The 114,172-nt window shown below is 71.4% G+C and carries 95 protein-coding genes, 1 tRNA gene and 1 pseudogene (2 of these 97 running past the window's edge); 46 read left to right on the plus strand and 51 right to left on the minus strand.

Features of this window, described 5'->3' with window-relative positions:
* The 3 genes and pseudogenes from V5F53_RS18805 to V5F53_RS18815 all read left to right on the plus strand — a co-directional run.
* Positions 1–164: pseudogene (locus tag V5F53_RS18805) on the plus strand (IS630 family transposase) (its annotated part extends 458 nt beyond the left edge of the window); the annotation flags it as partial.
* A gap of 600 nt (positions 165–764) precedes the next feature.
* Positions 765–2,207, plus strand: a complete 1,443-nt coding sequence (locus tag V5F53_RS18810; RefSeq protein ID WP_393998359.1) for a VPA1262 family N-terminal domain-containing protein — start codon at positions 765–767, stop codon at positions 2,205–2,207.
* 25 nt (positions 2,208–2,232) lie between these two features.
* Positions 2,233–4,230 carry a hypothetical protein gene (locus tag V5F53_RS18815; RefSeq protein ID WP_393998360.1) on the plus strand — a complete coding sequence of 666 codons (1,998 nt, stop codon included), beginning with the start codon at positions 2,233–2,235 and terminating at the stop codon, positions 4,228–4,230.
* A gap of 143 nt (positions 4,231–4,373) precedes the next feature.
* Here V5F53_RS18815 and V5F53_RS18820 read toward each other — a convergent pair whose 3' ends face one another.
* The 8 genes from V5F53_RS18820 to V5F53_RS18855 all read right to left on the minus strand — a co-directional run bounded on the left by V5F53_RS18820 (position 4,374) and on the right by V5F53_RS18855 (position 11,857).
* Positions 4,374–4,571 carry a hypothetical protein gene (locus V5F53_RS18820; RefSeq protein WP_393998361.1) on the minus strand — a complete coding sequence of 66 codons (198 nt, stop codon included), beginning with the start codon at positions 4,569–4,571 and terminating at the stop codon, positions 4,374–4,376.
* A gap of 261 nt (positions 4,572–4,832) precedes the next feature.
* Positions 4,833–4,908: transfer RNA gene (locus V5F53_RS18825), tRNA-Glu, on the minus strand.
* An 89-nt stretch (positions 4,909–4,997) separates the two neighbouring features.
* The gene (locus V5F53_RS18830; RefSeq protein ID WP_393998409.1) at positions 4,998–5,672 is read right to left on the minus strand and encodes a YggS family pyridoxal phosphate-dependent enzyme; all 675 of its coding nucleotides are present in this window, start codon (positions 5,670–5,672) and stop codon (positions 4,998–5,000) included.
* Entirely contained in the window at positions 5,669–6,553 is an 885-nt protein-coding gene (locus V5F53_RS18835; RefSeq protein WP_393998362.1) for a C40 family peptidase, read from the minus strand. Before V5F53_RS18835 ends, V5F53_RS18830 begins: the two co-directional genes overlap by 4 nt.
* Before the next feature lie 4 nt (positions 6,554–6,557).
* Entirely contained in the window at positions 6,558–7,925 is a 1,368-nt protein-coding gene (locus tag V5F53_RS18840; RefSeq protein WP_393998363.1) for a leucyl aminopeptidase family protein, read from the minus strand.
* A 96-nt stretch (positions 7,926–8,021) separates the two neighbouring features.
* Entirely contained in the window at positions 8,022–8,549 is a 528-nt protein-coding gene (locus tag V5F53_RS18845; RefSeq protein ID WP_393998364.1) for an A24 family peptidase, read from the minus strand.
* A 27-nt stretch (positions 8,550–8,576) separates the two neighbouring features.
* The gene (locus V5F53_RS18850; RefSeq protein WP_393998365.1) at positions 8,577–8,741 is read right to left on the minus strand and encodes a Flp family type IVb pilin; all 165 of its coding nucleotides are present in this window, start codon (positions 8,739–8,741) and stop codon (positions 8,577–8,579) included.
* 1,235 nt (positions 8,742–9,976) lie between these two features.
* A complete protein-coding gene (locus tag V5F53_RS18855; protein WP_393998366.1) occupies positions 9,977–11,857 on the minus strand; it encodes an ABC-F family ATP-binding cassette domain-containing protein in 1,881 nt (626 codons plus the stop codon).
* Between the two features lie 134 nt (positions 11,858–11,991).
* On the opposite strand from V5F53_RS18855, the gene V5F53_RS18860 reads away from it, so the two are divergent.
* Positions 11,992–12,339 (plus strand): tRNA-binding protein, encoded by a 348-nt coding sequence (locus tag V5F53_RS18860; protein ID WP_393998367.1) that lies wholly within the window; start codon positions 11,992–11,994, stop codon positions 12,337–12,339.
* A gap of 51 nt (positions 12,340–12,390) precedes the next feature.
* Here the strand turns inward: V5F53_RS18860 and V5F53_RS18865 are convergent, their stop codons facing one another.
* The 5 genes from V5F53_RS18865 to V5F53_RS18885 form a co-directional block, all read right to left on the minus strand.
* Positions 12,391–14,112: a DUF3300 domain-containing protein gene (locus V5F53_RS18865; protein ID WP_393998368.1), complete on the minus strand. Its 1,722-nt coding sequence runs from the start codon at positions 14,110–14,112 to the stop codon at positions 12,391–12,393.
* 169 nt (positions 14,113–14,281) lie between these two features.
* Positions 14,282–15,043 carry a gamma-glutamyl-gamma-aminobutyrate hydrolase family protein gene (locus tag V5F53_RS18870; protein WP_393998369.1) on the minus strand — a complete coding sequence of 254 codons (762 nt, stop codon included), beginning with the start codon at positions 15,041–15,043 and terminating at the stop codon, positions 14,282–14,284.
* A 19-nt stretch (positions 15,044–15,062) separates the two neighbouring features.
* On the minus strand, positions 15,063–15,755 hold the full coding sequence (locus V5F53_RS18875) for an outer membrane protein (protein WP_393998370.1): 693 nt from the start codon (positions 15,753–15,755) through the stop codon (positions 15,063–15,065).
* 445 nt (positions 15,756–16,200) lie between these two features.
* Positions 16,201–16,494 carry a hypothetical protein gene (locus tag V5F53_RS18880; protein ID WP_393998371.1) on the minus strand — a complete coding sequence of 98 codons (294 nt, stop codon included), beginning with the start codon at positions 16,492–16,494 and terminating at the stop codon, positions 16,201–16,203.
* An 86-nt stretch (positions 16,495–16,580) separates the two neighbouring features.
* Positions 16,581–17,375 (minus strand): response regulator, encoded by a 795-nt coding sequence (locus V5F53_RS18885; RefSeq protein WP_393998372.1) that lies wholly within the window; start codon positions 17,373–17,375, stop codon positions 16,581–16,583.
* A gap of 224 nt (positions 17,376–17,599) precedes the next feature.
* Here V5F53_RS18885 and V5F53_RS18890 point away from each other — a divergent pair, with 224 nt between their 5' ends.
* The 3 genes from V5F53_RS18890 (at position 17,600) to V5F53_RS18900 (ending at position 20,732) form a co-directional block, all read left to right on the plus strand.
* Positions 17,600–19,348, plus strand: coding sequence for a sensor histidine kinase (locus V5F53_RS18890; protein ID WP_393998373.1), 1,749 nt, complete (start codon positions 17,600–17,602; stop codon positions 19,346–19,348).
* Positions 19,349–19,571: 223 nt separating this feature from the next.
* Complete coding sequence (locus V5F53_RS18895) at positions 19,572–19,805, plus strand: KGG domain-containing protein (RefSeq protein WP_509212607.1); 234 nt, start codon at positions 19,572–19,574, stop codon at positions 19,803–19,805.
* A gap of 333 nt (positions 19,806–20,138) precedes the next feature.
* Complete coding sequence (locus tag V5F53_RS18900; RefSeq protein WP_393998375.1) at positions 20,139–20,732, plus strand: sigma-70 family RNA polymerase sigma factor; 594 nt, start codon at positions 20,139–20,141, stop codon at positions 20,730–20,732.
* Positions 20,733–20,812: 80 nt separating this feature from the next.
* Here V5F53_RS18900 and V5F53_RS18905 read toward each other — a convergent pair whose 3' ends face one another.
* Both V5F53_RS18905 and gloB read right to left on the minus strand, forming a co-directional pair.
* Entirely contained in the window at positions 20,813–21,250 is a 438-nt protein-coding gene (locus tag V5F53_RS18905) for a cupin domain-containing protein (RefSeq protein WP_393998410.1), read from the minus strand.
* A 20-nt stretch (positions 21,251–21,270) separates the two neighbouring features.
* Complete coding sequence (gene gloB / locus V5F53_RS18910; RefSeq protein WP_393998376.1) at positions 21,271–22,044, minus strand: hydroxyacylglutathione hydrolase; 774 nt, start codon at positions 22,042–22,044, stop codon at positions 21,271–21,273.
* Between the two features lie 395 nt (positions 22,045–22,439).
* Between gloB and V5F53_RS18915 the strand changes: the two genes are divergently transcribed.
* Entirely contained in the window at positions 22,440–23,162 is a 723-nt protein-coding gene (locus V5F53_RS18915; RefSeq protein WP_393998411.1) for a class I SAM-dependent methyltransferase, read from the plus strand.
* 31 nt (positions 23,163–23,193) lie between these two features.
* Here V5F53_RS18915 and metW read toward each other — a convergent pair whose 3' ends face one another.
* Together metW and metX are read right to left on the minus strand one after the other, a co-directional pair.
* Entirely contained in the window at positions 23,194–23,847 is a 654-nt protein-coding gene (gene metW, locus V5F53_RS18920) for a methionine biosynthesis protein MetW (RefSeq protein WP_393998377.1), read from the minus strand.
* 3 nt (positions 23,848–23,850) lie between these two features.
* Positions 23,851–25,083: a homoserine O-acetyltransferase MetX gene (gene metX, locus V5F53_RS18925; RefSeq protein ID WP_393998378.1), complete on the minus strand. Its 1,233-nt coding sequence runs from the start codon at positions 25,081–25,083 to the stop codon at positions 23,851–23,853.
* Between the two features lie 223 nt (positions 25,084–25,306).
* Here metX and V5F53_RS18930 point away from each other — a divergent pair, with 223 nt between their 5' ends.
* The 3 genes from V5F53_RS18930 to V5F53_RS18940 all read left to right on the plus strand — a co-directional run bounded on the left by V5F53_RS18930 (position 25,307) and on the right by V5F53_RS18940 (position 28,079).
* Positions 25,307–25,798, plus strand: a complete 492-nt coding sequence (locus V5F53_RS18930; RefSeq protein WP_393998379.1) for a MarR family winged helix-turn-helix transcriptional regulator — start codon at positions 25,307–25,309, stop codon at positions 25,796–25,798.
* Positions 25,799–26,175: 377 nt separating this feature from the next.
* On the plus strand, positions 26,176–27,096 hold the full coding sequence (locus V5F53_RS18935; protein ID WP_393998380.1) for a DMT family transporter: 921 nt from the start codon (positions 26,176–26,178) through the stop codon (positions 27,094–27,096).
* 116 nt (positions 27,097–27,212) lie between these two features.
* Complete coding sequence (locus V5F53_RS18940; RefSeq protein ID WP_393998381.1) at positions 27,213–28,079, plus strand: type 1 glutamine amidotransferase; 867 nt, start codon at positions 27,213–27,215, stop codon at positions 28,077–28,079.
* Between the two features lie 18 nt (positions 28,080–28,097).
* Here V5F53_RS18940 and V5F53_RS18945 read toward each other — a convergent pair whose 3' ends face one another.
* A complete protein-coding gene (locus tag V5F53_RS18945; RefSeq protein ID WP_393998382.1) occupies positions 28,098–29,432 on the minus strand; it encodes an ATP-dependent DNA helicase in 1,335 nt (444 codons plus the stop codon).
* On the minus strand, positions 29,429–30,430 hold the full coding sequence (locus V5F53_RS18950; protein ID WP_393998383.1) for an adenosine kinase: 1,002 nt from the start codon (positions 30,428–30,430) through the stop codon (positions 29,429–29,431). The genes V5F53_RS18945 and V5F53_RS18950 overlap by 4 nt, the downstream gene beginning before the upstream one ends.
* A gap of 254 nt (positions 30,431–30,684) precedes the next feature.
* On the opposite strand from V5F53_RS18950, the gene V5F53_RS18955 reads away from it, so the two are divergent.
* On the plus strand, positions 30,685–31,791 hold the full coding sequence (locus V5F53_RS18955) for a linear amide C-N hydrolase (RefSeq protein ID WP_393998384.1): 1,107 nt from the start codon (positions 30,685–30,687) through the stop codon (positions 31,789–31,791).
* 220 nt (positions 31,792–32,011) lie between these two features.
* Positions 32,012–33,355, plus strand: coding sequence for a phosphoglucosamine mutase (gene glmM / locus V5F53_RS18960; protein ID WP_393998385.1), 1,344 nt, complete (start codon positions 32,012–32,014; stop codon positions 33,353–33,355).
* Positions 33,356–33,497: 142 nt separating this feature from the next.
* Here glmM and V5F53_RS18965 read toward each other — a convergent pair whose 3' ends face one another.
* Positions 33,498–33,896 carry a response regulator gene (locus V5F53_RS18965; RefSeq protein WP_393998386.1) on the minus strand — a complete coding sequence of 133 codons (399 nt, stop codon included), beginning with the start codon at positions 33,894–33,896 and terminating at the stop codon, positions 33,498–33,500.
* A 300-nt stretch (positions 33,897–34,196) separates the two neighbouring features.
* Here V5F53_RS18965 and V5F53_RS18970 point away from each other — a divergent pair, with 300 nt between their 5' ends.
* The 6 genes from V5F53_RS18970 to V5F53_RS18995 all read left to right on the plus strand — a co-directional run bounded on the left by V5F53_RS18970 (position 34,197) and on the right by V5F53_RS18995 (position 39,782).
* Positions 34,197–34,676 carry a tellurite resistance TerB family protein gene (locus V5F53_RS18970; RefSeq protein WP_393998387.1) on the plus strand — a complete coding sequence of 160 codons (480 nt, stop codon included), beginning with the start codon at positions 34,197–34,199 and terminating at the stop codon, positions 34,674–34,676.
* Between the two features lie 112 nt (positions 34,677–34,788).
* Complete coding sequence (locus V5F53_RS18975; protein ID WP_393998412.1) at positions 34,789–35,580, plus strand: glutamine amidotransferase; 792 nt, start codon at positions 34,789–34,791, stop codon at positions 35,578–35,580.
* Between the two features lie 551 nt (positions 35,581–36,131).
* On the plus strand, positions 36,132–37,052 hold the full coding sequence (locus V5F53_RS18980) for a sugar phosphate isomerase/epimerase family protein (protein ID WP_393998388.1): 921 nt from the start codon (positions 36,132–36,134) through the stop codon (positions 37,050–37,052).
* 180 nt (positions 37,053–37,232) lie between these two features.
* Entirely contained in the window at positions 37,233–38,852 is a 1,620-nt protein-coding gene (locus V5F53_RS18985) for an FMN-binding glutamate synthase family protein (protein ID WP_393998413.1), read from the plus strand.
* A 204-nt stretch (positions 38,853–39,056) separates the two neighbouring features.
* Entirely contained in the window at positions 39,057–39,485 is a 429-nt protein-coding gene (locus V5F53_RS18990) for an Hsp20 family protein (protein WP_393998389.1), read from the plus strand.
* 42 nt (positions 39,486–39,527) lie between these two features.
* Positions 39,528–39,782, plus strand: a complete 255-nt coding sequence (locus V5F53_RS18995) for a BQ00720 family protein (protein WP_393998390.1) — start codon at positions 39,528–39,530, stop codon at positions 39,780–39,782.
* A gap of 413 nt (positions 39,783–40,195) precedes the next feature.
* On the opposite strand, the gene ptsN is transcribed toward V5F53_RS18995, so the two are convergent.
* Together ptsN and hpf are read right to left on the minus strand one after the other, a co-directional pair.
* Positions 40,196–40,660 carry a PTS IIA-like nitrogen regulatory protein PtsN gene (gene ptsN, locus V5F53_RS19000; RefSeq protein ID WP_393998391.1) on the minus strand — a complete coding sequence of 155 codons (465 nt, stop codon included), beginning with the start codon at positions 40,658–40,660 and terminating at the stop codon, positions 40,196–40,198.
* Positions 40,661–40,731: 71 nt separating this feature from the next.
* Positions 40,732–41,316, minus strand: coding sequence for a ribosome hibernation-promoting factor, HPF/YfiA family (gene hpf, locus V5F53_RS19005; RefSeq protein WP_393998392.1), 585 nt, complete (start codon positions 41,314–41,316; stop codon positions 40,732–40,734).
* Positions 41,317–41,610: 294 nt separating this feature from the next.
* Here hpf and ribA point away from each other — a divergent pair, with 294 nt between their 5' ends.
* Positions 41,611–42,741, plus strand: coding sequence for a GTP cyclohydrolase II RibA (gene ribA, locus V5F53_RS19010; protein ID WP_393998393.1), 1,131 nt, complete (start codon positions 41,611–41,613; stop codon positions 42,739–42,741).
* Positions 42,742–42,940: 199 nt separating this feature from the next.
* Positions 42,941–43,699, plus strand: a complete 759-nt coding sequence (locus tag V5F53_RS19015; RefSeq protein ID WP_393998394.1) for an SDR family oxidoreductase — start codon at positions 42,941–42,943, stop codon at positions 43,697–43,699.
* A gap of 280 nt (positions 43,700–43,979) precedes the next feature.
* Here V5F53_RS19015 and V5F53_RS19020 read toward each other — a convergent pair whose 3' ends face one another.
* Entirely contained in the window at positions 43,980–46,067 is a 2,088-nt protein-coding gene (locus V5F53_RS19020; RefSeq protein WP_393998395.1) for an ATP-dependent helicase, read from the minus strand.
* Positions 46,068–46,321: 254 nt separating this feature from the next.
* Positions 46,322–46,882, minus strand: a complete 561-nt coding sequence (locus tag V5F53_RS19025; protein ID WP_393998396.1) for a hypothetical protein — start codon at positions 46,880–46,882, stop codon at positions 46,322–46,324.
* 249 nt (positions 46,883–47,131) lie between these two features.
* Between V5F53_RS19025 and V5F53_RS19030 the strand changes: the two genes are divergently transcribed.
* The gene (locus tag V5F53_RS19030; protein WP_393998397.1) at positions 47,132–47,875 is read left to right on the plus strand and encodes a class I SAM-dependent methyltransferase; all 744 of its coding nucleotides are present in this window, start codon (positions 47,132–47,134) and stop codon (positions 47,873–47,875) included.
* Positions 47,876–48,063: 188 nt separating this feature from the next.
* Here the strand turns inward: V5F53_RS19030 and V5F53_RS19035 are convergent, their stop codons facing one another.
* From V5F53_RS19035 to pdxR, 7 genes are all read right to left on the minus strand, one after another.
* A complete protein-coding gene (locus tag V5F53_RS19035; protein ID WP_393998398.1) occupies positions 48,064–48,753 on the minus strand; it encodes a response regulator transcription factor in 690 nt (229 codons plus the stop codon).
* A complete protein-coding gene (locus tag V5F53_RS19040) occupies positions 48,750–51,434 on the minus strand; it encodes a DUF4118 domain-containing protein (protein ID WP_393998399.1) in 2,685 nt (894 codons plus the stop codon). The genes V5F53_RS19035 and V5F53_RS19040 overlap by 4 nt, the downstream gene beginning before the upstream one ends.
* A 58-nt stretch (positions 51,435–51,492) precedes the next feature.
* Positions 51,493–52,098 (minus strand): K(+)-transporting ATPase subunit C, encoded by a 606-nt coding sequence (locus tag V5F53_RS19045; RefSeq protein ID WP_393998400.1) that lies wholly within the window; start codon positions 52,096–52,098, stop codon positions 51,493–51,495.
* 12 nt (positions 52,099–52,110) lie between these two features.
* Positions 52,111–54,153 (minus strand): potassium-transporting ATPase subunit KdpB, encoded by a 2,043-nt coding sequence (kdpB, locus tag V5F53_RS19050; protein WP_393998401.1) that lies wholly within the window; start codon positions 54,151–54,153, stop codon positions 52,111–52,113.
* A 40-nt stretch (positions 54,154–54,193) separates the two neighbouring features.
* Entirely contained in the window at positions 54,194–55,909 is a 1,716-nt protein-coding gene (gene kdpA, locus V5F53_RS19055) for a potassium-transporting ATPase subunit KdpA (protein ID WP_393998402.1), read from the minus strand.
* 12 nt (positions 55,910–55,921) lie between these two features.
* Entirely contained in the window at positions 55,922–56,011 is a 90-nt protein-coding gene (gene kdpF, locus V5F53_RS19060; protein WP_393998403.1) for a K(+)-transporting ATPase subunit F, read from the minus strand.
* 436 nt (positions 56,012–56,447) lie between these two features.
* On the minus strand, positions 56,448–57,893 hold the full coding sequence (gene pdxR / locus V5F53_RS19065) for a MocR-like pyridoxine biosynthesis transcription factor PdxR (RefSeq protein WP_393998404.1): 1,446 nt from the start codon (positions 57,891–57,893) through the stop codon (positions 56,448–56,450).
* A gap of 140 nt (positions 57,894–58,033) precedes the next feature.
* Between pdxR and V5F53_RS19070 the strand changes: the two genes are divergently transcribed.
* From V5F53_RS19070 to V5F53_RS19085, 4 genes are all read left to right on the plus strand, one after another.
* On the plus strand, positions 58,034–58,681 hold the full coding sequence (locus V5F53_RS19070) for a pyridoxamine 5'-phosphate oxidase family protein (protein ID WP_393998405.1): 648 nt from the start codon (positions 58,034–58,036) through the stop codon (positions 58,679–58,681).
* A 37-nt stretch (positions 58,682–58,718) separates the two neighbouring features.
* Positions 58,719–58,892: a hypothetical protein gene (locus V5F53_RS19075; RefSeq protein ID WP_393998406.1), complete on the plus strand. Its 174-nt coding sequence runs from the start codon at positions 58,719–58,721 to the stop codon at positions 58,890–58,892.
* A gap of 96 nt (positions 58,893–58,988) precedes the next feature.
* On the plus strand, positions 58,989–59,297 hold the full coding sequence (locus V5F53_RS19080; protein ID WP_393998407.1) for a PadR family transcriptional regulator: 309 nt from the start codon (positions 58,989–58,991) through the stop codon (positions 59,295–59,297).
* Positions 59,298–59,416: 119 nt separating this feature from the next.
* Positions 59,417–62,353, plus strand: coding sequence for an autotransporter outer membrane beta-barrel domain-containing protein (locus tag V5F53_RS19085; RefSeq protein ID WP_393998408.1), 2,937 nt, complete (start codon positions 59,417–59,419; stop codon positions 62,351–62,353).
* 884 nt (positions 62,354–63,237) lie between these two features.
* On the opposite strand, the gene V5F53_RS19090 is transcribed toward V5F53_RS19085, so the two are convergent.
* Complete coding sequence (locus V5F53_RS19090) at positions 63,238–63,918, minus strand: GntR family transcriptional regulator (RefSeq protein WP_393998736.1); 681 nt, start codon at positions 63,916–63,918, stop codon at positions 63,238–63,240.
* 110 nt (positions 63,919–64,028) lie between these two features.
* On the opposite strand from V5F53_RS19090, the gene V5F53_RS19095 reads away from it, so the two are divergent.
* The 7 genes from V5F53_RS19095 to V5F53_RS19125 all read left to right on the plus strand — a co-directional run bounded on the left by V5F53_RS19095 (position 64,029) and on the right by V5F53_RS19125 (position 70,735).
* A complete protein-coding gene (locus V5F53_RS19095) occupies positions 64,029–64,436 on the plus strand; it encodes a cobalamin B12-binding domain-containing protein (RefSeq protein ID WP_393998735.1) in 408 nt (135 codons plus the stop codon).
* 16 nt (positions 64,437–64,452) lie between these two features.
* Positions 64,453–65,886 (plus strand): phenylacetate--CoA ligase family protein, encoded by a 1,434-nt coding sequence (locus tag V5F53_RS19100; protein WP_393998734.1) that lies wholly within the window; start codon positions 64,453–64,455, stop codon positions 65,884–65,886.
* Entirely contained in the window at positions 65,886–66,884 is a 999-nt protein-coding gene (gene meaB / locus V5F53_RS19105) for a methylmalonyl Co-A mutase-associated GTPase MeaB (RefSeq protein ID WP_393998733.1), read from the plus strand. Before V5F53_RS19100 ends, meaB begins: the two co-directional genes overlap by 1 nt.
* Positions 66,871–68,559, plus strand: coding sequence for a methylmalonyl-CoA mutase family protein (locus V5F53_RS19110; RefSeq protein WP_393998732.1), 1,689 nt, complete (start codon positions 66,871–66,873; stop codon positions 68,557–68,559). Before meaB ends, V5F53_RS19110 begins: the two co-directional genes overlap by 14 nt.
* A complete protein-coding gene (locus tag V5F53_RS19115; protein WP_393998731.1) occupies positions 68,540–68,905 on the plus strand; it encodes a hypothetical protein in 366 nt (121 codons plus the stop codon). The genes V5F53_RS19110 and V5F53_RS19115 overlap by 20 nt, the downstream gene beginning before the upstream one ends.
* Entirely contained in the window at positions 68,902–70,005 is a 1,104-nt protein-coding gene (locus V5F53_RS19120) for a gamma carbonic anhydrase family protein (RefSeq protein ID WP_393998730.1), read from the plus strand. Before V5F53_RS19115 ends, V5F53_RS19120 begins: the two co-directional genes overlap by 4 nt.
* Before the next feature lie 145 nt (positions 70,006–70,150).
* Positions 70,151–70,735, plus strand: a complete 585-nt coding sequence (locus V5F53_RS19125; RefSeq protein ID WP_393998729.1) for an ATP:cob(I)alamin adenosyltransferase — start codon at positions 70,151–70,153, stop codon at positions 70,733–70,735.
* A 374-nt stretch (positions 70,736–71,109) separates the two neighbouring features.
* Here V5F53_RS19125 and V5F53_RS19130 read toward each other — a convergent pair whose 3' ends face one another.
* From V5F53_RS19130 to V5F53_RS19140, 3 genes are all read right to left on the minus strand, one after another.
* Positions 71,110–72,330 carry an ABC transporter substrate-binding protein gene (locus V5F53_RS19130; protein WP_393998728.1) on the minus strand — a complete coding sequence of 407 codons (1,221 nt, stop codon included), beginning with the start codon at positions 72,328–72,330 and terminating at the stop codon, positions 71,110–71,112.
* 227 nt (positions 72,331–72,557) lie between these two features.
* A complete protein-coding gene (locus V5F53_RS19135; protein WP_393998727.1) occupies positions 72,558–74,120 on the minus strand; it encodes a DHA2 family efflux MFS transporter permease subunit in 1,563 nt (520 codons plus the stop codon).
* 22 nt (positions 74,121–74,142) lie between these two features.
* A complete protein-coding gene (locus V5F53_RS19140; protein WP_393998726.1) occupies positions 74,143–75,327 on the minus strand; it encodes an HlyD family secretion protein in 1,185 nt (394 codons plus the stop codon).
* Between the two features lie 137 nt (positions 75,328–75,464).
* On the opposite strand from V5F53_RS19140, the gene V5F53_RS19145 reads away from it, so the two are divergent.
* Entirely contained in the window at positions 75,465–76,142 is a 678-nt protein-coding gene (locus tag V5F53_RS19145; RefSeq protein ID WP_393998725.1) for a TetR/AcrR family transcriptional regulator, read from the plus strand.
* Here the strand turns inward: V5F53_RS19145 and V5F53_RS19150 are convergent.
* The 3 genes from V5F53_RS19150 to V5F53_RS19160 form a co-directional block, all read right to left on the minus strand.
* Entirely contained in the window at positions 76,135–76,650 is a 516-nt protein-coding gene (locus V5F53_RS19150) for a (2Fe-2S)-binding protein (RefSeq protein ID WP_393998724.1), read from the minus strand. The genes V5F53_RS19145 and V5F53_RS19150 overlap by 8 nt on opposite strands.
* The gene (locus tag V5F53_RS19155; protein ID WP_393998723.1) at positions 76,578–79,412 is read right to left on the minus strand and encodes a xanthine dehydrogenase family protein molybdopterin-binding subunit; all 2,835 of its coding nucleotides are present in this window, start codon (positions 79,410–79,412) and stop codon (positions 76,578–76,580) included. The genes V5F53_RS19150 and V5F53_RS19155 overlap by 73 nt, the downstream gene beginning before the upstream one ends.
* Before the next feature lie 393 nt (positions 79,413–79,805).
* Complete coding sequence (locus tag V5F53_RS19160) at positions 79,806–80,159, minus strand: hypothetical protein (RefSeq protein WP_393998722.1); 354 nt, start codon at positions 80,157–80,159, stop codon at positions 79,806–79,808.
* Between the two features lie 361 nt (positions 80,160–80,520).
* Between V5F53_RS19160 and V5F53_RS19165 the strand changes: the two genes are divergently transcribed.
* Positions 80,521–83,598 (plus strand): multicopper oxidase family protein, encoded by a 3,078-nt coding sequence (locus tag V5F53_RS19165; RefSeq protein ID WP_393998721.1) that lies wholly within the window; start codon positions 80,521–80,523, stop codon positions 83,596–83,598.
* A 147-nt stretch (positions 83,599–83,745) separates the two neighbouring features.
* Here V5F53_RS19165 and V5F53_RS19170 read toward each other — a convergent pair whose 3' ends face one another.
* The 3 genes from V5F53_RS19170 to gspD form a co-directional block, all read right to left on the minus strand.
* A complete protein-coding gene (locus V5F53_RS19170) occupies positions 83,746–84,357 on the minus strand; it encodes a tetratricopeptide repeat protein (RefSeq protein ID WP_509212620.1) in 612 nt (203 codons plus the stop codon).
* 498 nt (positions 84,358–84,855) lie between these two features.
* The gene (locus tag V5F53_RS19175; protein WP_509212622.1) at positions 84,856–85,581 is read right to left on the minus strand and encodes a prepilin peptidase; all 726 of its coding nucleotides are present in this window, start codon (positions 85,579–85,581) and stop codon (positions 84,856–84,858) included.
* 9 nt (positions 85,582–85,590) lie between these two features.
* Complete coding sequence (gspD, locus tag V5F53_RS19180) at positions 85,591–87,723, minus strand: type II secretion system secretin GspD (RefSeq protein ID WP_509212624.1); 2,133 nt, start codon at positions 87,721–87,723, stop codon at positions 85,591–85,593.
* Positions 87,724–88,318: 595 nt separating this feature from the next.
* On the opposite strand from gspD, the gene V5F53_RS19185 reads away from it, so the two are divergent.
* From V5F53_RS19185 to V5F53_RS19230, 10 genes are all read left to right on the plus strand, one after another.
* Positions 88,319–90,007, plus strand: a complete 1,689-nt coding sequence (locus V5F53_RS19185; protein ID WP_393997538.1) for a GspE/PulE family protein — start codon at positions 88,319–88,321, stop codon at positions 90,005–90,007.
* A 14-nt stretch (positions 90,008–90,021) separates the two neighbouring features.
* Positions 90,022–91,233, plus strand: a complete 1,212-nt coding sequence (locus V5F53_RS19190; protein WP_393997537.1) for a type II secretion system F family protein — start codon at positions 90,022–90,024, stop codon at positions 91,231–91,233.
* A 5-nt stretch (positions 91,234–91,238) separates the two neighbouring features.
* Positions 91,239–91,697, plus strand: coding sequence for a type II secretion system major pseudopilin GspG (gene gspG, locus V5F53_RS19195; protein WP_393997536.1), 459 nt, complete (start codon positions 91,239–91,241; stop codon positions 91,695–91,697).
* A gap of 64 nt (positions 91,698–91,761) precedes the next feature.
* The gene (locus tag V5F53_RS19200; protein WP_393997535.1) at positions 91,762–92,265 is read left to right on the plus strand and encodes a prepilin-type N-terminal cleavage/methylation domain-containing protein; all 504 of its coding nucleotides are present in this window, start codon (positions 91,762–91,764) and stop codon (positions 92,263–92,265) included.
* On the plus strand, positions 92,243–92,734 hold the full coding sequence (locus V5F53_RS19205) for a prepilin-type N-terminal cleavage/methylation domain-containing protein (protein ID WP_393997534.1): 492 nt from the start codon (positions 92,243–92,245) through the stop codon (positions 92,732–92,734). The genes V5F53_RS19200 and V5F53_RS19205 overlap by 23 nt, the downstream gene beginning before the upstream one ends.
* Positions 92,731–93,477 carry a PulJ/GspJ family protein gene (locus V5F53_RS19210; RefSeq protein ID WP_393997533.1) on the plus strand — a complete coding sequence of 249 codons (747 nt, stop codon included), beginning with the start codon at positions 92,731–92,733 and terminating at the stop codon, positions 93,475–93,477. The genes V5F53_RS19205 and V5F53_RS19210 overlap by 4 nt, the downstream gene beginning before the upstream one ends.
* Positions 93,474–94,379 carry a type II secretion system minor pseudopilin gene (locus V5F53_RS19215; protein ID WP_393997532.1) on the plus strand — a complete coding sequence of 302 codons (906 nt, stop codon included), beginning with the start codon at positions 93,474–93,476 and terminating at the stop codon, positions 94,377–94,379. The genes V5F53_RS19210 and V5F53_RS19215 overlap by 4 nt, the downstream gene beginning before the upstream one ends.
* Complete coding sequence (locus tag V5F53_RS19220) at positions 94,376–95,482, plus strand: PilN domain-containing protein (protein WP_393997531.1); 1,107 nt, start codon at positions 94,376–94,378, stop codon at positions 95,480–95,482. Before V5F53_RS19215 ends, V5F53_RS19220 begins: the two co-directional genes overlap by 4 nt.
* On the plus strand, positions 95,479–96,060 hold the full coding sequence (gene gspM / locus V5F53_RS19225) for a type II secretion system protein GspM (protein WP_393997530.1): 582 nt from the start codon (positions 95,479–95,481) through the stop codon (positions 96,058–96,060). The genes V5F53_RS19220 and gspM overlap by 4 nt, the downstream gene beginning before the upstream one ends.
* Positions 96,057–96,635, plus strand: a complete 579-nt coding sequence (locus V5F53_RS19230; RefSeq protein ID WP_393997529.1) for a hypothetical protein — start codon at positions 96,057–96,059, stop codon at positions 96,633–96,635. The genes gspM and V5F53_RS19230 overlap by 4 nt, the downstream gene beginning before the upstream one ends.
* A gap of 11 nt (positions 96,636–96,646) precedes the next feature.
* On the opposite strand, the gene V5F53_RS19235 is transcribed toward V5F53_RS19230, so the two are convergent.
* From V5F53_RS19235 to V5F53_RS19275, 9 genes are all read right to left on the minus strand, one after another.
* Entirely contained in the window at positions 96,647–100,003 is a 3,357-nt protein-coding gene (locus V5F53_RS19235; RefSeq protein WP_393997528.1) for a helicase HerA domain-containing protein, read from the minus strand.
* Positions 100,004–100,111: 108 nt separating this feature from the next.
* The gene (locus tag V5F53_RS19240) at positions 100,112–100,741 is read right to left on the minus strand and encodes a hypothetical protein (RefSeq protein WP_393997527.1); all 630 of its coding nucleotides are present in this window, start codon (positions 100,739–100,741) and stop codon (positions 100,112–100,114) included.
* Positions 100,738–101,808, minus strand: a complete 1,071-nt coding sequence (locus V5F53_RS19245; protein WP_393997526.1) for an endonuclease domain-containing protein — start codon at positions 101,806–101,808, stop codon at positions 100,738–100,740. The genes V5F53_RS19240 and V5F53_RS19245 overlap by 4 nt, the downstream gene beginning before the upstream one ends.
* Before the next feature lie 134 nt (positions 101,809–101,942).
* The gene (mnhG, locus tag V5F53_RS19250; RefSeq protein WP_393997525.1) at positions 101,943–102,305 is read right to left on the minus strand and encodes a monovalent cation/H(+) antiporter subunit G; all 363 of its coding nucleotides are present in this window, start codon (positions 102,303–102,305) and stop codon (positions 101,943–101,945) included.
* On the minus strand, positions 102,302–102,523 hold the full coding sequence (locus V5F53_RS19255; RefSeq protein ID WP_393997545.1) for a K+/H+ antiporter subunit F: 222 nt from the start codon (positions 102,521–102,523) through the stop codon (positions 102,302–102,304). Before V5F53_RS19255 ends, mnhG begins: the two co-directional genes overlap by 4 nt.
* A gap of 98 nt (positions 102,524–102,621) precedes the next feature.
* A complete protein-coding gene (locus tag V5F53_RS19260; RefSeq protein WP_393997524.1) occupies positions 102,622–103,110 on the minus strand; it encodes a Na+/H+ antiporter subunit E in 489 nt (162 codons plus the stop codon).
* Positions 103,107–104,765 carry a monovalent cation/H+ antiporter subunit D gene (locus tag V5F53_RS19265; RefSeq protein ID WP_393997523.1) on the minus strand — a complete coding sequence of 553 codons (1,659 nt, stop codon included), beginning with the start codon at positions 104,763–104,765 and terminating at the stop codon, positions 103,107–103,109. The genes V5F53_RS19260 and V5F53_RS19265 overlap by 4 nt, the downstream gene beginning before the upstream one ends.
* On the minus strand, positions 104,765–105,103 hold the full coding sequence (locus V5F53_RS19270) for a Na+/H+ antiporter subunit C (RefSeq protein ID WP_393997544.1): 339 nt from the start codon (positions 105,101–105,103) through the stop codon (positions 104,765–104,767). The genes V5F53_RS19265 and V5F53_RS19270 overlap by 1 nt, the downstream gene beginning before the upstream one ends.
* On the minus strand, positions 105,103–108,009 hold the full coding sequence (locus V5F53_RS19275; RefSeq protein ID WP_393997522.1) for a monovalent cation/H+ antiporter subunit A: 2,907 nt from the start codon (positions 108,007–108,009) through the stop codon (positions 105,103–105,105). Before V5F53_RS19275 ends, V5F53_RS19270 begins: the two co-directional genes overlap by 1 nt.
* A gap of 412 nt (positions 108,010–108,421) precedes the next feature.
* Here V5F53_RS19275 and V5F53_RS19280 point away from each other — a divergent pair, with 412 nt between their 5' ends.
* The gene (locus V5F53_RS19280; protein ID WP_393997521.1) at positions 108,422–109,564 is read left to right on the plus strand and encodes a TIGR03032 family protein; all 1,143 of its coding nucleotides are present in this window, start codon (positions 108,422–108,424) and stop codon (positions 109,562–109,564) included.
* 590 nt (positions 109,565–110,154) lie between these two features.
* Here the strand turns inward: V5F53_RS19280 and V5F53_RS19285 are convergent.
* A protein-coding gene (locus V5F53_RS19285; protein ID WP_393997520.1) for a hypothetical protein crosses the window boundary here: on the minus strand, positions 110,155–114,172 show its 3' portion. The gene runs 6,671 nt beyond the window's last position; the window shows 4,018 of its 10,689 coding nt (coding positions 6,672–10,689); its start codon lies off the right edge, out of view; the stop codon is at positions 110,155–110,157.

The raw sequence follows: 114,172 nt of genomic DNA on the forward strand, positions 1-114,172 counted from the left end.
GCAGGATCCAAATGTCATGGAGGAGTTCAAAAAAACTTTGCCCGGACGCTGAACGCCCACGTCGGACACCTGCCGAAGGGCAAGCGGATCGAGGTGTGGTTCCAGGACGAGGCCCGGATCGGACAGAAAACGGCATCGTCCGGCAATGGGCACGACGCGGAACGAGCATCAGCTTCAGCGCAAAGGTCTTCTTCGAGGAGACCGACGATGTCGAATGGCGGTATCGCTCGACATGGTTTGAAGCTCTCGATGTTCGCCCGATTGTTGAGGACCTCAAGGAACATGGGCTCGATCAGGCTGGAGCCGCCGAGGTGAAGCTCGTCATTGACCCGCGCAACACAACCATGACGCCGCGTGGCGACGCTGACGAAGCTCCCAGCGTATTGCCGAAACAGGGCTGAACGGCCGCGTTCCGCTCGCGGCGCGTGCGCTGCTGGCCCCTTAATGCATCGAACCCAGCTTGACCCCGACCTTGACCTCTGAATTCTCCGTTCATAACCATAGTTCGTTTGGGTTTTGGTCCCGTCTAAACCAGCTTGCAAACACGTTCGGGATAGGACCGGCCAAGCTCGCTTGGAGCCGGCAGGTCATCGCTAACGAAAGGTTTGATGCGTAGGCATGTTAACGCCCATACAATCACAGGCAATATTTCAGCATGGTGCGACATGACGAAAACCGGAAGGCGCCATTGGCTTTGGGTGGCGTTCGGCACAGAGGCAACCCTACTCTACGGGTGCCTTGTTCATAGCGCTGAACTCGGAGCCGTGATTCCCGACAACGAGAAGCGGAAGACCGCGCGTTTCGACGGGACGGACGTCGAGATAATTCAAGCCCTCCTAGACAGCGAAGAGGCCCAGCAGATTGGGGATGCGATTCGTACGCAGTCGACCTTGGATCTTTCACGGCAGGGCGGTCCGCGCATGGCGTTGGGTGGTTCCCGTCACAGGCTCGCTGACGGGTTTGGACGCCGTTCCCGTCCGATCGAAACCTATGTCGGCACAGATCACCCTCCGCTCTCGGACCATGGATGGACTCAGGCTTTAAATTTCCTCAAGGAGACGATCGGTCTCGATTTTCGCCGGCTTCCCGATCGTCTCGGTGCTTTCGACATCTACGATGTGCCCGAGGCCGATGGTGGAGATCCGCCCATTGATTTCAGCGTGGAACGGGACCGCTCTACGGAAACGCTAACCTACCCGGAACAGTTCGTCCTCGGCGCAAACCGAAAGGCCGACGACGATTATGCTGTCCATTTGGAGCTCGAACTCGGGCAGGAACCTGTCTTTTCCAAACTGATCACTATGCACCCTAGCGCAATGGTGCAGGTGGAGGCGGTTCCGTTCGATCACTACAGAATGTCCGTCTTTAACCGGTCGGGCATGCTAGTCCAGTTTGAGGAGCATTCGCTCCTGCTCCACATCAATCTCAACATATCAGCAATGGGGCCGACGCTCGCGGTCAATGACACACTTGCCCGCTCGGCTCAGGGGCTCGGATCGGAACTTCGAAATAGCGCATCGAAGGTTCGCACTCGATCCACGAGCCGATCGAAGATTACGGCTGAAAACGATACCGCCTTCGAGGCGCACCGGACAAAGATGCGGGCGCTTGCGCATCGGCTGGTGCCTCCGTCAGGCAGAGACCGCTGGTTTCATCGAGGTATCGCAAACGAGGTCGGCGTCATCGCTCACTTCAACGTTCTGCTGGACGGCGCGCGTGTCAGCGCTGGCACGATCGTCGATCCGTATTTCGGGATCGACACCCTGAAGCGGGTCATCTCCCGGCTCGAAAGCCTGGATGTCGATCTGACGGTCGTCACGAGTCTGATAGAGACCGACCCGGAAACGAATGATCCAAATGTAAGCCTGCTCGACGAACTGGAAACGGTCCTGCGCGACTTGCGGGGCAACGGCATCCCAAACGCCGCCCGCCGACTGAGGGTTCGCAATCTCGTCGATGGCCCGCGGCAAGCATTCCATGACCGTTATCTCCTGCTCACGCCTCATGAAGGCGAACGCGAGGTCTATCTTCTTTCCAACAGCTTGAACCGCATGGCGGGAAAATGGCCGTTCTGCATGTCGAAGCTGGAGGGGGCCGCGGCGCGTGACGCCGCGCTTTACATTGACGGGCTTGCCAATGGGCGGGACATCTCCGGATCGATGCAACCGACGACAAACTTCCAATGGCCTTACGATGACGCGCGATAGGGCTGATCCAAGGCTTACGCCGGGCGTGCTCGCTGCTGCCGTCTGGTTGATGAACGACGAGCGCGAAAGCGAAGCCAGTCTGTTCAAGAGAGCTTATTTTACGGGGTTGCTTCGCAAAGGACGCACCGGCAGCCCTTGGCACTGCAACGGGCCGCTTCTGGCGCGTCTGCTCAGACGCCGCGTACTTTCCGGCGAGCTGCCTTGTCACGGCGCCGTCCTCGTCGGCATCGGCGAGATGATCGCGCACGGCCACGCGCCGAAGGATGAGATTGAGAGCAGTCTGGGTCGGCTGTTTCGCCACGCCTATCCAGAAGCGGCCCGACAGCGATTATTCCGGCAGGCGCTTGATCTCGTCAGGTCGAAAACATCTGCAACGCAATCCTCGCCTTCGCCCGTCTACCAAAGCGAACATCTCTCGGTCATGGATTGGACGCGGATCAACTTCGCGGATCGATGGATGCAGCATCCAGTACCGCTTGGTTCTTTCTTCGGCTACGGATTGAGTTTCATCGCCCGTATCCTCCTGCGCAATGCTCCCGCGCGCTTGCGGTGGTTCGCGAACGAAGCGAACAAGCGAAGCCTTCTGCCTGCGGTTGTCGGAAGTGTCGGAGAAACCTGCTTCTGGAACGATAAGGCCCCGCAACAAGCCTTGCGAAGCGGCGTGCCGCTCTTCGTAGGTTTCGGGGTGGCCAGGCTTCGAGACGGCGGAGAGGACGGCGAAGGCTGGAAGGCGTCCGCCATAGACGCCGCGCTTATCGACAATAAGGTGGCGATCGAAGGACGGATACACGTCAGCGCCTTCATGCTGAAGGAAGCCGTTCATGCTTGGCATCGTCAGAAGAATCGCCCTGCCGAAAACCGCCGCCGGCGTGCCCTGCTCGAGATCGACCCTTCCCAGGCGGTAGGCGGCGAACGTCACGCCATTTTCCAAATCGAGCGTCTGAAGGAAGAAGAGCCTGACTTGGAGCGAAGGCGGTCTGCGGTCATGCTGGCGCTTGACGACGCTTTGCAAACTGCCGCGCAGCAAGACATCGATCCAGGCAAACTCTGGAGCGTCTTCGAGCCATCGCTGGTCGATACCCCGGAGATAAGGCATCGCTTCGCGATGGCACATGCCGACGGGCTCCTGCGGCGTGCGGCATTAGAAGCGGCTTTGGCAACCTTCGATAAGTTCGTGGCCGTCCGGCACCCGGAAACGATCAGCGGTCAGGGTTTTGAATCGTTCCGCGCCGAGCGGGAGTTTGCCTTTTGGGCCGCGAGGTCTCAGGTCGAACTATCAAAGGCTAACGGACGCGATCCAGGCCATGACGCCGCGCGCAGGATCGGAAAGGCCGAAGCCGCGCTCCGTGCTTTCGCGTTGCAGCCATTCGCGGCCACACGTTTCAATGAGCGCTTCCAAAACAGCCTTGGCCGCTGGTCCCTTATACTCCAATTCGCGTTCCTAGTCGCTCTTTCGGATCCAAGAGCCCCATTTGTCATCTTACGCGACGCGGCGCTGAAATCGGCGTCATCATTCTTGCCGGTCGCCAATCGCTCCGGGTACGACCACCGATGGGCAGACGCCGTCGCCGGCTTGGTTGTCGACGCGGTTTCGACGACGCAAGACAATAAAGCTCGTAACTGGATCGACGACGAGCGTCAGCCTGCACTGCTTCGCACGCAACTCGTCTGGGCGTGTCCAGCTATTCTCGAAACAGACCTTCAAACTGCAACATCGCTTGTCGATGAGATCGCCGCTCGAAAGACCTTCCGTGCAGACGCCGGACGGAATGCGTCAGACCTGCTCAACATAGTCGACCGGGCAGCTGCCGCGATGAAGCGGGAAGATCGGCCGGACCTTTATGACCAGCTGGCAATCCCCTACTCAAAAGCGGTGGCGCAAACCGATGCTCCGCTCGCCAAAAGCGTCTCTCTGCAAACACTACTTGCCGCTCTGAACGCTGATCCCGATGCGCTTACGATTTTGCTCAAGGATCCGGTGTGGGGGCACAGCCGTGTTAGTGAGACGCTTCGCAAAGATTGAAGGGAAGCGGACTAATTTGATGGCAGGGGCGGGGAGTTTAAGGGCTTGCGCGCCGAAGAAGCGGAACGCCTGCGCGTGCGCGCCGAACTCCCTGTCCACAAAATCGGCAGCAGCTCATGATGCCCGAGCGGTTGGAGGCGCTGCTACAGTCCGTCGTTGACCGGCGAGTGAAAGCCGATGCTGAGGTCCAGGCGCGGATCGATGAACTCTCTCGCGAAAGAACGACGGCGGAAGACAAGCTGCGGCGGCTCTACCAGCTTGTCGCCGACGGCATCGCTGAACCCGACGAGATGCTCAAGGAGCAGATTGCCAAGCTCAAGGCCGACCGGGATCGGGCGCATTCGGCGCTGGAGCGGATCGAGAATCAGGGTGCCGCCGCAAGCCGGCTTGATCCGGACAAGCTTGCCCGGTTCGGGCAGCTCATGCGGTCAAACATCACAGAGGGCGAGGTGCCGTTCCGCAAAGCCTATCTGCGGTCGCTTATCGACGCGGTCGAAGTCGATCAGCGCGTCGTGCGCATCCACGGATCAAGGACGGAGTTGGAAAGGACCGTACTTGCCGACCAAAGCACCCAGCCGGGTGTTCGCGGTTTTGTACGCAAATGGCGCTCCCAAGGGGACTCGAACCCCTGTTTTCGCCGTGAGAGGGCGACGTCCTAGACCGCTAGACGATGGGAGCGTCTCCGGGAAGGCCGTCTATGTAGCTGCCTTCTCGCAGGCTCGCAAGTGCCCTTGGCCCCGGCGCGGAAAGTTCTCCACAGGTCGCCTTCAGGCGGGCGGAGGGCGGTGGCCGAAGAGGGCGCTGCCGATGCGCACATGGGTGGCGCCCTGGCGGATGGCGGCGGGGAAATCGCCACTCATGCCCATGGACAGGCCGTCCACGCCGTTGCGCGCCGCGATCTGCGCCAGCAGCGCGAAATGCGGGTCCGGCACCGCATCCACCGGCGGAATGCACATGAGGCCGGCCAGGGTCAGTCCATAGGTGTCGCGGCATTGGGCGATGAAGGCGTCGGCGGCCTCCGGCAGCACGCCGGCCTTCTGCGGCTCGGCGCCGGTGTTCACCTGCACGAACAGCGCCAGGGTCTTGCTTGCGCGCGCCTGCTCCTCGGCGATGGCGGCAGCGATCTTCGGCCGGTCCACGGTGTGGATGGCGTCGAACAGGGCCACCGCCTCGCGGGCCTTGTTGGATTGCAGCGGGCCGATGAGGTGGAGTCGCGCATCGGGAAAGGCCTCGCGCAGGGCCGGCCACTTGGCCTGCGCTTCCTGAACGCGGTTCTCGCCAAACACCCTCTGGCCGGCGGCCAGCACCGGGCGGACCGCATCGGCCGGGAAGGTCTTGGAGACGGCAACCAGGGTCACGTCTTCGGCCCGGCGGCCGAAGTCGCGGCAGGCCTTGGCGATGGCGGCGCGCACGGCGCCGAGGTGATGGGTCGCCGCGCTCATGTCTCGTTCGTCCATGCCGTGTCCTTCGTCGTGTCGAGCCGGCGGATGCTGCGCAATGGCGCACCCGAGGCGGCGATGCGGGCCAGCGCCGGCGCCAGCGGCTCGCGCGCCACCTGCATATGGAAAGCGTTGGCGTGCAGGAGGGTGTCGGGAGCCTCCACCAGGGCCACATGGCCGGGCCAGAACAGCAGGTCGCCGCGCGCGAGCGGGGCGTCGAGGGGCAGGCTCTCGCCCAGCGCCTGCTCCTGCATGTCGCTGTCGCGCGGGGCGGCGATGCCGCAGGCGGCAAGGGCGGTCTGCACCAGTCCCGAGCAGTCGAGCCCGAGCGCCGAGCGCCCGCCCCACAGATAGGGCACGCCGAGGAAGCGCGCCGCCACCGCCACCACGTCCGCCTCGCGGGCGGCGATGGGGGCGAGGTGGCGGGTGTAGATGAAGCCGTCGCGGGTGGCGGTGAAGGCGCCCTTTTCCTCCCGCGCCACCACGGCGCTGCCGAAGCACAGGGCGCCGCGCGGCGGTAGCTTGAGGTCTGGGCCGGGGAACAGGAAGGTGCGCGGCACCGCCACCTTGTGGCCCGGGGGCGTGGCGAGCGGACGCAGGGCATCGGAAGGCAGGTAGCCCACATAGCCGTCTGCGGCGAGCTGGACGAAGGCCCAGCCCTCGCCATCGTCGGCATAGACCGTCACGCATTCGCCGTAGAGGGCCTCGGTGTCGAGGGGGGCATCGCCGGCGGGCCGGCGGCGCAGGGGCGCCACCGCGTCCGCCACCTCGCGCAATTCGCCGGGCACATAGCGGGGGGCCGCCACCAGGCCCTGGAGGCTGGCGGCGGCGAGGTCGGCGCGGGCGGGGGTCAGCCGGGGGTCGAAACCGTGTGGAAGGCTCATGGGGTCAGCCGTAGCGCGCGGCGAGCAGGGCATCGAGGGCGCGAATGGTCTGCGCCTCGCCGCCTTCGGGACGGCCCGGCCGGGTGGCGGGGTTCCAGGCGAACAGGTCCAGGTGCAGCCAAGTCTTGGCGGCTGCCACGAACTTGTCCAGGAACAGCGCGGCGGTGATGGCACCGGCGAAGGGGCCGGACGACACGTTGTTGGTGTCGGCGATCTTGGAGTCGAGCATGCCGGCATAGGGCCGCCACAGGGGCAGGCGCCACAGCGGGTCGGCCTCGGCGACGGCTGCGGCGGCAAGCTCGGCGGCGAAGGCGTCGTCGGGGGTGAAGGCGGCGGGAAGCTGCGGGCCCAGCGCCACCCGGGCGGCGCCGGTGAGGGTGGCGAAGTCGATCAGCACGTCGGGCGCCTCCTCGTCCGCCAGCGCCAGGGCATCGGCCAGCACCAGGCGGCCCTCGGCGTCGGTGTTGCCGATCTCCACCGACAGGCCCTTGCGGCTGGGGAAGATGTCGCCGGGGCGGAAAGCGTCGCCGGAAACGGCGTTCTCCACCGCCGGAATCAGCACCTTCAGGCGCACCCGGGCGCCCCGCGCCAGCAGCAGGTGGGCGAGGCCCAGGGCATTGGCGGCGCCGCCCATGTCCTTCTTCATCAGCAGCATGGCGGCGGAGGGCTTCAGGTCCAGGCCGCCGGTGTCGAAGCACACGCCCTTGCCCACCAGCGTCACCTTTGGCGCGTCAGGGTCGCCGGCTGTGATCTCGATGAGGCGCGGCGCGCGGGCGGCGGCGCGGCCGACGGCGTGGATCAGGGGGAAGTTCTCCGCCAGCAGGGCATCGCCGACGATGGAGCGGAAGCGTGCCCCGTGGCGGGCGGCCAGCGCGCGGGCCGCGTCCTCCAGCTCGGCCGGGCCGAGGTCGTTGGCGGGGGTGTTGACGAGATCGCGGGTGAGGGTGACGGCCTCCACCTGCCGGGTGAGGGCGGCGGCGTCCACGCCCTCTGGCAGCACCAGGCGCACCGCGCGCGGGGGGGCCTTGCGGTAGCGGGTGAAGCGGTAGCCGCCGAGGGCGAAGGCCAGGGCCGCCAGGCGCAGGTCGCCGGGCGTGCCCTCCAGGCGCCACGTGCCCGGCGGCAGCAGGCCCGGCAGGGCGCCGAAGGCAAATGGATCGGCGTGCGGCGCCGGGGCGAGGCCGAACAGGACGCCGGCCAGGCCGCCGTCGGCACCGGGCACCGCCAGGGTTTTGCCGGCCTCGGCGGTGAATCCTGCGGCGGCGGCGAAGGCGCGCGCGCCGTCGGGGAGGGGGATGGTGTCGAGGTCGGCGGCGCGCACGCACCACACCGGCAGGCTCTGGTCCGAGGTTAGGGCGAAGCAATCGAGCATGATGGACTCCTCACAGGAGGAGGTAGCACGCCGGGCGCGGGTCCATGAAGTGCGCCGCGTGCGGCGCCGGGTTGCGCCGGCCGGGGCGGGGGCGGCTCAGCCCGGCACCATGAGGCTGGAATAGGGGTGCAGCAGCAGGCCGGCGCCGGCCAGCGCCACGCCATAGGGCAGGGTCTCGCCACTGGCGGCGAGCCGCGCCAGCGGGCGCGAAAAGGGTGTCAACCGGGAGGCGGGCACGGGGGAGGGCGCGCGCGTGGCGCGCGCCTTCACGGTGGCGGCCAGGGTGAGGGCGGCGCCGATGAGGCCGCAGGCGATGAGGAAGAGGGGCACCTGCGCCGGGTCGAGCCACAGCGCCAGGGCGCCGGCAAGCTTGGCGTCGCCGGCGCCGATCACGTCCTGGGCGAACAGGGCGAAGCCGGCGGCGGTGACCGACCCGGCCACCAGCAGGCGCAGGGAGAGGTCCGGGAGCGGCGACAGCCCCGCGACCATCGCGAAGCCGGCGATGAGCGCCGCCACCAGCGCGTTCGGGATCACGCGGCGCGACAGGTCGGTGCCGATGGCCGTGCACAGCAGCGCCGGGTAGAGCCCGAGCAGCAGCAGGTTCAGGAGGTGCATCCGATCCATGGCCATGTCCTTGAAGGGCCGCGGGCCTCAGTTGCCGGCCGCGGCCACGGTGGCCTTGAGGCGCGAGAACGTGGTCGCGATCTGCGCCAGCACCGTGATGATGGCGATGGACAGCCCGGCGGCGATGAGGCCGTACTCGAGGGCGGTGGAGCCGTGCTCCTCTCGGATGAAGCGGGATAACAGGAGCTTCATGTCACAGGTTCCGATGCGGCCCCGGGGGTCGAGGCGATCCCGGTGGCGAACTGGCGCGGCGGATGAGGCCGCACGGTCGAAGGCTAGGGGCGGCCCCTTGAGGCGAGGTAAAGGTTGATTATCATGATACCGTCTTCGACGTTCGGCTGAGGAGACGGTTAACGCTCTCTCGCCGGCCGGGGCCGGGCCATGGAGGCGCTGGCCCCCGCTGCGGCGGTGCCTGCCGCTCGCCCCTGCCCCCGCGCGCCATTGGCGCAAGGGGCAAGGGGCCCCAAGGGGCCCCAAGTGGCGCCCAGGGCGCCCAGGGCACCAAGGGCACCAAGGGGGATTGGGCCCGAAGGCGCGCCCCAAGGCCGCCTCATCGCCCGGCTGGCGGCCGGGCGTCCCGGGCCATCCGCTCGGATCGGCTGGCGTTTTCAAAGGCGATAGGGAGAGGCTGGGGCGCCTCAATGGGGCATTGGGCTCGAAGGGGGTAGGGTCGCGCAAAGACGTGCCTTGGGAGGCGTCCCAAGGCGTTTGACCGCCCGGCTGGCGGCCGGGCACCGGAGGCTGGGCCGTCCACTGGACCCGCTGGCGCTTTCAAAGGCGCTGGTGAGAGCCGCGGACGCCCCCAATGGGGCGCGGGGGAGGCCGGGTCGCGCAAAGACGTGCCTTGGGAGGCCTCCCAAGGCCGCCTCATCGCCCGGCTGGCGGCCGGGCCGTCCGCTTGGACCGGCCGGCATTTCCAAAGGTGATAGGGAGAGCCGAGCCCTCATGGGCCATTGGGCGCCGCCCATGGGCGCCCGATCGCCCGGCGGGGGCGGCCGGGCCAGCGGCGGGGACCGGCCGGCTTTTCAACGGGGCGTCTGGATCACGTCATGGATGCGCCGCTGGGGCGGGCGGGTGGCACCAAGTGCGGTCGGGTCCTTGCGTGACGCCAGGGTGCGGGCGGCGGGCGGGGCGTTGCGTTGTCTGCGTCACCGTGCCGGGCGGGCCGCGGTTGGGACGGTCGAGCCCCGAGAAGACGTCGCCCCGTGTTGCCCCGGGGGTGCATCGCTGCTTATCCTGCCGATGCGGCTTGGCGCCGCGTCGGGGGCCGGCGCCAGGCGCGGACCGCTGCTCCCGGGTCTTTTGGGCGCCGCGCGGGTCTGGCGGGAGCCTGCCCGCGGCTTCCAGGGCGAGAACTGCACGCCCGCGCCGGCGTGCGGAACGCAGGCGGGGCCCCGGACGGCACGCCGCGTGCGTTGGACGGCGCTTCAGCCGCCGGCCTCTTCGAGCTCGGCGCTTACGCGCAGCCAGTCTTCCTCGCAGGCGGCGAGGGTCTCGGCGGCGGTGGTCCGGGCCTTCGCGAGGCGGGCCGCGTCCAGCGGGGATTTGGCGTGGAGCCCGGGGTCGGCCAGCTTGGCGTCGAGGCCCGCGATCTCGCGCTCCAGCTTCTCCACCTGGGTTTCCAGCTCGCGGATGCGCTTCTTGAGCGGGCCGGTGGCGATGCGGCGCTTCGGCTCGGGCGCGGCGGTTGGCCGGGTCTCGGCCTTGTCCTTGCGGCCATCGGCGGTCATGCGGTCGCCGTCGGCGCGGGACAGCACCTCGCGCCGATACTGGTCGAGGTCGCCGTCATAGGCTTTCACGGTGCCGCCGGACACGCGCCACAGCCGCTCGGCGCAGGCCTCCAGCAGGTGCCGGTCATGGGAGATCAGGATGACGGCGCCGGGAAAGTCGTTCAGCGCCTCGATCAGCGCCGCGCGGGCCTCGATGTCGAGATGGTTGGTGGGTTCATCGAGAATCAGCAGGTGCGGGCCCTTGAAGGTGGCGAGGCCGAGTAGCAGCCGCGCTTTCTCCCCACCCGACAGGGCAGACACGAGGGTGTCGGCGGCGCCGCCGGAAAAGCCCATCTCCGCCGCCCGCGCGCGCACCTTCGATTCCGGCGCATCGGGCATCAGCCGGCGCACGTGCTGGGCCGGGCTCTCGCCGGGGTGCAGTTCGTCGAGCTGGTGCTGGGCGAGATAGGCCACCTCCAGCTTGTCGGCGCGCACCATGCGGCCGCTGTCGGTGCCGAGCCGGTCGGCCAGCAGCTTGGCGAAGGTGGACTTGCCGTTGCCATTGGGCCCGAGCAGGGCGATGCGGTCGTCCTCGTCGATGCGCAGGTCCAGGTTTCTGAGGATGGGCTTGCCCGGCACATAGCCCACCGATGCCTTCTCCAGCACCAGGATCGGCGGCGAGAGCAGCCGCTCCGGGTGGCGGATGGAGATGGCGGCCGCCTCCTCGCTGACCTGGGCCGACAGCGGCTCCATGCGGGCGAGGGCTTTCAGGCGCGACTGGGCCTGCTTGGCCTTGGTGGCCTTGGCGCGGAAGCGGGCCACGAACGCTTCCATGTGCGCGCGCTGCGCCTCCTGCTTGCGCCGGGCCTTCTGGTCCAGCAGCAGCCGCTCCCGACGCTGGCGGTCGAAAGCGGTGAAGCCGCCCTTGTAGAGCGTCAGCTTCTGCCCGGTGAGGTTCAGGATATGGTCCACCGAGGTGTCGAGCAGGTCGCGGTCATGGCTGATGAGAATGACCGTGCGCGGATAATGGGCCAGGTAGTCCTGGAGCCACAGCGTGCCTTCGAGGTCGAGATAATTGGTGGGCTCGTCCAGCAGCAGCAGGTCCGGCTCGGTGAACAGCAGCGCCGCCAGCGCCACGCGCATGCGCCAGCCGCCGGAGAACTCGGCGCAGGGACGGCTTTGCGCGCTTTCGTCGAAGCCGAGGCCGGCCAGGATGGTGGCGGCCCGGGCCGGGGCCGAATGGGCGTTGATGTCGATGAGGCGTGCCTCGATTTCCCCCATGCGCATGGGGTCGGTGGCGGTCTCGCGCTCCTGCAGCAGCGCCGCGCGCTCGGTGTCGGCGGCCAGCACGCGCTCCATCAGGCTGTCCGGGCCGGCGGGCGCCTCCTGGGCGACGCGGCCGATGCGGGTGCGGTTGGGTAGCCGGATGGCGCCGCTCTCCAGCTCCAATTCGCCCACAAGGGCCTTGAACAGGGTGGTCTTGCCCGAGCCGTTGCGTCCGACCACGCCCACCCGCGCGTTTTCGGGAATGGCGACCGAGGCATGGTCGATGAGCAGGCGGCCCGCGAGGCGCAGGGAAATGTCGTCGAGAACGATCATGGCCCGGCCTTTTCGCAGGCTGGGCCGGGCAGGGCAAGGGCATGGACACGGGCACAGGCACGGGCGGCGGGGGAGCCGGACGGGGCCTGCCCCGGATATAACCGGCCGCGTGGAATCAGGCACGGAGGCCGGCGGTGAGCGAGCGGGAGACGATTTCCTATGACGATTTCCAGAAGGTGGACATCCGGATCGGCACCATCGTGTCGGTGGAGCCGTTTCCCGAGGCGCGTAAGCCTGCCTACAAGCTCGGCATCGATTTCGGACCGGACATCGGCGTGAAGCGCTCGTCGGCGCAGATCACCGTCCATTATGCCCCAGCCGATCTGCTGGGCCGGCAGGTGGCGGCGGTGGTGAACTTTCCGCCGCGCCAGATCGGCCCGTTCATGTCGCAGGTGCTCACCCTCGGTTTCCCCGATGCCGACGGGGCCGTGGTGCTGGTCGCCCCCACCCGGCCGGTGCCGAACGGCGGCCGCCTCTACTGAGGCGGACCGCCGCGCCGCCTGCCCGGCCCCGCGCGGGGCCGGGCAGGCGGATCAGTTGTTGCCGCGGTTGACGGACGGTCGGGCGCGCTGCTGGGGCCGTGCGTTCTGCTGCGGGCGCGCCCGCTGTTGCGGGCGGGCGTTCTGCTGGGGCCGGGGCCGCGCCTGCTGCGCGTTGGGCCGCTGTTGCGGCCGCTGCACGTTGGGCCGGTTGGCTGGCCGGTTCGGTGCCGCGTTCGGTCGCTGCGGCCGGTTCTGCCCGGCGTTCGGCCGGTTCGCGGGCCGGTTCTGTCCGGCATTTGGCCGCTGCGGGCGGTTCTGCCCCGCGCCCGGGCGTTCCGATGGCCGATTGATGTTGGGTCGGTCGGCGGGACGGTTGATGTTGGGCCGCTCGACGTTGGGCCGGTTGCCGTCCGGGCGGTTTCCCGGCCGCGTGATGTCGGGGCGGCCGCCACCGGGCCGCTCGCCCGGCCGATTGATGTCGGGCCGGTTGATATTGGGCCTGTTGACGTTGGGACGGTTGATCTCCGGCCGGTTGATGATGGTGCCGCTGTTGCCGGGGCGATTGATGATGGTGCCGCTGTTGCCCGGTCGGTTGATGATGGGCGCATTGATCTCCGGCCGGTTGATGATTGGCGCGTTGATCTCGGGCCGGATGATGGGGCGGTTGCCCCCCTGCCAGTTGCCGCCGCCCGGACGGCTCGGCGGACGTCCCCCGGGGCGTCCGGAATCGGGCCGGCCGGGCCGCCACGGCCCGTTGCCCCATTGCGGCGGCGGGCGATGGCCCGGCCCCCACTGCGGCGGGCGGCCGCCGGGGCCCCAGTGCGGCGGGCGGTTTCCGGGACCCCAGCCAGGCGGGCGCGGGCCCGGTCCCCACCCCCAGTGGGGGGGCTGGCGCCAAGCCGGAGGGGCGACCCAGATGGTATTCCAGCCGCGATTGTTCCAGCCCCAGCGGTTGTTCCAGCTCGAGCCCACCAGCACGCCGGCGCCGAACCCGATCGCCCCGGCGGCGAAAGTGTTGAAAGCGGTGCTGGGATTGTAGACCGGAACGTACACGCGCTCCGGATTGGCGGGTTGGATGTAGATGGTGCGCTGGCCCGAGGTCTCCTGGGTCGTCACCACCTGCTGCGGTGTGGTGGCGAGGTTGCCCACCTGCTGTGCCTGCGCGCGCAGCATCTGGATGACGGTGGAGACGTCCTGCGGCTGGTGGATGAAGGCGAAGCCGAGGGATTCCGCCCAGGCCATGTGCTCATGGAGCTTGCCGAGCACGTCCGGGAAGCGGGTCAGCGCCTTCACCGAGGAGTCCCAGGCCTTGCCGTCGAGCGCCGACAGGTCGCCGTGGCGCGCGGTGTTCGGGTTGCGCTTGGCCCAGGTGTAGGCCTCCACGATTTGGTCCGGGAACGCCGCCGCCGGCAGCAGGATCGCCAGCAGCGGGTCCGGGTAGAGGGCGATTGGTGCGAGCAGGTATTCCAGCTCGGCCATGGTGTAGACGTCCGCGACCTGCTCCGCCGGAGCGGCGGCCTGCGCCGGGACCGGGGCCGGTTCCTGTGGCGCGGCGGCGGCATTCGGGGCCGCTTGCGGCGCCTGGGGCACGGCCGGCGCCGGCGCCTGCGGAGCGGCCGGCGCGGCGACGGCGGGCTGGGTGGTGTCGCCGGCCGGGGCCTGCGCCATCGCGGGAAGGATCGTCGTGGACCAGCCGAGCACGGCCGCCACCGCCACTCGGGACCAGTTGCCGGCCACCGCGGGCGGGCGCTTATGGAATGCGGGTCTCGTCATGCCTGTCTCCAAGGCCGCCCAGAATGGGTGATCCAACGCCGACCTCCGGATTTCCGCAAGGCGGTGGATCAAGGTTGGGACAGCGGGCACACGGCCGGGACAAGGCGCGCAGCCCCGCCGGGGCGGCGCATGGCGGCCGTTCCCTCCCTCGGCCTGCCGCTGGGGTGGCTCAGCGTCCGGCACGCCGCGCCCGCACCGCGTCGCCGAAGGCGGCGAGCAGACGGGCGTTCGGAACGGACAGCGCGGGCCGGTATTCGGGGTGCCACTGCACCCCCACGGCGAACGGGTGGGCGCGCAGCGACACCGCCTCCACGGTGCCATCGGGTGCCGATGCCTCCACCGACAACCCATCGGCGATGGTGTTCAGTCCCTGATAATGCAGGGAGTTGACCGGAAAGCGGGAGGCGCCGAAGGTGGCCGCCAGGGGCGAGCCGGGCGTCAGTTCCACCTCGTGCAGCGGGCCGTATTGCAGGTCAAGGGGGCCTTCCGTCGGGGCGTGGTGGGCGATACGCCCCGGCAGGTCCGACAGGCGCGCGTGCAGGGTGCCGCCGAGGGCGACGTTGAACTCCTGGAAGCCGCGGCAGATGAACAGCGACGGGACGCCACGGGCCACCGCCGCCCGGATCAGCGCCAGGGCGAAGTGGTCGCGGGCCGGATCGAAGGGGCCGGGGGAGTCCTCAGGGCCATTCCAATGGCTCGGATGCACGTTCGAGGGGCTGCCGGTGAAGAAGAAGCCGTCCACATGGTCGATGAGGGCGCCGATGTCGGCCGCGAAGGCCTCCGGGACCATGACCGGCAAGGCCATGACCGGCAGGCAGCCGGCGAAATCGTAGACGGCGCGGGCATATTTCTCGCCCACCATGAAATACGGCAGGCTGGTTTCGTCCTTCAGGTCGCCGACCACGGCCACCAGCGGCTTGCTTTGCGCCATCCTCAAGACTCCAGGCTCGTCACTCGCCGAGGCTGTAGCGCACGCCGATGCGGACCTGATGGCCGCCGAGCTCGTCGATGCCCACGCCGGCGATGCCGGGAAGCCCCGGCGCGCCAAGGCTCACATAGCGGTAGCCGAGGTCCACCGTCCAGGCGCTCGACAGGGCATAGGAGAGGCCGCCGCCCAGGCTCCAGGCGAAGCGCCAGTCGTTGCCGAGGTCGGGGATCCCGGCGGGCGGGGTGATCTGGTCGATGGCGAAGCCCACGCCGCCGCTCACATAGGGGGTGACGCCGGCGACGGTGACGATGTCCCAGTACAGGCTGGCGAGGGCCACCGTCGCATCGGCGCCGAAGTGCCCCAGGCGGGTGTCCACGCCGCCGAGGTCGAGATAGTCGATGCTGACCTCGCCCCGCAGCCAGGGCGCGAAACGGTACCCGAGGCCGCCGCCGATGGACCAGCCCGAGCTGTTGCCGCTGGCGCCGAGGGGCAGGGTGTTCACCAGCAGCGTATCGAACGTGCCGTTCACATGGCCGGCCACATAGCCGACGTCGGCACGGGCGTAGAAGCCGGAGCCGGCATCCTCGTGCACCTCGGGCGGGGCCAGCGAGAAATCACCAGCCTTGCCCAGCAGCGGCAGGTCGTCGGAGGCCGACGCGGCGCCCGCCGGGGGAAGAAGGAGAGCCGCCGCCAGGACGGGAACCGAACGCCACATCACGCACCCATTGCATCGCTGCCTTGATGTGCTGAGGCTCGCACGGGAAGTTTAAGGCGGGATTAACCCTGATGAAGCGTTAAGGCCCTGTGGGCACGGGCTTCTGCCGCTGCCGGCGGGCGCCTGCGGGGGCGCTTCGGGCGGGGTGCGCGGGCGTGCGCGCTGGACCTTGCCGTGGGCTTCGCGATGGAGCGGGCCGTGATCCGGATGGCGCTTGGCGCGGTGACGTGGCAGGGGACGGCCGGCCGCCGGTCGCGCGCGGCACCGCCGACGGGCGGCCGGGGATGCTCCCGGCGACGACGCCGCCAAGGGGCCGTCCCAAGGGGGCTGTCCCAAGGGGGCCGTCCCGTGAAGGATTTTCAAGGAGCTTCCCGTGGGCGTGCTGCTTTTGGATGCGCGCTGGAGATGCGCGGCAGAGGGCCGGCGAGGGCGGGGCGCGGCCGGTTCAGCGGCGCAGCAGGATCTGTCCGAGCAGGAGGCCGACGCCGGCGGCCAGGGCGCAGGCGGCCAGAGGCTGCGCGCGGATGCTCTGGCGCAGGGAGTCGCAGCGCCCCTCGGCCCACTGTCCGGCATTGGCGGCAACCGATTCGGCGGTGCCGGCGGCTTCCGCCGCGGCCGCTGTCGCGCCCTTTCCGGCGGCTTCGAGCAGGCGGGTGAATTCGGCGCGCAGCCGCTCCAGATCCTCGCGCACGTCGTCGAGGCCAGGCTCGGCCTTGGGGGCGGTGGACTTCTCGACCATGGGAACGGCTCCTGTAGCGTTTGGGGGACGCGGCGCGGAGGATGCACCGGCGGGCCCGGCGCCGGCAAGGCGGAAGGCGTGCCGGCTCAGGCGATCCGGGCCAGCGGGTCGGCGGGCGTCCGCCGGGCCTCGTGGAAGAACAGGGCCTGGGCGATGGTGGCCTTCACCGTCTCCGAAAGGAAGGGCTTGGTGATGAGGTAGGTGGGCTCCGGCCGCTCGCCGGTGAGCAGGCGGTCGGGAAAGGCGGTGATGAAGATCACCGGCACGTCGTAGCGGGCGAGGATGTCGGTCACCGCGCCGATGCCCGAGGAGCCGTCGGCCAGCTGGATGTCCGCCAGCACCAGGCCGAAATCGCCGTGCTGCGCCAGTTCCACCGCCTTGGAATGGGTGGGGGCGACGCCGATCACCTCGTGGCCCAGCTCGCTCACCAGGCTGCGCAGGTCGAGGGCGATCACCCATTCGTCCTCGATGATGAGCACCCGCGTCGCGATCTGCCGGTCGATGTCGCGCTGGGCGGCGATCACCTGGGCTTCCACCTCGTCCACCGGCACCGCCAGGATGCGGGCCGCCTCGGTGTAGGAGAAGCCCTCCATGGCGGTGAGCAGGAAAGCCACCCGCGACGACAGGTCCATGGCCTGGAGCCGCTGGTCGGCGCGCAGGTCCGGGGCCGGCGCGCCGGCCGGGCGCCGCTTCCACGCCTGGTGGAAGGCACGATAGAGAGCCACCCGCGGCGACACGCTCGCGTCCAGGTCCACCTTCCCGTCGATCAGCGCCTGCAGGGTGTCCTGCACCGCGCCGTCACCGGCCGGCTGGGAGCCGGTGAGCGCCCGCGCGTAGCGCCGGAGCGAGGGAAGCTGCCTGAGAAACGAGGAATGCGGCATGCGCGCCCCCTTGCTGAAGGTGAGTTGACCCCGGCGACAGCCGCGCCAGGCCACGGACGGCCCGGAACGCCGGTCAGGGAAAACGCGGCCTCGGGCGGAAAGTTCCGTGCCCTCCGGAACCGGCGCGACACGCATTGCATTGTAAAGCGGAACACTGTTGGCTTCACGAAGCAGGCGCGCCCGGTGTCGCCGGGTGACGATGACAGGTCAGGGCGGAGCTGTCGATGGACTGGGCGAAGGCGGAGGCGGTGCGGGCGCGCCACAAGGAGCGCAGCGCGATTTTCGCCGCGGCCGCGGGTCACCCGAGGAGCCTGCTCGACAGCGTGCGGCGGCGCCTCGTCCTGGTGGCGCTGTTCGCGCTCGCGCCCATCGCCGGCCTGAATTTCGTGCAGGGGGCGATGCAGCTCCAGGCGGCCCAGGACGAGGCGCGGGGCCGCCTGCTGCGGCACGTCTCATCGGACGCATCGACCCTGGAAACGGTGTTCGCTTCGGCGGAGAATGTCCTGCAGGCCCTCAAGAACGTGGCTGACGTGCGCGAGGCCGGTCCGTCCTGCCCGGCGATCCTGCGCGGCGCGGTGCTGAGCCTGCCGTTCGCAAGCAATATCGGCGTCATCGACGCCGACGGCGCGGTGACCTGCTCGGCGTTGCCCCACGACGGGCGCAACGTCGCCCAGGAGGGCTGGTGGCGCCGCGGCGCGCGGGAAGCCCGCTTCGTCGTCGCCGGCAAGGCCTTCAGCCGTTCCGCCCGCGCTGACGTGCTGGTGGGGCTGCTGCCGCTGAAGGAGGCGGACGGACGCCTGTCCCGCGCCCTGGTCCTCACCATCGACGTGTCCTGGCTCGAGATGGTGCTGAAGCGCGAGACCCCGTCCGCCCAGGGGGTGGTGGCCTTGTTCTCGGCTAAGGGCGAGGAGCTGCTGTCCAATTCCCGTTCCCAAGCGGCGGCGCTGTTCGCCGGCCACGACATGACACGTGGCGCCAGCGCCCTGCGGGAGGCGCGGGACGCGGACGGGCGCGGCTTCACCTTCGCCACCGCGCCGCTCGGCCGCGACGGTCTGATCGCCGCCTTCGCCATGCCCACCGACCGGCTGTTCCGCTGGACCGTGCTGACGGTGGCGGCGAGCTTCGCCCTGCCCACCCTCCTGGTGGTGGCCAGCCTCGTCGGGCTGTGGCTGGCGGTGGACCGTATCGTTCTGCAATGGCTGCTGTATCTGCGGCGGGTCACGGCGGTCTACGCCCAGGGCCACTATGGCTTCCGCCCCACCCGCATCGACGCCGCGCCGAGCGAGTTCCGCGCCCTCGGCCACGCGGTGGAGAACATGGCGCTGGCGGTACGCGAGCGCGACGCGCGGCTGCGCCAGGCGCTGGCCGAGAAAACCGCCCTGGTGCGCGAGATCCACCACCGCCTCAAGAACAGCCTGCAGATCGTGGTCAGCCTGATCAGCCTCTACGGTTCCGGAATGCGCGGCGAGGACCGGCGCCGGTTCGACCGGCTGCGCACCCGGGTGAACACCCTGGCCCTGGTGCACCGCATCCTTTACGAGGCCGCCGACGGTTCGCAGGTCCGCCTGCGCGAGCTGCTGCGCGAGCTGGCCGGGTTGCTTGAAAGCGCCAGCGAGCGCCCGGCGCGGATCACGGTGGAGGCGCAGGACGCGCCGTTGCCCACCGACATGGCTGTGCCGCTGGCGCTGATGGTGGTGGAGATCGTGCTGGGGCTGACCGCCGCCGGCGCCGACGCGGTGGCGGACGAGAAGGCGCTGGCGCTCACCCTCGCCGGCACCCTGGCTGAGGGCCGGCTCTCCATCCAGGTCAGCGCGCCCGCGACGCCGGAGGCCGCCGCCCCCACGGCCATGCCCGCCGCCGGCGATCTCGCCCATGGCTTCGCCGCCCAGCTCGGCGGCCAGCTCGCCCTCGGCCAGGCCGGGGGGCGCCTGCGCGTGAGTGGCGACTTTCCCTGTCGTTCCAGCGGCGGCTGAACGATCCGCGCCCGGGGCGGGGAACCTTCCGGCGTTCTGCAACGTTCATGCTTGGGAGCCGGGGTGTTCCCGCCGGAGGAGCGCCTGTCCGCATGGGCGCGCGGCGCGGCCGCTCCCCGCGGCAGCCGTACCGGCACCCGGCAGCAAGGGACCAGGAGCAGCAGAGATGGAAAAGGCTCAAGCCAAGGGGTCTTCGGGATCTTCCCACCGCGGCTTTGCGGCCATGGACGCCGAGAAGCAGCGCGCCATTGCCCGCAAAGGCGGCGAGAGCGTGCCGCCGGAGAAGCGCAGCTTCTTTCAGAACCGGGCGCTGGCCGCGGCCGCCGGTCGCAAGGGCGGGCAAAGTGTCGCCGACGATCAGCGCAGCTTCTCGCGGGACCGCTCCCTCGCCTCGCAGGCGGGGCAGAAGGGCGGGCAGAGGACCGGAGGGCAGGGGTCTGGCGGTCGTGGTGCCTGAGCGCCGCTGGCCGGGCGAGGCGGCCGGCACCGGGCACGCGGGCATCCGGAGCGGTCACAGCGCGAGACTTGCGCTGTTTTGCCGCATGATCCATTGTGGTGCTCGCCACGGCGACGGCGGCGGGCCGAGGTGTCGGCGCCGGTCGGGGTCGAAGAGTGCGCGTCGGGAGCGTGGCGCCGGGGCACCCTCCGAGGGTGGCATATGGCGCGTGCGGCCGGTCAGGGGCGTGCTCCCTTGCCGTCCGTGCGGGGCCCTGCCGGAGGGCGGAAGGGAGCTTCTGCGTGCGTGCCTTCCCTTTGCGTGTCCTGGAGCATTCCTAAGCGAGGCCGTGTCATGGATGTGACGCCACGCCCTTCGCCCGCCGCCACGCCGGACGACGCGGCGCTGCGCACGCAGGTGCTGGCGTTGCTGCCGGCCCTGCGCGCCTTCGCCCGCTCGCTCACCCGCAACCGCACCGAAGCCGACGATCTGGTTCAAGAGACGTTGATGAAGGCGCTGGCCAACATCGACCGGTTCGATCCAGGCACCAATCTGCGGGCTTGGTTGTTCACCATCCTGCGCAACACTTACTACACCGACATGCGCAAGCGCCGGCGCGAGACCGAGGGCCTGTCGGCCCTCGCCCATCAGGACCACAATGTGGGGCCCAGCCAGGAATGGTCCATGACCCTGCGGACGCTGCAGGAGGCCCTCACCCATTTGCCCGACGACCAGCGCGAGGCGCTGGTGCTGGTGGGTGCCGCCGGCCTGTCCTACGAGGAGGCGGCGGACGTGTGCGGCTGCGCGCTGGGCACCATCAAGAGCCGGGTCAACCGCGCCCGCGCCAAGCTTCTCGTGCTGATGGGCGCGCAGGCCACGGCGGACGTGGTGGAGGGCGATGCCGTGGCGCTCTCGGCGGCCCATTCCGGCCGCGTGGGCGAAGGCTGACGCCGCCCCGGCCCGGTGGGCGGGCGCGGGCGGGCAGGGTGGCTTACGGCGGCGACCGGGGCCACGTATCGCCCCGGGCCTCAGTGCGGGGACCAGCCCGGCGGCGCCAGCTCGAAGCCGGAGAAGGTGAAGGCCGGGGCGACCGTGCAGCCGACCAGCGTCCAGTCCCCCTGGCTTTCCGCTGCCTGCCAGGCGAAGGCGGGCACCACCCCTTGGGGGCGCTGCCCGAGGTCGAGCCGGGGCCCGAGCACGACCTCGCTCCGTTGCCCGTCGGCGGCGACATGGAGGGCCAGGGGCGCGCCGGCATGCCAGTGCCAGATCTCCACCGCGTCCACCCGGTGCCAATGGGAGCGCTCGCCGCGCGCCAGCAGAAAATAGATGGCGGTGGAGGCGCCGCGCCCGCCGTCCGGGGCGGTGTCGCGGAAGGTTTCGCGAAAGTGCCCGCCTTCCGGATGGGGCTGGAGGCCGAGCAGGGCGATCACCGCCGCCGCGTCGAGCGTGGGGTCGATGGTGTCCATGATCCGGTCCTTGCCGTCGCTCAACCGCGGAACTCGTTCTTGCGCGCGCGCAGGTCCGCGAATACCTGGGCCGGATCGGCCCCGGCGAGGCCGAGATGCGCCGCCAGCGCCGGATCGTCCGCCCGCAGGAAGGGGTTGGCCTTCAGTTCGTCGGCCAGCAGCGAGGGCACGGTCGGCTGGTGTTGGGCCCGGGCTTCGTCCACCCGAGCGGCAAAGGCGTGGAGATCGGCATTGCCGGGGTCCACGCTCAGGGCGAAGCGGGCGTTGGCGGCGGTGTACTCGTGGCCGCAATAGACGCGCAGATCACCCGGCAGGGCCCGCAGGCGCAGCAGCGAGCGCCACAGCACCGCCGGCTCGCACTCGATGGCGCGGCCGCAGCCGAGCGAGAACAGGGTGTCGCCGGAGAACAGCAGCCGGTCGTCCTCGAACAGGTAGGAGACTTCGCCGGCGGTGTGGCCGGGCGTTTCCAGCACCCGCCCGACGAGGCCGCCCACCGCCACCGGGTCGCCGTCCTCCACCGCGACGTCGAGGCCGGGGATGGCGCTGGCTTCCGCGCGCGGCCCCACCACGGTGACGCCGTAGCGCGCCTTGAGGGCGGGAATGCCCTGCACATGGTCGGCGTGATGGTGGGTGACCAGCACCTGGGAGAGCGTCCAGCCGGCGGCTTCGGCCGCGGCGATGATGGCCGCGCCGTCCGGGGCATCCACCACCGCGGTCGCCTCGGTGACGCGATCATGCAACAGCACCGCGTAATTGTCGGCGAGGCAGGGCACGAGACGGATCTCGATCGGCACGCGGAAATCCTCCGGGGCTGGGGCGCCTTCACCGCAGCTTGGGCGGGGAGGGGCCCGGGTCTGGCGGTGAAGCATCCGGCCCGCATCCGACGGAATCGGCCGCGCACGCCTGTCACCGCGTCGATGATAGCAGAGGCCGGGCGGTCCCGCTCGCCGGGCACGAGAGCAGATGCCGCGCGACCGCGTCGCGGCGATGGGCTATTCAGGGGGGCAGGCCGGTCGCCGGCGCGGCCGGGACCGTCGCGGCCGTGTGCGAGGCCGGCCGGCCCGTGACGAGCGGCCGGCGGGCGGCAGCGGTGAGGGCCAATGGTCCGGCGATCGCCCGGCGATGGCGGGGACCCATCCGGATTGCGCAGATGTGGGATTTCGACAGTCAGGTGAGTGCGGGCAGCGGCATGAATCTCGACGTGGTGGACCTGCGGCATTTCTACGCCCAGCCGGTGGGGGTGATGACCCGCCGGCTGCTTGGGCGCGCCATCCGGGCCCGCTTCGACGATGTCACGGGCCTCGCCGTGCTCGGGCTCGGCTATGCCATCCCCTATCTCGGCGTGTTCCGCGAGCAGGCCGAGCGCTGCATCGCGGTGATGCCGGCGGCGCAAGGCGTGGTGCGCTGGCCCTCCAGCGGCCCGGCCCTCGCCACCCTCGCCGACGAAACCTTGTTGCCCCTGCCCACTGCCAGCATCGACCGGGTGGTGGCGGTGCATGCCCTGGAGATGACCCGCGACCCGGCGGAGGTGCTGCGCGAGGTCTGGCGGGTGCTGGCCCCCGGCGGCCGGCTGCTGGCGGTGGTGCCGAACCGACGCGGTGTCTGGGCCCGGCTCGACACCACGCCGTTCGGCAACGGCCGGCCGTTCTCGCGCGGGCAGGTGGTGAGCCTGCTGCGCGAGGCGCTGTTCACCCCCGCCGGCTGGGGGGAGGCGCTGTATGCGCCGCCCAGCCGCTGGTTCCTGCGGACCGCCGTGGCGTTCGAGCGGGTTGGCGCGCGGCTGTCGCTGCCGTTCTCCGGGGTGCTGGTGGTGGAGGCCACCAAGCAGCTTCACCGCCCGGTGACGGTGCGCCGCAGCCGGCTGGCGCCGGTGCTGGAGCCGGCGCCGGCGGGGGCGCTGGCGCGGTCCTGACGCCGGAGCGCCTCGGCGCCGCGCGCGTGGCCTATCCCTTGCGGGAGAGCAGGAACACCGCCTGTTCGCCCATCAGGTTCCACACCCACCATGGCATGTCGACGCGCACCCGGTGGCCGGCGGAATCCAGGGCGACCGCCTTTTCGATGCGGGCATCCAGCTTTTCCACCAGCGCCACGAAGTCGCGGATGGTGCAGAAATGGATGTTGGGGGTCTCGTACCAGGCGAACGGCATGTTCTCCGTCAGCGGCATGCGGCCGTTGACCAGGAGGTCGAGCCGCGAGCGCCAATGGCCGAAATTGGGGAACGAGACGATGGCCCGCCGGCCGATGCGCAGCATCTGTTCCAGCACCCAGCGCGGCCGCCGCGTGGCCTGCAGGGTCTGGGAGAGGATCACATAGTCGAACGCATCGTCGGGATAATGGGCGAGGTCCACGTCGGCGTCGCCCTGGATGATGGCAAGGCCGCGCGCCACGCCGGCGTTCACCCCCTCGCGCGAGAGCTCGATGCCGCGCGCGTCGCATCCGCGCGTGGTGGCCAGTAGCTCCAGCAGGGCGCCGTCGCCGGAGCCCACGTCGAGCACCCGCGAGCCGGAGCGCACCATCTCCGCCACCACCACCAGGTCGACGCGCCCGCCCTCCAGGCGCACCACCCCTTCGTCGAGCCCGCTGTCGCGCACCGCCATGGCCTATCTCCTGCGCGCCGGCGGCAGGCCGTGGGCGCGCGCCGCGCTGTCGAGGAAGCCGTGGGCGATGGCGTTGAGCTCCGGCTCGTCCAGCAGGAAGGCGTCGTGGCCCTTGTCGCTCTCCACCTCGGCGAACGAGACGTTGGCGCCGGAGGCGTTCAGCGCATGCACGACGGCGCGCGAATCCTGGGTGGGAAACAGCCAGTCGGAGGTGAAGGACACCAGGCAGAACCGGGTCCGGGTGCCGCGGAAGGCATTGGCGAGCACCCCGTCGTAATCGGCGGCGAGGTCGAAATAATCCATGGCCCGCGTCACGTAGAGATAGGAATTGGCGTCGAAGCGCTGCACGAACGCTTCGCCCTGGTGGCGCAGGTAGCTTTCCACCTGGAAGTCGGCGTCGAAGCCGAAGGTGGGGAGCACCCGGTCCTGGAGGCGGCGGCCGAACTTGCGGTGCAGCGCCTGGTCCGACATGTAGGTGATGTGGGCCGCCATGCGCGCCACGGCGAGCCCGCGGTGGGGCATCACCCCTTCCGCCAGATAGTGCCCGCCGCGCCAGTCGGGATCGGCCATCACCGCCTGCCGGCCCACCTCGTGGAAGGCGATGTTCTGCGCCGAATGGCGGGCCGCGGTGGCGATGGCCAGGGCCGAGAACACCCGCTCGGGATAGCTCGCCGCCCACTGCAGCACCTGCATGCCGCCCATGGAGCCCCCCGCCACGCACAACAGCTTCTCGATGCCGAGATGGTCGAGCAGCATGGCCTGGGCGTTCACCATGTCGCGGATGGTGACGAGCGGCATGTCGAGGCCATAGGGGCGGCCGGTGGCCGGATGGGTGGAGGAGGGGCCGGTGGTGCCCATGCAGCCGCCGAGCACATTGGCGCAGATCACATAGAAGCGCTCGGTGTCGATGGGCTTGCCGGGGCCGACCAGGGTTTCCCACCAGCCGGGCTTGCCGGTGACGGGATTGAGGCTGGCGACGTGCTGGTCGCCGGTCAGGGCGTGGCACACCAGCACCGCGTTGGAGCGCGCGGCATTGGGCTCGCCATAGGTCTGATAGCCGATCTGCAGGTTTGGCAGCAGCACGCCGGCGTCGAGGCGCAGCGGCTGCGACGGGCCGAAGCGCACCACCGGCGAATGCGGCTCGTCCGCCTCCTGCCGGGCACGGGTCTCGACCAGGTCTGCGGCCTCGGGATCGGCTTTCGGGGCGCAGCCATCCGGGGGAGCGAGCGATGTCATGGCGGCAACCAAGCGACGCCCGGCGCCGCCTGTCAAGCCGAACCGCCGTGGGCTGGAATCGAATGAATCCAACCGGCCTTCGTAAAATTGTAAGCCGGCGCGGGGATAAGGGGCACCACACGCCGGCCCGGCGCGGCCGTCGCCGCAGCAAGGCCTTGCCGCGGCGACGCGCCCGTGCTGGCGTAGGCGGGCGCGGGGCGCTGCCTGCCGTTGGGGGAAGAGCATGAAGGACCCGTTCGCGAAGACCATCGGCTACCGGCTGAACCACACCGCCCGCCTGCAGCGGGCCCTGTCGGCGCGCCTGCTCAGCGATCTCGGCCTGTTCCCGGGCCAGGAGTCGGTGCTGAAGCTGCTCATCGAGCAGGATGGCCGCACCATGGGCGACCTGGCTGCTGCCCTCCGGGTGCGCCCGCCCACCGCCTCCAAGACCATCGCCCGCCTGACCAGCCAGGGGCTGGTGGAGCGTCGCACCACCGATGGTGACGGCCGTCTGGTGCGGGTGTTCCTTACCGACCAGGGCCGGGACCGCGGCGCCGCCGTGGACGGCATCTGGGAGACGCTGGAGGGCGAGATCGTGGCCGGTCTCGACGGCAAGGAGCGCAAGCGCCTGCGCAAGCTGCTGCGCAAGGTGGAAAAGAACCTCGCCGGGCGCCTCGGCGCCGATGGCGGCGTCGATGACGAGGCCGACGCCGGCGACGACGACGACGACGCCTGAGCCGGGCGGAGTCCATTTGGGCGGAGTCCTGTCGGGCGGGGCGCCGGGCGCTGCCGGAAGCGCCGGGGAGCCATGCGCTCAGGTCATGGCGTGCCGGCCAACCCGCGCATTCCCGCGCGGGCGGCGCCGGCCGATCGGGCCGCGGCGCCTTCTGCCTGCAGGGGCGCGCGGCGTGGCTCGGGCGCCGGCGGCCGCGCGCCGTCCGCGCCGTGGGCCTCCCCCGCGCCGGCAACATGCTCTAACAGCCACCGTGCCGACGGAATCGCCGTCACCGCCGCATCGGGCCGCATGTGCCGGGCGGGAGCGGCGTTCGGCATCCCGCAATCCTGGCGCCGCGCCCGGGCCTCCCGGCGCGGCGGTTCCGTCTCGAGGCCATGATGGGCGCGCGTCCCGCACAGGTCCCGGCCTCCGGCCGTTCCATTCCCCTCGGCATCGGCCTCATGTGCCTGGCCGTGAGCAGCTTCGCCGTCACCGATGCCACCGCCAAATGGCTGGGCCAGCACATCTCGGTCTTCATGGTGGTGTGGGCGCGCTATGCGGTGCATTTCGCGGTGTCGTTCGCGGTGTTCAATCCCTGGACCGTGCCGGGGCTGCTGCGCACCACCCGCCCCGGGCTGCAGCTCACCCGCTCGGCGCTGCTGTTCGCGGTCACGGTGTTCAACTTCACGGCGCTGCGCTTCCTCCAGCTGGACCAGACCGTGTCCATCATGTTCTCGGCGCCGTTCTTCGTGGCGCTGTTCGCCGGGCCGCTGCTGGGGGAATGGGTCGGCGCGCGGCACTGGGCAGTCATCCTGGTGGGCTTCGCCGGCATCCTGCTGGTGGTGCGCCCGGGCGCCGGCGGCATTCACCCCGCCGCTTTGCTGAGCCTCGGGGCGGCGGCCACCTATGCGCTCTACGCCATCACCACCCGCATGCTGGCCGCCCACGACCGCAGCGAGACCACCCTGTTCTATTCCGCGCTGGTGGGCACCGTCGCCGCCAGCCTGCCGCTGCCGCTGGTGTGGGAGACCCCGCGCGAGCCGGTCGTCATCGGCGGCATGCTCAGCCTGGGCATCATCGCCGGAGCCGGCCACTTCCTCCTGATCCTGGCCCACGCCCGGGCGCCCGCAGCCACGCTCTCGCCCTATCTTTATACCCAGATCGTCGGCATGGTGCTGCTCGGCTGGCTGGTGTTCGACCAGACGCCGACGCTGTGGACGCTGGCCGGGGCGGGGCTCGTCATCGCCTCGGGCATCTACCTGCTGCTGCATGAGCGGCGCGAGCGGGGGCGGGGTCCGCGGCCGGACACCGCCGGCTGAGCGGCCGGCCTGCGGGGCTGTGCGCAGGCCCTGCCATCCTCGCTTTGGTCAAAATGCGCCGTATCCTCGCCTGACTTTATCTTCGCCTGACTTTTCCCTGTGGACCCGCCGCAATCATGCCTGCACCCCGCCTGCTCGTCGTCGAAGGAAACACCGCCGAAGCCCGTGCCCGCCAGGTGCATTTCGGCGGCCAGGCCGCCAGCGAGGGCTATGCCCAGCTGCTGCGGGAGCTTGCTCCCGGCGCCAGCGTCGACATCTGCTATCCCGCCGATCCCGGCGCGCGCCTGCCCGACGGCGCCGGCCTGGACGGCTATGACGGCATCGCCGTGACCGGCTCCTCGCTCAACATCTACCATGGGGGGCCGGAGATCGAGCGGCAGATCGCGCTCCTGCGCGCCGTCTTCGCCACCGGCGTGCCGGTGTTTGGCAGCTGCTGGGGGCTGCAGGTGCTGACGGTGGCGGCGGGCGGCAGCGTGCGGCTCAACCCGCGCGGGCGCGAAGTGGGCTTCGGCCGGCGTATCCGGCAGACCGCCGATGGCCTCGGCCACGACCTGTTCGTGGGCAAGCCGCAGGTGTTCGAGGCCATGACGGTGCATCTCGACGAGGTGGAAACCCTGCCGCCCGGCGCCCGCCTGCTCGCCACCAACGATCACTCCCAGGTGCAGGCCGCCGAGATCCGGGCCGGGCGTTCCACCTGCTGGGCGGTGCAGTACCACCCGGAGTATCCGTTCCGCGAGATGGCGGCCATCTTCCGGCGGCTGCGCCCCTCGCTGGTGGCGGAAGGCTTCTTCCTGGACGAGGAGGAGGAGGCGGCCTTCATCGCCGACCTGGAGCATTTCGAGCGCGAGCCCGGCAACCGCGCCCTGGCCTGGCGCTGCGGCATCGACGGGGCGGTGATCGCCAAGGAGGTGCGCACCCGCGAGCTGCGCAATTTCGTGGATCGGCTGGTGCTGCCGGTCCGCGCCGCCCGCGGGCGTGGCTGAGGGGGCGGCTGGGGGGCCTCAGCCCTCCTGCTCGAACGCCTCCATGAAGCCGGCCACGCGCCGGTCCACCCGCACGTCGGAGCCGCGGATCGCCCGCACCAGCGACAGCCCCTCCAGCGAGCGGGCCCGCGACAGCGCCACATAGGCCTGGCCGGGGGCGAACGCGCCCTCGCCGAAGTCGATGCGCACGTCGTCGAGGGTCAGGCCCTGGGCCTTGTGCATGGTCAGGGCCCAGGCGGGGGCGAGGGGAAGCTGGGTGTAGGTGCCCACCACCTGCGCCTCGATGCGTCCGCCCGGCTCGTCCCAGCCGTAGCGGATGCGCTCCCAGGTGAAGGCCTCGATCTCCACGGTCGGGCCGGCGTCCAGCTTGACCAGGGCGCTGAAGGGGCCGAGGCCCACCACCGTGCCCACCGAGCCGTTGACCCAGCGCCGGGCCGGATCGTTGCGCAGGGCCATCACCCGGGCGCCGCGCTTCAGCACCAGCTTTTCGGCCACCGGCAGGCGATCGCCCTCAAGGCCGAACTCGCCCTTCAGCACGCCGCCGAACTCCCGCCCCTCGTCCGGCAGGGCGGCGAGGCCCCGGGCGTTGTAGGCATCGGCGCGGGCGTTGGTGGGGGTGAGCAGCACCGGCATCGTCCCCTCGCGGTGGGGCCGCACGCAGGCCGTGTTGAGCGCCTCGGCGGCGTCGCGGGCGCCGCGCCCGCGCCGGAGCGCGTCGAGCATGGCGATGAAGGCGCGGTCGGTCTGGCGATGCACATGGGTGAACGGCACGCCGGTGGTCGCCCGGTCCGCCAGCGCCTTGGCGTGGAAGGCGAACGGGCCCTCATAGCCCATGCGCGCCAGCATCTCCTGTTCGGCCAGGGGCACCACCGGCGGCAACTGGAGGAAGTCGCCCACCAGCACCATCTGCACCCCGCCGAACGGCTCGGACGTGTCGCGGGCGATGCGCAGGGAGATGTCCACGGCGTCGAGCAGGTCGGCCCGCACCATGGAGATTTCGTCGATGACGACGCGGTCCAGCTTCTTCAGCAGCCGGCGCACCTGCACCCGCGGCTTCACCTCGTCCGGATTGAGCAGCCGCGGGGGAATGCCGAAAAAGGAATGGATGGTCTGCCCGCCCACCTGCAGCGCCGCCACCCCGGTGGGGGCCAGGAACACCTGGCGCCCGCGCGGGGTTTTGCGCAGCTCGTGCAGGAAGGTGGTCTTGCCGGTGCCGGCCCCGCCCAGCACCATCAGGGTGGGGGCGCGGGCGTCGATGGCGGCCAGCGCCCGCCCCGACTGGCCGCCGGGATCGGGCAGGGTCGCCGCCGCGGGCGCCGGCGGGGGGCTCCCGCCCGGGTCGCGGTCGCTCACGACACCAGGCCGGCCTCGCGGGCGAGGTCGAGCAGGTTGCGCTGCGGGCGGGCGCCGAGCTGGGTGATGATTTCCCCCGCCGCCAGCGCGCCGATGCGCAGGCTGGTGGCCGGATCGACGCCGCGCGTGTAGGCGGAGAGGAAGCCGGCGGCGAACAGGTCGCCGGCCCCGGTGGTGTCCACCACCCGGTCCACTGGCGCCGCCGGCACGCTCACCACGGCGCCGGCGGTGACGAAGGAGGCGCCCTTTTCCGAGCGTGTCACCACCGCCTCGTTCGCCTCCTGGCGCAGGGCGGTGAGGGCGGTGTCGAAATCGGCGGTCTGGTAGAGCGCCTTCAGCTCGGCCTCGTTGCAAAACACCAGGTCCACGGTCCTGGCGCGGATCAGCTCCAGGAACTCGGCACGGTAGCGGTCCACGCAGAAGGAGTCGGAGAGGGTGAGGGCCACCTTGCGGCCGGCGCCATGGGCGATCTTCGCAGCCGCGAGGAAGGCGTCCTTGGCCGCCGGCGGGTCCCACAGGTAGCCCTCGAGATAGGTGACGGCGGCGCCGGCCACCAGGTCCGCGTCGATGTCGGCGGCGGTGAGGTCCTGGGCGGCACCGAGGAAGGTGTTCATGGTGCGCTCGCCGTCGGGCGTCACCAGGATCAGGCAGCGGGCGGTCGCCGGTCCCTGCTGGGCCGCGGGCGTGGCATAGGCGACGCCGGCGGCGCGGATGTCGTGGCCGAACACGGTGCCGAGCCCGTCGGCCTTCACCTTGCCGATGAAGCCGGCGCGGCCACCCAGCGCGGCGACGCCCACGGCGGTGTTGGCCGCCGAGCCGCCGGAAATCTCCGTGCCCGGCCCCATGGCGCCATAGATCGCCTCCGCGCGCGGCTCGTCGATGAGCGCCATGCCGCCCTTGCTCATGGCGTGGGTGGCCAGGAAATCATCCTCCGCCCGGGCGATGACATCGACGATGGCGTTACCGATGGTGAGAACATCGATCTGTGAAGCGGACACGGGCGGCAATCTCCGAGAAAACATCGCGGAGCGGTAGCATCGCGCATGGGTGCAGCGCAACGGCGGGCGTTAACCCTGAGGCCCGAATGGAGCGCCGCCACCTCCCGCGAAAGCTGCGCCGATGGCCCGGCTGCGCCTATAAGTGTTATTATGCGCCTCCGCGCGGCTGGCGCCTCATTTCGGCCGAACCCGTGGGGCCAAGCCTGCGCGCATCCCGGCCGCGCAGTGCCGGGGCACAAGGAGAGGAAGACCCCATGCGGAGACTGATGCACACCGCCGCCGCCCTTCTTGCCGGCGCCGCCCTGCTGGGCCAGGGCCTCTCCGCGTCGGCCTGCACCTCCCTGCTGCTGAAGACGGCGGATGGCGGCCACGTCTATGGCCGCACCCTGGAGTTCGGCCTGCCGCTCCAGTCCCAGGCCATGGTGATGCCGCGCAATATCGCGCTCACCGGCACCGGCCCCAGCGGCGCGGCCGGCACGGGCCTCAAGTGGACCGGGAAATATGGCGTGGTGGGCCTCAACGCCCTGGGTCTCAACCTGTTCGTGGACGGCATGAACGAGAAGGGCCTGGTGGGCGGCGAGCTCTACCTGCCGAACGTCGCCGAGTTCCAGGAGGTGGCGCCGGCGGAAGCCGCGACTTCCCTGGCATCCTACGAACTGCTCACCTATCTGCTCACCTCGTTCGCCACGGTGGCCGAGGTGAAGGCGGCGCTGCCCAAGATCAAGGTGAACCGCTCGCCCCAGGCCGTGTTCAAGGCCCCGGTGCCGGTGCACTTCACCCTGCACGACGCCAGCGGCGCCAGCATCGTGGTGGAATATGTGGGCGGCACGCTCAACATCCACGACAATCCCACCACCGTGCTGACCAACGCCCCCACCTTCGACTGGCACATCGCCAATCTCGGCCAGTATGTGAACCTCTCGGCGGTGGAGCCGGCGCCGCTGACCGCCGGACCGCTCACCATCGCCGCCCCCTCCACCGGCGCCGGCCTGCACGGCCTGCCCGGCGACATGCTCTCCCCCTCGCGGTTCGTGCGCGCCTTCTTCTTCGCCCGCAACGCCCCGCAGCCGGCCACCGCCAGCGCGGGCGTGACCACGGTGCGGCACATCATGAGCTCGTTCGACATTCCCCCCGGGGCGGTGGTGACCCGCGCCGGCGCCTCCGCCGGCGGCGGCGTGGCCGGCTATGAGACCACCGAATGGACCGCCATCGCCGACCTGAAGGCGCGGCGCTATTTCTTCGCCACCTATGACAACCAGGACCTGCGGGTGCTGGACCTGGCAAAGGTGAAACTGGACGGTGCCGCGCCCAGCGTCTTCCCCATCGACCAGAAGCCCGTCGTCACGCCCCTCGGGGAGTGACAGTCGCTGGCGGGTCCGGTGTCAGGGGCGGTCACAAGATGTGATCGTTCCGGCGGGGACACGGTGCTTGCGCGTTTCGCTGCGGCGCGGCAACGCTCGGGCAATACGGATCGACACGTCAACGGTTCCGCGCGCCGGTCGCCACGCGCGGCGGGACCACATGAAGCACAGCGATCGCGGGCCGGGCCGGAAGGCGCGGCCCTCTGATGCATGAGGGACCATGTCGCGCAAGTATTTCGGGACCGACGGGGTGCGCGGACGCGCCAATTCGACGCTCACCGCCGACATCGCGCTGCGGGTGGGCATGGCCGCGGGCCTCGCCTTCCAGCGCGGCGAGCACCGCCATCGGGTGGTGATCGGCAAGGACACGCGCCTGTCAGGCTACATGATCGAGAACGCGCTGGTGGCCGGCTTCACCAGCGTCGGCATGGAAGTGCTGCTGCTGGGCCCCATGCCGACGCCGGCGGTGGGCCTGCTCACCCGCTCCATGCGCGCCGATCTCGGGGTGATGATCTCGGCCTCGCACAATCCGTTCGACGACAACGGCATCAAGCTGTTCGGCCCGGACGGCTTCAAGCTCTCCGACGAAGTGGAGCGGGAGATCGAGGCGCTGATCGACCAGGACCTGTCGCGCCGGCTGGCGGCGCCGGCCGAGATCGGCCGCGCCCGGCGCCTGGAGGGCGTGCACGCCCGCTACATCGAATATGCCAAGGGCACCCTGCCGCGCGACCAGACCTTCGAGGGCCTGCGGGTGGTGGTGGATTGCGCCCACGGCGCCGCCTACAAGGTGGCCCCGGAGGCCCTGTGGGAGCTGGGCGCCGAGGTGATCGCCATCGGCGTCGATCCCGACGGCCTCAACATCAACCGGGACGTGGGCTCCACCTCGCCGGAGGCGCTCGCCGCCAAGGTGCGGGAAGTGCGCGCCGACATCGGCATCGCCCTCGACGGCGACGCCGACCGGGTGATCCTGGTGGACGAAAAGGGCCACATCGTCGACGGCGACCAGATGATGGCGGTGGTGGCCGAGAGCTTCAAGGCGGACGGGCGCCTGTCCCGCGGCGGCATCGTCGCCACCGTCATGTCGAACCTGGGGCTGGAGCGCCATCTGGCCGGCCGCGGCATCGGCCTGGCGCGCACCGCCGTGGGCGACCGCTACGTGCTCGAGCGCATGCGCGCCGAGGGCTACAACGTGGGCGGCGAACAGTCCGGCCACATCATCCTCACCGATTTCTCCACCACCGGCGACGGGCTGGTGGCGGCGCTGCAGGTGCTGGCGGTGGTGGTGAAGCAGGGCCGGCCGGTGTCGGAGGTCTGCCATCGTTTCGATCCCCTGCCGCAGGTGCTGAAGAATGTGCGTTACGGCGGCGGCCGGCCCCTGGACGATGCCGGGGTGCAGACCACCATCGCCGATGCCGAGCGGCGCCTGTCGAACCGGGGCCGCCTGCTGATCCGCCCGTCCGGTACCGAGCCGGTGATCCGGGTGATGGGCGAGGGCGACGATCGCGACCTGGTGGAAGAGGTGGTGGACGACGTCATCGGCGCGCTCAAGCGCGCGGCGGCCTGATCGCGGCCGCTCCACCCGCCTGACACACGCGAGGTCGCTGCGTCTGGGACCCGTGTCTCCGCTGGCGGCCGCGTCGGCGCGGCGCGCGCGGGGACGTCGCCGGGCGGTGGACGGAGTGACGCCGACGGGCGGGCGCCTGGCCTCAATCTTCCGGCATGTCCAGGCCGAGCCGGCGCAGCGTGGTGCGCAGGGTGCGGACGTCATAGGGCTTGCGGATCACCGCCACGCCGTCGGCGAGGGTGAACTCGGCCTCGATCTCGTCGGTGGCGTAGCCGGTGGCGATGACCACCGGCAGCGTCGGCCGCAGCCGGCGCAGGGCGCGCACCACCTCGTCGCCGCCGATGTCCGGCAGCCCGAGATCCACCACCGCCAGCGCCAGCGGCTCCCTCGCAACCTCCACCTGCTCGATGGCCGTCCGGCCATGGCCGGCCACGAGGACGGTGAAGCCGTGGTCCTCCAGCACCTGCTGGGCCAGGAGCGCCACGAAGGGCTCATCCTCCACCAGCAGAATGGTGCCCCGGCCGGCCGGCTGATCGAGCACTGTCTTGCCTCCCTTTCCGTCGCCGGCCATGGGCGGCCGGCGCGGCCCGGATTCGATTCCGGGCGGCCCATCATGGCACATCGCCGCGCGCCCTGCCGGTGCCGGGCTGCGCGCGGCGCGGCCGGGTGCGGAGCGTCGGGGGCGGGCGGATGGGTGGTTGCCCTCCTTGCATCGGCCACGGCATCATGGCAACTGCCGGCGGCGGGCGCGCCCGCCGCCACCACCCCGTCCCGTTCACAGGCGGTGCCGCCGGACCTTGCCGGCCCCGGCGCCACGTTCGAGCCGCAGGATGCCCAACGCATGTTTCGCAGCCTTTCCGACTTCATCACGGACATCACCGGCGGCCGGCGGGACACGGCCGCCTTCAGTCCGGACGACTACCGCCTCGCCGCCGCCGCTTTGCTGGTGCATGTCATCACCGTGGACGGGGTGGTGAAGGAGGCCGAACGGATCGTCCTCAAGCGTGTGCTGGAGCAGCGCTTCTCCCTGACCGGGGCGGAAAGCGATGCCTTGGTCGAATTGGCCATTGCCAAGGATGCCGAAGCCGTTGATCTTTATGCTTTCACCAGCGTGCTCAACCGGGCGCTGGACGACGAAGGCCGGCGGCGCATCGTGGAGATGATGTTCGAGGTGGCGTTCGCCGACGGCACCCTGACCGAGTTTGAGGACAATCTCGTGTGGCGCGCGGCGGAACTGCTCAACGTGGATACGCGCGACCGGGTGGAAATCCGTCGCGAGATCCGTGAGGAGACGGAAACTGGCGGTGAACGACAGGACTAGCACGTTTTCGGGCGATGACGGCGGCGGGACGGGCGCGCGGCGCGACGCGGCGGGGGATGACGTCCGCCCCGACGCGGAGAGGACGGGCGAGGCCCCCGAGCCCCCGTCAGGCATGCGCGACGGCTGCGATCACGGGCAAAGGGTGGCCGCGCGGATCGAGGATCCGGCCGCCCCGGGCCGGGACACCGCCGACAGCACCGACATTCTGATCATCGTCCACCAGGCCCATTCGACGCCCGGGCGCATCGGCGAGCGGTTGGAGCGGCGCGGCTACCGGCTCGACGTGCGCCGCCCGGCGCTGGGCGATCCGCTGCCGGAGACGCTGGAGGCCCATGCCGGCGCGGTGGTGTTTGGCGGGCCCATGAGCGCCAATGACGACCGGCCGTTCATCCGCGCCGAGATCGATTTCATCGAAAAGGCCCTGGAGGTGGAAAAGCCGCTGCTGGGCATCTGCCTTGGCGCGCAGATGATGGCGCGGGCGCTGGGGGCCCAGGTGTCGCCGCATCACGAGGGGGCCTGCGAGATCGGCTATTACCCGCTCGCCGCCACCGATACCGGCGCGGCGCTGCTGAACTGGCCGAGCCATGTCTACCACTGGCACTCGGAGGGCTTCGACCTGCCCCGGGGGGCGGACCTGCTGGCCACCGGGGAGGTGTTTCCCAATCAGGCGTTCCGCTATGGCGATTCCGCCTATGCCCTGCAGTTCCATCCCGAGGTGACGCGGGAGATGATGTGCCTGTGGACGGTCCGGGGGGCGCACAATCTGAGCAAGCGCGGCGCGCAGCCCGGGGAAGCGCACCTGGAGGGATGGAGCCGCTACGACGCCGCCGTCTGCCGGTGGCTGGATGGTTTCCTCGACATGTGGCTCGCCGCCGAGCGTGCGCCGCGCAAGCGCATCGGCTGACGGGGCGGTCGTCCGGCCTGCCGCGCCCGGAGCGCCCGGGGGACCGCTTTTTGCAGAATGCGACAAATGGCGGATGGTGTCGCAAAATGCGAAATACGATTTGCAGTTTGCGACAGACTGTTCCCGCTGCGGGCCTGCATGTGGTGTGTCTTCTGTGGTTTCCATCTACATCTTGGCGTTTCGCCGTTGGCCGGTCTTTTGCTGATAGAGAGCAGGGCCGATCGTCAGGTGTCAGCGTCATCGGCCTGGATTAAGGGCGTTCGTCGATCCCCGGCGGACGCCCTCATTCCATCGGGCGTTCGTCGATCCCCGGCGGACGCCCTCATTCCATCGGGCGTTCGTCGATCCCCGGCGGACGCCCTCATTCCATCGGGCGTTCGTCGTCCGCGTGGCGGCTGCTGGTCGTCCGTCGTGTCCCTTGGTGGCGCCCCCTGGCGCCGCGGGTGCGGCTCCCGGTCCCCCTGCCGGTGAAAAGCCTCTATGGTGCGCGCCGTGGCGCCGCGCGAGGCGCCACGGGGACTCCCGCTGCACGTCACCCGAGGGGGAAGGACATGGATGCTCAGGCGCCGCGACCCGCGATCCGCGGCATCGGCTATTCGATCCGGGCCACGTCGCCGGATTTCGAGGATCTTGGCCCCAAGCTCGATGAGGCCGAGCGGCTCGGGGTCGATTTCGTCGAGCTGCCCATCTTCGCCTGGACCCTCATCATCGACGGCAACGTGCGGCCCGAGCGCCTGGCGCGGCTGGTGGAGGCCACAGCGAACCGGCCGTTCGGCTACACCGTGCACGGCCCGCTGACCGTGAATCTCATGGACCATCCCGCGCGCCAGCCACGCCACCTCGCGTATCTGGAGGCGGCCATTGATGTGGCCGGGGCGCTGGGCGCGGTGACGCTGGTCGCCCACACCGGCTGCGTGCGCGAGGAGGCGGACGTGGACGGGGCCTATGCCCGCCAGCGCGCGGCGCTGGCGCGGGCCGGCGACCGCGCCGCGCGCCACGGGCTTACCCTCTGCGTGGAGAACATCTTTCGCTTCGAGCCGATGCGCGAGACGGCGCTGCCTTCGCGCCTCGCCGCCGAGCTGGCGGCGCTCGACCATCCCCATGTGCGGGCGACGCTGGACTTCAGCCATGCCTTCCTGCGCACCACCGATGCCGGCGCGGATTATTTCGCTGAGATCGCAGCGCTGGCGCCGTATGCCCGGCACCTGCACGTGCACGACAGCTTCGGCCGGCCGTCCACCAGCTGGGCGGTGGACGAAGGCGAGCGGGCCGGCCTCGGCGAAGGCGACCTTCACCTGCCGCTGGGCTGGGGCGGCATTGATTGGGACACGGTGGCGGAGCGCTGCCGGTTCGATGCCGGCACGGTGGTGAACCTTGAGCTGCACCGGCGCTACTGGAGCGAGCTGCCCGGCCAGATCCCGGTGCTGCGCGCCCTGGCGGAGCGTTTCGCGCAGGCGGCGGCCGGGGCCTGACGGCGCGGTCGGTCGGCCGGGCTCCCGCCCGGCGGCCGCCATTCTCCGCCGGTGGCATGAAATCGGTTCGGAACTGGTCTAGCTTGGCGGTATCCAACAGGGAGGCCGTCGATCATGCCGGACAACAAGACGACCACAGGCGAGGGGCGGAGGGCGCTGCTGGCGCCGGGGACCCGGAAGATGCTGGCGCGCAACAGCGTCTTCATCGCCGTCACCTTCGGCGCGGTGGTCAGCGTGGTGCTGTCCTTCGTCGCCCACCAGGCCTGGCTGATCGGCTTCTGCCTGCTGTTTCCGCTGGTGCTGCTCGGGGTGTTCGACCTGATCCAGCCGCACCATTCGCTGCTGCGCAACTATCCCGTCATCGGTTCCGTGCGCTGGCTGTTCGAGGCGGTGCGCCCCTATCTGCGCCAGTACCTGATGGAAGACGACCTGTCCGAGCGGCCCTACAATCGCGAGGATCGCTCGCTGGTCTATGCCCGCTCGAAGAATGAGGAGGACCGCCAGCCGTTCGGCACCGAGCTCGATACCAATGCCGCCGAATACGAGTGGATGACGCATTCGCTGGCGCCAACCCCGGTGAGCCGGGTACCGTTCCGCGTGAACGTGGGCGGTGCGGCCTGCAGCCGGCCCTATTCGGCCTCGGTGCTCAACGTGTCGGCCATGAGCTTCGGCTCGCTGGGGGGCAATGCCATCCAGGCGCTGAACCTCGGCGCCCGGCAGGGCGGCTTCTATCACGACACCGGCGAGGGCAGCATGTCGCGCTATCACCGGATCCACGGCGGCGACATCGTCTGGGAGATCGGCTCGGGCTATTTCGGCTGCCGCAACCCGGACGGCACCTTCTCGCCCGAGCGGTTCGCCGAGCGGGCCGCCGACGATCAGGTGAAGATGGTGGAGATCAAGCTGTCCCAGGGCGCCAAGCCCGGCCATGGCGGGATGCTGCCCGGAGCCAAGGTGACCGCGGAGATCGCCGAGGCGCGCGGCATCGCCATCGGCCAGGACTGCCTCTCGCCGGCCCGCCATTCCGCCTTCGCCACCCCGGTGCAGATGATGGAGTTCGTGGCCCGCCTGCGGGAGCTGTCCGGCGGCAAGCCGGTGGGGCTCAAGCTGTGCGTCGGTCATCCCACCGAGGTCTTCGCCATGGTCAAGGCCATGCTGAAGACCGGCATCCGGCCGGACTTCATCGTTGTCGACGGATCGGAGGGCGGCACCGGCGCCGCCCCGCATGAGCTGGCGGACCATGTGGGCATGCCCCTGCGCGAAGGGCTGCTGCTGGTGCGCAATGCCCTGGTGGGCACGGGCCTGCGGGCGGACGTGCGGCTTGCCGCATCGGGCAAGGTCACCTCCGGCTTCTCCATGGCCGCCAACATGGCCATCGGCGCCGACTGGTGCAATGCGGCGCGCGCCTTCATGTTCTCCCTGGGCTGCGTGATGAGCATGCGCTGCCACACCGGCCTGTGTCCCACCGGCGTCACCACCACCGATCCTCATCTCCAGCGCGGCCTCGTGGTCGCTGACAAGGCGGAGCGGGTGGCGAGCTTTCACCGCCACACCCTCGCGGCGCTGGCGGAACTGGTGGCGGCGGCGGGTCTCACCCACCCGAGCGAGCTGTTGCCCCATCACGTGTGGCACCGGGTGAGCTCCACCGAGGTGAAGGCGTTGGACCGCATCTATCCGTTCCTGTCCCCCGACATCCTGCTGTCGGCGGCGGGAGAGACGCCCTATGCGGCGGAATGGGGCGCGGCCGACCCCGACAGCTTCGCGCCGCTGCGTCCGGTGGGACCGCGCCGGGCGGCGTGAGGGGCGCCCGGTTCGGCGGCAGCGACAGGCTTCTGCATGCACGGAGGTCGATGGGTCGCCGGGATGCCTTGCGGGGGCATCCTGCCCTTCCCATATGCGAGGACGACGGAACGCCATGACGGGTTCCGGCGGGTGTGGCCATAGTGGCGCGCGCCCGGGTTACGCCAGATCGCTTGACCAAGTCGCTTGATGAGGACTTGAGGCATGTCGCGAGTATCTTCACTGTCGAGCCCGTTTCTTCTGGGGTTCGACGAGGTCGAGCGGGTGCTCGACCGGGTGACCAAGGGCGCCGACGGGTATCCTCCCTACAATGTGGAGAGGATCGAGGCCGGAGCCGGGGAGCCGCTGCGCCTGCGCATCACGCTGGCGGTGGCCGGCTTTTCCGCCGAGGAGCTGGAAATCACCCTTGAGGAAAAGGAACTGACCATCCGGGGTCGGCAGGTGGATGACGGGCAAAGCCGCGTCTTCCTGCATCGGGGCATCGCGGCGCGGCAGTTCCAGCGCACCTTTGTTCTCGCGGAAGGCATGAACGTGCTCGGCGCGGAGCTGCGCAACGGCCTGCTTGCCGTGGATCTGGTCCGCCCCGAGCCGGTGCGGCAGGTCAAGCGGATCGACATCCTCTCGCGGCCGTGACGGTGCGGAGATGTGGCGTGCCAGAGTTGAGGAGTGAAGGATATGACTGAGAGCCTGGATCACGAAATCAGCGTCGAAACCCTGGCGGGCCTGGGCGGCGGGGAGATCGCCTATGTGCGGACCATCCGCTCCGAGGACGTCAAGGCCATGTTCCCGCAGGCGCCGCAGATCGCCCCGGGGATGACCCTGTTCACCCTGCATGCCGCCGACGGCACCCCCATCATGCTGACCGACAGCCGCGAGGCTGCGTTGGCGAACGCGATGGAGCATGCCCTGGTGCCGGTGAGCGTGCATTGACGCCGCTGGTTTCCGGCGGTGGCAGTTCAGGATGTCGCGCGGTCGCCGCCAATGGCTTCTGAGCAGATCGGCGGCCATTGGCGTGCGACGGACGGCAGGGCGGCGCGAGACGGCAGTGTGAGGGGTGTCCGGAGCCGCCTAAAGGCCCGGTGCGCCATCGACAGCGCCAGGGGCGCGGATGTCACCGGATCAATGCCGGTTTGAAGGTGAAAACGGGGTGATCGCCACCGGCGCCAGCGTGGTGCCGCGCGAGGAGCGCCGCTATATCGCCGCTCGCCGCGATGAGGGTTTCCCATGCGCACCTTCCGCATGTGCCGCGAACCATGTGCCGCAACTCTGGCGCGACCGGCAGTTGGTGCGTAACCGGTGCGCTTGATCGCATTTGGATCCGTGCGCTCCCCGCTTCACCCGCCTCAGGCGGCGTTCGAGGCCGAGGTCGCGGTCAGAAGAGTGTACATGAGACCGGCGTCGCGGGTGGCGCGCAGCTTTTCCACCACATCCGGATCGCGCAGCATGCGGGCGACCCGCGCCAGGGCCTTCAGGTGGTCCGCGCCGGCCGCTTCGGGCGCCAGCAGCAGAAACACCAGGTCCACCGGCTCGCCGTCGAGCGACTCGAAGTCGATGGGCTTCTCCAGCCGCGCGAACAGGCCAAACAGCTTGCCGAGGTTGGGGAGCTTGCCGTGGGGAATGGCGATGCCATTGCCCACGCCGGTGGATCCGAGACGCTCCCGTTGCAGGAGCGTCTCGAAAATCTCCCGCTGGTCCCGATCCACCAGCAGCGCCGCCTGTTGGGCGAGCTCCTGGAGAACCTGCTTCTTGCTGCTCGCCCGCAACATCGGGAAGACCGCGTTCGGCACGAGGAGGTCGGCAAGGGGCATAGATCGGTTCCCTGCGGCGTGAGGCCCAGCTTACGGAAGGCGCGGACGCCTAGCCCAAGCCGGGGCGCGGGTCAATGGACTTCCTCGGCGGACGGGTCGATCCACCCGACGTGACCGTCCGGACGACGATACACCACGCTGACGCGTCCATGGCCGGCGTGCCGGAAGACCACCACCGGCGCGCCGGTAATGTCCAGCTCCACGACGGCATCAGCCACCGACATGGCGCGCAGGCGTGTCACCTGCTCGGCCACCACGGTCGGGCTCCAGCCGTCCAGCGCCTCCTCGGCCTCTGATTCGGGCGCGCTGCTGAGAATATAGCTCTGCGCCGCGAAGCTTTCACCCGCCGAGGCGTGGGAGGGGTGGCGATCCTTCATCCGCTGCTTGTAGCGGCGCAGGCGCTTCTCGATTTTTTCCACAGCGGAATCGGCGCAGGCATTGGCGTCCTGCGCGTTGCCCTGGGCCTGCAGGTTCACGCCCGAATCAAGGTGCAGCAAGCACTCCGAGCGATAGCCGGACCCCTCCCGGGACACGGTGACATGCCCGGACCATCCGCCGTCGAAATATTTTGCGAGAACTTCGGAAAAACGCTCCGTGAGACGAGCCCGGAGGGCTTCCCCGACGTCGATGTTCTTTCCCGACACGCGTAGGGCCATGCGATTTGATCCCCTTTGAGCGGACCTTCTCGAGACTGGGTCCGCTCTGTTTTACAAACCGGCCGGCCTACAAGTGGTAGGAGTGCTTTGCCGGCGTGTCAACGGAGGGGAAGGCGGCGGGGGGCCGCGCCGCCGCCCGGCCGCCTGCCGGGCCGCCGGCGGACGGGCCCGAAAGGGGGGGCGCGGAGCGTCGCGTCCCTTGTGCCAGGCCCGTGGCGTCGCCATTTCTGCAGGTGGCATCGAGGCGCTGTCGGGGCGGCGGCAGGGGCGCCTGGGACTGCGGGGTGTTCAATCGTGTTCTCTGGGGATGATTTCGGCCTTGTGGCGGCGGGGGGGGACGTCGCCGTCGCGCGCGCCATCGCCGAGTTGCGTTCGGGACGGCCGGTCTGCCTGTGTGACAGCCCTCCAGGCAGGGCGCTGCTGCTGATTGGTGCCGAGGCCTTCGATCAGCGCCTCGCCGACGCCTTTGTCGCCGTGGGCGGGGGGATGCGCCTGGTGCTGCCGGGGCCGCGGCTGGACAAGCTCGGCCGCCCGCTGGCGGACCCGTTCGCCTCCGCGGGGGTGGTGATGCTCGACGCGGCGCCGGTGGCGCGGGTGGCGGCCCTGGCGCTCGACGTGGATGCGCGGCTGGCGCCGACGGTGCCGGTGGCGTCGGGCGGCGCGCTCGAACGGGCGGCGCTCGATCTGCTGGGCCTTGCCCTGGTGCTGCCGGCGGCGGTGGTGACGCAGGTTCCGCCGGATGCGGCGCCGGGGCTGCTGCGGGTGAGCGCGGGGGAGATCGCCGCCTACCGTCGGGCGCAGGTCGCCACGCTGCATGTGGTTGGCCGGGCGTGGGTGCCGCTGGAGGGCGCGCCGGAGACGGAATTCGTGGTGTTTCGCGGTGGCGAAGGCCTGCGCGACCAGGTGGCGATCGTGGTCGGGCGGCCGGACTTTTCCGCGCCGGTGCCGGTGCGGCTGCATTCGGCCTGCCTCACCGGCGACCTCTTCGGCTCGCTGAAATGCGATTGCGGCGACCAGCTGCGCGACACCGCCCGCGCCATGGCGGAGGGTGAGGGCGGCGTGCTGCTCTATCTCGACCAGGAAGGGCGCGGCAACGGCATCGCCAACAAGATGCGGGCCTATCATCTCCAGGCGCAGGGCTATGACACCTTCGACGCCGACGCCGCCCTGGGCTTCGGGCTGGACCAGCGGCGCTTCGATTTCGCCGCCGCCATGCTGCGCCAGCTCGGCGTGCGGGCGGTGCGGCTGCTCACCAACAATCCGCTCAAGATCGCGGCGCTGACGGCGGCCGGACTCGACGTGGTGGCGGACGAGCGCGTGCTCGGGCGGCCGACGCCGGAGAATGCCCGCTACCTTGAGGCCAAGCGCGACCGGGCGGGCCACCTGATCGATGCGGCGGCGCTTGCGGCTCGCGCCGGCGGGTGACCCCCGCCCGCCGGCGGGCTCCGGGGCGCGACCCCGCCGTCCCGATCCGTCGGTGTCTTGCCGGTGGACGGGCGCCGACCGAAGGGGCCGGGCCTCGCCTTCGCTCTTGAACCCGCGCGCCGCCTGTGCCGCCATGGCGAGGCGCCACATGCGCCAGCACCGCCCAAAGAATGGCGGGTCGGAAACAGGAGGAAGGTCCATGAGTCCCACGGCCAGCAGGAAGGTTGCCATCGTCACCGGCGCCGGGTCGGGCATCGGGCGGGCGGTGGCGGTGGCGCTCGCCGCCGACGGCTATGGCGTCGCCATCGCCGGGCGTCGTGAGGCGGCGCTCGCCGAGACGGCGGATGCCATGGGTTCGCCCCACACCCTGGCCATCGTCACCGACGTGACGGTGCCGGAGCAGGTGCAGGCGCTGTTCGCGGCCGTGAAGGACAAGTTCGGCCGGCTCGACCTCCTGTTCAACAATGCCGGCACCGGGGCGCCGCCGGTGCCGCTGGAGGACCTGTCGTTCAGCCAGTGGCGCGCGGTGGTGGACACCAACCTCACCGGGCCGTTCCTGTGTACCCAGGAGGCGTTCCGCCTGATGAAGGACCAGAACCCGCGCGGCGGGCGCATCATCAACAACGGCTCCATCTCCTCGCAGGCGCCGCGGCCGTTCTCGGCGCCCTACACCGCCACCAAGCACGCCATTTCCGGCCTGACCAAGTCCACCTCCCTGGATGGGCGGGCCTATGACATCGCCTGCGGCCAGATCGACATCGGCAATGCCGACACCGCCATGGCGTCGCGCATGAAGGCGGGGATTCTCCAGGCCGACGGCTCCACCGCGGTGGAGCCGGTGATGGACGTGGCCCATGTGGCCAGCGCCGTGCTCTACATGGCGAGCCTGCCGCTCGACGCCAACGTGCAGTTCATGACGGTGATGGCCACCAGGATGCCGTTCATCGGCCGGGGCTGAGCCGGGCCCAGGGCCGGCGTGCGACGCGCCCGCATCGCCGGTTCGCGCCACGGGCGTGGGTGCGCCGGCATTGCCGGGTGGCGGTGGCCTGGACCGGACGCCGCGCGCGGGGCCACCCACGGCCGCGGGCCTCCTGCAGCCTCCGGCGCGCGTGTTCCGGCGCCCGTCTTTCGGCGCCTGTGTTCCGGCGTCGTGGCACGCCCGCCAGGGGTGCGGCGAAGGGCGCGGCGAAGGGGCTCACCGCCACTGGACGGCCGCGCGTTCCCGCGGGCGGTGGGGTTCAGCCCCACATGCCGCGCAGCCGGGCGCGCACATCCACCAGGGTGGGGGCGAGCCCCGGCGCCGCTGCCTCGGCGCTCGCCGCCGGCCAGGAGCGGGCCTCGAACAGGTTGAGCATGGGCGCGGGGATGAAGCGGGTGCGGCTGGCGTAGACGTGCCGGTCGCCGCGCGCGTGCTGGCCGTGCACGAAGAAGCGCTGCGGCAGCATCAGGTCCAGATCGTCCTTGGCCCGGGTCATGGCCACGTAGAGCAGGCGGCGCTCCTCCTCGATCTCCACGCTCGACCCGGCCCCGAGATCGGACGGGATGCAGCCGTCCACCACATTGAGCACGAACACCGATTTCCATTCCTGTCCCTTGGCGGAATGGATGGTGGACAAGATCAGGTAGTCCTCGTCCTTCAGCGCCGCGCCGGCCTCGCCGGAGGTGGCGTCGGGCGGGTCGAGGGTCAGCTCGGTGAGGAAGCGGGCCCGGTCTGGGTAGCCGGCGGCGATGCTTTCCATCTGCGCGAGGTCGGCCTTGCGCATGTCCGCGTCCTCGTGAATGCGCTCCAGATGTGGCTCGTACCAGCGCCGCACCCGGCCGAACTCCGCCGGCCAGTGGGGATCGGGCGTGGCCAGCCCCTGCATCAGGATGACGAAGGCGGCCCAGTCCGCGCCGGTGCGGGGCGGGGCCGGGAGTTCGGCAAGCGCCTGCAGCGGGGCGGGGCTGGCGGCCATGGCGTCGAGCACGCGGCCGGCGGAGGCGGCGCCCACCCCGGGCAGCAGTTGCAGCAGTCGGAAGCCGGCCACCTTGTCGCGCGGGTTCTGGGCGAAGCGCAGCACCGCCAGCAGGTCCTTCACATGGGCGCTGTCCAGGAACTTCAGCCCGCCGAACTTCACGAACGGAATGTTGCGCCGGGTCAGCTCCACCTCGAGCGCGCCGGAGTGGTGGGCGGCGCGGAACAGGACCGCCTGCTGCTTCAGCAGCGTGCCCGCCTCGCGGTGGATGAGCACCTGGTCGGCGACGAATCGTGCCTGCTCGGCCTCGTCGCGGACGCAGACGAGGCGCGGGCGGCGGCTGGAGGGCCGGTCCGACCACAAGGTCTTGCTGAAGCGCTCCCGGGCTTCGCCGATCACCGCGTTGGCGGCGGCGAGGATGGGCTGGGAGGAGCGATAATTGCGCTCCAGCGTCACCACCTGTGCCGGTGGCGAGAACTGGCCGGGAAAGTCGAGGATGTTGCGCACGGTGGCGGCGCGGAAGGAATAGATGGACTGGGCGTCGTCCCCCACCACCGTCAGCCCGCGCCCGTCCGGCTTCAGGGCCAGCAGGATGGCGGCCTGCAGGCGGTTGGTGTCCTGGTATTCGTCGACCATCACATGGTCGAAGCGGGCGCCCATGTGGGCGGCCAGGGCCGGCTCGCGCGCCGCCACCGCCCAATAGAGCAGCAGGTCGTCGTAATCGAGCACGTTCTGGCGCTGCTTGGCTTCAACATAGGCGCCGAACAGGCCCTTCAGCTCGTCGGTCCAGGCCGCGCACCAGGGGAAAGCGTCGCGCAGCACCTCGGCGAGGTCCGCCTCGGCGTTGAGGGTGCGGGAATAGATGGCAAGGCAGGTGCCTTTGGCCGGGAAGCGGGCCTTGGTCTTGGAGAAGCCGAGCTCGTGCCGGACCAGATTCATCAGGTCCGCGGAATCCTCGCGGTCGTGGATGGTGAAGTCGGGGGTGATGCCCAGCTCGCCGGCATACTCGCGCAGCAGCCGCGCGCCCATGGCGTGGAAGGTGCCGGCGAAGGCGAGGGCGGCGCCCATGGCTCCGGCCGTGGGCGCCGCTTTCGGGCCCAGCACCTGGGCGCAGATGCGCTCCACGCGCCGCGCCAGCTCGTCGGCGGCGCGGCGGGAAAAGGTCATCAGCAGGATGCGGGCGGGATCGGCGCCGTTCAGCACCAGGTGCGCCACCCGGTGCGCCAGGGTGTTGGTCTTGCCCGATCCGGCGCCGGCGATGATGAGCAGCGGGCCGCCGACGCCGCCCCCGGCGGCCGCCGGGGTGCCATGGGTGACGGCGTGCCGCTGGCGGTCGTTCAGGGTGTCGAGATGCGCTGCCTTCGTCTCCACCCCGTTCCTCTCCACCCGGTTCGCCTCCCTGCCCCTCGCGCGGTTCCCGCGCCGGCGGCGGGGGCGAATCGATGGGGTGGGAACAAATATCGAACAGGACGGCCGCGCCGGCAACCATGACCGGTTTGGCGCCAGGCGCCGGCCTCGGGGATCATCCCGGAGGTTCGTGCGCCGGCCGCGCGGGCCCGGGGTGGAGCCCGCGCGGCGCCTGAGTCGATTCGCTCGGCGCCGGTCAAGGAGTGGCGCCGATGGGGTCAGTCGGTGTCGCGGCCGCGCAGGTGGTGCCACAGCAGGGCCAGCAGCAGCGCGCCCAGCACCAGCGCCGCCAGCGCCAGCACCAGGGCCGAGCGGTCGAGCCAGGCCACTGCGGGCACGCAGGCGCCCATCACCACCCCGTTGAGGGCCATGCGCCAGGAAGGAGCATGCACCCCGGCCACGAAGGTGCCGAGCGCCAGCAGCAGGAGCACCACCAGATTGGTGGAATCGATGTCGGCGATGGCCTGCACGCTGGGCAGGAACACCAGCCGCATGGCGATGAGGAAGGCGCCCCAGTGCAGCGCCTGGGTCCACACCAGCCGCCACCGTTCGTGGGCGGTGCGGGCCCGGGGCCAGCCGCCGAGGATGGACACGCCGGCGATCGCCACCGCCACCACCTCCCAATAATGCTCCAGCGGCTTGCGCATGAGGCTGATGTAAGCGACCCCGCCGATGGTGAGGGCGAGAATGACCAGATGGGGAATTTCGCCGATCCAGAACGCTTTCCAGTGGCGCGCGGCCGAGGAGGGCGGGGGATCGAGGGGGGTCGCCGAGGCCATGGCGCTTCCTTATCTCGCGAGAGGCGCGGCGGGGAGGGTGCCGCAGGGCGGGCAGTTGTCCCCCGCCGGGCCGCATCCGGCAAGGGTCCGGGGGCGGTCGCGGTGGATTTTCCGGCGTCGGTGCGGGCCGCCCGCATGCCGCGCCAGGGCCGCCGCGCCGCGCGGGCGTTGGGGTGGGCCTTGGCGCGGGCCGGCTTCGGCGGCTATGGGGAAGGTCCGGCGGCGTGTCGCCGGCGAGGGGAGGACGCAATGGCTGTCACCGGGGAGCGCGACGCGGGTGGTCCGTCTCTTGCGCCGTTCGGGGCCGGGGGCGCGCGGCCGCCGGCGACGGGGCTGGCCTTGATCGAGGCCTGGCTCGCGCCGCTCGATGGGCGCGCCGTGCTCGACGTGGGGTGCGGCGGTGGCGCCCTGGCGCAGGCGCTGACGGCGCGTGGCGCTCGCGTCATCGGCATCGACCCCTCGTCCGAGGCGGTCGCGGCGGCGCGGCGGGCGGCGCCGGGGGCGGTGTTCGAGGTGGCGGTGGCGCAGGCGTTGCCGTTCGCGGCCGAGAGCGTCGATGCCGCCGTCTTCGTCAACAGTCTGCACCATGTGCCGGTCGCGGCCATGGGCGTGGCGCTGGCCGAGGCGCTGCGGGTGAGCCGTGGCCCGGTGGTGGTGATCGAGCCGCTGGCGGAAGGGCCATTTTTCGAGGCGCTGCGGCCGGTGGAGGACGAAACCGCGGTGCGCCAGGCGGCCCAGGCCGCCATCGCCGCGCTGCTCGCGTCCGGCGGGGCGGTGCTGGCGGGCGGCGGCGATTATGACGAGGTGCGCCGCTTCGCCGGCGTCGATGCCTTCCTGGACAAGGTGGTGAGCGTGGACCCGGCGCGGGCCGATGCCGCGCGCCGCCTGCGTCCGCAGGTGGAGGCGCTGATGCGGCGGTGGGGCAGGCCGGAGGCGGCCGGCCTGCGGCTCGACCAGCCGCACCGGGTCCATCTGCTGCGGCGGATCAGCTGAGGCCATCGGCCCCGGTCTTCGACCGGTGCCAAGTGGGTCCGCTCAAGTGGGTCCGCTCAAGTGGGTCCGCTCAAGCGCCGCGCGGGCGTGATCAAAAGCCATGAGTCCCGCTCACGGGCCTTTGGCATGAGGCCGGGCGCTCCCGGCCGGCGGGGGGAGCGCCTGCGTCTGGGGGGGCGGTCCGGGCGTCAATCCGGTTCCGCGAGACGGTAGCCGACCCCCGTCTCGGTGCGGATGTAGCGTGGCTGCTCGGGCACGTCCTCCAGCTTCTGCCGGAGCTGGCGCACGTAGACCCGCAGGTATTGCACGTCATAGGCGCCGCCCCACACCCGCTCCAGCAGGAAGTGGTGGGTGAGGACCTTGCCCGCGTGCTGCACCAGCAGGCGCAGGATGTCGTATTCCTTGGGTGAGAGCTTCACCTCGCGGTCCTTCATCCTGACGGTCCGGCGCACCAGGTCCACGGCGAGGTCGCCGACCTTGAACAGCGGCTTTTCCCCCTGCTGCTGGAGCCGGTGGCGCAGCGCCACCCGCAGGCGGGCGATCAGCTCGTTCATGCCGAACGGCTTGGTCACATAGTCGTCGGCGCCGGCATCCAGGGCCTCGACGATACCGGCCTCGTCGGTGCGGCTGGAGAGGATGACGACTGGTATGGTGATGCCGGCGGCGCGCCAGCGCTGCAGCAGCGCCTTACCGGGCAGGTCCGGCAGGCCGAGGTCGAGGATGACGAGATCGGGCGGGCGCGCGGCCATCTGGGCGATCGCCTCGGCGGCGGTGGCGGCGCTGTCCACCTCGTAGCCCTGGGTGCCGAGGCCGGCGGCCAGCAGCTTGCGGATGGCGGGCTCGTCATCCACCACGAGGAGGCGCACGCGGCCGCTCATGGCGCGCAGGCCCCATGGCGGGCGGTGGGGAAGGTGATGACGAAGGCGGTGCCGCCGCCGGCCCGCCCGACGGCGACGATGCTCCCGCCCATCGCCTCCACGAAGCCGCGGCAGATGGCGAGCCCGAGCCCGGTGCCCGGCCGCACCCGGTCTTCCTTGTGGACGCGGTGGAATTTGTCGAACACCCGTGCGCGCTCCTCTTCCGGGATGCCCGGCCCCTCGTCGCGGACTTCGATGACCACCTCCCCGTCGCGGGCGCCGGCGCGAATCTCCACCTTCGAGCCCGGCGGGGCGTATTTCGCGGCATTGTCGAGCAGGTTGAACAGGACCTGCTCGAACAGCACCGGGTCGAGCCTCAGCAGCGGCAGGTCGCGGTCGATGTCCACCGCGACGGCGTGGTGCTTGAGGATGGGCTGGGCCCGGCGCAGGGCGGTGCCGACGATTTCGCCCACGTCGTGCGGCGCCGCGCGGGGGGCGATGGCGCCGGATTCCAGCCGCGTCATGTCGAGCAGGTTGGCGATGAAGCGGTTGAGGCGCTGCGCCTCCTCCTCGATGGTGGTGAGCAACTCGGCCCGCGCCGCGCCGCTCAGGGCGTCGGCGAAATCGCGCAGGGTGCCGGCGGAGCCCATGATGGAGGCGAGCGGCGTCTTCAAATCGTGCGAGATGGAGGTGAGCAGGGCGGAGCGCAGCCGGTCGGTCTCGGCGTCGAGGCGGGCCTGTTCGAGATCGCCCACCAGGTTGACCCGTTCCACCGCCAGCGCCGCCTGGTCGGCGAGGGCGTCCAGCAGCCGGCGCTGCTCCGGGGCCAGAAGCGCGCCCTCCTTGTCGCTGTCGAGGCCGATGACCCCGACCACGCCGCGCCCGGTGTGGACGGGCAGGAACAGCCGCCGCGCCCCCGGCAGGGTATCGGCGCCGCGCCCGGCGGCATGGCTGTGCTCGAACGCCCATTCGGCGGCGGCGAGATCGGCGGCGTCGAGCCGGTCTTCCGGCGGGTAGGCGGCCTTGACGGCGAGCGTGCCCGCCTCCGGCAGCAGCACCACCACCCGCAGCTTCAGCATGGAGGCGATCTGGAAGGCGGTGGCCCACAACAGGTCGTCCAGGGTGCCGGCTCCGGCGAGCTTGCGGGAGAACAGGTAGAGGTCCTCGGTGGTCTTGGCGCGGGCCCGCGCCGCCAGCGCCTGCCCGCGCACCCGCGCGGTGAGATTGCTGGCGATGATAGCCACCACCAGGAAGAAGAACAGGGCGAGAATGTTCTCCGGATCGGCGATGGTGAAGGTGTAGAGCGGTGGAATGAAGAAGAAGTTGAACGCCAGCATGCCGGCCAGCGAGGCGAGCAGGGCGGGCCGGAGCCCGAGCTTCACCGCGCTCACCAGCACGGCGGTGAGGAACACCAGGGCGATGTTCTGGAACGCCAGGATGTGCTGCAGGGCCAATCCGAGGCCGGTGGCCACGGCCACCAGGGCGAGGCTCGCCAGATACGGCCGGGCGTCGGCGGCGCCGGTGGCGCGCGGCGCCGGCGCCGGGGCCGGCCCCGGCGTCTCGCCCGCCACCACGTGAACCGAGATGTTGCCGGAGCGCCGCACCAGATCGTGCACCACCGAGCCGTGCAGCATCTCGAACCAGCGCGAGCGGTCGGACTTGCCCACCACCACATGGGTGACGTTGCGGCTCCGGGCATAGGCGAGCACATCCTCGGCGATGTGCGGGCCGCCGGGCAGGGTCACCGCCTCCCCGCCCATGCGCTCGGCCAGGCGCAGGGTCTCGGCGACGCGGTCGCGCTCGGCCTCGCCCAGCCGGAAGCTGCGCTCGGTTTCCACATGGAGCGCGGTCCAGGGCGCGCGCAGCCGGTCGGCGAGGCGCTTGGCGTAGCGCGCCAGGCCGGCGGCGCGCGGGTCCTCGTCCAGGCACACCAGCACCCGTTCCCCCGCCGCCCAGGGGCCGGGAATGGCATGGGCGCGCATGTGGGAGAGCAGCTGGTCGTCCACCCGCTGGGCGGTGCGGCGCAGCGCCAGCTCGCGCAGGGCGGTGAGGTTGCCGGGGGAGAAATAGTTCTCGACCGCCGCCCGCGCGGTGTCCGGCACGTAGACCTTGCCGTCCTTCAGGCGCTGGATGAGGTCGGAGGGGGTGAGGTCGATGACCTCGATGTCGTCGGCGCGGTCGATGATGGCGTCGGGCACCGTCTCCCGCACCCGGACGCGGGTGATCTGCGCCACCACGTCGTTGAGGCTCTCCACATGCTGGATGTTGAGGGTGCTGTAGACGTCGATGCCGGCGGCGAGGAGTTCTTCCACGTCCATGTAGCGCTTGGCGTGGCGGCTGCCGGGGGCGTTGGTGTGGGCGAGCTCGTCCACCAGCGCCAGCGCCGGGCGGCGGGCCAGGATGGCATCAAGGTCCATCTCCTCCAGCACGTGGCCCTTGTAGGCGATGCGCCGGCGGGGGAGGGTCTCCAGGCCCGCCGCCAGGGCCTCGGTCTCGCGCCGGCCGTGGGTCTCGACCAGGCCCACCACCACGTCGCGGCCCTCGTTGCGGCGGGCGCGGGCGGAGGCGAGCATCTCATAAGTCTTGCCCACCCCCGGCGCGGCGCCGAGGAAGATCTTCAGCCGGCCGCGCGTCTCCTGCTCGGCCACGGCCAGCAGGGCCTCGGGCGAGGGTCTGAGAGCGGCATCGCGATCCTGGGGCATGGGCCTCCTCGCTGGCGCCCGCGCCGGCGCCGTCCCGCCGGGCGTGGCCGCAGCTGTGCTACCGCGCGGGCGTGTTGTCGAGGGCGAGGTTCAGCGCCAGCACATTGACGCGGGGCTCGCCGAGGATGCCGAAGGCGCGGTCCTGCGTGTGGCGTGCCACCAGCTGGCGCAGCGCGTCGGGCGGCAGGCCGCGCGCCTTGGCGATGCGCGGCACCTGGAACAGCGCCGCCTGCGGCGTGATGTCGGGGTCGAGCCCGCTGCCGGAGGCTGTCACCAGATCGATCGGCACCGCGGCGCCGGGGGCTTCCGCCCGCAGGGCCTCGACATCGGCCTTCACCCGCGCCACCAGGGCGGCGTTGGTGGGGCCGAGGTTGGAGCCCATGGAATTGGCGCCATTGTAGGGCTGGGCGACGGTCTTCGCCGGATCGGCGGGATCGGCGCCGGTGGTCGCCGATGGCCGGGGATGGAAGTAGCCCGCGCCGGTGAAGCTCTGGCCGATGAGGGCGGAGCCGATCACGGTGCCGTCGCGCGTGATCAGGCTGCCGTTGGCGGCGTCGGGGAAGAGCGCCTGGGCGAGGCCGGTGACGGCCAGCGGATAGGCGAGGCCGGTCAGGGCCGTCAGCAGCAGGGCCAGCACCAGGGCGGGGCGGAGGGTGTCGAGCATGGGTTGGGCTCCTCAGGCGAGATGGAGGGCGGCGATGGCGAGGTCGATGACCTTGATACCGACGAACGGCGCGACGAGGCCGCCCGCGCCGTAGATGAGCAGGTTGCGCTTCAGCAGCGCGCCGGCGCCGATGGGGCGGAACGCCACCCCCTTCAGGGCCAGCGGGATCAGTGCGACGATGATGAGGGCGTTGAAGATGATGGCCGACAGGATCGCGCTCTGCGGCGAGGCCAGCCCCATCACGTTGAGGGCGCCAAGCTGCGGCTGGAAGGCCACGAACATGGCCGGGATGATGGCGAAATACTTGGCCACGTCGTTGGCGATGGAAAAGGTGGTGAGCGACCCACGCGTCATCAGCAGGGCCTTGCCGATCTCCACGATCTCGATGAGCTTGGTGGGGTCGGAATCGAGGTCCACCATGTTGCCGGCCTCGCGGGCGGCCACCGTGCCGGTGTTCATGGCCACGCCCACGTCGGCCTGGGCCAGGGCGGGGGCGTCGTTGGTGCCGTCGCCGCACATGGCCACCAGCTTGCCCCGCGCCTGCTCGGCGCGGATCAGGCTGAGCTTGGCCTCGGGCGTGGCCTCGGCCAGGAAGTCGTCCACCCCGGCCTCGGCGGCGATGGCGGCGGCGGTGAGCGGATTGTCGCCGGTGATCATCACCGTGCGGATGCCCATGCGCCGCAATTGCGCGAAGCGCTCGCGGATTCCCCCCTTGACGATGTCCTTGAGGTGGATGACGCCGAGCAGCCGCCCGTCCCGCGCCACCGCCAGCGGGGTGCCGCCGGCCTTGCCGATCTCCTCGGCGATCATGGTGAGCTCGCGCACCGCTTCGGAAGGGACCAGGGCGGCTTGCACGTGGGCCAGGATGGCATCCACCGCGCCCTTGCGGATGGAGGCTCCCTCCAGGTCCACGCCGCTCATGCGGGTCTGCGCGGTGAACGGCACGAAATGGGCGTCGAGGGTGGCCATGTCGCGGCCGCGGATGCCGTATTTCTCCTTCGCCAGCACCACGATGGAGCGCCCTTCCGGGGTCTCGTCGGCGAGCGAGGCGAGCTGGGCGGCGTCGGCCAGCGCCGTCTCGCCGACGCCGCGCAGGGGGCGGAACTCCGCCGCCTGCCGGTTGCCGAGGGTGATGGTGCCGGTCTTGTCGAGCAGCAGGGTGTCCACGTCGCCCGCCGCCTCCACGGCGCGGCCCGAAAGGGCAAGCACGTTGAAGCGCACCAGCCGGTCCATGCCGGCGATGCCGATGGCCGAGAGCAGGGCGCCGATGGTGGTGGGAATGAGGGTGACGAACAGCGCCACCAGCACCACCACGGGGATGGAGCCGCCGGCATAGGCGGCGAAGCTCGGAATGCTGACGGTGGCCAGCAGGAAGATGAGGGTGAGCCCGGCGAGCAGGATGTCGAGGGCGATCTCGTTGGGCGTCTTCTGCCGCGCCGCCCCTTCCACCAGGGCGATCATGCGGTCGAGGAAGGTCGAGCCCGCCGCCGCCGTGATGCGCACCTTGAGGCGGTCCGATACCACCGTGGTGCCGCCGGTGACGGCCGAGCGGTCGCCGCCGGATTCACGGATGACGGGCGCGCTCTCGCCGGTGATGGCGGCCTCGTTGACCGACGCGACGCCCTCCACCACCTCGCCGTCGGAGGGGATGATGTCGCCGGCCTCCACCAGCACCACGTCGCCCACCCTGAGGCTGGTGCCGGGCACCCGGGTGATGCCGTCGCCGTCAAGGCGCTTGGCCATGGTCTCGGTGCGGGTGCGGCGCATGGATTGCGCCTGCGCCTTGCCGCGCCCTTCCGCCACCGCTTCCGCGAACGTGGCGAACAGCACCGTGAACCACAGCCACAGCACGATCTGGCCGGAGAAGGCGAGGCCGCCGCCGCCGGTGGCGGCGTCGCGCAGGAACAGGACGGTGGCGAGCAGGGCGACCGCCTCCACCACGAACATCACCGGGGTCCTTGCCATCTCCCGCGGGTCGAGTTTGCGGAAGGCGGCGCCGACGGCGGGCACCAGGATGGAGGGGTCGAACAGGCTGATCGAACGCGATTTGGCCATGGACGTGTTTCCGAACGAGAGAGTGGGGACGGGGCGGCGTTCAGTTGCCGGCACCGAAGGTTTGTCCGGCGGCCGCCGCCAGGTGCTCGGCGATGGGTCCCAGCGACAGGGCGGGCAGGAAGGTCAGGCCGCCGACGATCAGGATGACGCCCACCAGCAGGCCCACGAACAGGCCACCGGTGGTTGGGAAGGTGCCGGCCGAGGCCGGCACGCGCGTCTTCGCCCCCAGCGCGCCGGCGATGGCCATCGCCGGCACGATCATCAGGAACCGCCCCGCCAGCATGGAGAGCGCCAGGGTGAGGTTGTAGAACAGCGTGTTGGCCGAGAGCCCCGCGAACGCCGAGCCGTTGTTGGCGGTGGCCGAGGTGAAGGCGTAGAGGATCTCGGAAAAGCCGTGCGGCCCCGGATTGGCGATGGCGGCCACCGTCGCCGGCAGCACGCTCGCCACCGCGGTCCAGCCCAGCATCATCAGCGGCAGCACCAGCAGGGCGAGCAGGACCATCTTCACCTCGCGCGCCTCGATCTTCTTGCCCACGTACTCGGGGGTGCGGCCCACCATGAGGCCGGCCACGAACACCGCCAGCACCACGAACAGCAGCATGCCGTAGAGGCCGGCGCCGACGCCGCCGACGATGATCTCGCCCAGCTCCATGTTGATGAGCGGGATCATGCCGCCGAGGGCGGTGAAGCTGTCGTGCATGGCGTTCACCGCGCCGCAGGAGGCGGCGGTGGTGATGACCGCGAACAGGGCCGAGCCGAGGATGCCGAACCGCACCTCCTTGCCCTCCATGTTGCCGCCGGAGAGGCCGAGGGCGTCGAGCGCCGGGGTGCCGGCGGCCTCCGCCCAATAGGTGACCGCGACGCCGGCCAGGAACAGCACCCCCATGGCCGCGAGCAGGGCCCAGCCCTGGCGCTCGTTGCCCACCATGCGGCCGAAGACATTGGTGAGCGCCGCCCCGAGCGCGAAGATGGCGACCATCTGCAGCAGGTTCGACAGGGCGGTGGGGTTCTCGAACGGATGGGCGGCATTGGCGTTGAAGAAGCCGCCGCCGTTGGTGCCCAGCATCTTGATGGCCACCTGCGAGGCCACCGGGCCGAGCGCCAGGGTCTGCCGGCCGCCTTCAAGGGTGGTGGCCTCCACATAGGCGCCCAGGGTCTGGGGAATGCCCTGCCACACCAGGACCAGCGCCAGCGGCACGCACAGGGGCAGCAGCACATAGAGGATCGAGCGGGTGACATCGGCCCAGAAGTTTCCGACCCCCTGCGCCGAGGCCCGGGAGAAGCCGCGGGCCAGGGCCAGCGCCAGCGCGACGCCGGTGGCCGCCGACAGGAAGTTCTGAGGGGTGAGCCCGGCCATCTGGGCGAGGTAGGACAGGGTGGTCTCGCCGCCGTAGTTCTGCCAGTTGGTGTTGGTGACGAAGCTGGCGGCGGTGTTGAAGGCAAGGTCGGGCGCCATCGCCCCCATGCCCTGCGGGTTGAGCGGCAGCAGCCCCTGCAGGCGCAGCAGCCCGTAGAGCAGGAGGAAGCCCGCCACCTGGAACCCGAGCATGGCCACCGTGTAGGCCAGCCAGTGCTGCTCGCGCGCCGGGTCCACGCCGCCGAGGCGGTAGATGAGGCGCTCCACCGGCCTGAGCAGGGGCGAGAGCAGGGTGGGCTCGCCGGCGAACACGCGGGTCATGTAGCCGCCCAGCGGCCGGGTGAGGGCGAGCACCGCAAGGCAGAACAGGGCGATCTGGAGAAAGCCGTTGAGGGTCATGGGCGCGGGCCTTCAGAACCGTTCGGGCCGCAGCAGCGCGACCGTGAGGTAGGCGAACAGGCTTGCGGCGACGGCGCCGCCGAGCACGTAGTCGAGGATCATGGAATATCTCCGTGGGGTGGCGGCGCCGCCGGAACGCGCGATCGACGGGGGCGAGACGGCGCCATCGCGTGCGCGCAGCGACCCGCGGCTAAAGCCGCGCGCAGGCGAAGCCGTAGGCGATGGCCGCCGCGAAGAACGTGAGGCCCAGGGCAAGCAACAGGAAGTCCGACATGGGATGGCCTTGGTGCAGTCGCGGGCGCGGCGCCAGGGCGCGGTGGTGCCGGGGCGCGGCGGAAGGCTGCGTGAAGCGGTGCGAAGGGGCCGCCTCCGTGCCCTGTCTTGGCCGGAAGAGGCGTGGCGGATGGGGCGGCGCACCGGGGTTCCGGGTCGCGCCGCCGCCCGATCAAACTGGCAAGGGCCGCATAAAGATTCGAGACGGGCGGATCGGCCGCGGCATTAAAATCTCATAAGGGCCGCGCCGGTCCGGCCCGCCGCGTCAGGCCCGGCCCAGGGCGGTCTCCAGGCGGGTGAAGGCGGTGGCGAGTTCGGCCGGCGTCAGCGCGCCGAAGCCGATGAGGAGGGTGCGCGCGAGGGCGTCCGGCTGGCCGCGCACGCCGCAGGCGGCGGCCGGGTGGAGGCCGACCCCCACCGCGCGGGCGGTCGCGGCGATTTCGGCGGCGTCCGCGGCGCCCGCCGCCAGGGTGGCGTGCAGGTGCAGGCCGGCGCCGCCGCCGGCGAGCGCGAGGCGGTCGCCGAAGACGCGCCACAGGCCGGCACGGGCGGCGTCGCGGCGGGCGCGGTAGGCGGTGCGCAGGCGGTTGAGATGGCGCCGGTAGCCGCCGCCCTCCAGGAAGGCGGCGAGGATCTGCTGGTCGAGCCAGGACTGGCCGTAGCTCATGAGGCTCTTGGTGGCCCGCGCGGCGGCGGCGAACCGGGGCGGCACCACCATGTAGCCGAGCCTGAGCCCGCTGCCGATGGTCTTGGAGAAGGAGCCCACGAACAGGGTGCGCGCGCCCGGGTCCAGCGCCGCCAGCGCCGCCGCCGGCGGGCGGTCGAGCACGATCTCGCCGTCGTAATCGTCCTCCACGATCAGGCCGCCATGGCCGGCGCAATGGGCGATGAGGGCGCGGCGCCGGGCCGCGCTCATGGCCGCGCCGGTGGGAAACTGGTGTGCCGGCGTCACATAGACGAGGCGCGGAGCAAACCCCGCCAGCGCCTCCGGGTCGAGGCCCTCGGCGTCCACCGGCGCCGGGTGCAGGCGGGCGCCATGGGCCGCGAACACCTGGGCGGCGGCGGCATAGCCGGGATCTTCCACCGCCACCGCGTCGCCTTGGGCGAGGAACAGGCGGGCGATGAGGTTGAGCGCCTCCTGGGCGCCGCTGGTCACCACCACCTGGTCCGGGTGCGCGGCGATGCCCCGCGTCAGGGCCAGGTGGTCGGCGATGGCCTGGCGCAGGCGCGGGTCGCCGCCGACGGGACCGTAGTCGCTGAGGCCGATCGCGCAGGCGCCGAGCGCGGCATGGCCCAGCCGCCGCCACAGATGGGCCGGGAACAGGCGCGGGTCGGGCCGTGCGTACCACAGGTCGAGCACGGCGCGCGGGTCGGCGCGGGTCACGAGGCGCGGGCCGCTGACCGGCGGCAGGGCGGCGTCGGCCGGCGGCGCTTGCGGCGCGGCGGCGGGCGCGGGCGGGCGCTCCAGCACCTGCGCGGTCACGAAGGCGCCGGCGCCGGGCCGCGTGTCCACATAGCCCTCGGCCGCCAGCCGCTCATAGGCGAGCACCACGGTGTTGCGCGAGACGCCGAGGGCCTGGGCCAGTTCCCGTGTCGCCGCCAGCCGCGCGCCCGTGGGCAGGACACCGGCGACGATGCGCGCGCGCAGGGCCCGGTAGATCTGTTCCTGGAGGGTGGCGGCGGCGGTCCGGTCGAGGGGGATGGCGATCATGAGCGTCCCTGTCCCACGCCGCCCCTGCCGCCGGCGCGCCGGCGCGGTGGCACCATTCGGGCGAGGCGGGGCGGACCTATGCGTGCTGCGGTGCGGCGTGGAGGATGGGGCATCGTTGTCCCGAGGCCGAGATGTCCGTCATGTCCACTGCTCCGAGCGAACGCACCCGCGTCAAGCGCTATCACCAGCTGGCGCAGTATGCGCCCGAGGCCATCCATGCCATCCTCGACGCCATGCCGGTGTGCCATGTCGCCTATGTGCACGAGGGGCAGCCCGTCGTCACCCCGACCCTGCAATGGCGCGACGGCGATCGCATCTATTGGCATGGCTCGGCGGCGAGCCGCATGATCCGCGCCGTGGCCGGGCAGCAGGTCTGCGTCACGGTGTCCCTCTTCGATGGCCTGGTGCTGGCCCGCTCCGCCTATAATTACAACATCAATCATCGCTCGGTGATGATCTTCGGCGCGGCGGAGCTGGTGAGCGACCCGGACGAGAAGCGCGCGCAGCTCCAGCGGCTGGTGGACGGCTTCGTTCCCGGCCAATGGGACCGCCTGCGGCCGGTGACGGACCAGGAGCTGAAGGCCACAACCGTGCTGTCGCTGCCCATCACCGAGGCCTCCGCCAAGATCCGCACCGGGCAGCCGGAGGACGATGCGGCCGATTACGCGTTCCCGGTGTGGGCCGGCGTGGTGCCGGTGCGCCTGGTGGTGGACCCACCGGAGGCGGACCCGCGCAACCTGCCGGGGGTCGAGATGCCGGCGGACGTCTTGTCGTTCAAGATCGGCTGAGGAGGGCGCCGGCCGCGCCCGGACTGCGGAGTACGCCTTGGACCAAGTCGACATTCAGTATCAGGGGCGGGGCGGAAACTGGAGCACCGTCATGCGGGTGCAGAACCTGGCCGAGAACATCGCCAACGGCATGCGCTCGGTGGCGCGGGCCAATCCCGGCTGCCGGGTGCGGGCGGTGGACAGTCGCGGACGGGTGGTCGACATCCTGTGAGCGGGGACCGGCGCGGGGCGTTGACCGCGTCGCCTCCCTCGTCAACCATCGCCGGGGCGCGCCCGGCCGGGCCCACATCTCGCGCGGGAGACATGGATGGAGCACCAGGAGCTTCTGTCCGGCCTGGTCCGGTTGCACATTCTGCACCACGCCGTCGATGGCGAGGTCTATGGCCAGTGGATGATCGAGGAGCTGGCCCGGCACGGCTACCGGCTCAGCCCCGGCACCCTCTATCCGATGCTCCACGCCATGGAGCGCAAGGGCTATCTGTGCGCCCGCGAGGAGCGCCACGGGCGTTCCGCCCGCCGGCTCTACCGGGCGACGCCGCTCGGCCGCGAGGCGCTCGACATGGCGCGGCAGAAGGTGCGGGAGCTGTTCTCCGAAATGCTGCCGCCGCCGGCGTGAGCGTCGCCGCGGCTGGCGCGCGCCCTTGAGGCGACATCTGGGCAGTGCCATGATGGCGGTGCGGGGATGGGGGCAGCCGGGGCGACGGGGCCGGCGGTCCGAGCGCGATGGGGCGGGGCATGCGGGGCCGGACGATGGCGGAGGCGGGACGCCTCCTTTTGCTGGGCGGTCTGGGCGCGTCTCGGGCGGGCGCCCTGGCGCGGCGGGCGGGACCGTGGGGCGCGGCCTCGGCGCTGGCGCTGCTGGCGCCGCTGGCGGCCGCGGCGCAGGAGAGCGCGACCATCCCGCTGCACCCCCAGAAGGGCAGCGGCGGCTTCAGCAAGATGATCGTGGTCTCGGTCGGCGACGGCGCCGACAGCACGGTGCTGCTGGATACCGGCTCCACCGGCCTTTACGTCCGCCGGAACAAGGTGGGCCCCGACGCGGTTCCGGTGACCGACGACGACGGCAACAAGGTGCAGTTCAAATACGGCTATTCCAGCGGCAACGAGGTGAAGGGCTATTACGCCACCGCCACCGTTGCCTTCCCGGAGGCCAGCACGGAGCTCGCCACCGACCCGATCATGGTGGGGGTGGTCACCAAGCTGACCTGCAAGGCCAACAAGCCCGACTGCCCCGGCTGGCAGAAGGGCCAGAGCGGCGTCATGGGCGTCGCCTATTCGGCCGAGAGCTCGGGCATCTTCAATCCGCTGGCCCAGCTTCCCGGCACTTACGCCAACGGCTTCATGGTGGTGTCCAACGACCTTGCCGACCCGGGCGTCACGCCGCATGTGCAGGTGGGGCTCACCGCCGAGACCACCGGCGGCTTCGTCTGGACTGGGTTCCAGTCCGAAGGCACCACCCCCACCGGGCTGAAGGCCTGGAACACCAAGAGCATCACCACCTGCTTCAGCGTCAACGCCGGCTCGCCGGGCTGCTACGTGACGGTGTTCGACACCGGCGCCGGCGAGGGCCTGTTCGAGACCGGGGAGTCCGGATCGAAGAAGGGCCCGGTGAAGAGCGGGTCGCAGGTCACCACCACGGTGCCGGGGGTGATGTATTTCACCACCGAGGCCGGCGACAAGCCCAACACCAACACCTATGTCTATGATCCCGCCCATGGCACCGTCGCAGGCTACAATTCCGGCGCCCAGGTGTTCCGCTATTATGTGGTGGCCTATGATGCGGTGAACGGCCGCATCGGCTTCGCGCCGCTGCAGAACGTGCTGCTCGGCACCATCGACGCCCGCACCGACGCCGACCTTGGCGTGAGTGACGGCTCGGTGCTGCTGATGGGGCGGCTGGTGGCGCGCCAGGGGCTGTCCTCGGCGCGGGCCATCGCCATCGGCACCGGTGGCAGATTCCACGTGGCCGGCGACGCGACCCTGTCGGGCACGCTGTCCGGCTCGGTGGACAGCACGATCAAGATCGCCAAGGACGCCACCTTCACCCTGTCGGGCGTCAGCACCTATGACGGCACCGTCACCGTTTCCGGGCGCGGCACGCTGAGGGTGGACGGCAGCCTGCCGGCGAGCCTGCTGCTGGACCGTTCCACCCTCTCGGGCACCGGCATCGTCGGCAACGTGGCGGTGGCGAAGGGGGCGACGGTGGCACCCGGCGCCTCGGTGGGCGCGGTGGGCACGCTCACGGTGGCCGGCAGCGCGGTGTTCGCCAAGGGCTCCACCTTCGCGGTGGAGCTCGGCGCCGGCACCCTCTCCGACCGCCTCGCCGTGCGCGGCGGCGCCGCGCTGACCGGCGGCGACGTGAGCGTGAGCCTCACCGAAGGCGCCAGCCCGGCGCTCGGCAGGAGCTATACCGTGCTCACTGCGGCCGAAGGGGTGACGGGCCGGTTCTCGTCGGTCGGCGGGTCGGCCTTCGCCACCGTGGATGCCGCCTTCCCGTTCCTGGCGCCCGGCCTGTCCTATGGGGACGACGCGGTGGCGCTCACCTTCGCCCGCAGCACCGTGCCCTTCACGGTGGCGGCGCATACCGGCAACCAGGCCGCCGTCGCCCGCGCCGCCGACACGCTGGATGCGGACAGCGGCGTGCTCGCCGCCCTCGCCAGCCTGAACCGCGCCACCGCCCCGGCCGCCTTCGATGCCCTGTCCGGGGAAATCTACGCCTCGGCGCAGACGGTGATGCAGCAGCAGTCGGCCTATCTGCGCGATGCCGTGGGCGCGCGCCTGCGCCAGTCCGGGGAGGCGTCGGCCGACCTCCTGTCCGCGCCCGCGGCGGCGGCGCTTTCGGCGGCTCTCACCCCCGCGGTGTGGGCGCAGGGCTTTGGCGGCTGGGGCCACCTCTCGGCCGATGCCGGCGCCGCCGGGGTCAGTGATTCCATCGGTGGCGTGCTGTTCGGCGTGGATGCCGAGATCAGCGGCTGGCGCGCCGGCCTCGTCGGCGGCATCAGCCAGTCGGGCTTTTCCGCCTCGGGGCGGGGGTCGTCCGGCAGCATGGACAGCTACGACCTCGGCGCCTATGCCGGCACCCGGCTCGGGCCGCTCGCCGTCAGCCTCGGTGCCGCCTATGGCTGGCACGACGTGAGCGTCGACCGCACCATCCTGTTCCCGGGCTACTGGGGCGCGGCGTCCGGCGATTACAGCACCGGCACCGCCCAGGTGTTCGGCGAGGTCAGCGCCGCCGTGGCCCTGGCGGCGGTGCGGTTCGAGCCGTTCGCTGGCCTTGCCTATGTGAATGTGGACGGCGCCACGCTGCGGGAGACGGGGTCGAGCGCGGCGCTGGCGCTGGACGTGGCCGCAGCCGACACGCTCTATTCCACCCTCGGCCTGCGCGCGGCGGTGCCGACCGAACTGTTCGGGCACGCTTTGACCGCGAGCCTGTCGCTGGGCTGGCAGCATGCCTTCGGCGACGACACGCCGGTGGTGAGCGCGGTCCTGTCCGCCGGCGCGCTGCCGGCCGAGGTGGCGGGCGTGCCGGTGGCGCGCGACACCGCGCTGATCGGCGCGGGCCTGCGCTATGCGGTGGCGCCGGGGGCCGAGCTGGCGCTCAAATATGTCGGCCAGATCGCCGCCAATGCCTCGGAAAACGCCGTGACCGGGCAACTGCGCTGGCAGTTCTGATCGGCTGTCCTGTCCGCTCTGTCCGCTTCGGCCTTGGAGGCGGTGGGTGCCTTTCCGCGCCGTGGCGGCTGGGGCGTGGCCCGCGGTCCGCAGCCGCCTCGGGGACCGCGGGCTCGTGTGCGCCGCGCAGGCCCGCTCGCCCTGAAGACGGGTCCGGACAGGCACCCGGGACGTGCCCGGGCGGTGTGCGGGCGCGCCGCACCCGGTTCGGGCCCCGGTGTGGAATTTGGTGTGGAACTTGGATTGGAACTTGGATTGGAACTTGGCGCGGGTGATGGCGGCCGGCAGTCGCCGCGGCCCGGGTCGCTGCCCTCCGGCCTTGCCTGACGGCGCCACGGGCCGGCCCTGAGAGTGCCGGGGTCGCTCCGCAAGGGTTCAGGCCAGCCCTGCGGGAGCTTAGGCGAACCCTGCGGGGGCTTGGGCGAACCCTGCGGGGGCTTGGGCGAACCCTGCGGGGGCTTGGGCGAACCCTGCGGGGGCTTGGGCGAACCCTGCGGGGGCTTGGGCGAACCCTGCGGGGGCTTGGGCGAACCCTGCGGGGGCTTGGGCGAACCCTGCGGGGGCTTGGGCGAACCCTGCGGGGGCTTGGGCGAACCCTGCGGGGGCTTGGGCGAACCCTGCGGGGGCTTGGGCGAACCCTGCGGGGGCTTGGGCGAACCCTGCGGGGGCTTGGGCGAACCCTGCGGGGGCTTGGGCGAACCCTGCGGGGGCTTGGGCGAACCCTGCGGGGGCTTGGGCGAACCCTGCGGGGGCTTGGGCGAACCCTGCGGGGGCTTGGGCGAACCCTGCGGGGGCTTGGGCGAACCCTGCGGGGGCTTGGGCGAACCCTGCGGGGGCTTGGGCGAACCCTGCGGGGGCTTGGGCGAACCCTGCGGTGCCGTGGGTCAGCCCTGCGGGGCGGGCTGGGGGCTGGCCGGGTCCTCGTTGAGGACGACGCGCTTGTAGGCGCCGAGCAGGTGCACGTGCATCAGCTGGGCAGCGCGCTTGGCGTCCTTGGCGAGCATGGCCTCAAGGATTTCCTCATGCTCCCGCCACACCCGGATCGACAGGCCCGGATAGCTCAGGATGCGCCCCATGCCGCGGCGCAGGTGCTGCCAGTTGAGGCGCATGGTCTCGACGATCAGCGGGTTGCCCGACAGTTCGTAGATGAAGGAATGGAAGTCCATGTCCGCCTGCACCACGCCCTTGCTGTCGCCGGCAAGGACGAGGTTGCGGCCGCGCGCGATCAGGTCGCGGCCCCGGCGGATGTGCTCCGGCTTCAGGTTGGCGGTGGCGAGTTCCGCCGCCAGCGGCTCCACCGCCGAACGCAGCTCGTAGATGGCCTTCAACAGGTCCGGCTGGATCGGCGCCACCTGCACCCCGCGCTTACCGGCCTCGATGACGAAGCCCTGGGCCTTCAGGATGACCAGCGCATGGGTGACCGGCTGGCGCGAAACCTTGAGGCGGGCGGCGATGTCCTCCTGGGTCAGCCGCTCGCCGGGCTCCAGCGTGCCGTCGCAGATGGCGTCGAGAATGACGTCATAGGTCTGTTCGACGAGACGCTTGGGCGAGCTGATCTGTTCCATGCCCCGCTACATATCGCGATTGCCCCGTCTTTTCCATCTTGACCGCCGGCCGCCGGCTTGGCACTTTCAGTGAATTCCGAATTCAGAATTCAAAAATGATGGGATGGAAAATGGCTCAGCCGATCAGGGTTTTGCTCGCCAAGGTGGGGCTCGACGGTCACGACCGGGGCGTGAAGGTGGTGGCCCGCACGCTGCGCGACGCCGGCATGGACGTGATCTATTCCGGCTTGCACCGCACCCCGGAGGAGGTGGTGACGGCGGCGATCCAGGAAGACGTGGACGTGCTCGGCGTCTCCCTGCTTTCCGGCGTTCAGCTCACGGTGTTTCCCAAGATCTTCCGGCTGCTTCAGGAGCGCGGCGCCAACGATCTGATCGTGGTCGCCGGTGGGGTGATGCCGGATGAGGACGTGGTGGCCCTCAAAGCCCTCGGCGTGCACGAGGTGATGCTTCAGGACACCCCGCCCAAGGCCATCGTGGAGACCCTGGAGCGCCTGGTCGCCGCCCGCGGCGCCCGCTGAGGCGAGGGAGGGTTCCATGGAATACTGGTCTTTCCCCCCGCGCTACGACGACGATTACTTTCCCGCGCCGGACCAGCGCCACTGGTTTCCTGAGCGGGAGACCCAGCATCCGGCCGACCGCGAGGCGGCGATCCTCGCCCGCCTCCAGCAGGTGTGCGCCTATGCCTACGCGGCGGCGCCGTTCTACCGCCGCAAGTGGGATCAGGCGGGCTTCCACCCCTCGCACCTGCGGAGCCTCGAGGACTTCGAGGACAAGGTGCCGGTGGTGACCAAGGCCGACCTGCGCGCGTCGCAGGCCGCCGCGCCGCCGTTCGGCGACTATCTGTGCGTGCCCGATGGCGAGGTGTTCCACGTCCATGGCACCTCCGGCACCACCGGCCGCCCCACCGCCTTCGCCATCGGCCGGCAGGACTGGCGCGCCATCGCCAATGCCCATGCCCGCATCATGTGGGCCATGGGCCTGCGGCCCGGTGACATGGTGTGCGTGGCCGCCATCCTCAGCCTCTACATGGGCTCCTGGGGGGCGCTGGCGGGGGCCGAGCGGCTCGGCGCCAAGGCGTTTCCGTTCGGCGCCGGCGCGCCGGGCATGAGCGCGCGCTGCGCCCAGTGGCTCGCTGCCCTGCGCCCGGCCGGCTTCTACGGCACCCCCACCTATGCGCTGCACCTGGCCGATGTCGCGGTGAAGGAGGGGCTCAACCCGCGCGATTTCGGTCTCAAGGTGATGTTCTTCTCGGGCGAGCCCGGCGCCTCCGTCCCCGGCGTGCGCGACCGCATCGAGGACCTCTACGGCGCCCGCGTCATCGACAGCGGCTCCATGGCGGAAATGACGCCCTGGATGAACGTGGCCGGCACCGCCGAGACGCGCGGCCTGCTGTGCTGGCAGGACGTGGTCTACACCGAGGTGTGTGACCCCAAGAGTCACCGGCGGGTGCCCTACGGCATGCGCGGCACGCCCATCTACACCCACCTGGAGCGGACCTCCCAGCCCATGATCCGGCTGGCCTCGGGCGACCTGACCTTGTGGAGCGACGCGCCGAACCCGTGCGGGCGCACCTATCCGAGCCTGCCCAACGGCATCTTCGGCCGCATCGACGACATGTTCACCATCCGGGGCGAGAACGTCTATCCGAGCGAGATCGACGCGGTGCTGAACCAGACCCCCGGCTATGGGGGCGAGCACCAGATCGTCATCACCCGCGACGCCGCCATGGACGAACTGGTGCTGAAGGTGGAGGCGGACGCCGTCACCTTCGCCCTCGGCCGCGACCAGGTGGAGCGGTTCCGGGGCGAGGTCGCCCGCTCCGTGCAAAGGCTGCTGGGCCTGCGGGCGGTGGTGGAGGTGATCGACACCGGTGCCCTGCCGCGCACCGACTTCAAGGCCCGCCGCGTGGTGGACGACCGCGACGTGTTCCGCGCCATGAATGCCCAGCTCCGGGCGGGAGGCGCATGATGGCGGCCTACGTCCCCTCCCTCGACCTGCTGCCGAAGGTGGCCGCCGGCGAGATGCCGGCCATCGCCCGGCTCATCTCCCGCGCCGAATCGGGCACCCCCGAGGCGCGGCAGGCTCTGGCCGACATCTACCGCCGCGCCGGCCGGGCCCATGTCATCGGCATCACCGGCGTGCCGGGCTCCGGCAAGTCCACCCTGGTCGCCCGCTTCGCCGGCATGCTGCGCGCGCAGGGGGCGCGGGTCGGCATCGTCGCGGTGGACCCCTCCAGCCCGTTCTCGGGCGGCTCGATCCTGGGCGATCGGGTGCGCATGGTCGATCTGGCGCTCGATCCCGGCGTGTACATCCGCTCCATGGCCACCCGCGGCGCCATGGGCGGCATGGCCCGCGCCGCGCTCGACGCGGTGGACATCCTGGACGTGGGCGGCTTCGACACCATCGTCATCGAGACGGTGGGGGTGGGCCAGGACGAGGTGGAGATCGCCCGCGCCTCCCACACCACCATCGTGGTCTCGGCGCCGGGCCTCGGCGACGAGATCCAGGCCATCAAGGCCGGCATCCTGGAGATCGCCGACATCCATGTGGTGTCGAAATGCGACCGCTCGGACGCCAACCGCACCATCACCGACATCAAGTCCATGCTCACGCTGGGGGCGATGACCTCCGGCCGGGGCGAATGGTCGGTGCCGGTGGTGGGGCTCTCCTCCCTCACCGGGGAGGGCTTCGACGATCTCATCGCCAAGGTGGCGGCGCACCGTCGCGTCGCCTTCGAGACCGAGACCGGAGCACGGCGGCGCGCCCGCATCGCCCGCTTCCGCCTGGAAAAGACCGCCGAGAACCTGCTGCTGGAGCGGTTCGCCGCCACCGCCGCCGCGGCCGGCCCCCGCCTCGCCGCGCGCCTGGAGCGGCGCGACGGCGACCCCTACGGCCTTGCCAACGAACTCCTGAACACGCCCCAGAACACGATTGACGAAAAGGAAGCCGCCCATGAGCATGTCTGAGATCATGACCCTCGCCAATCTCGACGACGAGGTCCGCTCCTGGGAAGAAACCGAGGTCGCCGCCTTCCTGAAGAAGCAGGGCGAGCGCAAGGAGCAGTTCTTCACCCTCGGCGATTTCCCGGTGAAGCGCGTCTACACCGCCGCCGACGTGTCGGGCACCCCCATCGAGGACATCGGCCTGCCGGGGCGCTACCCGTTCACCCGCGGCCCCTATCCCACCATGTACCGCTCCCGCAACTGGACCATGCGCCAGATCGCCGGCTTCGGCACCGGCGAAGACACCAACAAGCGCTTCAAATACCTGATCGCCCAGGGCCAGACCGGCATCTCCACCGATTTCGACATGCCGACCCTCATGGGCTACGACAGCGACCATCCCATGAGCGACGGCGAGGTGGGGCGCGAGGGCGTGGCCATCGACACCCTCGCCGACATGGAGGCTCTGTTCGCGGACATCGACCTTGAGAAAATCTCAGTGTCGATGACCATCAACCCCACCGCCTGGATCCTGCTCGCCATGTACATCGTGCTGGCGGAAAGGCGGGGCTACGACCTCAACAAGCTGTCCGGCACCATCCAGGCGGACATCCTGAAGGAGTACATGGCACAGAAGGAGTATATATATCCGATTGCGCCGTCGGTGCGGATCGTGCGGGACTGCATCACCTACTGCGCCAAGAACATGAAGCGCTACAATCCCATCAATATTTCCGGATACCATATTTCGGAGGCCGGCTCCTCGCCGGTGGACGAAGTGGCGTTCACCCTCGCCAACCTCATCGTCTATGTGGAGGAAGTGACGAAGACCGGCATGAAGGTGGACGATTTCGCGCCACGTCTGGCCTTCTTCTTCGTGTCCCAGGCTGACTTCTTCGAGGAGATCGCCAAGTTCCGCGCGGTGCGGCGCTGCTATGCCAAGATCATGAGGGAGCGGTTCGGCGCCAGGAATCCCGAGTCCATGCGCCTGCGGTTCCACTGCCAGACGGCGGCGGCCTCCCTCACCAAGCCGCAGTTCATGGTCAATGTCATGCGCACCACCCTGCAGGCGCTGTCGGCGGTGCTGGGCGGCTGTCAGTCGCTGCACACCAACGGCTTCGACGAGGCCTTCGCCATCCCCACCGAGGAGGCCATGCGGCTTGCCCTGCGCACCCAGCAGGTGATCGCGGAGGAGAGCAATGTCACCCAGGTGATCGATCCGGTGGGCGGCTCTTATTACGTGGAGACCCTGACCACCGAATACGAGAAGCGCATCATGTCCATCATCGCCGAGGTGGACGAGCGCGGCGGCGCCATCAAGCTGATCCAGGAGGGCTGGTTCCAGAAGAAGGTGGCGGACTTCGCCTATGAGACGGCGTTGCGCAAGCAGTCCGGCGAGAAGCCGGTGATCGGCGTCAACGCCATGGTGGACAGCGAGGAGGTGCACGACATCGAGCTGCACCCCTACGACCAGAGTGCCGCCGACCGGCAGGTGGCCCGCACCCGGCGCATCCGCCGCGAGCGCGACAACGTCCAGGTCGAGGCGCTGCTCGACCGGCTGGTGGAGGTGGCGAGGGACGAGAGCCAGAACATCCTGCCCGTCACCATCGAGCTGGTGCGCGCGGGCGCGACCATGGGTGACATCGTCGAGAAGCTGAAGGCGGTGTGGGGGGTGTATCGTGAAACCCCCGTGTTCTGAACCGGCCCGCCCCGGCGCGGCGCTCTCCCGCGCCGACGTCCGGGCGGCCCGGGAGCGCCTCCTGGCCGGGGATGCGCAGGCGGCACGCCGCCTGCTCGCCCATTCGGTGGCGCAGGGTCACGGGCGCCTCGCGCTGCGGCGCTACTTCATCGCCCGGGTTCTCGGCGCGGATGACCTCTCGCCGTTCGAGACCGCCCTGGGCCAGCTCGCGCGCGGCGTGGCGCGCGACGATCTGATGGCCATGGCGCGCGATGCCATGGGCCTCGCCGACCGGCTTGGCCGGGGCGTTGTCCATGGTCCCCGCTCCGGCGAGGGTCATGGGGACATGGAAAGGAGCGCGCGATGACCGCTGATCCCTTCATCCTACCGTATCGCGGCGTGCTGCCGGTGGTCGCTCCGCGGCTCGATGCGGGGCCCGGCGCGGCGCTGATCGGGCGGGTCACGCTCGGTCCGCGCGCGCGCCTCGGCTCCCGCGCGGTGCTGCGGGGCGACGGCCACGTGGTGGAGATCGGCGCCGATTTCTTCCTGGGCGAGGCCGGCACCGTGCACATCGCCCATGAGATCCATCCTGCCCTGGTCGGCGACCGGGTGAGCGTGGGGCGGGGCGGCGTGGTGCATGCGTGCACGATCGGCGCCGACTGCGTGCTGGAGGAGGGCGCCATCGTGCTCGACGGCGCGGTGGTGGGGGAGGGCGCGGTGCTGGAGGCCGGCGCCATCGCCTTGCCCCGGTCCGAGCTTGCCGGCGGCCTGCTCCATGCCGGCATTCCGGCGCGGCCGGTGCGGCCCGTCACCCCTGGCGAGCGGGCGGAGCGTGCGGCACGGCTGCGGGGCGCGCCGCCCGGCGCGGTCCCGCGGCCGACCGGGCCGGCGCGGCTTGAGATCGAGCCCTCCACCTTCATCGCCGGCAACGCGGTTGTGTCCGGCGTGGTCCGGGGCGGGGCGCGCTCCGCCGTGCTGTTCAGCTGCGTGCTGGACGCCGGGGCGTTCGAGATCGTCGTCGGCGAGCGTTCCAACATCCAGGACAATTCCACCATCCGCTGCGTGGACGGGCCGTTCGTGATGGCCGCCGACGCCGTCGTCGGTCACAATGTGACGCTGGAGAACTGCACCATCGGCACCGGCTCCCTGGTCGGTACCGGCAGCCATGTGGCCGCCGGCACGGTGATCGCCGCCGACGTGCTGCTGGCGGCCGGTGCGAGGACGCAGCCGGGGCAGGTGCTGACGGGCGGCACCTTGTGGGGTGGCAACCCGGCGCGTCCGCTGGCGCCGCTGGATGACCGCAAGCGGCGGATGATCCCGTGGATCGTCACCACCTATTGCCAGTACACGGCCGACTTTCTGGTCAGCCAGCGCGTCAGCCAGGCCTCGCCCGCCCCGCCGGAGCGGGCTGAGGCGGCGGGCCGCGGTCCTGGATGGCGCGGAGCCGGTTCGACCGTCCGCCCATGAGCGAGGGGCGTGGGCCTGCGGTCCGCATCCCTCGTCCGCCGCGCATGGGTCCGCCGGGATGGACCGCGCGACGGGCCCCATCGGCATCGAAGCAAAGGCCGGGACGCCGCCCGAGGCGGGTGAACCCGGGCCAAGGGAGGACCCTATGACATCATCGATCGCCGTCGTTCACGTCGACGCCGAGCGGCGGGAGGCGTGTCAGACGCGCCTCGCCACCGGCGCCTATGTGGAGAAGGACAGTCCGGTCCTGGAGCTCCTGGGCGCGGTGGAGGAGCTGTCCGCCTGGGTGGCGCTGCTCGCCGCCGATCCGCCCACGGTCGAAGCCGGGCGCCTCCTGGTGCTGGTGCGCAATGACCTGTTCGAGCTGGAGCGGCAGGTGGCCGCGGCGGGCGCGGCCCTGCTCCAGCGCGATTATGTGCAGCGTCTGGCCGCCGCGATGGGGGAACTGGAGCGTCGCCTGCCGCCGCCGCCGTCGGGATTGCTGGCGGGCGGCACGGTGCAGGCGGCGCGGGCCGGGCTGGCGCGCGGCGTCTGCCGGCGGGCGGAACGGCGTCTCATCGGCCTGTGGGAGATCGACCCGGCGCTGCGGGCCCGAGACGCGGTGGCCTATCTCAACCTGCTGGGCGACTTGCTGCAGCTCATGGGGCGTCTCGCCAACGCCGCGGCCGACCGCGCCCCGCCGGTGTTCGATCGCGGGCTCAGCCTGTGCGGTGAACCGCCGCTGGGGTGAGCGCGGCCTCAGGCCCGCTGCCGGGGGAGGGATAAGAAGGGCCGGGTTTCCCGGCCCTTTTTCGTGCCGGGCGCCCGTGTCCGCCGGCGCCCCTCAGGCCAAAGGCCCGTGAACTTTGCTCATGGGGCTTTGCTTTGGTTCATGGGCCATTGGTCAAGCCCGCGCGGCTTGAGCGAACTCCCTTGGCACCGGTCGAAGACCGGAGCCGAGGGTATGACGGCCGGGCGGCCGACAGGCCACGGGCGCGCCGGTTGGGCGCGCCCGTGCTGCATCGGCTCCCGTGCTCGGTCCGTCCGGGGGACCGGCCCCATATGGGGCCGGCGCGTTCTCGCCCGCGGGCGGGACCGGCGGCCCGGGGGGCCTCCGGTCGACGCTCAGCTCTTGTTCACGAGAGGGCACTTGCCATCCTTCAACGGCCGGAAGGCGTCGGCGGCGGGGATGGTGGCCAAGACGTTGTAGACGTCCCATTCACCCTTGGAGTCGGCGGGCGCCTTCACCTCGTAGAGATACATGTCGTGGATGTGGCGCCCGTCCGCCCGCACCTCGCCCGTGCCGAACAGCGGGTCCTGGGTGGGATTGGCCTTCATCCAAGCCATCAGGGTCGCGGTGTCCTTCGACTTGGTGGCGGCCGCCGCCTTCAGGTAATGGGTGACGGCGGAATAGACGCCGGCCTGCACCATGGTGGGCATGCGCCCGTTCATGCGCGCGCCGAAGCGCTGGGCGAAGGCGCGGGTGTCCGGGGTCTGGTCCCAGTAGAAGGCCTCGGTCAGCACCAGCCCCTGGGCCACCGGCAGGCCGAGGGAGTGCACGTCGGTGAGGAACACCAGCAGGCCGGCGAGTTTCTGCCCGCCCTGGACGATACCGAATTCAGAGGCCTGCTTCACGGCGTTGATGGTGTCGCCGGCGGCGTTGGCGAGGCCGATGACCTTGGCCTTGGAGCCCTGGGCCTGCACCAGGAAGGAAGCGAAGTCGGTGGCCGCCATGGGGTGGCGCACGGCGCCGATGACCTTGCCGCCGGTTTCCTCCACCACCTTGGCGGTGTCGCGCTCCAAGGCGTGGCCGAACGCGTAGTCGGCGGTGACGAAGAACCAGGTGTCGCCGCCGCGCTTCACCATGGCGCTGCCGGTGCCATGGGCCAGCGACCAGGTGTCGAAGGTCCAGTGAATGGTCGTCGGCGTGCATTTCTCGCCGGTGAGGTCGGATGTGCCGCCGCCGGAGACGATGAGGGTCTTGTTCTTCTCCTTCGCCACGGCGCTCACCGCCAGGGCGACGGACGAATTGGGCACATCGACGATCATGTCCACGCCCTGCTCGTCATACCACTTGCGGGCGATGGCCGAGCCCACGTCGGCCTTGTTCTGGTGGTCGGCGGAAATGATCTCCACATCGAGGCCGGGATGGGTCTTCTTGAAGTCCTCCACCGCCATCTGCGCGCCCACCACCGATCCCTGGCCGGCGAAATCGGCATAGATGCCGGTGCGGTCGTTGAGCACGCCGATCTTCAGCGGCGGGGCCTGGCTGAAGGCGGGGCTTGTCGCCAGGAGCCCGAGCCCGGCCAGCGCCGCACTCGTCCAGGTCTTTCGTGATACCACCATGGTCTCTCCTCCCTGTGAATTCGGCCTTTGCGGCTATTTGAATTCTGAATTCAGAGTTCGGATGGTGTCGTGTTTGTCCCCCGAGGTCAATCGGAACCTGCGCGTCGCCAACGCACCCCCCCGTGCACCCCCCCCGTGCACCCCTCCGTGCACCCTTGCGCGCGCCCACCACGCGGCGGGGCAGGGGGGACGGACAGCGCGGTCGATCCGCGATGAGGGGCCGGGCCTCAGTGGCCGCCGCCGCCGCTGGCGCCGGGCTTCGGGCGGCGCATCAGCGGAGCCGCCAGCACCAGCGCCAGGAACAGGAAGGTGAGCAGGTGGAAGACATCGGCGAAGGCCATCACCAGGGCCTCGCGCCGCACCATCAGCGCCAGTTGCTTCAGGGCTGCGTCGGCGGCCCCGGAGCCAAGGTCGGAAAAGGTGGCGGCAAGGCCGTCGAGCCGCTCCAGCGCCGCTGCGCTGCCCCATTCCACGCTGTCATGGAGGCGGGCGAGGTGCAGGTCCCAGCGCTGGTTCAGCACCGTGTTGATGAGGGCGAGGCCGACCGCGCCGCCGAGGTTGCGCGTGAGGTTGAACAGGCCGGAGGCGTTCTTCAGCTGGTCCGGCGGCAGGGTGCCGAGCGAGATGTTGTTGATGGGGATCATGGCCAGCATCAGCGAAGTGCCGCGCAGGATCTGCGGGATCACCAGCTCCCAGAAGTCCCAGTCCTTGGTGATGAAGGTGATCCACCAGGTGCCGAGCGCGAACCCGGCGAAGGCGGTGGCCATCATGAGGCGCGGGTCCACCTTGGTCATCAGCCGGCCGGCGATGGGGGCGGTGAGGAACATGGCCACGCCGGTGACGAACATGGTTTCGCCGATCATGAGCGCCGAATAGCCCCGCACCCGGCCCAGGAAGATCGGGTAGAGGTAGGTGAGCCCGTAAAGGCCGATGCCCAGCACGAAGCTGAAGCCGGAGCCGATGGCGAAATTGCGGTTCACGAACGCCTTGATGTCGACCACCGGGTGGGACGCCATCAGCACCCTCGCGAAGAAGGCCACCGAGGACACCGCGCACACGATGGCGAACAGGAGGATGGAGTTGTCCTCGAACCAGTCGTTGGTGGGCCCCTCCTCCAGCACGTATTCCAGGCTGCCGAGGAAGCCGGCCATGAACAGCAGGCCCCACCAGTCGAACCGGTTCAGCAGGGCAAAGTCCGGCTCGTCGAAATCCACCAGCGTGACGGTGGCGACGATGACGAGGATGCCCGGCCCCACGTTCACCAGGAACAGCCAGTGCCAGGAGAACAGGTCGGTGAGATAGCCGCCGACGGTGGGGCCGATGGTGGGCGCCAGCGTCGCCACCAGGCCGATCATGGGGGCGACGATGGGCTGCTTCTCACGCGGGAACACCGAGTAGGCGGCCGCGAACACGGTGGGGATCATGCCGCCCCCCAGGAACCCCTGGAGCGCGCGATAGGCGATCATCTGCTCGATGGAGGTGGCGGTGGCGCACAGGAAGCTCATCGCCGTGAAGCCGGCGGCGGAGGCGGCGAACAGCCAGCGGGTGGACAGCGCCCGCGACAGGAAGCCCGAGAGCGGGATCATCACCACCTCGGCGATGAGGTAGCTGGTCTGCACCCAGGAGATTTCATCGGAGGAGGCGGCAAGTCCCGCCTGGATCTCGGCCAGCGAGGCGGAGACGATCTGGATGTCCAGGATCGCCATGAACATGCCGAACACCATCGCCAGGAAGGCGAGCATGCGCCGCGCTTCCAGGGGGCGCGGCGGGGCGGCGGCGGTGATCGACATGCCCGGTTCTCCGGCGGCGCGCTCAGGAGGCCTCGCCGCGGGTGTCCACCACGGCGGTCACCGACATGCCCGGCCGCAGCCCGTGGCCGCCCAGGGTCTCGGCGTCGAGCGCCGCGGCATCGAAGCCGATGCGCACCGGAACGCGCTGGACGATCTTGGTGAAGTTGCCGGTGGCGTTCTCCGGCGGCAGCAGCGAGAACACCGAGCCGGAGGCCGGCGACACGCTCACCACCGTGCCGGCGAAGTCGCGGTCCGGATAGGCGTCCACATGGACCTTGACCGGCTGGCCCGGGCGCAGGCGGCCGAGCTGGGTCTCCTTGAAGTTGGCATCCACATAAACGCCGGCGAGGGGGACGATGGCGGCCAGCCGCGTTCCCGGCTGCACCAATTGCCCCACCTGCACCGCGCGGTTGCCCACCACCCCGTCGATGGGCGCGCGCACCACCGTGAAGTCGAGGTCGCGCGCGGCCTTGTCGCGGGCGGTGCGGTCCTCGTCCAGCACCCGCTCGGCCTCGATGCGCTGCGCCCTCAGCACCGCCAGCGCCGCCTCGGCGGAAGCGATGGCGGCCTGGGCCGACAGCACGTTCGCCTGCGCCTTGTCGCGGTCGGCGCGGGCATTGTCGAGGGCCGAGCGGCTGGCGAAATTGGAGCTGGCCAGCTTGTCCTGGCGGTCGAACTCCAGTGCGGTGCGCTGCTGCTCGGCCTGGGCCGCCGCCAGCTGGGCCCGGGCCTGGGCGATGGCCGCCTGGGCCGCCGCCTGCTGCTCGTCGAACCGGGCAAGGGCGGCCTGCTGGGTGGCGATCTTGTCCTCGGCCGCGCGCAGGGCGAGCCGGTAGTCGCCATCGTCGATGCGGGCGATGACGGCGCCGGCCTTGACGGGCTGGTTGGCGGCCACCTCCACGCTCGCCACGTAGCCCCCCACCTTGGCTGCCAGCACCGAGGTGTCGGCGCCCACATAGGCATCGTCGGTGGCGACCTCGAACCGCCCCACCTGCCACCAGCGCAGGCCGGTCCAGCCGCCGGCCAGCACCAGCAGGCCAAGCACCGCCGCCAGCACCTGGCGCCTGCGGGAGGGGGCCGGCCGCGCGGTGTCCGCCGCCGGCGGGGCGGCGTCCGGCTGGCGCGCCTTGAGCACGGTCACTTCGGCGTGCGCCGCCTCCGGCGCGGCGCCGCGCCCGGCGGCTTCGATCTTGGTGGCGTGGGACACGGCGTCTCTCCGACGATGCGGCAAAACTGAACCGTTCAGTTCAACAGTGATGTGTTCTAGTATGAACTAAACCGTTCAGTCAATTTCTTTGACTCGCCGGGCCGCGCCGCCTAAGCAGGGCGCGAGGGAAGGTGGACATGACGCAGTTGACGACAGGCGAGGCCGCCGCGCCGGTGATGGCCGTCTCCGAGCCGGAGGCCCGCAAGCGGCGCGCCATCATCGACGGAGCGCGCCTGGTCTTTTTCGACAAGGGCTTCGATGGCGCCAGCATGGATGAGATCGCCCGCGCCAGCGGCGTCTCCAAGGCGACCATCTATTCCTATTTCGCCGGCAAGGTGGAGCTGTTCCAGGCGCTGGTGGAGGCGGACCGCCGCAAGTCCGCCGAGGGGCTGTTCGAGTGCGATCCGGACGATCCGGACGTGGCGCGGCTTTTGACGCGCATCGGCGAGAGCTTCATGACCATGATGGTCTCGCCCGAGCACATCCGCCTGATCCGCATGGTGATCGGCGCTGCCGAGCAGTTTCCCGCCATCGGCCGCACGTTTTTCGAGGCCGGGCCGTGCCGGGGCGGCCGGCGCCTCGCCGACCTGCTCGCCCGCCAGACCGCGCTGGGCCAGCTCAAGGTGGAGGATTGCGAGCTGGCGGCCTTCCAGTTCTTCAATCTGTGCCAGGGCAATCTGGTGAAGGGCCTGTTGTTCGGCACCAACAGTCCGCCGACACAGGGGGAGATCGCGGCCACGGTGGCGGCCGCCGTGCGCGTCTTCCTCGCCGGCTACGGTGTGGCGCCGGGCACCGGCCGGGCGCCGGTCAGGTGAGGTAGCGGCCGGGATCGGCCAGGATCACCGCCCGCACCGCCTCATGGTAGCGCACATAGCCGGTGCAGCGGCACAGGTGGCCGTCGAAGGCGTCCAGGATGGTGCCATCCAGCGCGGCGCGGGCAACAGGCGCCTTCTCCAGCCGCTCCAGCAGAACCTGGCCCTCGTTGAGGAAGCCGGAGGTGCAATAGCCGCACTGGAATGCATAATGCGCCACGAAGGCCTGCTGCAGCGGGCTCAGCACCCCGTTCCGGGCATGACCCTCGACGGTGCGGATCGCCAGTCCGTCGAAGTCGGTGGCCGGGGCGACGCAGGTGGGCCGGGTCTCGCTGGTGCCGTCGGCGGCATCGACAATGACGGCGCAGCTGAGGCACTGGGCGGCGCCGCAGCCGAACTTGGTTCCCGTCAGCCCCAGCACCTCCCGCAGGAGGTCGTTCATGGAGAGGTCGTCGCGCACGTCGAGGGGGCCGTGGGGCTGCCCGTTGATGGTGAGGGCGATGGTGGGCACGCGAGCGCTCCCTTCACTTGCGTCGGCGTCACCGGCAGGGCGTGGAAGCGCCGGCCGGTGGCATCGTGGATGGCGTTGAGCAGGGCCGGCACCACCGGGATCATGACCACCTCGGCCATGCCCTTGGGCGGCTCCTTGGGCGAGAGCGGCGGCAGCACCTCGATTTCGAGCCGGTGCAGCGGCAGGTCGGAGGCGCGGGCGACCACATAGTCGCCGAGGTTCCACTTGCCGTTGCCCGGTCCGTCCTCGAACGGCGGCAGCGCCTCCAGCAGGGTGTGGCCGACGCCCATGGCGAAGCCGCCCTGGGCTTGGCCTTCCACCACATGGGGGGCGAGCACCTGCCCGCATTCGAGCACGCTATAGGCCTGCGCCACCCGCACCGCGCCGCTGGCGGCGTCGATCTCCACCCGCACCAGGGTGCCGCAACTGGAGGTGAAGGCGGTGCCGACCCGATTGTAGCTGGCCGGCGGGAAGGCGACGAAGCTGCGCTCCAGGCGCGTGAAGGCGCCGCCACCGGAGCGCACCGCCAGGGCATCGATGTCGGCGATCCAATCCATGCCGCCGAGGGGAAACGCCGCCTGCGCCCAGGCCCAGCGCGAGAAGGCGTGCGCCATGGCGCCGGTGACGCCGCCCATGGCGTGCGCCTTGGCGGCGACGTCGGCCTGGGCCAGCGGCGGCAGGCCGGACAGGATCAGGTCGCTGCCCTGCCACAGCGCCTGTTCCCACAGGAAGCGCCGGGGGTCGTCCTGGGCGATGCCCCACAGCGCCAGCGCCGCCGGCCACAGGCCGAAGCGGAAGATGATGCGGGCCGCCTGGGCCGCCGCGTGGGTGCCCACATGGGCGCCGATGGAGGCGCTGGTGGCCGAGCTGATGGCGGGCACCCAGCGCGGGTCGCGCGCGGCCGCGTCCTGCTCCTCCTGGGTGATGGCATAGGGGTCGCCGGAGGTGACGAGGCCGAGCGCCTCGAAGCCGTCGATGCGCGCCAGCGCCACCGTGTCGGCCTGCCGCCCGAGCTCCCGCGCCACCCGGTTGGCGAGGGCGGTGCCGATGCCGTTGCCCATTTCCACCGCATCGGCCTGGATGGTGATGTGCCCGCGGGCATCCATTTCCACCCGTCCCAGGGCGCAGTCGGCGCCGGTGCCGAAATCCTTGGTGGCGCAGGCGACGCCGGTGCCCACCAGCACCCCTTTCGCCGCCGCGGCCTTGGCCGCCGCGCGCTGGCGCCAGAGCGGGTGGGCCTCCAGCTTGTCGAGGATTTCCGGCGTGCGCACGGTGACGGTCCAGGGGTTGCCGGTCATGGACCGCGCGCCGACCCGCAGCAGGTTGCGCCGGCGCAGGGCGATGGGGTCCATCTTCAGCGCCACCGCGGCCTCGTCGACGAGGGTTTCGAGCGCGGTCATGGTCTGCAGCGTGCCATAGCCGCGCATGGAGCCGGCGGGGACGCCGCGGGTGTGCTCGGCCAGGGTGGTCACGTCCACCCTGGGAATGTCGTAGCTGCCGATGGCGGCGGTGGCGCCGACCACGGCGACGCTGGCCGAATAGTTGGCGAGCCCGCCGCCATCCAGCACATGGTCGCCGGCGAAGGCGAGCATGCGGCCGCTCTCGCGGTCGAAGGCGATCTGCGAGCGCATGCGGAAGGCGTGGCGCTTGATGCCGCCCTGGAACTGCTGCGGCCGGTCGTGGGCGAGCCGCACCGGCCGTCCCGGCAGGAACATGGCCGCCAGCGCCACATAAAGGGGGAAGGGGGTGTGGTCGCGCCCGCCGAAGCCGCCGCCGACGGAGGCGAAATGGGTGTCGATGCGGTCCGGCCGGAACCCGGCGGCGGCGGCGCCGAGCAGGTGCGCGATGGATTCCGCGGCCTCGAACGGCGATTGCACCCCCAGCACCAGCTGCAGCGCCCGGGCGCCGGGATCGTACCAGGCGAGCCCGCATTCCGGCTCGAGGAACATCGGGTCGGTGGACCCGGTGGCGAAGGTGCGGTCGAGCACCAGCATGCCGGGGCCCGGCGCGGCGAGCTCCTTGCGGATCGCCTCGCCGAAGGCGGCGCCCCTGGCGTACTGGCCGCCCTCCGCCACCGGCAGCGGCTGCCAGATGGGGCGGCCGTTGGTGTCGAGAAAGCCGGGGCTGATCCAGCCTTCCTGCAGCGGGTCATAGACATCGGGGTCGGACGCCGTCGCGCCGGCGACGCGGGTGAAGCGCAGCGCGGTATAATTGGCGCCCGCCACCGGCTTGGTGGCGGCGCCGAACCGCAGCGGGCTGGCCTCGCGCAGGGTGGCGCGGGCGCGGTCGAAGGCGTCGAAGGTTTCGAACAGCAGCAGCGCCACCGGTTGGCCCAGGTAGAGCGGGGTCTTGCCCGCCGGGCACAGCAGGTCGCCGGCATAGAAGGGGGGCACCCGTGTTCCCGCCTGGGCGAGGCGTTCGGCCGTCACCACCTCGGTGGGGGTGGCGGCGCCGTGGAGGGCGGAGAGGTCGAGCCCGGCGAAGATGTGGGTGGCGTCGGGCGTGCGCAGCAGCAGGGCATGGGCGGTGGTGGGCGGCCAGCCCTCCATGTCGGCGGCGCGGAAGTCGGCGGCGTAGAGCTTGGCGCCCGTCACCTTGGCGCGGCCATCCACCCGGCCGCCGCCGGCCGGTGCGGGGCCGGCGCCCGGCAGCGCCTGCGTGTCCTCGAACCGCACCGCCTGCGCCGGGCCGATGCGGGAAAAGCCGAGCGCGATGCCGCTGGCCGCGAGCCAGCCGATGACGTGCCGACGGGAGGGCCGCATGTGGTGCCTCGTCATAGCCTGCCCTGTCGCCCTGAGGCGTCCGCGACGTGGGAGACGGCGCGTCACGGTTCTTCGAACGCGGCCGGCACCGACGCGGGGACTGTGGGCGACCCCGCCGGGTTCCGACCTTCCGGCCGGAGTCTAGAAGAAATCCCCCATCGCCACCAGCCGGTCAGGATCGCCGGGGCCCGCCGGCGGCCGCTTTGGTGTGGGCTCGCCGGCTTCAACCGACGCAGCGGCCGGCGCTCGCGCCTGCCCCCGCGGGGGCACACTCTCGGCGTTGCCCCTCCCCAGGCGGACGGCGATGCGCCTTGCACGCCGCACGAGCCGGCCTTTTCCACGGGATGGCGGCGGCCTTGGCCGGGCAGGCGTTACCGGAGGGCCGGAGGGATCCTAGAGCGGGCGGCAGTTGACCGCGATGCGGCTCATGGTCTGGCCCGCCTTGCCGTCGCAGGCGAGCCGGCCCGTGGTGCAGAACGGCGGGTCGATATAATACTCAAAGTCGTCGGGGTCCTTGCTCTCCCGCACCCGGTAGAGCTTGTAGGGGCCGGCCGGGCACACCAGTTCCTGCGCATCCACGAACATCCGCGCCGGCATCACGATGATGTGCTCGGCGCTTGCGTCGGCGGCGCAGAAGGCCTGGCGCAGCTCGGCCGGGGTCGCCACCTCGATCACCGCGGTCGCGGTGGCGCGCGGCACCGGCAGTGCGCCGAGGAGGAGGGCGGCGATCACCGTATCCGTCGTCATTCGGCCGCCCATGGCCCGCTCTCCCTGTCCGGCCCGCATGTCGCGCGGGTGCCGCGCGGGTGCCGCGGCGGCTCCTAACACGCTACACCGGCCCGCGCGAGCCATCCCAGATGGCTGGGGCGGGCGGCGTGGGGCGGTGTTATGCTTTGCCCAAGCAGAACAACGGGAGGACGCCATGGGGTGGGGCAGCCGCGTGAGCGGGCTTGGAATTCGGGTCCCTGGCAGCGCCTGTGCGGCGATGTCGGGCCGGGGCGGCGGGGCGGGCAGGGGCTGGGCGCGCCGGCTTGGCCTGCTCCTCGCGCTATGGGCGCTGTGCGGCGTCGGGACGGTCCGCGCCGGCGCGCCGGAGTTCACGGAACCGGTGACGCTCACCAGCAAGGACGGGGTTCTGGAGGTCCGGCTGACCGCCCATCAGGGGGCGGTGCGGCTCGACACCGCCCCGGCGCCGGTGAACAACGCCCTGGTGTACGGTTACACCCTTATTCAAGGCACCGCCTCGAACGGCGTGGCGGCGGCGAGCGAGGCCTATCCGGCGCCCACGCTCCAGGTGTTTCCGGGCGAGACCCTGATCATCCACATGGAGAACGGGCTCGAAAACCTCACCATCCGCGATTTCTACGATCCGAAATATGCGGCGGCGGGGGCCGCCGTGCCGCTCTATCCCGAGCAGCTGGAGGCTTCGCCGCTCAACCTGCACACCCACGGCCTGCATGTCAGCCCGCGGGGCAATGCGGACAACGTGCTGCTGCACATGCCGCCGGGCAGCTCCAACACCCATGTCTACCGCATTCCCGCCGATCATCCGCAGGGGGCCTATTGGTATCATCCCCACCTGCACACGCTGACGGCGGCCCATGTCTATTTCGGCCTCGCCGGCCTGCTTGCCATCGGCCGCATCGACGGCAACCTTCCCCTGGTCACGGCGCGGTCGATCCCGATCCGCACCATGGCGCTGCAATATAATTTCGTGTTCGACCGGACCGGGCCCAGGCCGCAGTTCAACAATCCCTACTGGCCGCAGTTCGTGAGCACCCTGGAGCCGCCCGCCGCGGGCGCGCTCGCCGCCGGCACCTATCGCCCGCTGCTGGCGCCGGTGAACTTCACCGCTGCCGCGCCGGGCACCCGCTTTGCTACCGTGTGGTATTCCGGCCCGCTCTCCATCCACAACATGCGCGGGCGCTATCAATACATCCCCTCCAATCTCCAGAGCTTCACCGCCGACCCCGGCACCGGGGAGGACGTGCCGGCCGATCCGGCGCTGCCCGACGCGCGGCGCGACATTCAGTTCACGGTGAACGGCCAGTTCCAGCCGACCTTGCGCGGCCGGCCCGGACAGACCGAGATCTGGGTGCTCGCGAACGTGAGCGACGTCGCCTACATGAACGTGCGGCTGACCGAGACCGCCACCGGCCGCCATCCGCGCTTCGCCATCGTCGGCCAGGACGGCAATGCGAGCCCGGTGGTGCGCGCGCCCCTGGTCGAGGACGGCACCCGTCTGCTCATTCCGCCGGCCTCGCGTTTCGCCATCGCCGTGACCCTGCCGGAGACCGGCGAGCTGGTGCTGGACATGCCGCCCCTGGGCGGCGGCGCCCGGACCGACAATGCGCCCGGCATCCTCTATACCGCCAATGGCACCGAGAACCCGCCCGCGCGCCTCGGCACGCTGAGCGTGGCGCCGGGGGCGGTGAGCTATAACGACGGCTTCTTCCTGTTCCCCACCCAGGTGCTGCTGCGGGCGGTGCCGGACGGCGCCCGGGGGCAGGCGACCGCGTTCGTCGACGGCCAGCCGCTCGGCGCCGGGGGCCCGGTGGAGGACTTGTCGCGGGTCGAGCCCGACCTGACCCGCAAGATCCTCATCAATGGCGGCTTCCTCAATGCGCTGGCCAGCCGCAGCGATCCCAAGACCTTCATCTATGCGTTCGACAGCGGCGCCTTCCCGTTCGTGCCGCTGATCCAGCCGCGCCTGGGCTCGGTGGAGGAATGGGTGTTCCGCAACGAGAACAATGACGAGCACCCCATCCATGTGCATGTGAACGACTTCCAGGTCACCGCCGTCTCCGACCCGACCGTGGGCCAGACGCAGGGGCCGCTGCTGCAGAATCTCGACAACATCAACGTCCCGGCGCCCAACCTCGGGCCGGAGGAAAGCGTCATCCAGCCCGGCACGCTGGCCTTGCGCACGCGCTTCACGGATTTCGCCGGCCTTTTCGTCATGCATTGCCACCGCCTCAACCATGAGGACAACGGCCTGATGATGCTGGTGAACGTGATCCCGGCGGTGTCGTCCTACGCGGTCGCGGTGCCGGGCGCGCCCGGCCGTGCTGCCACCGTGCGCGTGCTCGATGGCAACGGCGACCGGCTGCTGGCCGTGGTCACTCCGTTTCCCGGCTTCGAGGGCGCGGTGAGCGTCGCCATGGGCGATGTGGACGACGACGGGGTCTTTGACCTCGTGGTGGGGGCCGGCGCCGGCCGGGCGCCGGAGGTGGTGGTCTATTCCGGCGCCGCCAAAGCCGGAGCCGCGCCCTTCGGCCGCGAGATCGCCCGCTTCACCGCCTTCGACGCGGCAGCCACCGGCGGCGTCAGCGTCGCGGTGGCGCAGATCGACGGGACGACGGCGGAGAACATCATCGTCGGTTCCGGTCCTGGCGTGCCGAGCGAGGTGAAGGTGTTCCGGGCGGTGCGCGCGCCGCTCGGCTGGGCGCCGGCGGTGTTCGCCGCCTTCAGCCCGTTCGGGGATGACCGCTCTGGGGTCGCTGTCAGCTCCGGCTTCGTGGATTTCGCCACCGGCCGCAACAGCATCGTCACGGCGCCGGGGGCCGGGGCGCCTTCGCGGGTGAAGGTGTTCGCCTTCCCGCTGCTGGGGCGGGCGGGTAGCCAAGGCGGGGGAGACGCAGGAGCGGCCGCGGCCGTTCTGCCGGTCGGCGCGGCGCTTGCCGGCTTCTCGCCCTTCGACAGCCTCTGCCGCACTCCGGTCGCGCCGGGCGCGCCGGTGATCACGGCGGAGTTCGCGCCGTTCGGCGACGACTATCGCGGCGGAGTCTCGCTGGCCACCGGCTGGCTTGCCGGCGTGCTCGGCGGCGCCGAGCGCATCGTGGTCGGCCAGCGCGACGGCGGGGTGGTGAAGGTCTTCTCCAGCGGCTCGGCCCTTGACGGCGGGCCGGCCATGTATCTCCACAGCGCCTTGGCCCATCCGGCCGTGGCGTTCAAGGAAATGGCGTCGTTCGCGCCGTTCGGCGCCGGGGTGGCGGGGGTGAGCGTCGCAACCACCAGCACCACCGAGGGTGCGGACCTGCTGGTCGCTGCCCCGGCGGGGCCGGCAGGCCGGCTCCTGCGCTTCGATCTGATCCGGGCCGAGGCGACAGCGCCCCAGCTGACTCCCCGGCGCGTGGGCGAAAGCACCTGGAACAGCACGGCTGGGGTGATCCTCGGCGGCAACTGACCTCGGCCTCCGGTTCCCGGCGGGCGTGGCCGCCACCCGCTACCCCGGCAGGGCTGGCGCGCCCTGGGACGCCGCCGGGGGGCGGGGGTTGGGGGGGCTGTCCCGCCGGGCTCTCCGCTCGCGCCCGTTGATTTTTCTGGTTTGGGTTTAGGGGCGTGTGGTGATTGGGGGGGCGGGGGTCCAGGTGACGGCGAGGGATTGGGCGAGGTGGAGCTGGGCGCGGCTCATCTTGGTGGCCACCGCGTCGCGGATGCGCAGGTAGATGTCGCGCTGGTGGCGGTCGGCGCGGGCCGCCGCCAGGATCAGCCATTTCTGCGACAGCACCACGTCGCGCGGCACGCCGCGGCCGGCGTCATAGGCCAGGCCCAGCAGGTATTGCGCGGTCGCCTCGCCCTGCTCGGCGGCGCTGGCATACCACCAGGCGGCCACCGCGACGTCCTGCGGCACTCCATGGCCCTTCTCGTAGAGAAAGCCGAGCAGCGCCTGGGCCCGGGCATTTCCGGCCTCGGCCAGGGGCGCGAGCTGGCGCGCGGCGGCGGCGGCATCGCCTTGGGCATAGAGCGCGAAGGCATCGGCCACCGGCCGGCGCGGGGCCTTCCCGGTGCCCTCGCGTCCCGCCCACGCGCCCGCCGGCGGGCGCCCCGCCGCCTCCCCCGCCCGGACCGGACCCAGGCCCGCGAGCAGCATCGCCAGCAGGATCGCCAGCCGTCCCGCCGCGCGCCGGCCGGCCTCCCGCGTCCCCGCCGCGCGCGAAATCATGGGCCCGCCCCGCGCCGCCGCGCCTGTCGCGGCTTCATCGGTTCCCCCCCGTCCGCGCGCGCCGTGGGCGGTCCCGGCCTGGATGGGCGCCGTCCCGGCCGCCGTTGCCCGGAGGGTCGATCCTTCGGGGGGCGACCTCCTGGCCGTCGATTCGCAAACCGTCGCATCCCGCTCCCCCGCTCCCTCGGCGGTCCATCCTTGGACCTCTGCTCCTTGGACCCTCGCTCCTTGGACCTCTGCTCCTTGGGCGCCCGACCCGAGGGCGGTCGCGGCCGGCGTGGCCGGGCCCGGGGTCAGGGCGGCCCGGGCGGGGCGCGCCGGTGTGGGGTCCGGCGCGCCGGATCGCCCCGGGGCCGAAGGTGCCACTCCCTGGCCCTTGGTGTCCTGGCCCTTGGTGTCCTGGCGTCCTGGCCGGTCGGGCCGGGCCGCGTCCGGGCCGGCCGGCTGGCGGGCCAGGGGGCCGGTCTCCTGTCGTGCCTGCCCGCGCCCGGCCATGGTTCAGCCTCCGCCCTGGATCAACGGGTCGAGCCCCGCGCCGTCGAGCGGCGGAAGGTCGAGGAACAGGGCGCCGAGGAACAGGGTGTCGAGGAGCCAGGCCACCCAGATCGCCGGCGCCAGGAACAGCCCGAACGGCAGGCGATCCTGCCGGCGCGGCGCTCGGCCGCCCAGCACCTGCCGCGCCCCCACCCCCAGCAGCGCCGCCAGCGCCGCCAGCTCGATCGCCACCGGGATCGCGCTCACCCCCAGCCAGGCGCCGGCCACGCCCGCCAGCTTCACGTCGCCGAGCCCCAGCCCCTCGCGGCCGCGCAGCGCCCGGTAGCCGCGCCGCAGCCCCAGGAACACCAGCCCCAGCACCGCCCCCCGCAGGCCCGCCGCCAGCCCCCCGTCAAGCCCCGCCACCGCCACGCCATGGGCGAGCCCGAGCCCCAGGGCGGCCGCGTTCAGCCCGTCGGGAATGAGGAAGCGCCGCGCGTCGATCACCGCGATGGCCGCCAGCACCGGCACCGCCGCCGCCGCCAGCAGCCCGCCCCAGCCCGGCGCCACGGCGAGGCTCGCCGCCATCGCCGCGCCCCCCGCCACAGCGCCCCCCGCCAGCAGCGCCGCCGGCGGCCGGCCATCGCGCCCGGCGCGGCGGCGGGTCGCCGGGGAGGGCGCCACGACCGGCGGGGACACGACCGGCGGGGACAGGACCGGAGAGGGCGGGACCGCGGGCCGTTCGACCATGCGCCGGCCTCAGCGGTTGAAGAGCGGCTGCGGGCCGCCGGGCGGCACCCCCACCGAGCCCTTCAGCTTGGCCCGCAATTCCTCCGCCACCGTGTGCGCGTCCACATTGTCGCGGATGATCTGCGGCCGGATGAAGATGATCAGCTCCGTGCGCTTCACCGTGGTGTTGGTGTGGGCGAACGCCTCGCCCAGGCCGGGGATCTGGTCCAGCCCCGGCACCCCCTGGCGCACCCCGTTCGAGCGCTCGCTGATCAGGCCCGCCAGCAGCACCGTCTGCCCGCTCGCCACCGCGATGGTGCTCTTGACCTTGCGCTGCGACACCGTCGGCGTCAGCGTTGTCGCGCTGCCCGACGCGCTCGTCTCCGACGGGGTGACGTTGGAAATCTCCTGCTCGATGTCGAGCCGCACCTGGCCGTTCACGTTCACCCGCGGCACCACGTGCAGGATGATGCCGGTGTTCTTGTACTCGATGGTGTTCACCACCGTGTTGGACGACGACAGCACCGTGGCGCTGCCGGTGGAGACCGGCACCTCGTCGCCCACCTGCAGGGTGGCCTTCTGGTTGTCCACCACCACCACCGAGGGGTTGGACAGCACCTTCACGTCGGTCACCGTGTGCAGGGCGTCAAGGATCATGCGCGGCTGGTTCTCCCGCCCCACCAGCAGGTTGAACCCGGGCAGCACGCGGTTGATGGCCTGGTCGGTGATGTCCCCGGACAAGGTGTTGAGGGCCGAGCCATTGTTGCGGCCCAGGCCCAGGTCCTTGCTGGTGAGGTAGAACTGCACCCCATAGGCGAGAGCGTCGTTGAGCGTCACCTCGGCCACCGTGGCCTCGATGGCCACCTGCAGCTGGGGCTGGTCGAGCTGGGTCAGGGTGCGCTCGATGATGCGGTAATTCTCCTGGCTGGCGAAGATCAGCAGCGAGTTGTTGATGGCGTCGGCGGTGATGCGCACCCCCGGCAGCACCGCCCCGGTGCCGGCCCCGGCCGCCGCCCCGCGCGGGCTCGCCCCGGCCCCATCCTCGCCGCCCGCGCTCTCGCCGCCGGCCGCCGCCGCCGGCGGCGACAGGCCCAGCCGCTGCTGCACCGTGAGGCCGCCGCCCGCCCCGCCGCCGGAGGCCACCGCCCCCGCCCCGGGGGCGACCTGGCTCGCCGCCTGGTCGAGCCCGCCGGCGCCGGCGCCGCCGATGAACAGCTCGTTCAGCACCTTGGCCATCTGCCGCGCATCGCCATAGCGCAGCCGATAGACCCGAACCCCCACCGTGCTGTCGGAGCGGTCCAGCCGCTCGATCCAGGTGGCCGCGGTCCTCAGCAATTCCGGCCGCCGGGCCACCACCATGATGGCGTTCAGCCGGCCGATGGCCTGGAACTTCACCAGCTTGTGGCTGAGCCCGCCCTCGCCGCTGTCCATCACGCTCTCGATCTCGGCGATCAGCGTGTCCGGCGCGCCGTTGCGCACCGGGTAGATGCCCACCGACTGGCCGCGCATCCAGTCGGCGTCGAAGCTGAGCGCGGTGCTGATGGCGGCCTGCCGCTCCGCCGCCGTGCCCTGCACCAGCAGCAGGTTGCGTCCCGCGTCCACCCGCACCGAGCCGGCCTGCACCGCGAAGCTGTCCAGCAGCGGCATCAGGGTCGCCGCCGAGACATAGCGCAGCGGCACCACCGAGAGGCCGTAGCCCGGCTCCGGCCGCCCCGGGCCGCGGTCCACGCCGCCGCCCCCGGCCGCCTCGCTCAGCGGCGTCAGCCGATAGCCGCCGGCATCGCGCACCATCGCCACATTGTTGGCCCGCAGCGCCGCTTCCAGCACATAGGCGAGCTCCCCCTTCGGCACCGCCCGCGCCGACGACAGGCTGATGGTGCCCTGCACCCGCGGATCGATCACGTAGCCCACGCCGAGGATGTCCCCCAGCACCACCTTGGCCACCGTCGTCACCGGCGTGTTGTCGAAATTGAGGTCGTAGCCGTCGCCGTCCGCCGCCGCAAATCCCGCCGCCCCGCCGGCCGCAAATCCCGCCGCCCCCGCCGCCCCAGGCGTTCCGGAGGCCACGTACTCCACCGCCCGGCGCGTGTCCGCAAGCTCCTGCGGCCCCGAAACCGCGCGCGTCTCCCGCGGCGAAAGATCCAGCCCCCGAACCTGATCCATCACCCCCTGAGGCTTAACATCATCCTCAATATTCGCACAGGCCGAAAGGCTCGCGGCGAGGCATATGGCGCCGATCGCGCGCGCAAGACCCGATCGAGGGGCCGAGCGGGCTGGCCGTGTTCTCCGCAAACTGCCCCCGACATTCCGACACAAGCCCGTCCACGGTCGCGATCACGAAACCCGATCACTCGCCGGCGAAGGATCAAGTATCTAAATTCCTGGTTACCGAGGTTCAAGTTAAGCCCCCTATATAGGGGGGTGGGTGCTGGCCGATCCACAGGATGCGGACTTTTCCACATGGACCGACCCGCGCGGGGCGGGTGGGCGCGGTCTGGCCGGCCGGTGCCGGGCGTTGCGCGCCAAGGTGTTGCGCGTTGCCCGTGAAAAGCCCGCCCGATGGTGCCCTGGCGTCGCGCGGCCTTTGCATTCCCGGTCTAAGGATCGCGCCCGCGGCGGCGGCATCTACCGGAAGCGGCCGGGCGGCGCTAGGGTGGCGCCGGCGTCGGCCGCACGGGAAGGCGCTGCGGCGGGCCGTGGCCCGGGTCGCGCGGTGACGGCATGCTCGCGGGCGCCGGCCATGCCGGGAGGATACGGGATGACGGCCGACGGCGCCGGCGATTTTCTGGATTTCCTGACCCGCCGTGGCCATGTGCGCGCCGATGAGGCGGCCGCCCTCGCCACGCCGTCCGGGCGCGAGGGCGCATCCTCGCCGCTCCGGCGGCTGTGGGAAGCCAGCGACCTGTCGTCGGGCGAGTTCGCGGATGCGGCTTCGGCGTTCTTCCGGCTGGAGCGGGTGGACCTGGCGCGGCTGATGGCCGCCGCGCCCTTGTCGGAGCGGTTCTCCGCCCGGTTCCTGCGCGAGGTGGCGGCAGTGCCCTATCGGGACGCCGACGGCGGCGCCCGCCTTGCGGTGGGCGATCCCGCCGACGCCAGCGTGCTGCGGGCGGCCGAAATCGTGCTCCAGGAAAAGGTCGTTTTGGCGGTGGCGGCGTTCGAGGACATCGCCACCGTGCTCGCCGCGCGCCTCGGCGCCGAGGAGGCGCCCGCCGCCGGGGCCGACGCCGCCCCCGGCCGGGCCGAGGACGACATCGACAGCCTGCGCGACCTGGCCAGCGGCGCGCCGGTGGTACGGGCGGTCAACGACCTGCTTGAGAAGGCCATGGAGCTGCGGGCCAGCGACATCCATGTGGCGCCCTATCGCGGCCAGCTCGACGTGCGGCTGCGGGTGGACGGGCTGCTGCGGGCTGTGGCGTTTCCCGCCGAGGTGCTGCCGCAGGCGGTGATCTCCCGCGTCAAGATCCTGTCCGGCCTCGACATCGCCGAGCGCCGCCTGCCCCAGGACGGCGCCGCCCGCCTCAAGCTCGGTCGTTCCGAAATCGACGTGCGCGTCGCCGTCATGCCTACCCAGCATGGGGAGTCGGCCGTCATCCGCCTGCTGCCGCGCGATCGCGGGCTGCTGAGCGCCGATCGACTGGGGCTCGGCGCCCGGGATGCGGCCACCCTCGACCAGCTGCTGGCCATGCCCCATGGCATGGTGGTGGTGACCGGGCCCACCGGATCGGGCAAGACCACCACCCTCGCCACCCTGCTGTCGCAGCTCAACACGCCGACACGCAAGATCCTGACCATCGAGGACCCGGTGGAATACGAGATCCGCGGCATCTGCCAGAGCCAGGTGAAGCCGGCCATCGGCCTGACCTTTGCGGCGGCGCTGCGCTCGTTCCTGCGCCAGGACCCGGACGTGATCATGGTGGGCGAGGTGCGTGACCCGGAGACCGCCCATATCGCCGTCCACGCCGCCCTGACCGGCCACCTGGTGCTCACCACCCTTCACACCGATACCGCCGCCGCCGCCGTGCCGCGCCTCATCGACCTGGGGGTGGAAGGCTTCCTGCTGAAATCGACCCTGCGGGCCGTGGTGGCGCAACGGCTGGTGCGCCAGCTGTGCGAGCGCTGCAAGCGGCCGCGCCGGCTGGCTGCCGCCGACCTGGCCGCCGACCCGCGCTATGCCGCCCTCGGTTTCCGGGCGGGGGAGACCGTGCACGAGCCGGAGGGGTGCGAGCGCTGCGGCGGGGCCGGCTATCGCGGCCGGCTCGGCGTGTTTGAGATCCTCACCTTGTCCGACGACATCCGGGAGATGATCGACCGCCAGTCGGGCGCCTCCGCGCTGGATCGCGCGGCCATCGCCGCCGGCATGACCACCATGCTCGACGACGGGCTCGCCAAGTGCCGCGCCGGCCTCACCTCGGTGGCCGAGGTGCTGCGCGTGACCACCGTGCGCTAGGCCGGCGGCGTTCCATGGCCACCTATACCTACAGGGCCCTGACCCAGGCCGGCCGCATCGTCACCGGCGAGATTTCCGCCCCCACCGAGGCGGAGGTGCGCCGGCGCATCGAGTTCCTGGGCCTCGTGCCGGTGGAAACCGCGTTGGCGGGCCGGGCCGAGGGGCGGTTCCAGCTGCCTGGCCTCGGCGGCGGGCCGCGCCCGCAGGACGTGACGCAGTTCACCCGCGACCTTGCCTTGCTGCTGCGGGCGGGGGCGCGGCTCGACGAGGCGCTGGAACTGCTGACCGGCGATGCCGACCTCGGCCGCATGCGCGACGTGGCGCGCAAGATCCGCGCCGGCGTGCTGGCGGGGGAGGGGTTCGCGGAGGCGCTGGCCGCCCATCCGGCCCTGTTTCCTCCGGTCTATGTGGCGCTGGTGCGGGTGGGGGAGGCCTCCGGCACCGTCGACCGCATCCTCGACCTGATTGCCGAGGAGCGCGCGCGGGCCGAGCTGCTCCGCCGCAAGGTGGTGGAGGCGCTGCAGTATCCGGCCTTCGTGCTGGTGGCGGCGGGCGGCGTGCTGGTGTTCTTCCTGCTGTTCGTGCTGCCGCAGTTTTCCGGCGTGCTGCGCGACATGGGGGCCAAGCTCGATCCGATGGTCGAGATGCTGCTCGACGCTTCCGACGGCCTGCAGGCCCACACCGATGCGGTGGCGATGGTCGCCGTGGCGCTGCCGCTGGCGCTGTGGGCGCTGTTGCGGCGGGCGAAGGGGCGTGCCGTCCTGCTTGGCGCGCTGGGGCGCCTGCCGCTGGTGCGCACCATCCTCATGTATCGCCGCTCGGCGGTGTTCTGCCGCAATCTCGGCATTCTCATCGGCAACGGGGTGACGCTGACGGCGGCGCTCCGCATTCTGGTGGACGTGGTGTCCAGCGGCGCGGATGGCGCGGCGTGGTCCTCCGCCGCCGAGAAGGTGCGCCACGGCGGGCGCCTGTCGGAGGCCTTCGCCGAGGGGGAGGCGCTGCCGCCCATGGCCATCCGCATGCTGCGCCTGGGCGAGGAGACCGGGCAACTGGCCCTGCTTTCGGGCCGCATCGCGGATTTCTATGAGGAAAAGCTCCAGCGCGCCCTGGCGCGGCTGGTGGCCATCATCGGGCCGTTCGCCATCGTCACCATCTCGCTGGTGGTGGGCGGCCTCATCGTCTCGGTCATGACCGCGCTGCTGTCGGTCAGCCAAAGCATTGGATGAACACCATGAGGATTGCCCCGCGCCGGGCCCGCCCCGCATCGCTCCGCCGGAAGACGGAGGGTGGCTACACCCTGGTCGAGCTGCTGGTGGTCATCACCATCATCGGCCTGCTGGTGGCCCTGGTGGGGCCGCGGGTGCTGAACTATCTCGGCGATTCCAAGGTGAAGACCGCCAAAATCCAGATCCAGGGCTTCTCCAGCGCCCTTGACCTGTTCTACCTTGATGCCGGGCGCTATCCCTCGTCGTCGGAGGGGCTCGGCGCGCTGGTGCAGCGCCCTTCCGGCGTGGCGGCCTGGAACGGGCCCTACCTGAAGGGCGGCACCCTGCCGGCGGACCCTTGGGGCAAGCCCTATGCCTATCGCGCACCCGGCCCGAATGCGCCCTACGAGATCATTTCGCGCGGCTCCGACGGCCAGGAGGGCGGCACCGGTACCGCCGCCGACATCTCCAGCGCTGCCAAATGAGGCCGGCCGGAGCCAGCGGGCTCGGCTGTGGGCTCGGCTGTGGGCTTGGGGCTGGGGCGGCCGGATGAGCCGGGCGCGCCGCCACGGCCGGCCGGCGCGCCGGGGGGCTCCGCCGGCGTGCGGCGAAGCGGGCTTCACCCTGCTGGAAGTGGTGTGCGCTCTGCTGATCGTGGCGGCGCTGGCGGCCATTGCCCTGCCGGCGCTTCCGCGCGCCACCTCCCGGCCCCGGCTCGAGGCCTTCGCGGTGGAGGCGGCGGCGGTGCTGACGGCGGATCGCGCCGCCGCGGTGCGGCAGGGGCGCTGGGTGGCGACCGAGGTGGATGCCCCCGCTGGCCGCATCCGGTCCGGATCGAGCGGGCGCCTCGTGCGCCTGCCGCGGGACGTGCGCGTGGAGACCTTGTTGCCGGCCCAGTGCGACGGTCGCGCGGTGCGTGCGCAGATCGGCTTCTTTCCAAGCGGCATGTCGTGTGGCGGGGTCATCACCCTGGCACGGGGCGCCGCGGTCTATGAGGTTCGCGTGAACTGGCTGACGGGAGGAGTGGAGCTTGTCCCCCGCCTCGCCTCCTGACGCCCCCCCTCTTGGTCCGGCGGGCCGGGCCAGGGCTGGCGCGGCGCGGCAGGCCGGCTTCACCCTGGTCGAGGTGCTGGTGGCGGTGGCGGTGACGGCGGCGGCGCTGGCGGCCATCGGCCTGGTGGTGGCCAGCAACGCCCGCGCTACGCGGGCGCTGGAGCGGCGGGCGGCGCTGCTGGAAACGGCACGGGCCGTGGAGGCGGGCCTTCCCCCCCGTCGCCAGTTGAAGGAGGGGCGCACCGACGGTGCCATCGGCGGCCACGCCTGGCGTGTGGATGTGCGCCCGCTCGACATGGGCGAGGTTCCATCGGACGTGAAATTCGTCCCGCACCATGTGCTGATCCGCGTGCGTGGCCCCGATGGCGCCATGGTGGAGCTTGAGACGGTGCGGCTGGCGCCTGTCGGCGGCGCGCCGGATGCCGCCGCCGGCGTGCCGCCGGGTGAGGCACCGGGAGCGCGGCCGTGAGGCGGGGTCTCCGCCGGAGCTCGGCCGGCTTCACGCTGGTGGAGGTGCTGGTCGCCCTGGCCCTGGCGGGCCTGGTGGTGTCCGCCCTCGCGACCCTGACCCGCCAATGGCTGCCCAATTGGCGCCGGGGCTTCGAGCGGGTGGAGGCGGCCGAGCGGGTCGGCCTCGCCCTGGGCCGGGTGGCCGCGGACCTCAGCGTCGTCGAGGCGGTGCCGGCAAGCCTGGAGCGGCCACGACCGCTGTTCGACGGCGCGCCGTCGTCGATCACCTTCGTGCGCACCGCGCTCGGCCCCCATGCGCCGCCCGGCCTGGAGATCGTCCGCCTCGGCCCGGGGGCCGATGGAGCGGGTCTCGTCCGCAGCGCCGCTCCCTATGCGCCGCGTCGGTCGGAGGAGCCGCTCGGGGTGTTCGGGGCCCCGGTGCGCGTGCTGGGGGCGGCGTATCGGCTCGACTTCTCCTATTCGGGCCGCGATGGCCTGTGGCTCGGGAGCTGGAGCGACCTCGACGAACTGCCTCGGGCGGTGCGGGTGGTGGTGCGCGACGGGCGCACCGGCCGGGCGCTCGACGTCTCGACGGTGGTGGTGGTGCGCGCCGAGCTGCCGGCCGACTGCGTGAGCGAGGCCACGCGGCAGGGGTGCGGCGCCATCGCCGGGCGTGGCGCTGCCGGTCCCGGGGCGGGCAAGGGCGCGCAAACCGGCCCGGGTGGCGGCACGGGCAAGGGGCGGGAGGCCGGAACGCCATGAGCGCCGCGCCTCCGCGCTTCTCGCCCCGCGCCGCGCAGGGCGGCTTCATCCTGGTGGCGGTGCTGTGGATCCTGGCCGCGCTGGCGGCCTTCGCGGGGGTGTATGCCTATTATCTGTCGAACGCGGTGGCGTCGGCCGCGGCGCGTTCGGAGGAGCTTGCCGCCCGGTCCCTGGCGACCGCCGCCCTGGAACTGACCGCCTATCGGCTGCTGGCGCAGCCCCGCGACGAGCGCCCGAGCCACGGCACCTTCGATTTTCGCATGGGCAAGGCCCGTGTGTTCGTCGGCTTCGCCGAGGAGAGCGCGCGCATCGACCTCAATGCCGCGCCGAAGGAGCTGGTGGCGGGCCTGTTCGCCGCGCTCGGCGCGCGCCCCGAGGCGGCCGACGCATATGCGCGGCGCATCGTCGCCTGGCGGTCGTCCGATGTCGAGCCGGGGGCGCCGGACGAAGACGCTCTTTATCATGAGGCCCGGCTCGGCTATGGCCCGCGCCGGGCCCCTTTCGTGCATGTGGACGAGCTGTGGCGCGTGTCCGGCCTGCCGCCGGAGCTGGTGCATGCGGCGTTGCCGCATCTGACGGTGTTCAGCGGCCGGCCACAGGTGAACCTCGCCGACGCCGATCCGGTGGTGCGGGCGGCCGTCGCGGCAGCGCGGCCCGCCGGCGAGGGGGAGGCGGGCGACGCCCCGGCTCCTGCCGCCGAGCGTTCCGAGGCGGTGCGGGTGCGCGTGCGTGTGGTGTTCGGCGGCGGCCGCGGCCATGTCGTCGAGGCCGTCATGCTGCTGCGGGATTTCGGTGACGATCCCTATCGCCTGCTGGCTTGGCGCGAGGGCGCCCCGGCCGGGCCCGGGGGAGGCGGGGACGAGGGAGGAGCGGGCATGGGGCGCGAGGAGGGGAGCCGATGAGCGTCGCCCGCATGGTGGACCTGTTCTCGGCGTGGCTCGACATGGTGGCGGGCGTTGGCGCCGATCTCCTGGCATGGGCGCGGCGGCGGCAGACGCTGCGGGTGTCGGAAGGCGCGGGCGGCGTCTTCTCCCTGGTGCTGCCCTCGGGGGAGGCGCTGGCGCTTCGGCTCGCCGATGCCGACCGGACGGCGGGCCTGCCGCGCGTGGTGGCCGCCCGTCTGAAGGACCAGCCGCTGGACCTGCATCTCGATGGCGGCCGCGTGCTGGTGCGTGCCCTGGACTTGCCCGGCGGCGCGGTGCCATTCCTCGACGGCATCGTACGGACGCAGATCGACCGGCTCACGCCCTGGTCGCCGGACGCGGCCCTGTATGGCTGGACGCCGCCGGAGGCGATCGCCGACGAGCGCATCCGCCTCAAGGTCGCGGCGACGCCGCGCGCGCCCCTGGCGCCGGTGATGGCGCGCCTGCGGGGGCTCGGGGTGGGGGCGATCTTCGTGACGGCCACCGTGGCGACGGACGATGGCCCGGCGACCATCCGTCTGCTCGACCAGGCCGCCGGCGTCGCCTCCGGGCGGGCGCGGGTCCGCGCGGTGCTGCTCGGGCTGCTGGCCACCGTCGTCGTGCTGGCCACTGGGGTGCTGGCGGTGTCTGAGTTCGTCGGGCGCGACCTCGACGCCCAGCTGGAGGAGACGGAGCAGAATATCGCCGCCGCCCGCCGGCTGCTGCTGGCCGCGCGTGACGGACCGGGCGGCGGCAGCCCGGCCGAGCGCGTCCTGGAGCGGCGCAAGCGCGAGGTGCCCGCCGCCGTGCTCGTGCTGGAGAGCCTCTCCAAGGTGCTGCCCGACGACACCTACGTCACCGACCTCCAGCTCGATACCGACAAGGTGCGCATTGCCGGCGTGTCCGGCGCGCCGGCGGATCTGGTGCGGCTGATGGAGCAGTCCGGGGACTTCACCGAGGCCACCTTCGTCGCCCCCACCACGCCGATGGCCGGCGGGCACGGGGAGCGCTTCGACATTGAGGCGCGGATCGTTCCGCCGGCCGGAGGGGCGCCTCCGGCGGCCGCCTCTTCGGATCTCACCTCCTCGGAGGCCCGGCCATGAGCGGCGGCGCGCCCGGCTTCCACTGGCGACCGCTGGCGGCGGTGCTCGGCTATGTGGCGCTGGTGGGCATGCTGGCGGCGCTGGCCCTGGGCACGGTGCTGGATCTGATGGAGCGGCGCGCCGCCGTCGACGCGGCGGCCGGCACCCTGGAGCGCCTTCAGGCCCGGCGCCTTGTCGCGGCGGGCGGCAAGGGGGCCGGTCCGGGCTCCGGCGGCTCGCCCTTCCTCGACGGCCCCACCCTCACCATCGCCGGCGCCAGCCTGATGCAGCGCCTGTCCGGCGCGGTGGCGCGGTTCGGCGGGCACATCGCGTCGTCCCACGTGGAGCTTCAGGGCACGCCGTTCGGCCCCGACTTCGTCGCCGTCAGTGCCAGCCTCGACATCGCCCAGGACGAGTTCCAGAAGCTGCTCTACGATCTTGAGGCGGGCATGCCGTTCCTGTTCGTGGGCCAGCTCGCGGTGCGGCCGGAGCGGACGGAGACGGGGCCGCCGGGCGGCGAAGGCGCGACCGGCGCTGCCGACCCGGAGCGGTTGCAGGTGACGCTGACGGTGTATGGGCAATGGCGGAGGACGCCATGAGCGGGACGGGACGGCGCCTGGGGCCGGCAGCGATGATCCGGTGCGCCGCGCTGGCAGGCGCTTTGATGCTGGCGCCCCATCCGGCCGGAGCCGTGGAGGGCGAGCCGCCGCTGCCTCCGGCGGTGGACGTCGGGCTAGCCTCGGGTCCGTCGCGGCGCGCCGCCGCGCTTTCCGGCAATCCGCTCTGGGCCATGCCGCTGGCCGGCCTGTCCCTCACGCGCGAGCGGCCGATCTTCTCTCCGTCGCGGCGTCCCCCGGCGCAGCCGGAGCCGGAGGAGGGGACGCCGGCGGCGCCGGAGCCGGAGCCCGCGCCGGCCGAGCCGGAGGCGGGCGCGCGGCCGAGCCTTGAGCTGCTGGGAACGATCTCGCGGGCGGAGGACGGCTTTGCCATCTTCCTCGACACCGCGTCGCGCGCCACATTGCGGCTGCGCATCGGTGAAGAGCATGGGGGATGGTCGCTCCAGTCGGTCGCCCCCCGCGACGTGACCCTCAGCAACGGCGGCCAGACCGTCACCCTCGCGCTGCCGGCCCGGAGCGAGCCGCCGGGCGCGGCGCATGGAGCGGAGCCCGAATAGGATGGAGGGGCTCAGCCGCGCCTCGTCCGCCGGGGAAGGGGCTCGGCCGCCGGTGGCGTTTCATTCGTGGCCGCGGCGCGGGCCGCGCGGGCGCGGGCCAGGACCTCGTCGTCGGACGGCGGCGCGGCGGGATGGTGGGTGAGGCAGTTGGGCATGCGCAGCCGGGTGACGGGGAGGTCTTCGCTGGAGGCGTAGAACTCCCCGGTGGAGAGGGTGCTGATGTCGTTCACCCGGCCGCCGCGCGCTGCGGCCAGCTCCTTGGCGGCCTCGATCTGGGTCGGGTGATTGAGCCGGCCGAAGAACTGGGTGAGGCAATTGCCGCTGATGGCATTGTGGATGCCCTTGGGCGCCTGGGTGGCGAAAACCATGCCGAGCCCGTACTTGCGGGCCTGGGAGACCAGCGAGATGGTGCTCTGCCGGCACGGGGTGGCCTGGCCCGAGGGGGCGAAATTCTGCGCCTCGTCCATCACGTAGAGCCCGCCCAGCGGGCCCTGGGCCGGATGCTTCTTCAGCCAGGCGAACAGCGCCATGTGGAGCTGGTTGACGAAGCTCTGCCGCACGTCCGCGTCGGGCAGGCCGACGAAGCTGATGACCGAGACGCGGGCGCTCCTGCCGCCGGCGGGCGCCAGCAGCAGGCCGGGGTCCAGCGGGTCGCCCTGGTCGCGCAGCAGCACGTTCAGCTTGCACTGGGCCAGGAGGTTGTCGGCGAGGCCGGCGGCGATGTTGGGGGCGTTGCGGATGTCGCTGAGGGTCTCCGGCAGGGCCGCGAGCAGGCCGATGAAGCTGGACAGCGCCTCCCCGCCGCTCCGGGCGAACAGCTCGATGGCGCTTTTCAGCACGGCGCGGGCGCGCTGGGCGTTCGGGCTCGGCCCATCGCAGCCGGCCAGGGGCGCGAGCGTCGCCGTTGCCATGTCCACCGCCTGCTGCAGTTCGAACCGGTCGTCGGCGATGGAGCCGAAGTCCGGCAGGGGGCGCAGGTTCAGGGCCCGCCCGTCGGCGCGGCCCGGGGTCCAGATCACCACGTCGGTCTCGTCGAGCAGGCGCCGGGCCCGCGCCGCGTCGCCGGGAACCCAGCCGCGCGGCGGCGCCGGCCATGCCTCGCCGAGCCGGGCGAGGTCGTTGTTGGTGTCGAGCACGATGGAGGAGATGCCGCGCAGGGCGGCCTCCTCGATGATCCGGCGCAGCAGCACCGTCTTGCCCGAGCCCGAGCCGGCGAACACCGCCGCGTGCTGGCGCAGGCGCGGCAGCGGCAGCGCCACCGGCGGGCCGCCCTGTTCCGGCGCGCCTCGGTAGCCGATGGGCAGGGCGGCGGGGTTGGGCGTCTCCGGCGGAGCGGCCGGGGCGTGGGCGGGGCGGTCCGCAACATCGGGATCGCTGCCGGCTTGCACGGACTCGCGTTGTCCCTGCGTCGGGCTCTGCGTCGGCATCGATGGGGTGGTGCGGGTGGCGGTGTCGTCGGCGGGCAGGCAGTCGGCGAACAGGCGGATGCGCCGGGTCGGCCGGCGGGCGCGCAGCCATCGGACCAATCCGGCGGGCTTGGCGTCGAGCATCTGCTGCAGCGCCGAGAGCACTTGCATGTCGCCGGCGTCGAGGGGGCGGACCTCGGCGCCGTCCGTCGTGAGCGCGGCAACCGCCTTGGCGGTCGCCGCGCCGTTGGGCCAGGCCGCGTTGCGCAGGATCACCAGGTGCCGCAGCTCCTTGAGGAGGCCGATGCCGGATGCGCCGGCGGCGTGGCGCAGCGCTGCCCGCACCGCCGCGTGATGGCTGGCGCCGATGGCGCGAAATGCCCAGCTTTCCTCGGCCTCCGACTGCTCCGACAACGCGCGCCGCAAGCGCGCATGCAGGGCGGGCGCGCCGGTGCCGAAATCGGTCTCCAGGGCGTAGGCGCTGTGGTCGGGCCGCTCGTTGATCCAGGCCTCCAGGCCGGCGCGCAGCAGGTCCGGGACGGCCGTGTTTTCAGTCCGGGGGTCCAGGGCATTGGCCGGGGCGGCGGCGCGGAGGCTGTCGAACAGGGCGTCGAGCCGCGACAGGTCCGCGTCGGCGCGGGTGGTTTCGGTCTCGCCCCTGCCGTTGCCTTCGCGTTTCGTCCGGGCATCATCCGCGGACCCCGCCGGGGATTGCCTCTCCTCCGGCTTCCGGAAGGATGCCAGCACGCGGGCCGCACCGGCTTCGATGCAGAGTCCGACATGCTGGGCCACCTCGGAAATCAGCTCGCGGGGCGTGAAGCTGGGCAGGTCGCCGTCGGCGAAGGCGCTGGCGGCGATGGGCCAGGTGGCGAACGGCGGGCGAAAGCCGATCCGCGCATATCCCGGCGCCAGGCGGCGCGCGACGATGTCTTCCGCCACCGGTCCGTCGATGCGCCGCGACAGGGTCACCGGCAGCGCCCGGAACCGGTCCTTGGCGGCGCCCACGGTCTTGCGCTCGATATACTCCATGGTCTCGGGAAAGCACGACACCAGGGTGAGGGTGGCGGTGGTGTGCTCCTTCATGCCCATGAGGCCGTGGGAGATCTGCGCCAGCTGGTCGGGCTTCTTCATCACCGCCAGGGTGTCCAGCAGCACGTCCAGCTGGTCGAAGGCGACGAGGCTGGCGCCGGTCTGTCCCAGCAGCCAGGAGAGCGCGGTGACACAGGTCTGGGCGTCGATGGACTCGCTCATGAAGCCGAGGGCGCGGCGGTCCTCCGGATCCAGGGGCACGCCAAGCAGCAGCATCTCGCCGTATGCCGCCTGTTCGTGCCGGCTCTTCAGCAGCAGCAAGGCCCGCAACATATCGGAGATCGCGATGCCGAGCGCGCCGCCCGGCAAGCGCAGCCCGCCCGGCCGTGGCGCGCGCAGGCGCGTGATGAGCACGCCGACGAGCTGGGCGTCATAATGGCGACCCACCAGGAAATTGTACTCGCCGTCTTCCGGCCGGTGCCCGAGACGCAGGGCGAAGCGATGGGCCCAAAGGTCCACCTGCCGCACGGGCTCGGTCGGCTGGATGCGGCTGCCGGCCTGTCGCCGCCCCCTCGGCAGCTCCCGCACCAGTCCGGTGGCATAGGCGTTGACGACGCATTGCCAGAAGGCCTGACCGTCCAGCAGCTCGACCAGGAAGAAGTATCCGCCCCGCTGCCACACCTCCCGGCGCACCGAGCCAAGCAGGTGGGTCTTGCCGAGGCCCTTGCCGCCCACCAGGAACAGGCCCGGGGGCGAGCCGGTCGCGGGGGCGTGCTCCAGGCTCTTCTCGGCGTCGCCGAAGGCGGTGAGGATGCGGGCGCGCTCGGCGGCGTGGAGGGCGTCCACGTGGAGCCGGGAATCGGTCCACACGCTGTCGAGGGAATGGACCCAGTCGAAGCGGTGTTCCTGCAGGGCCGCGAGCTCCGCCGTCATCTGTCCTGACCTCCCCAGCATGCGCGGGCCTTTCGGTCCGTCTTGGCATCCCGACCTGGTGTGCAGTGTGAACCGGCGCTTGTCGCCGGGCGCGTGCGCGGTGCGGCCTCAGTCGAGGAACGCGAAATGGTGGGCGGTCGCGGCGCCCAGCTTCAGCCCGGCGGCGCGGTCCTGCTCGGTCAGCGTCTTCTGGTCCACCACCGGCTCGATGCTGACCCGGCGCGCCGCCAGCAGGCCGAGCAGGGCGGTGTCGATGGTGGTCGCGTCGAAGCCCGGCAGCGCCTGGCGCAGGGCCGAGAGGCGCAGCCACCCCTGCGGCCGCTGGACCAGGGCGCGGTAGGCAGCCTCGATGGCGTCCTCCGCCGGTCCCGGCCCGGCGGGCGCCGCGTCCTGTTCCGCCGGCAGCGGGCCGAAGACATCCGCGGCGGCGAGGCGCCGGGCGTCCATGTAGGCGCCGAGGCGGGCGAGGACGGCATAGAGCGCGCGGGTGGCGGAACTGCCCGCCGGTGCCGGCGCGGTGAAGTCCGCGCGGGCCAGCGACCACCCCCTGTCCGTCAGTTCCAGGGCGAAGGTGCGGCCGTGCTTGGTCTTCTGGAGCAGGCCCCGGCTTTCCAGCTGCGCGCGGTCCGGCGCCTGCAGCGCCACCACGGCGATGATGTCGGAGTTCAGGGCGTTGCCGCCCCGCGCCATCAAGGTGAGGAGGAACAGGCGTTGATTGGGCTTCAGCTCGGTGGTCATGGTCCCCATCCGATTCTTGAGATTCCCGCGTCTCGCCGACGTGCCAGAACCGCCTTTACCTTTGCAAGCGAAAGCTGCAAGTCGCCGAGCACTTGCTCGTTGGTGAGCCGCAGCACCACATAGCCGGCATGGAGCAGCGCGAAATCGCGGTCCCGGTCCTGGGCATATTTGGTCCGGGCACGGTGGTCGGCGCCGTCGATCTCCACCACCAGCCGTTCCTGTTCCCACAGGATGTCCACCTTTGGCCGGGCGGTGATGTCCACCATGCGGTTGAAGCCGAAGGCGCCGGCCCAGTCGGCGCGGGCCAGGGCCCGCGCCAGCGCCAGCTCAGCCGGGCTGTGGGGGTTGGGTTGTCCAAGGATGCCGCCGAAGAACGGCAGGGACGGGGCACGGGCGTCCTCGGCCGGCGGTGGCGTCCGCGCGGCCGCATCACCGGGCGGGCGCAGCACGGAGAGGGTGTCCCAGCGCGCGGCCGGCTCGGTAATCCAGACATCCACGTCCGCATGGTTGACCACCCAGCGGCACAGGGCTTCAAGCCAGGGGCCGAACGCCGCCTCGGGCGCCCGCGGATCGAGGGCGATCACCAGCCGCCGTCCGCCGCTGCCGCAGGTGATGGCGGCGCACAGGTCGTGCAGCTCCGCCGGCGGCGGCAGGTCGGCGGCGCGGGGCATTTCCCCGGCAAGCGCCCGGGCGCCGGCCCGTCGCAGCCAGGCCGGCGAGACGCCGAGCCGCGGGGCAAGGTCCGCCGCCGCAAGGTCGAGGGCGGCCCGGGCGAGGGCGGAATCGGCGTCGAACCGCGCCGCGAGCGGATGCCACGCGGGCCACAACCCGCCCAGGGTGGTCGCGAGATGATCGAGGAGGCCATCGACGAGCCCGGCGAAGGACGCGGGGGCCGCCAGGGGATACAAAGCCAGGCGCACTCCGGCATCGGCGCCGAGCATGTCGCTGGCGGCGACCATCTGGTCGCACCGGATCCCCGCCACGGCGACCGCGCGGCGGTGTCCCACCAGGGCCGACAGCCGCCGCCACTCCGGTACACCCGATGCGACGGCGGGCGCCCGCGCCATCGCCGCCCCTTCCATTGTTCCCGTGCCCCGCACCTGCCGCCTCCCCAGGGAAGAGGTAGCATCGATCCGGGGCCGGTTGAAGCTGTTGCATGGTGTAACCCCCGATGGCGCCGCCGGGGGGAGGCGGCCGTGGCCTAATCCGGAGCTTTGGGGAGGATGGACCTTGGCACTTCGGGGTTCTGCTCGGTCCGGTCGCGGTAGAGGGCGGCGCGCGCCAGCAGCATCAGCGTGACTGGAGTGGTGACGGTGACGAATACGGCGATCAGGATCTCATGCAGGACCGGCCGGCTGCCCAGCACCGAGAAGCACAGCATGGAGGCGATCAGGACGCAGCCGGTGCCCAGCGTCGCCCCGAGGGTGGGGGCATGGACCCGGGCGTAGAAGGAGTTCAGCCGCCACAGTCCGGCCGAGCCGAGCAGGGTGATGGCGGCGCCGGCGATCACGAAGGCCGCCACCAGCAGGGCCGCCCAGGCCGGCAGCTCGGGGGCGCTGGTCATTCGATCACCTCGCCGCGCATGAGGAACTTGGCGAACGCCACGGTGCCGACGAAGCCCAGCAGGCCGATGATCAACGCCGCCTCGAAGAAGTGCGGATTGCCCTCCCGGATGCCGAGGGTGAGGAACAGCAGCATGGTGTTCACATAAAGGGTGTCGAGGCCGAGGATGCGGTCCTGGGCGCGGGGACCGCGCAGCATCCGCAGGGCGGCGCAGCCCATGGCCAGCCCCAGCAGCACCTGGGCGAGGGTCAGGGCGCCGCCGAGGACGAGGGTGGCCCACGGCGCGCTGTCCCAGAGTCCGCCGGCCCACAGGGCGCTCATTCGAAGATCTCCATCAGCAGCCGTTCGTAGCGATGCTTGATCAATTCCACCCAATGGGCCTCGTCCACCAGGTCCAGCACGTGCAACAGCAGTTCGCCCTTGGCGGCATCATAGTTCATCCACAAGGTGCCGGGAGTGGCCGTCAGGATGATGGCGAGCAGCGCCAGCCCGTTGCGGTCGCGCAGGTCGAGCGGGATGGTCATGAAGCCGGATCGCCCGGAGGGCGGGGTTCCGGCGAGGATGATCCGGCCCACCGCGAGGTTGGAGCGGAAGATGTCCGCCAGCACCCGCAGCGCCAGCCGGACCATCGCGGAGGGGCGCCGCAGCCGGCTCGGCGGATGGTTGAAGGCCGACAGGGTCCAGGACGCGGCATAGGCGACCGCCGAACCAAGGATGATCTGGCCCGGAGAGAGGCTCTGGTTGAGCAGCAGCCACATGGCGAGCAGCGCCAGGAACAGGAGGGGATGGGGCAGGATGCGGCTCATCGGCCGGTCTCCATGCCGCCGTGCGGCGGCTTCGGCGCGGGCGCGGACCCGGTGCGGGGCGCGGTGAGCACCGCATGCACATAGGCGGTGGGCGCATGGAGCATCCGCGAGGTCGCCTCCGTGAAGCGCAGCACCGGACCGCCGAAGGCGGCCATGGCGAGGCACGCCAGCAGCAGGCCGGCGACCGGGGTGAATTCCACGGCCCGGACGCTGGGAAGATTGCCGTGCATGGGCACCCAGAAGGTGGTGATGCCGGTGCGCACCATGGCGATGAGCGCCGCGAAGCCCGAAATCACCAGCAGCACGATCATCACCCAGGCGGCCCCGGGGATGGGGCCGCTGGCGCCGGTCAGGGCCTCCAGCATCGCCAGCTTGGCGATGAAGCCCGACAGCGGCGGCAGGCCCGACAGCAGCAGCGCGCAGGCGACGAAGGCGCCGCCCAGCGCCGCCATGGTGAGCGGCAGGGCGAAGCCCACCTCCGGCCCGGCATGGGCGCCGGCCTCCTCATCATCGCCGAACACCTCCATGGAGACGGCGATGACGTCGGCACCGGCGGCGCGGCCGCGTTCCACCAGCTCGATGAGGAGAAAGAAGGCGCTGATGGCGAGGGTGGAGCTGACGAGATAATAGAGCGCGCCGGAGATGATCGCCGGGTCGCCGATGCCCATGGCCGCCAGCAGGGTGCCGGACGAGACGATGACGGAGTATCCGGCCAGCCGCGGCATGGACTGGGAGGCGAGCACGCCGATGGCGCCGAAGGCGATGGTGGCGAGCCCGCCGTAGAGCAGCCATGCCGCGCCGAAGCCCGCCGATGGCCCCGCCTGCGCGCCGAACAGCAGCAGGCTGAGGCGCAGGATCACGTACACCCCGACCTTCGTCATCACCGCGAACATGGCGGCCACCGGCGCGCTCGCTGCGGCATAGGTGGTGGGCAGCCAGAAGTTCAGCGGCCACATGGCGGCCTTCACCAGGAAGGCGACGGCCAGGATCGCCGCCCCGGTTTCCAGCAGCACCCGCTCGCCTGGGTCGATGGCGGCGACGCGGCCGGCGAGGTCGGCCATGTTGAGGGTGCCGGTGACGCCGTAGATCAGGCTCACCCCCACCAGGAACAGCGAGGAGGCGACGAGGTTGATGGGGATGTAGTGCAGCCCGGCCTTGATGCGGGCGATGCCGGAGCCGTGCAGCACCAGGCCATAGGAGGCGGCCAGCATCACCTCGAAGAACACGAACAGGTTGAACAGGTCGCCGGTGAGGAAGGCGCCGTTCAAGCCCATCTGCAGGAACAGGAACATGGAATAGAAGCGCGGCCCGGCCCGGTGCCAGCGCGCCAGCGCGAACACGAAGCTGGCGCAGGCCAGAATGGCGGTGAGGGTCAGCATCAGCGCCGACAGCCGGTCCGCCACCAGCACGATGCCGAACGGCGCCGGCCAGTCGCCGAGCAGGTGGACCATCACCAACCCGGTGCCGGCCGCGCCGCCGGCGTGGCAGGTGGCGAGCAGGGCGATGGCCGTGCCGAGCAGCGCCACCAGCGTGCCGAGGCTCACCGCCACCTTCAGCCGGCGCCGGCGATCGTTGAACAGCAGCAGGAAGGCGCCGGCCATCAGCGGCAGCACCACCGGCAGGACGATGAGGGTGTTGAGGGTCAGCCGCTCCATCAGTCGCCGAGCCCGTCCACATGGTCGGTTCCGGTGCGCCCGCGCGCCGCCAGCATCACCACCAGGAACAGCGCCGTCATGGCGAAGCCGATGACGATGGCGGTCAGCACCAGGGCCTGGGGCATGGGGTCGGCGAACGCGGCGGGATCACCGGCGGTGCCCTTCTCCAGGATCGGCGGCGCGCCCACGGTCACCCGCCCCATGGCGAAGATGAACAGGTTGACGGCATAGGACAGCAGCGACAGGCCGATGATGACCTGGAAGGTGCGCGGCCGCAGCAGCAGCCACACGCCGGCTCCCGCGAACACGCCGATGCCGATGGCGAGGATGGTTTCCATCATGGCTCTCCCGCGCTGCGCGCATCGCGCGAGCCACGCAAGGATTGGTGGGCAAGGGCGATCAGCATCAGCACCGTGGCCCCCACCACCAGCGCGAACACGCCGAGGTCGAACACCAGGGCCGAGGCCACGGGCACGTCGCCCACCAGCGGCAGGTGCAGGTAGCGCGCATGGGAGCTGAGGAAGGGATAGCCGAAGGCGAAGCCGGCGAGCCCGGTGGCGCCGGCCGTCAGCAGGCCGAGGCCCATCCAGCGCAGCGGCAGCACCCTGAGGTCGGCCTCGGCGCCGCGCACGCCGCTCGCCATGTATTGGGTGACGAAGGCGATGGACAGGACGATGCCGGCGGCAAAGCCCCCGCCCGGCAGGTCGTGCCCGCGCATGAACACATACACCGCGACGACGGCGATGGCCGGGAACAGCCACTGCATGACGAGGCGCGGGATGAGCAGGTAGTCGCTCACCGTGTCGCCCACCTTGCGGTCGGGCGCGGCCTCGTCATAGGCATTCTGCACGCGCTGCTGTTCCGGGGCATCGAGATTGTCCGGCGCCGGCCGGAAGCGGCGCAGCATGGCGAACACGGTGAGCGCCACCACGCACAGCACGGTGATCTCGCCCAGGGTGTCGAAGCCGCGGAAGTCCACCAGGATGACGTTGACGATATTGGTGCCGCCGCCCTCCAGATAGGCGCGCTCCACGAAGAAGCGGGACACCGATTCCGGCAGCGGCCGGGTCATCATGGCATAGGCCAGCAGCGACAGGCCGAGCCCCACCACCACCGACAGGCCGAGGTCGCGCAGGCGGCGGGCCACCACCGCGCCGGAGGCTTGCTGCTCCCGCAGCGGCACCAGCCGCTTGGGCAGCCAGCGCAGGCCCAGCAGCAGCAGCACGGTGGTGACGATCTCCACCAGCAGCTGGGTCAGCGCCAGATCCGGGGCCGACAGCCAGAGAAATGTGACGCAGGTGACGAGCCCCGCCCCGCCCAGCAGCACCAGCGCCGCGAGGCGGTGGAACTTGGCCTGGTGCGCCGCGCCCAGGGCGCAGGCCAGGGCGATGAGCCACATGAGGATGAAGCCGGGGGGCGCCGGCGTGACCAGCCGGCCGCCGGGAGTGGCCGCGCCGTGCAGCACCAGCGGCACGAGCCCGGCCATGATCGCCGCCAGCACCAGCGCCCGCAACTGCGGCTGCAGCCGCCGCGTGCCCAGGAGGCGTTCCAGCGAGCGGGCCCATTTCCACGACAGCGTCACCATGACGCCTTCGAAGATGCGCTGGGCCTTCAGGTCGTGCATCAGCGGCGGCCCTTCCGCCCCGCTGGCGAGCATGCCCCGCAGGGCGAGGTAGAGCACGATGCCGCCGGCCATGGCGATCACGCTCATCAGCAGCGGCAGGGTGAAGCCGTGCCACACCGCGAGGCTGTAATAGGGCAGCTCCGCCCCCACCGTGGCGCGCGCGGCATCGGCCAGCAGCCCGCCCACCGACAGGCCGGGGATGACGCCGATGACGATGCAGATGAGCACCAGCAGCTCGATGGGAAAGCGCATCCAGTGCGGCGGCTCGTGCGGCTGGCGCGGCAGGTTCGTGGCCGGCGGGCCGAAGAAGGTGCCGAGGATGAAGCGCAGCGAGTAGGCCACCGAGAACATGCCGGCCAGGGTGGCGAAATAGGGCAGGGAATCGTCCAGCAGCGAGCCGGTGTGATTGGCCACAGCCTCGGCGAAGAACATCTCCTTGGAAAGGAAGCCGTTGAGCAGCGGCACCCCGGCCATGGCCGCCGCCGCCACCATGGCCAGCGATCCGGTGATGGGCATGGAGCGCCACAGCCCGCTCAGCCGCCGCAGGTCGCGGGTGCCGGTCTCGTGGTCGATGATGCCGGCGGCCATGAACAGCGACGCCTTGAAGATGGCGTGGTTCATGATGTGGAATACCGCCGCCACCGCCGCCAGCGGGCTGCCGAGGCCGAGCAGCAGGGTGATGAGCCCGAGATGGCTGATGGTGGAATAGGCCAGCAGCCCCTTCAGGTCCTGCTGGAAGATGGCGAAATAGGCGCCCAGCACCAGTGTCGCCAGGCCCGCCGGCACCACCAGGTAGAACCAGGTATCGGTGCCCGCCATCACCGGCCACAGCCGCGCCAGCAGGAACACCCCGGCCTTCACCATGGTGGCCGAATGCAGGTAGGCCGAGACGGGCGTGGGTGCCGCCATGGCATTGGGGAGCCAGAAGTGGAACGGAAACTGGGCGCTCTTGGTGAGGGCGCCGAGCAGGAACAGCACCAGGACCGGCGCATAGAGCGGGCTGGAGCGGATGACTTCGCCGGACTTCAGCACCACGTCGAGATCGTAGCTGCCGACGATGCGGCCGAGCAGGATGACGCCCACGAACAGGCACACGCCGCCGCCGGCGGTGACCGTCAGTGCCATCCGGGCTCCGTCGCGGGCGGTCACGTTGTGGTGCCAGTAGCCGATGAGGAGGAACGAGAACAGGCTCGTCAGTTCCCAGAAAAACACCAGCAGCAGCAGGTTTCCCGATAGGGCCACCCCCAGCATCGCCCCCTTGAAGGCCAGCAGGAAGCTGAAGAAGCGGGGCGCCGGGTCTTCCTGGGAAATGTAATAATGGGCGTAGAGCACCACCAGAGCGCCGATGCCGCAGACCAGGAACGCGAACAGCCAGGCGAGCCCGTCGAGGCGCAGGCTGAAATTGAGGCCGAGCGCCGGAATCCACTCCAGGGAGAAGCCGATGGCGCCGCCCGCCTGGGTCTGGGGATAAAGCCAGATGGTGATGGCGGTGGTGGCCAGCGTGACGGCGGCGGCCACCAGCACGGCGGGCGTGCGCGCCTCGCGCGGAACGACGCTCGTGATGAGGCTTCCAAGAAAAGGCAGACCAACGAGGGCGAGGATCAATATCTCGTTGGACATGCCAGCGCTCTCTACCCCCTTGCTGAGATCACCCGGTTCGCCATCCGTGCATGCGATTCCTGAACCACTATGCGGGACTTTGTTGCACGCGATCAAGACTGCCATGCGCAACCCGGTGCCCGAACCGGGTGCGTCGATCATCCCCTGTGGACCGTCGCCGCTCCAGGCTTGACCAGTGGATGGCCGGTCCAGCCCTGGTTTCTTCGTCGCCCGAGACCCCGCGGGCCTCCCGCGGCGCCGCGCGGGCAAGCGGCGCGGCGACGATCCGCCGCTGGCACCGGCGGCGCTCCGTGGCGGCGGTCGGACCCGATTGACGCGATCCCGTGGCCACGCCAAGCTTGGCCGCGCCAGGGGAGACGCGCCGGACGATTCCGGCCGCTCCGGAGCGCGGCGGATGAGGCGGCGTGTGTCCATGAGCAACCAGAACGACATGGGCGCGGACCGTGCGGACCTCCCCGCGCCGGCGGAGGGCGCCGATCCGGCGTCTGCGGCTCAGGCCACCACCAGCATCAGCTGCTCGCGCACCTTCTCCGCCTGGCTGTCGCGCCATCAGGCCAGCCTCGCGTTCTCGTCCTACCAGACCGGCCAGCTGTTTCTGATCGGCCGCTTCGAAAATGCCAACGTGTCCTTTCATCAGCGCGATTTCGTCCGCGCCATGGGCCTGTGGCGGGCGGGAAATGCGCTCTACCTTGCCTCCCTGCTGCAGATCTGGCGGCTGGAGAACGTGCTTGGCCCGACTGAGCGCGCCAACACCCACTTCGACCGCCTCTACGCGCCGCGCGCGGCCGCGGTGACCGGCGATGTGGATGCCCACGAGATCGCGGTGGAGGCCGGCGGCCGGGTGGTATTCGTCAATACCCGCTATTCTTGCCTCGCCACGGTCAGCGGCGTGCACAGTTTCAAGCCGCTGTGGCGCCCGAAGTTCGTATCCCGCCTCGCCGCCGAGGACCGCTGCCATCTCAATGGCCTGTGCCTGGAGGACGGGCGCGTGCGCTACGTGACCGCGGTGGCCCGCACCGACGTGGTGGACGGCTGGCGCGAGCATCGTGTCGGCGGCGGCGTGGTGATCCGCGTCGATGACGATCAGGTGGTTGCGGATGGCTTCAGCATGCCCCATTCGCCCCGTCTCCACGGGGGGCAGCTCTACGTCCTGGACAGCGCGCGCGGCTATCTGGTGCGGATCGATCCGCAGACCGGGGCGAAGACGGATGTGGCCTTCTGCCCGGGCTTCATGCGCGGCCTGGCTTTCCACGAGGGACACGCCATCGTCACGCTCTCTCTGCCCCGCAATCTCTCCTTCGCAGGCCTGCCGCTGGAGGAGGAGATCGCGCGGCGGGGCGGGGCGGCCTGGTGCGGCGTGCAGATCATCAACCTGGCCACCGGCGACGTGGTGGAGTGGATCCGGCTGGATGGCGCCATTCGCGAGCTGTTCGACGTGGTGGTTCTGCCCGGCGTCCAGTGCCCCATGGCGGTGCCGCTGCAGGGGCCGGAACTCGCCTCCCTCATCACCATCGAGGCGCCGGATCGTCCGTTGGAAGCCCCGGGCTGGCGCTGAGCGGCCGGGGGCTGCCGGGGGCGGGCCATTCCGGCGGCACGCGCGCGATGGTGCCGGGTGGGGCCGTCGCGTTCAGCGTTGACGGGGCGCTGCGGCCGGCCGGAGCATCCGCGCACCACCGGCCGGATGGCAGGAGGTGGCGTGGCCCGATCCCCTCGCTCGGCGGCCCCGTCCGCCAGTCGGCTGGCGGGGCGGCACGCCGGCAGCTCCACTGGGCAGCTCCACCGGGCAAGTTTGCCCAGCTGGTCCGAGCGGAGGCCGGAGGGCCTGCCCTGAGGCTTGAGCCTTCCGGCGCGGCGCGAGGCCCGGCTGGCGCGGGGCGGATGGTCGGGCGGGCAGGTCTGCCAGGCGGGTAGGTCCGTCGGGAGCCGGCTCCGAAATGACCGCTGGCGGGAGACGGCCGGGCGTGGCTACGCCGACCGTTGCCACACGAAGGGGCGCACCCCGACACCTCGCTTTTTCAGGGCGTGCCGCAGGAGGGCCCGCGACACGTCATCCCTCACCCGTGCCGGCCTCCCGCCCCCGCGATGCGGGCCGGTGCCCGCCGGGCTCCTTCCCGATGGCGCGGCAGCGGAGCCCGGCCGGGGGCGTCAGAAGTGGATGGCGAACCGTGCCATGCCCTGCTGCGCCACATAATTGTCGCCGACGTTCAGGCCATACTCCAGCTTGAGCTCGAGGTTGTCTTTGGTCAGCGCCTGCAGGCCCACGTCGAGATTGCCGAGCACGTTGGGCAGCGGCGTCACCGTGGTGAACGAACCGGCGCTGAGCGGCGCCGCCAGGAAGCGGGCGGCCGACGACCACGAGTCGTTGGAGGCGAAGGAGACGCCGGCCGTCATGTAGGGCCGCAGCACCGTCCCGTCGGAGAGATCGAGACGCCCGCCCAGCTCCACCGCCGGGGTGGCGACGAAGGTGGTCAGGCTGCTGCTGGCGATGGCCAGCTCGCCGCCGGTGAAGCCCTGCTCCGTGAAGGAGGGCGCGCTGACGTAGACGAGGTCGAGGTCGACCTGAGGCCGCACGTACCAGGTGCTGAACGAGAACTCGTAGGCGGCGCGCAGCCGGCCGGTGACGTTGTAGACGTCCGAGCTGCTCCGGGCGGAGCCGTTCAGCGGGCCGATCTGCCGGGTGTTGTCATAGGACATCCAGCCGAGATCCAGCCCGGCCGCGAACAACCATGGCCCCGCCTGCTTCTTGAGGGCGAGGGCGATGTCGGCACCCTGGCCATCGGCGGAGAAGGAGGCGTTGGAGCTGGACACCGACGAGTCCTGATAGCCGCCGGAGAGGGCGAAGAACCAGTCGGTGGCGAGCTCGGTCTGCACGCCGGCCTGGAAGGTCAGCGTGTCGGCGGTGAAGCCGGGCATCTGGCTGGTGGTGGCCTGGCTGGTCCGGTCGTAGATGATGCGGGTCCACACGCAGCGGTCTTCCCGCAGCTGGGTGCTTTCCGCCACGAACACCGGGCAGCTCAGGGTGCGGTTCAGGAATGCCCGGCTGTCGGCGATGCGCAGCCCCGCCGTGCTCTGCAGCAGCTGCGGCGAGAACTGGCTCAGGGCGTTCTGGTAGGCGGCATCCGCCGACACGCCGATGAGGCTGCTGAACACGTCGGTCATGCCCGGCGAGCCGCCGGCGTTCCAGGCCCGCTGGAGCATGCCGCCCACGGCGGTCTCGTTGGTGCTGAGCCAGACGCCCTGGGGCACGAAATGGGCCACGGGCGTGATGGCCACCGAGGTGGGCGTGGTGAGGACATCCCAGCTGTAGGCAAGCCCGGAATCGTTGGCGACGGCGGTGCTGGAGACGCTGTCGGCGACGAAGATCGTGTGCACCACGCCGGGCGCGATGGTGGTGGGCCGCGGATCGATGGTGCCGTCCAGGGCGGCGCCGCCGGACAGGTTCAGCACGTCGTTGCGGGCGTGCTGCCCATCGAGGTCCACCTGGAGCACGCCATCGGAGTTGAACAGGCCGATCACCTCGGTCGCGGCGATGACGCCGAGGCCGCCGGGATTGAGGGTGCCGTGGTTGATGAGCCCGTGGGCCACCGCGCTCGCCCCGGCCGGCTCCTGGCTCGCGACGGCCGGCCCGCCGGTCTCGTCCCGCAGCGCCAGGACGTGCACCGTGGAGCCGGAGTTGAAGGTGGCGCCCGCCGCGTTGATGAACTGGTTGACGCCGGTGCCGAGGTGGACGTTGCCGCTCACCGTGCCCCTGTTGGTCACCACGTCGTTGCCGGAACTGGCCTGGATCGCCAGTCCGTCGAGGCTGGCGAGGGTCGCGCCCTTCAGGATGTCGATGGTGTTGTTGGTGCCGCCGGACACGACGATGGCGGCGACGCCGGTACCGCCCTGCACCACGGCGCCGTTGGCGAGGACCACGGAAATCTGTCCGTTGCCGCTCGCCCCGAGGCTCTGGGCGAAGATCGCCGGCGAGTTGTTGCCCTGGGCGATGGCGGTGCCGGCGACCAGGACCGTCACCGTGCCGCCGGTGCCGGTGCCCCCGGCGGTGCCGAGGCCGACGCCGCTGGTGGTTCCGGCGAGGCCGCCGCCGCCGCCGATGGACTGGGCGAGGATCACCGGCGCGTTGTCGCCGAAGGTCGCGGCGGTGCCGGTCAGCGACACCGTCAGGTTGCCGCCGTTGCCGGCGCCGCCGCCGCTGCCGGAAATGCCGTCCGACACGGAGAAGACCGCGCTGGAGGCATCGCCGCCGATGCCGCCGCCGCCGCCCACGGACTGGGCGAAGATGGCGGCCGATCCGCGTCCCCGGGTGGTGATGCTGCCGCCGGCCAGGGCATAGATGTCGCCGCCGGCCCCGCCCGCGCCGCCCGCCCCGGCGAACGCCACGGCACCGGTGGCGTCGGAGGCCGCCGCGCCGGCGATGCCGCCGCCGCCGCCGATCGATTGGGCCAGCAGGCCATGGGAGTTGATGCCGGTGGTGATCACGCTGGAGGTGCTGGCGAGGTCGATCTTCACTTCCCCGCCATAGCTTCCCGTTCCGCCGGCCCCGCCCAGGGTCAGGGCCACGGCATGGCTGCCGGAGCTTGTGCTGGTGCTGGTGGCCGCGAGGCCACCGCCGCCGCCGATGGACTGGGCCAGCACGCCGGCCGAGGTGTCGCCGGTGGTCTGGACGAGGCCGGTGATGGTGGCGGTCACGGTGCCGCCGTGGCCTGCGGCGCCGCCCGCGCCGCCGAGCGAAACCGAGGCGGCGAAGCTGCCGGCGCCGGAGTCGGCACCCACGGTGGAGGCCCGTCCGCCGCCACCGCCGATGGATTGCAGCAGCACGCCGTTGGCGGAATCGCCGTTGGTGTAGAGGACGCCGCTTTGCGTGACCGTCACGTTCCCGCCGTTGCCGGCGGTGCCGCCGTTGCCGCCCAGGCCGAGGGTGGCGGTGATGGTGTTGCCGCCGCCGCTCGCCACGCTGTTGGCGGCCGAGGCGGTGCCGCCGCCGCCGCCGATGGACTGGGCGAGGATGCCGTCCGAGCCCGCGCCCAGGGTCTGGATCAGGGCGTCGATGGCGAGGGTGACCGTGCCGCCGTCGCCGCCCGTGCCGCCGGCCCCGCCCACGGTGGCACCGATGCCGGCACTGCCCGAGGTGGCGCCGCCGGACGAGGAGGCGACGCTGGCCTTGCCGCCGCCGCCGCCGATGGACTGGGCGAGGATGCCGGCCGCGTCGTGGCCGCCGGTGGTGATACGGGAAGAGGTGCCGGAACCGAACGTCACCAGCACCGTCTGGCCCGCGCCGCCGGCCCCGCCGCCGCCGCCGACGGTGGCCGAAAGGCCGAAGCTGTTGCCGCCCTTGCCGTCGGCCGTGGTCTTGCCGGCCCCGCCGACACCGCCGCCGCCGCCCACGGACTGGGCGACGATGGCGTCCGCCGCGCCCCCGGTGGTGACGATGCTCACCGGCGCCTGGGCCAGGACGGTGACGTTGCCGCCGGCTCCGCCGCTGCCGCCGCCGCCGGTCATGCTGAGGCCCACCGCGACCTTGCCGCTGGTGCTGTTCTGCGCGCTGCCGGCGAAGCCGCCGCCGCCGCCGATGGATTGGGCGAGGATGGCGCTGGCGCCGGTGCCGGAGGTGGTGATGTCGCCGGTATTGGTGACGGTCACGGTGCCGCCGCCACCTCCGCCGCCACCGGCGCCGGTCAGCGCGAGGCCGACATCGGCGGAACCGCCGGTGCCGCTGTCGCCGGTCACCGCCGCGCTGCCGCCGCCGCCGCCCACCGATTGAACCAGGATGCCGTGGCCGAAGTCGCCCGTGGTTTCCAACTGGCCGGCGTTGGTGACGGAGGCCTTGCCGCCCTTGCTGGCGGTGCCGCCGCTGCCGCCGAGGCTGGCCGAGAGGTTGAGCTTGGCGCTCGCTCCGGAGGCGGTGGAGCTGCTGGCTACCGCGTTGCCGCCGCCGCCGCCCAGTGATTGCACCAGGATGGCGCTGGCGTGGTCGCCGGTGGTCCGCACCAAGCCGTAATTCACGACGCTGGCGGTTCCGCCGTTGCCGCCGCTGCCGCCGCTGCCGCCGAGGGTGGCCGACAGCTGCGCCGTGCCGGCGCCGCCGCTGGTGGAGGAAGCGGCGCCGCCCTTGCCGCCGCCACCGCCGATGGACTGGGCGACGAGGCCGTTCGCCCCCTCTCCG

The organism is Xanthobacter cornucopiae (genome assembly GCF_043195065.2).
Classification (GTDB): domain Bacteria; phylum Pseudomonadota; class Alphaproteobacteria; order Rhizobiales; family Xanthobacteraceae; genus Xanthobacter.

Excerpts from the sequence above, each read along its gene's own strand:
- V5F53_RS18820 (WP_393998361.1), bottom strand. The coding sequence starts at position 4,571 with ATGCGCCCGATCCCGGTCGGCCTTGAGCTTGGCAATCTGCTCCTTGAG.
- V5F53_RS18830 (WP_393998409.1), bottom strand. The coding sequence starts at position 5,672 with ATGAGCGCGGCGACCCATCACCTCGGCGCCGTGCGCGCCGCCATCGCC.
- V5F53_RS18835 (WP_393998362.1), bottom strand. The coding sequence starts at position 6,553 with ATGAGCCTTCCACACGGTTTCGACCCCCGGCTGACCCCCGCCCGCGCC.
- V5F53_RS18840 (WP_393998363.1), bottom strand. The coding sequence starts at position 7,925 with ATGCTCGATTGCTTCGCCCTAACCTCGGACCAGAGCCTGCCGGTGTGG.
- V5F53_RS18845 (WP_393998364.1), bottom strand. The coding sequence starts at position 8,549 with ATGGATCGGATGCACCTCCTGAACCTGCTGCTGCTCGGGCTCTACCCG.
- V5F53_RS18850 (WP_393998365.1), bottom strand. The coding sequence starts at position 8,741 with ATGAAGCTCCTGTTATCCCGCTTCATCCGAGAGGAGCACGGCTCCACC.
- V5F53_RS18855 (WP_393998366.1), bottom strand. The coding sequence starts at position 11,857 with ATGATCGTTCTCGACGACATTTCCCTGCGCCTCGCGGGCCGCCTGCTC.
- V5F53_RS18865 (WP_393998368.1), bottom strand. The coding sequence starts at position 14,112 with ATGACGAGACCCGCATTCCATAAGCGCCCGCCCGCGGTGGCCGGCAAC.
- V5F53_RS18870 (WP_393998369.1), bottom strand. The coding sequence starts at position 15,043 with ATGGCGCAAAGCAAGCCGCTGGTGGCCGTGGTCGGCGACCTGAAGGAC.
- V5F53_RS18875 (WP_393998370.1), bottom strand. The coding sequence starts at position 15,755 with ATGTGGCGTTCGGTTCCCGTCCTGGCGGCGGCTCTCCTTCTTCCCCCG.
- V5F53_RS18880 (WP_393998371.1), bottom strand. The coding sequence starts at position 16,494 with ATGGTCGAGAAGTCCACCGCCCCCAAGGCCGAGCCTGGCCTCGACGAC.
- V5F53_RS18885 (WP_393998372.1), bottom strand. The coding sequence starts at position 17,375 with ATGCCGCATTCCTCGTTTCTCAGGCAGCTTCCCTCGCTCCGGCGCTAC.
- V5F53_RS18890 (WP_393998373.1), top strand. The coding sequence starts at position 17,600 with ATGGACTGGGCGAAGGCGGAGGCGGTGCGGGCGCGCCACAAGGAGCGC.
- V5F53_RS18895 (WP_509212607.1), top strand. The coding sequence starts at position 19,572 with ATGGACGCCGAGAAGCAGCGCGCCATTGCCCGCAAAGGCGGCGAGAGC.
- V5F53_RS18900 (WP_393998375.1), top strand. The coding sequence starts at position 20,139 with ATGGATGTGACGCCACGCCCTTCGCCCGCCGCCACGCCGGACGACGCG.
- V5F53_RS18905 (WP_393998410.1), bottom strand. The coding sequence starts at position 21,250 with ATGGACACCATCGACCCCACGCTCGACGCGGCGGCGGTGATCGCCCTG.
- V5F53_RS18915 (WP_393998411.1), top strand. The coding sequence starts at position 22,440 with ATGAATCTCGACGTGGTGGACCTGCGGCATTTCTACGCCCAGCCGGTG.
- metW (WP_393998377.1), bottom strand. The coding sequence starts at position 23,847 with ATGGCGGTGCGCGACAGCGGGCTCGACGAAGGGGTGGTGCGCCTGGAG.
- metX (WP_393998378.1), bottom strand. The coding sequence starts at position 25,083 with ATGACATCGCTCGCTCCCCCGGATGGCTGCGCCCCGAAAGCCGATCCC.
- V5F53_RS18930 (WP_393998379.1), top strand. The coding sequence starts at position 25,307 with ATGAAGGACCCGTTCGCGAAGACCATCGGCTACCGGCTGAACCACACC.
- V5F53_RS18935 (WP_393998380.1), top strand. The coding sequence starts at position 26,176 with ATGGGCGCGCGTCCCGCACAGGTCCCGGCCTCCGGCCGTTCCATTCCC.
- V5F53_RS18940 (WP_393998381.1), top strand. The coding sequence starts at position 27,213 with ATGCCTGCACCCCGCCTGCTCGTCGTCGAAGGAAACACCGCCGAAGCC.
- V5F53_RS18955 (WP_393998384.1), top strand. The coding sequence starts at position 30,685 with ATGCGGAGACTGATGCACACCGCCGCCGCCCTTCTTGCCGGCGCCGCC.
- glmM (WP_393998385.1), top strand. The coding sequence starts at position 32,012 with ATGTCGCGCAAGTATTTCGGGACCGACGGGGTGCGCGGACGCGCCAAT.
- V5F53_RS18970 (WP_393998387.1), top strand. The coding sequence starts at position 34,197 with ATGTTTCGCAGCCTTTCCGACTTCATCACGGACATCACCGGCGGCCGG.
- V5F53_RS18975 (WP_393998412.1), top strand. The coding sequence starts at position 34,789 with ATGCGCGACGGCTGCGATCACGGGCAAAGGGTGGCCGCGCGGATCGAG.
- V5F53_RS18980 (WP_393998388.1), top strand. The coding sequence starts at position 36,132 with ATGGATGCTCAGGCGCCGCGACCCGCGATCCGCGGCATCGGCTATTCG.
- V5F53_RS18985 (WP_393998413.1), top strand. The coding sequence starts at position 37,233 with ATGCTGGCGCGCAACAGCGTCTTCATCGCCGTCACCTTCGGCGCGGTG.
- V5F53_RS18990 (WP_393998389.1), top strand. The coding sequence starts at position 39,057 with ATGTCGCGAGTATCTTCACTGTCGAGCCCGTTTCTTCTGGGGTTCGAC.
- V5F53_RS18995 (WP_393998390.1), top strand. The coding sequence starts at position 39,528 with ATGACTGAGAGCCTGGATCACGAAATCAGCGTCGAAACCCTGGCGGGC.
- ptsN (WP_393998391.1), bottom strand. The coding sequence starts at position 40,660 with ATGCCCCTTGCCGACCTCCTCGTGCCGAACGCGGTCTTCCCGATGTTG.
- hpf (WP_393998392.1), bottom strand. The coding sequence starts at position 41,316 with ATGGCCCTACGCGTGTCGGGAAAGAACATCGACGTCGGGGAAGCCCTC.
- V5F53_RS19015 (WP_393998394.1), top strand. The coding sequence starts at position 42,941 with ATGAGTCCCACGGCCAGCAGGAAGGTTGCCATCGTCACCGGCGCCGGG.
- V5F53_RS19025 (WP_393998396.1), bottom strand. The coding sequence starts at position 46,882 with ATGGCCTCGGCGACCCCCCTCGATCCCCCGCCCTCCTCGGCCGCGCGC.
- V5F53_RS19030 (WP_393998397.1), top strand. The coding sequence starts at position 47,132 with ATGGCTGTCACCGGGGAGCGCGACGCGGGTGGTCCGTCTCTTGCGCCG.
- V5F53_RS19035 (WP_393998398.1), bottom strand. The coding sequence starts at position 48,753 with ATGAGCGGCCGCGTGCGCCTCCTCGTGGTGGATGACGAGCCCGCCATC.
- V5F53_RS19040 (WP_393998399.1), bottom strand. The coding sequence starts at position 51,434 with ATGCCCCAGGATCGCGATGCCGCTCTCAGACCCTCGCCCGAGGCCCTG.
- V5F53_RS19045 (WP_393998400.1), bottom strand. The coding sequence starts at position 52,098 with ATGCTCGACACCCTCCGCCCCGCCCTGGTGCTGGCCCTGCTGCTGACG.
- kdpB (WP_393998401.1), bottom strand. The coding sequence starts at position 54,153 with ATGGCCAAATCGCGTTCGATCAGCCTGTTCGACCCCTCCATCCTGGTG.
- kdpA (WP_393998402.1), bottom strand. The coding sequence starts at position 55,909 with ATGACCCTCAACGGCTTTCTCCAGATCGCCCTGTTCTGCCTTGCGGTG.
- kdpF (WP_393998403.1), bottom strand. The coding sequence starts at position 56,011 with ATGATCCTCGACTACGTGCTCGGCGGCGCCGTCGCCGCAAGCCTGTTC.
- pdxR (WP_393998404.1), bottom strand. The coding sequence starts at position 57,893 with ATGATCGCCATCCCCCTCGACCGGACCGCCGCCGCCACCCTCCAGGAA.
- V5F53_RS19070 (WP_393998405.1), top strand. The coding sequence starts at position 58,034 with ATGTCCACTGCTCCGAGCGAACGCACCCGCGTCAAGCGCTATCACCAG.
- V5F53_RS19080 (WP_393998407.1), top strand. The coding sequence starts at position 58,989 with ATGGAGCACCAGGAGCTTCTGTCCGGCCTGGTCCGGTTGCACATTCTG.
- V5F53_RS19085 (WP_393998408.1), top strand. The coding sequence starts at position 59,417 with ATGCGGGGCCGGACGATGGCGGAGGCGGGACGCCTCCTTTTGCTGGGC.
- V5F53_RS19090 (WP_393998736.1), bottom strand. The coding sequence starts at position 63,918 with ATGGAACAGATCAGCTCGCCCAAGCGTCTCGTCGAACAGACCTATGAC.
- V5F53_RS19095 (WP_393998735.1), top strand. The coding sequence starts at position 64,029 with ATGGCTCAGCCGATCAGGGTTTTGCTCGCCAAGGTGGGGCTCGACGGT.
- V5F53_RS19100 (WP_393998734.1), top strand. The coding sequence starts at position 64,453 with ATGGAATACTGGTCTTTCCCCCCGCGCTACGACGACGATTACTTTCCC.
- meaB (WP_393998733.1), top strand. The coding sequence starts at position 65,886 with ATGGCGGCCTACGTCCCCTCCCTCGACCTGCTGCCGAAGGTGGCCGCC.
- V5F53_RS19110 (WP_393998732.1), top strand. The coding sequence starts at position 66,871 with ATGAGCATGTCTGAGATCATGACCCTCGCCAATCTCGACGACGAGGTC.
- V5F53_RS19120 (WP_393998730.1), top strand. The coding sequence starts at position 68,902 with ATGACCGCTGATCCCTTCATCCTACCGTATCGCGGCGTGCTGCCGGTG.
- V5F53_RS19125 (WP_393998729.1), top strand. The coding sequence starts at position 70,151 with ATGACATCATCGATCGCCGTCGTTCACGTCGACGCCGAGCGGCGGGAG.
- V5F53_RS19130 (WP_393998728.1), bottom strand. The coding sequence starts at position 72,330 with ATGGTGGTATCACGAAAGACCTGGACGAGTGCGGCGCTGGCCGGGCTC.
- V5F53_RS19135 (WP_393998727.1), bottom strand. The coding sequence starts at position 74,120 with ATGTCGATCACCGCCGCCGCCCCGCCGCGCCCCCTGGAAGCGCGGCGC.
- V5F53_RS19145 (WP_393998725.1), top strand. The coding sequence starts at position 75,465 with ATGACGCAGTTGACGACAGGCGAGGCCGCCGCGCCGGTGATGGCCGTC.
- V5F53_RS19155 (WP_393998723.1), bottom strand. The coding sequence starts at position 79,412 with ATGCGGCCCTCCCGTCGGCACGTCATCGGCTGGCTCGCGGCCAGCGGC.
- V5F53_RS19160 (WP_393998722.1), bottom strand. The coding sequence starts at position 80,159 with ATGACGACGGATACGGTGATCGCCGCCCTCCTCCTCGGCGCACTGCCG.
- V5F53_RS19170 (WP_509212620.1), bottom strand. The coding sequence starts at position 84,357 with ATGATTTCGCGCGCGGCGGGGACGCGGGAGGCCGGCCGGCGCGCGGCG.
- V5F53_RS19175 (WP_509212622.1), bottom strand. The coding sequence starts at position 85,581 with ATGGTCGAACGGCCCGCGGTCCCGCCCTCTCCGGTCCTGTCCCCGCCG.
- gspD (WP_509212624.1), bottom strand. The coding sequence starts at position 87,723 with ATGGATCAGGTTCGGGGGCTGGATCTTTCGCCGCGGGAGACGCGCGCG.
- V5F53_RS19185 (WP_393997538.1), top strand. The coding sequence starts at position 88,319 with ATGACGGCCGACGGCGCCGGCGATTTTCTGGATTTCCTGACCCGCCGT.
- V5F53_RS19190 (WP_393997537.1), top strand. The coding sequence starts at position 90,022 with ATGGCCACCTATACCTACAGGGCCCTGACCCAGGCCGGCCGCATCGTC.
- gspG (WP_393997536.1), top strand. The coding sequence starts at position 91,239 with ATGAGGATTGCCCCGCGCCGGGCCCGCCCCGCATCGCTCCGCCGGAAG.
- V5F53_RS19200 (WP_393997535.1), top strand. The coding sequence starts at position 91,762 with ATGAGCCGGGCGCGCCGCCACGGCCGGCCGGCGCGCCGGGGGGCTCCG.
- V5F53_RS19215 (WP_393997532.1), top strand. The coding sequence starts at position 93,474 with ATGAGCGCCGCGCCTCCGCGCTTCTCGCCCCGCGCCGCGCAGGGCGGC.
- V5F53_RS19220 (WP_393997531.1), top strand. The coding sequence starts at position 94,376 with ATGAGCGTCGCCCGCATGGTGGACCTGTTCTCGGCGTGGCTCGACATG.
- gspM (WP_393997530.1), top strand. The coding sequence starts at position 95,479 with ATGAGCGGCGGCGCGCCCGGCTTCCACTGGCGACCGCTGGCGGCGGTG.
- V5F53_RS19230 (WP_393997529.1), top strand. The coding sequence starts at position 96,057 with ATGAGCGGGACGGGACGGCGCCTGGGGCCGGCAGCGATGATCCGGTGC.
- V5F53_RS19235 (WP_393997528.1), bottom strand. The coding sequence starts at position 100,003 with ATGACGGCGGAGCTCGCGGCCCTGCAGGAACACCGCTTCGACTGGGTC.
- V5F53_RS19240 (WP_393997527.1), bottom strand. The coding sequence starts at position 100,741 with ATGACCACCGAGCTGAAGCCCAATCAACGCCTGTTCCTCCTCACCTTG.
- V5F53_RS19245 (WP_393997526.1), bottom strand. The coding sequence starts at position 101,808 with ATGGCGCGGGCGCCCGCCGTCGCATCGGGTGTACCGGAGTGGCGGCGG.
- mnhG (WP_393997525.1), bottom strand. The coding sequence starts at position 102,305 with ATGACCAGCGCCCCCGAGCTGCCGGCCTGGGCGGCCCTGCTGGTGGCG.
- V5F53_RS19255 (WP_393997545.1), bottom strand. The coding sequence starts at position 102,523 with ATGGGCTGCGCCGCCCTGCGGATGCTGCGCGGTCCCCGCGCCCAGGAC.
- V5F53_RS19260 (WP_393997524.1), bottom strand. The coding sequence starts at position 103,110 with ATGAGCCGCATCCTGCCCCATCCCCTCCTGTTCCTGGCGCTGCTCGCC.
- V5F53_RS19265 (WP_393997523.1), bottom strand. The coding sequence starts at position 104,765 with ATGGAGCGGCTGACCCTCAACACCCTCATCGTCCTGCCGGTGGTGCTG.
- V5F53_RS19270 (WP_393997544.1), bottom strand. The coding sequence starts at position 105,103 with ATGGAAACCATCCTCGCCATCGGCATCGGCGTGTTCGCGGGAGCCGGC.
- V5F53_RS19275 (WP_393997522.1), bottom strand. The coding sequence starts at position 108,009 with ATGTCCAACGAGATATTGATCCTCGCCCTCGTTGGTCTGCCTTTTCTT.
- V5F53_RS19280 (WP_393997521.1), top strand. The coding sequence starts at position 108,422 with ATGAGCAACCAGAACGACATGGGCGCGGACCGTGCGGACCTCCCCGCG.